This window comes from Hydrogenobacter subterraneus (assembly GCF_055390195.1).
Genome location: NZ_AP042473.1, coordinates 1159662 through 1267844, shown reverse-complemented (window position 1 = coordinate 1267844; position 108183 = coordinate 1159662). Strand labels below are relative to the sequence as shown.

Annotated in this window: 126 protein-coding genes and 3 tRNA genes (2 of these 129 running past the window's edge); 59 read left to right on the top strand and 70 right to left on the bottom strand. The window is 42.5% G+C overall.

Annotated elements, in window-relative coordinates:
* Window positions 1-217 carry the start of a hypothetical protein gene (locus ACZ5GB_RS06940; protein ID WP_464326501.1) on the bottom strand. It extends 554 nt beyond the left edge of the window, so only the first 217 of its 771 coding nucleotides appear in the window; it begins with the start codon at window positions 215-217; its stop codon lies beyond the left edge, outside the window.
* Between the two features lie 124 nt (window positions 218-341).
* Between ACZ5GB_RS06940 and ACZ5GB_RS06935 the strand changes: the two genes are divergently transcribed.
* The gene (locus ACZ5GB_RS06935) at window positions 342-719 is read left to right on the top strand and encodes a DUF2203 domain-containing protein (RefSeq protein ID WP_464326500.1); all 378 of its coding nucleotides are present in this window, start codon (window positions 342-344) and stop codon (window positions 717-719) included.
* Here ACZ5GB_RS06935 and dcd read toward each other — a convergent pair.
* From dcd to ACZ5GB_RS06910, 5 genes are all read right to left on the bottom strand, one after another.
* Window positions 710-1243, bottom strand: coding sequence for a dCTP deaminase (gene dcd, locus ACZ5GB_RS06930; RefSeq protein WP_464327822.1), 534 nt, complete (start codon window positions 1241-1243; stop codon window positions 710-712). The genes ACZ5GB_RS06935 and dcd overlap by 10 nt on opposite strands.
* Before the next feature lie 9 nt (window positions 1244-1252).
* Window positions 1253-1335 (bottom strand) — tRNA-Leu (locus ACZ5GB_RS06925).
* A 146-nt stretch (window positions 1336-1481) separates the two neighbouring features.
* Window positions 1482-2708, bottom strand: a complete 1227-nt coding sequence (locus ACZ5GB_RS06920; protein WP_464326499.1) for a fimbria/pilus outer membrane usher protein — start codon at window positions 2706-2708, stop codon at window positions 1482-1484.
* Between the two features lie 60 nt (window positions 2709-2768).
* A complete protein-coding gene (locus ACZ5GB_RS06915; protein WP_464326498.1) occupies window positions 2769-3143 on the bottom strand; it encodes a hypothetical protein in 375 nt (124 codons plus the stop codon).
* Window positions 3144-3218: 75 nt separating this feature from the next.
* Window positions 3219-3449 (bottom strand): hypothetical protein, encoded by a 231-nt coding sequence (locus ACZ5GB_RS06910; protein WP_464326497.1) that lies wholly within the window; start codon window positions 3447-3449, stop codon window positions 3219-3221.
* On the opposite strand from ACZ5GB_RS06910, the gene thrC reads away from it, so the two are divergent.
* Window positions 3423-4481 carry a threonine synthase gene (gene thrC / locus ACZ5GB_RS06905; protein WP_464326496.1) on the top strand — a complete coding sequence of 353 codons (1059 nt, stop codon included), beginning with the start codon at window positions 3423-3425 and terminating at the stop codon, window positions 4479-4481. The two genes, ACZ5GB_RS06910 and thrC, sit on opposite strands and share 27 nt — an antisense overlap.
* Window positions 4478-5173, top strand: a complete 696-nt coding sequence (locus ACZ5GB_RS06900; protein ID WP_464326495.1) for an L-threonylcarbamoyladenylate synthase — start codon at window positions 4478-4480, stop codon at window positions 5171-5173. Before thrC ends, ACZ5GB_RS06900 begins: the two co-directional genes overlap by 4 nt.
* Here ACZ5GB_RS06900 and secA read toward each other — a convergent pair.
* The 4 genes from secA to ACZ5GB_RS06880 form a co-directional block, all read right to left on the bottom strand.
* Window positions 5088-7883, bottom strand: a complete 2796-nt coding sequence (secA, locus tag ACZ5GB_RS06895; RefSeq protein ID WP_464326494.1) for a preprotein translocase subunit SecA — start codon at window positions 7881-7883, stop codon at window positions 5088-5090. The genes ACZ5GB_RS06900 and secA overlap by 86 nt on opposite strands.
* A 133-nt stretch (window positions 7884-8016) precedes the next feature.
* Entirely contained in the window at window positions 8017-8301 is a 285-nt protein-coding gene (locus ACZ5GB_RS06890) for a hypothetical protein (protein WP_464326493.1), read from the bottom strand.
* A 161-nt stretch (window positions 8302-8462) separates the two neighbouring features.
* A complete protein-coding gene (feoB, locus tag ACZ5GB_RS06885; RefSeq protein WP_464326492.1) occupies window positions 8463-10538 on the bottom strand; it encodes a ferrous iron transport protein B in 2076 nt (691 codons plus the stop codon).
* Window positions 10535-10747 (bottom strand): FeoA family protein, encoded by a 213-nt coding sequence (locus tag ACZ5GB_RS06880; RefSeq protein WP_464326491.1) that lies wholly within the window; start codon window positions 10745-10747, stop codon window positions 10535-10537. Before ACZ5GB_RS06880 ends, feoB begins: the two co-directional genes overlap by 4 nt.
* A gap of 169 nt (window positions 10748-10916) precedes the next feature.
* On the opposite strand from ACZ5GB_RS06880, the gene ACZ5GB_RS06875 reads away from it, so the two are divergent.
* Both ACZ5GB_RS06875 and ACZ5GB_RS06870 read left to right on the top strand, forming a co-directional pair.
* On the top strand, window positions 10917-12320 hold the full coding sequence (locus ACZ5GB_RS06875; RefSeq protein WP_464326490.1) for a hypothetical protein: 1404 nt from the start codon (window positions 10917-10919) through the stop codon (window positions 12318-12320).
* Between the two features lie 2 nt (window positions 12321-12322).
* Window positions 12323-12583, top strand: a complete 261-nt coding sequence (locus ACZ5GB_RS06870) for an EscU/YscU/HrcU family type III secretion system export apparatus switch protein (protein WP_464326489.1) — start codon at window positions 12323-12325, stop codon at window positions 12581-12583.
* Here ACZ5GB_RS06870 and ACZ5GB_RS06865 read toward each other — a convergent pair.
* The 3 genes from ACZ5GB_RS06865 to ACZ5GB_RS06855 are packed head-to-tail and all read right to left on the bottom strand — an operon-like array spanning window position 12575 to window position 14842.
* On the bottom strand, window positions 12575-13051 hold the full coding sequence (locus tag ACZ5GB_RS06865; RefSeq protein ID WP_464326488.1) for a hypothetical protein: 477 nt from the start codon (window positions 13049-13051) through the stop codon (window positions 12575-12577). The genes ACZ5GB_RS06870 and ACZ5GB_RS06865 overlap by 9 nt on opposite strands.
* Window positions 13048-14394 carry an ATP-dependent protease ATPase subunit HslU gene (hslU, locus tag ACZ5GB_RS06860; RefSeq protein ID WP_464326487.1) on the bottom strand — a complete coding sequence of 449 codons (1347 nt, stop codon included), beginning with the start codon at window positions 14392-14394 and terminating at the stop codon, window positions 13048-13050. Before hslU ends, ACZ5GB_RS06865 begins: the two co-directional genes overlap by 4 nt.
* On the bottom strand, window positions 14375-14842 hold the full coding sequence (locus tag ACZ5GB_RS06855) for a hypothetical protein (protein ID WP_464326486.1): 468 nt from the start codon (window positions 14840-14842) through the stop codon (window positions 14375-14377). The genes hslU and ACZ5GB_RS06855 overlap by 20 nt, the downstream gene beginning before the upstream one ends.
* Before the next feature lie 21 nt (window positions 14843-14863).
* Here ACZ5GB_RS06855 and tsaE point away from each other — a divergent pair, with 21 nt between their 5' ends.
* Window positions 14864-15274: a tRNA (adenosine(37)-N6)-threonylcarbamoyltransferase complex ATPase subunit type 1 TsaE gene (gene tsaE, locus ACZ5GB_RS06850; RefSeq protein WP_464326485.1), complete on the top strand. Its 411-nt coding sequence runs from the start codon at window positions 14864-14866 to the stop codon at window positions 15272-15274.
* Here tsaE and ACZ5GB_RS06845 read toward each other — a convergent pair.
* From ACZ5GB_RS06845 to mtaB, 3 genes are read right to left on the bottom strand one after another with little or no spacing between them, the layout of a single operon-like run.
* Window positions 15252-15896: a hypothetical protein gene (locus ACZ5GB_RS06845; protein WP_464326484.1), complete on the bottom strand. Its 645-nt coding sequence runs from the start codon at window positions 15894-15896 to the stop codon at window positions 15252-15254. The genes tsaE and ACZ5GB_RS06845 overlap by 23 nt on opposite strands.
* A 42-nt stretch (window positions 15897-15938) precedes the next feature.
* Window positions 15939-16550 carry a histidine phosphatase family protein gene (locus ACZ5GB_RS06840; RefSeq protein ID WP_464326483.1) on the bottom strand — a complete coding sequence of 204 codons (612 nt, stop codon included), beginning with the start codon at window positions 16548-16550 and terminating at the stop codon, window positions 15939-15941.
* The gene (mtaB, locus tag ACZ5GB_RS06835; RefSeq protein WP_464326482.1) at window positions 16543-17781 is read right to left on the bottom strand and encodes a tRNA (N(6)-L-threonylcarbamoyladenosine(37)-C(2))-methylthiotransferase MtaB; all 1239 of its coding nucleotides are present in this window, start codon (window positions 17779-17781) and stop codon (window positions 16543-16545) included. The genes ACZ5GB_RS06840 and mtaB overlap by 8 nt, the downstream gene beginning before the upstream one ends.
* A 33-nt stretch (window positions 17782-17814) precedes the next feature.
* Here mtaB and murG point away from each other — a divergent pair, with 33 nt between their 5' ends.
* From murG to ACZ5GB_RS06810, 5 genes are read left to right on the top strand one after another with little or no spacing between them, the layout of a single operon-like run.
* Complete coding sequence (gene murG, locus ACZ5GB_RS06830) at window positions 17815-18873, top strand: undecaprenyldiphospho-muramoylpentapeptide beta-N-acetylglucosaminyltransferase (RefSeq protein ID WP_464326481.1); 1059 nt, start codon at window positions 17815-17817, stop codon at window positions 18871-18873.
* An 11-nt stretch (window positions 18874-18884) separates the two neighbouring features.
* Window positions 18885-19763, top strand: a complete 879-nt coding sequence (galU, locus tag ACZ5GB_RS06825) for a UTP--glucose-1-phosphate uridylyltransferase GalU (RefSeq protein WP_464326480.1) — start codon at window positions 18885-18887, stop codon at window positions 19761-19763.
* An 11-nt stretch (window positions 19764-19774) separates the two neighbouring features.
* Window positions 19775-20638, top strand: coding sequence for a COX15/CtaA family protein (locus ACZ5GB_RS06820; RefSeq protein WP_464326479.1), 864 nt, complete (start codon window positions 19775-19777; stop codon window positions 20636-20638).
* Window positions 20632-21510, top strand: coding sequence for a heme o synthase (gene cyoE / locus ACZ5GB_RS06815; protein WP_464326478.1), 879 nt, complete (start codon window positions 20632-20634; stop codon window positions 21508-21510). The genes ACZ5GB_RS06820 and cyoE overlap by 7 nt, the downstream gene beginning before the upstream one ends.
* A gap of 1 nt (window position 21511) precedes the next feature.
* On the top strand, window positions 21512-22843 hold the full coding sequence (locus tag ACZ5GB_RS06810; RefSeq protein WP_464326477.1) for a cbb3-type cytochrome c oxidase subunit I: 1332 nt from the start codon (window positions 21512-21514) through the stop codon (window positions 22841-22843).
* On the opposite strand, the gene mtnC is transcribed toward ACZ5GB_RS06810, so the two are convergent.
* Window positions 22812-23495, bottom strand: coding sequence for an acireductone synthase (gene mtnC / locus ACZ5GB_RS06805; RefSeq protein WP_464326476.1), 684 nt, complete (start codon window positions 23493-23495; stop codon window positions 22812-22814). The genes ACZ5GB_RS06810 and mtnC overlap by 32 nt on opposite strands.
* A 75-nt stretch (window positions 23496-23570) precedes the next feature.
* Here mtnC and ACZ5GB_RS06800 point away from each other — a divergent pair, with 75 nt between their 5' ends.
* The 3 genes from ACZ5GB_RS06800 to ACZ5GB_RS06790 are packed head-to-tail and all read left to right on the top strand — an operon-like array spanning window position 23571 to window position 26618.
* Window positions 23571-23804 carry a HypC/HybG/HupF family hydrogenase formation chaperone gene (locus tag ACZ5GB_RS06800; RefSeq protein WP_464326475.1) on the top strand — a complete coding sequence of 78 codons (234 nt, stop codon included), beginning with the start codon at window positions 23571-23573 and terminating at the stop codon, window positions 23802-23804.
* Window positions 23794-24915: a hydrogenase formation protein HypD gene (hypD, locus tag ACZ5GB_RS06795; RefSeq protein WP_464326474.1), complete on the top strand. Its 1122-nt coding sequence runs from the start codon at window positions 23794-23796 to the stop codon at window positions 24913-24915. The genes ACZ5GB_RS06800 and hypD overlap by 11 nt, the downstream gene beginning before the upstream one ends.
* Window positions 24912-26618, top strand: a complete 1707-nt coding sequence (locus ACZ5GB_RS06790) for a hydrogenase maturation protein (protein WP_464326473.1) — start codon at window positions 24912-24914, stop codon at window positions 26616-26618. The genes hypD and ACZ5GB_RS06790 overlap by 4 nt, the downstream gene beginning before the upstream one ends.
* On the opposite strand, the gene ACZ5GB_RS06785 is transcribed toward ACZ5GB_RS06790, so the two are convergent.
* The 3 genes from ACZ5GB_RS06785 to ACZ5GB_RS06775 all read right to left on the bottom strand — a co-directional run bounded on the left by ACZ5GB_RS06785 (window position 26586) and on the right by ACZ5GB_RS06775 (window position 30654).
* Entirely contained in the window at window positions 26586-27185 is a 600-nt protein-coding gene (locus ACZ5GB_RS06785; protein ID WP_464326472.1) for a TetR/AcrR family transcriptional regulator, read from the bottom strand. The two genes, ACZ5GB_RS06790 and ACZ5GB_RS06785, sit on opposite strands and share 33 nt — an antisense overlap.
* A gap of 403 nt (window positions 27186-27588) precedes the next feature.
* The gene (locus ACZ5GB_RS06780) at window positions 27589-28437 is read right to left on the bottom strand and encodes a hypothetical protein (RefSeq protein ID WP_464326471.1); all 849 of its coding nucleotides are present in this window, start codon (window positions 28435-28437) and stop codon (window positions 27589-27591) included.
* Window positions 28438-28560: 123 nt separating this feature from the next.
* A complete protein-coding gene (locus tag ACZ5GB_RS06775) occupies window positions 28561-30654 on the bottom strand; it encodes a RelA/SpoT family protein (protein WP_464326470.1) in 2094 nt (697 codons plus the stop codon).
* A 17-nt stretch (window positions 30655-30671) separates the two neighbouring features.
* On the opposite strand from ACZ5GB_RS06775, the gene mreB reads away from it, so the two are divergent.
* Genes mreB through murD form a run of 5 tightly spaced genes read left to right on the top strand, consistent with a single transcriptional unit; the run spans window position 30672 to window position 35955 of the window.
* Complete coding sequence (mreB, locus tag ACZ5GB_RS06770) at window positions 30672-31703, top strand: rod shape-determining protein MreB (RefSeq protein WP_464326469.1); 1032 nt, start codon at window positions 30672-30674, stop codon at window positions 31701-31703.
* On the top strand, window positions 31700-32488 hold the full coding sequence (gene mreC, locus ACZ5GB_RS06765; RefSeq protein WP_464326468.1) for a rod shape-determining protein MreC: 789 nt from the start codon (window positions 31700-31702) through the stop codon (window positions 32486-32488). Before mreB ends, mreC begins: the two co-directional genes overlap by 4 nt.
* Complete coding sequence (locus ACZ5GB_RS06760) at window positions 32485-32937, top strand: hypothetical protein (RefSeq protein WP_464326467.1); 453 nt, start codon at window positions 32485-32487, stop codon at window positions 32935-32937. Before mreC ends, ACZ5GB_RS06760 begins: the two co-directional genes overlap by 4 nt.
* The gene (gene mrdA / locus ACZ5GB_RS06755) at window positions 32930-34696 is read left to right on the top strand and encodes a penicillin-binding protein 2 (protein WP_464326466.1); all 1767 of its coding nucleotides are present in this window, start codon (window positions 32930-32932) and stop codon (window positions 34694-34696) included. The genes ACZ5GB_RS06760 and mrdA overlap by 8 nt, the downstream gene beginning before the upstream one ends.
* A 2-nt stretch (window positions 34697-34698) precedes the next feature.
* Window positions 34699-35955, top strand: a complete 1257-nt coding sequence (gene murD, locus ACZ5GB_RS06750; protein ID WP_464326465.1) for a UDP-N-acetylmuramoyl-L-alanine--D-glutamate ligase — start codon at window positions 34699-34701, stop codon at window positions 35953-35955.
* Here the strand turns inward: murD and ACZ5GB_RS06745 are convergent.
* The 13 genes from ACZ5GB_RS06745 to ACZ5GB_RS06685 form a co-directional block, all read right to left on the bottom strand.
* Window positions 35933-37198 carry an NADP-dependent isocitrate dehydrogenase gene (locus tag ACZ5GB_RS06745; RefSeq protein WP_464326464.1) on the bottom strand — a complete coding sequence of 422 codons (1266 nt, stop codon included), beginning with the start codon at window positions 37196-37198 and terminating at the stop codon, window positions 35933-35935. The genes murD and ACZ5GB_RS06745 overlap by 23 nt on opposite strands.
* Window positions 37199-37366: 168 nt before the next feature.
* Window positions 37367-37774, bottom strand: a complete 408-nt coding sequence (locus tag ACZ5GB_RS06740; protein ID WP_464326463.1) for a pilin — start codon at window positions 37772-37774, stop codon at window positions 37367-37369.
* A 33-nt stretch (window positions 37775-37807) separates the two neighbouring features.
* Window positions 37808-38311, bottom strand: coding sequence for a type IV pilin protein (locus ACZ5GB_RS06735; RefSeq protein WP_464326462.1), 504 nt, complete (start codon window positions 38309-38311; stop codon window positions 37808-37810).
* A gap of 87 nt (window positions 38312-38398) precedes the next feature.
* Window positions 38399-38815 (bottom strand): hypothetical protein, encoded by a 417-nt coding sequence (locus tag ACZ5GB_RS06730; protein WP_464326461.1) that lies wholly within the window; start codon window positions 38813-38815, stop codon window positions 38399-38401.
* A gap of 194 nt (window positions 38816-39009) precedes the next feature.
* Window positions 39010-40764, bottom strand: coding sequence for a pilus assembly protein (locus tag ACZ5GB_RS06725; RefSeq protein WP_464326460.1), 1755 nt, complete (start codon window positions 40762-40764; stop codon window positions 39010-39012).
* Complete coding sequence (locus tag ACZ5GB_RS06720) at window positions 40761-40982, bottom strand: hypothetical protein (RefSeq protein WP_464326459.1); 222 nt, start codon at window positions 40980-40982, stop codon at window positions 40761-40763. The genes ACZ5GB_RS06725 and ACZ5GB_RS06720 overlap by 4 nt, the downstream gene beginning before the upstream one ends.
* A complete protein-coding gene (locus ACZ5GB_RS06715) occupies window positions 40979-41698 on the bottom strand; it encodes a hypothetical protein (protein ID WP_464326458.1) in 720 nt (239 codons plus the stop codon). Before ACZ5GB_RS06715 ends, ACZ5GB_RS06720 begins: the two co-directional genes overlap by 4 nt.
* Window positions 41699-41701: 3 nt before the next feature.
* Complete coding sequence (locus ACZ5GB_RS06710; RefSeq protein WP_464326457.1) at window positions 41702-42346, bottom strand: hypothetical protein; 645 nt, start codon at window positions 42344-42346, stop codon at window positions 41702-41704.
* Complete coding sequence (pilM, locus tag ACZ5GB_RS06705; protein WP_464326456.1) at window positions 42343-43230, bottom strand: type IV pilus biogenesis protein PilM; 888 nt, start codon at window positions 43228-43230, stop codon at window positions 42343-42345. The genes ACZ5GB_RS06710 and pilM overlap by 4 nt, the downstream gene beginning before the upstream one ends.
* Window positions 43231-43291: 61 nt before the next feature.
* Window positions 43292-43516 (bottom strand): DUF167 domain-containing protein, encoded by a 225-nt coding sequence (locus ACZ5GB_RS06700; RefSeq protein WP_464326455.1) that lies wholly within the window; start codon window positions 43514-43516, stop codon window positions 43292-43294.
* Window positions 43513-43719 (bottom strand): hypothetical protein, encoded by a 207-nt coding sequence (locus ACZ5GB_RS06695; protein ID WP_464326454.1) that lies wholly within the window; start codon window positions 43717-43719, stop codon window positions 43513-43515. Before ACZ5GB_RS06695 ends, ACZ5GB_RS06700 begins: the two co-directional genes overlap by 4 nt.
* Window position 43720: 1 nt before the next feature.
* Window positions 43721-44590: an elongation factor P--(R)-beta-lysine ligase gene (gene epmA, locus ACZ5GB_RS06690; protein ID WP_464326453.1), complete on the bottom strand. Its 870-nt coding sequence runs from the start codon at window positions 44588-44590 to the stop codon at window positions 43721-43723.
* A gap of 16 nt (window positions 44591-44606) precedes the next feature.
* Window positions 44607-44682, bottom strand: a tRNA-His gene (locus ACZ5GB_RS06685).
* A 105-nt stretch (window positions 44683-44787) separates the two neighbouring features.
* Here ACZ5GB_RS06685 and ACZ5GB_RS06680 point away from each other — a divergent pair.
* The 12 genes from ACZ5GB_RS06680 (at window position 44788) to ACZ5GB_RS06625 (ending at window position 56154) form a co-directional block, all read left to right on the top strand.
* Window positions 44788-45294 carry a hypothetical protein gene (locus ACZ5GB_RS06680; RefSeq protein ID WP_464326452.1) on the top strand — a complete coding sequence of 169 codons (507 nt, stop codon included), beginning with the start codon at window positions 44788-44790 and terminating at the stop codon, window positions 45292-45294.
* Window positions 45269-46285, top strand: a complete 1017-nt coding sequence (locus ACZ5GB_RS06675) for an IS200/IS605 family accessory protein TnpB-related protein (protein ID WP_464326451.1) — start codon at window positions 45269-45271, stop codon at window positions 46283-46285. The genes ACZ5GB_RS06680 and ACZ5GB_RS06675 overlap by 26 nt, the downstream gene beginning before the upstream one ends.
* 51 nt (window positions 46286-46336) lie before the next feature.
* Window positions 46337-47404: a GTPase ObgE gene (gene obgE, locus ACZ5GB_RS06670; RefSeq protein ID WP_464326450.1), complete on the top strand. Its 1068-nt coding sequence runs from the start codon at window positions 46337-46339 to the stop codon at window positions 47402-47404.
* The gene (locus tag ACZ5GB_RS06665) at window positions 47337-48278 is read left to right on the top strand and encodes a DNA double-strand break repair nuclease NurA (RefSeq protein ID WP_464326449.1); all 942 of its coding nucleotides are present in this window, start codon (window positions 47337-47339) and stop codon (window positions 48276-48278) included. The genes obgE and ACZ5GB_RS06665 overlap by 68 nt, the downstream gene beginning before the upstream one ends.
* Window positions 48271-49140, top strand: a complete 870-nt coding sequence (locus ACZ5GB_RS06660) for an AEC family transporter (protein ID WP_464326448.1) — start codon at window positions 48271-48273, stop codon at window positions 49138-49140. Before ACZ5GB_RS06665 ends, ACZ5GB_RS06660 begins: the two co-directional genes overlap by 8 nt.
* A gap of 32 nt (window positions 49141-49172) precedes the next feature.
* On the top strand, window positions 49173-51149 hold the full coding sequence (locus tag ACZ5GB_RS06655; protein ID WP_464326447.1) for an aconitate hydratase: 1977 nt from the start codon (window positions 49173-49175) through the stop codon (window positions 51147-51149).
* A gap of 3 nt (window positions 51150-51152) precedes the next feature.
* A complete protein-coding gene (locus ACZ5GB_RS06650; RefSeq protein WP_464326446.1) occupies window positions 51153-52157 on the top strand; it encodes a malate dehydrogenase in 1005 nt (334 codons plus the stop codon).
* The gene (locus ACZ5GB_RS06645; RefSeq protein WP_464326445.1) at window positions 52138-52983 is read left to right on the top strand and encodes a fumarate hydratase; all 846 of its coding nucleotides are present in this window, start codon (window positions 52138-52140) and stop codon (window positions 52981-52983) included. The genes ACZ5GB_RS06650 and ACZ5GB_RS06645 overlap by 20 nt, the downstream gene beginning before the upstream one ends.
* 160 nt (window positions 52984-53143) lie before the next feature.
* Window positions 53144-53488 carry a hypothetical protein gene (locus ACZ5GB_RS06640; protein ID WP_464326444.1) on the top strand — a complete coding sequence of 115 codons (345 nt, stop codon included), beginning with the start codon at window positions 53144-53146 and terminating at the stop codon, window positions 53486-53488.
* A gap of 77 nt (window positions 53489-53565) precedes the next feature.
* Window positions 53566-54009 carry a porin family protein gene (locus ACZ5GB_RS06635; RefSeq protein ID WP_464326443.1) on the top strand — a complete coding sequence of 148 codons (444 nt, stop codon included), beginning with the start codon at window positions 53566-53568 and terminating at the stop codon, window positions 54007-54009.
* A 41-nt stretch (window positions 54010-54050) separates the two neighbouring features.
* On the top strand, window positions 54051-54653 hold the full coding sequence (locus ACZ5GB_RS06630; protein WP_464326442.1) for an IS607 family transposase: 603 nt from the start codon (window positions 54051-54053) through the stop codon (window positions 54651-54653).
* Complete coding sequence (locus tag ACZ5GB_RS06625; protein ID WP_464326441.1) at window positions 54640-56154, top strand: RNA-guided endonuclease InsQ/TnpB family protein; 1515 nt, start codon at window positions 54640-54642, stop codon at window positions 56152-56154. Before ACZ5GB_RS06630 ends, ACZ5GB_RS06625 begins: the two co-directional genes overlap by 14 nt.
* A gap of 208 nt (window positions 56155-56362) precedes the next feature.
* Here the strand turns inward: ACZ5GB_RS06625 and ACZ5GB_RS06620 are convergent, their stop codons facing one another.
* Complete coding sequence (locus ACZ5GB_RS06620) at window positions 56363-57397, bottom strand: succinate--CoA ligase subunit alpha (protein WP_464326440.1); 1035 nt, start codon at window positions 57395-57397, stop codon at window positions 56363-56365.
* A gap of 33 nt (window positions 57398-57430) precedes the next feature.
* Between ACZ5GB_RS06620 and ACZ5GB_RS06615 the strand changes: the two genes are divergently transcribed.
* The 3 genes from ACZ5GB_RS06615 to lpxE are packed head-to-tail and all read left to right on the top strand — an operon-like array spanning window position 57431 to window position 59303.
* Window positions 57431-57850 (top strand): lytic transglycosylase domain-containing protein, encoded by a 420-nt coding sequence (locus tag ACZ5GB_RS06615; RefSeq protein WP_464326439.1) that lies wholly within the window; start codon window positions 57431-57433, stop codon window positions 57848-57850.
* A gap of 5 nt (window positions 57851-57855) precedes the next feature.
* Window positions 57856-58767, top strand: a complete 912-nt coding sequence (gene argF, locus ACZ5GB_RS06610; protein WP_464326438.1) for an ornithine carbamoyltransferase — start codon at window positions 57856-57858, stop codon at window positions 58765-58767.
* Window positions 58767-59303, top strand: coding sequence for a lipid A 1-phosphatase LpxE (lpxE, locus tag ACZ5GB_RS06605; RefSeq protein WP_464326437.1), 537 nt, complete (start codon window positions 58767-58769; stop codon window positions 59301-59303). Before argF ends, lpxE begins: the two co-directional genes overlap by 1 nt.
* A gap of 38 nt (window positions 59304-59341) precedes the next feature.
* Here the strand turns inward: lpxE and ACZ5GB_RS06600 are convergent, their stop codons facing one another.
* Together ACZ5GB_RS06600 and ACZ5GB_RS06595 are read right to left on the bottom strand one after the other, a co-directional pair.
* On the bottom strand, window positions 59342-60259 hold the full coding sequence (locus ACZ5GB_RS06600) for an MBL fold metallo-hydrolase (protein ID WP_464326436.1): 918 nt from the start codon (window positions 60257-60259) through the stop codon (window positions 59342-59344).
* Window positions 60256-60525 carry a hypothetical protein gene (locus ACZ5GB_RS06595; protein WP_464326435.1) on the bottom strand — a complete coding sequence of 90 codons (270 nt, stop codon included), beginning with the start codon at window positions 60523-60525 and terminating at the stop codon, window positions 60256-60258. The genes ACZ5GB_RS06600 and ACZ5GB_RS06595 overlap by 4 nt, the downstream gene beginning before the upstream one ends.
* A 45-nt stretch (window positions 60526-60570) precedes the next feature.
* Here ACZ5GB_RS06595 and fmt point away from each other — a divergent pair, with 45 nt between their 5' ends.
* A complete protein-coding gene (fmt, locus tag ACZ5GB_RS06590; RefSeq protein ID WP_464326434.1) occupies window positions 60571-61467 on the top strand; it encodes a methionyl-tRNA formyltransferase in 897 nt (298 codons plus the stop codon).
* On the opposite strand, the gene tsaD is transcribed toward fmt, so the two are convergent.
* Genes tsaD through ACZ5GB_RS06565 form a run of 5 tightly spaced genes read right to left on the bottom strand, consistent with a single transcriptional unit; the run spans window position 61464 to window position 65886 of the window.
* A complete protein-coding gene (gene tsaD / locus ACZ5GB_RS06585; RefSeq protein ID WP_464326433.1) occupies window positions 61464-62468 on the bottom strand; it encodes a tRNA (adenosine(37)-N6)-threonylcarbamoyltransferase complex transferase subunit TsaD in 1005 nt (334 codons plus the stop codon). The two genes, fmt and tsaD, sit on opposite strands and share 4 nt — an antisense overlap.
* Window positions 62449-63684, bottom strand: a complete 1236-nt coding sequence (locus ACZ5GB_RS06580; protein ID WP_464326432.1) for a S41 family peptidase — start codon at window positions 63682-63684, stop codon at window positions 62449-62451. The genes tsaD and ACZ5GB_RS06580 overlap by 20 nt, the downstream gene beginning before the upstream one ends.
* Window positions 63681-64064, bottom strand: a complete 384-nt coding sequence (locus ACZ5GB_RS06575) for a hypothetical protein (protein WP_464326431.1) — start codon at window positions 64062-64064, stop codon at window positions 63681-63683. The genes ACZ5GB_RS06580 and ACZ5GB_RS06575 overlap by 4 nt, the downstream gene beginning before the upstream one ends.
* 22 nt (window positions 64065-64086) lie before the next feature.
* On the bottom strand, window positions 64087-65487 hold the full coding sequence (dnaB, locus tag ACZ5GB_RS06570; RefSeq protein WP_464326430.1) for a replicative DNA helicase: 1401 nt from the start codon (window positions 65485-65487) through the stop codon (window positions 64087-64089).
* A gap of 3 nt (window positions 65488-65490) precedes the next feature.
* Entirely contained in the window at window positions 65491-65886 is a 396-nt protein-coding gene (locus ACZ5GB_RS06565) for a RidA family protein (RefSeq protein WP_464326429.1), read from the bottom strand.
* Between the two features lie 17 nt (window positions 65887-65903).
* Here ACZ5GB_RS06565 and ACZ5GB_RS06560 point away from each other — a divergent pair, with 17 nt between their 5' ends.
* Complete coding sequence (locus ACZ5GB_RS06560; RefSeq protein WP_464326428.1) at window positions 65904-66524, top strand: Crp/Fnr family transcriptional regulator; 621 nt, start codon at window positions 65904-65906, stop codon at window positions 66522-66524.
* A gap of 1 nt (window position 66525) precedes the next feature.
* On the opposite strand, the gene ACZ5GB_RS06555 is transcribed toward ACZ5GB_RS06560, so the two are convergent.
* Window positions 66526-66999: a cytochrome P460 family protein gene (locus ACZ5GB_RS06555; RefSeq protein ID WP_464326427.1), complete on the bottom strand. Its 474-nt coding sequence runs from the start codon at window positions 66997-66999 to the stop codon at window positions 66526-66528.
* 216 nt (window positions 67000-67215) lie between these two features.
* Entirely contained in the window at window positions 67216-67872 is a 657-nt protein-coding gene (locus ACZ5GB_RS06550; protein ID WP_464326426.1) for a rhomboid family intramembrane serine protease, read from the bottom strand.
* A gap of 20 nt (window positions 67873-67892) precedes the next feature.
* Between ACZ5GB_RS06550 and lptB the strand changes: the two genes are divergently transcribed.
* The 5 genes from lptB to fsa are packed head-to-tail and all read left to right on the top strand — an operon-like array spanning window position 67893 to window position 70982.
* On the top strand, window positions 67893-68609 hold the full coding sequence (gene lptB / locus ACZ5GB_RS06545; RefSeq protein WP_464326425.1) for an LPS export ABC transporter ATP-binding protein: 717 nt from the start codon (window positions 67893-67895) through the stop codon (window positions 68607-68609).
* Window positions 68610-68630: 21 nt separating this feature from the next.
* Window positions 68631-69221 (top strand): sulfite oxidase-like oxidoreductase, encoded by a 591-nt coding sequence (locus ACZ5GB_RS06540; RefSeq protein WP_464326424.1) that lies wholly within the window; start codon window positions 68631-68633, stop codon window positions 69219-69221.
* Window positions 69197-69952, top strand: a complete 756-nt coding sequence (locus ACZ5GB_RS06535; RefSeq protein ID WP_464326423.1) for a pseudouridine synthase — start codon at window positions 69197-69199, stop codon at window positions 69950-69952. Before ACZ5GB_RS06540 ends, ACZ5GB_RS06535 begins: the two co-directional genes overlap by 25 nt.
* 1 nt (window position 69953) lies before the next feature.
* On the top strand, window positions 69954-70322 hold the full coding sequence (locus tag ACZ5GB_RS06530; protein ID WP_464326422.1) for a thioredoxin family protein: 369 nt from the start codon (window positions 69954-69956) through the stop codon (window positions 70320-70322).
* Between the two features lie 3 nt (window positions 70323-70325).
* Complete coding sequence (gene fsa / locus ACZ5GB_RS06525) at window positions 70326-70982, top strand: fructose-6-phosphate aldolase (protein ID WP_464326421.1); 657 nt, start codon at window positions 70326-70328, stop codon at window positions 70980-70982.
* Here fsa and rseP read toward each other — a convergent pair.
* From rseP to ACZ5GB_RS06495, 6 genes are read right to left on the bottom strand one after another with little or no spacing between them, the layout of a single operon-like run.
* A complete protein-coding gene (gene rseP, locus ACZ5GB_RS06520) occupies window positions 70979-72274 on the bottom strand; it encodes an RIP metalloprotease RseP (protein ID WP_464326420.1) in 1296 nt (431 codons plus the stop codon). The genes fsa and rseP overlap by 4 nt on opposite strands.
* Window positions 72275-72673: a secondary thiamine-phosphate synthase enzyme YjbQ gene (locus tag ACZ5GB_RS06515; RefSeq protein WP_464326419.1), complete on the bottom strand. Its 399-nt coding sequence runs from the start codon at window positions 72671-72673 to the stop codon at window positions 72275-72277. It lies immediately after the preceding gene.
* A gap of 1 nt (window position 72674) precedes the next feature.
* Window positions 72675-73160 carry a V4R domain-containing protein gene (locus ACZ5GB_RS06510; protein ID WP_464326418.1) on the bottom strand — a complete coding sequence of 162 codons (486 nt, stop codon included), beginning with the start codon at window positions 73158-73160 and terminating at the stop codon, window positions 72675-72677.
* The gene (locus ACZ5GB_RS06505) at window positions 73148-73459 is read right to left on the bottom strand and encodes a metal-sulfur cluster assembly factor (protein WP_464326417.1); all 312 of its coding nucleotides are present in this window, start codon (window positions 73457-73459) and stop codon (window positions 73148-73150) included. Before ACZ5GB_RS06505 ends, ACZ5GB_RS06510 begins: the two co-directional genes overlap by 13 nt.
* Window positions 73456-74436 carry a UDP-glucose 4-epimerase GalE gene (gene galE / locus ACZ5GB_RS06500; protein ID WP_464326416.1) on the bottom strand — a complete coding sequence of 327 codons (981 nt, stop codon included), beginning with the start codon at window positions 74434-74436 and terminating at the stop codon, window positions 73456-73458. Before galE ends, ACZ5GB_RS06505 begins: the two co-directional genes overlap by 4 nt.
* A 9-nt stretch (window positions 74437-74445) precedes the next feature.
* Complete coding sequence (locus ACZ5GB_RS06495; protein WP_464326415.1) at window positions 74446-75642, bottom strand: (Fe-S)-binding protein; 1197 nt, start codon at window positions 75640-75642, stop codon at window positions 74446-74448.
* 71 nt (window positions 75643-75713) lie between these two features.
* On the opposite strand from ACZ5GB_RS06495, the gene ACZ5GB_RS06490 reads away from it, so the two are divergent.
* The 12 genes from ACZ5GB_RS06490 to gcvH all read left to right on the top strand — a co-directional run bounded on the left by ACZ5GB_RS06490 (window position 75714) and on the right by gcvH (window position 84242).
* A tRNA-Leu gene (locus ACZ5GB_RS06490) sits at window positions 75714-75800 on the top strand.
* A gap of 21 nt (window positions 75801-75821) precedes the next feature.
* Window positions 75822-77111 carry a trigger factor gene (gene tig, locus ACZ5GB_RS06485; RefSeq protein ID WP_464326414.1) on the top strand — a complete coding sequence of 430 codons (1290 nt, stop codon included), beginning with the start codon at window positions 75822-75824 and terminating at the stop codon, window positions 77109-77111.
* Window positions 77098-77694 carry an ATP-dependent Clp endopeptidase proteolytic subunit ClpP gene (clpP, locus tag ACZ5GB_RS06480; protein ID WP_464326413.1) on the top strand — a complete coding sequence of 199 codons (597 nt, stop codon included), beginning with the start codon at window positions 77098-77100 and terminating at the stop codon, window positions 77692-77694. The genes tig and clpP overlap by 14 nt, the downstream gene beginning before the upstream one ends.
* A gap of 1 nt (window position 77695) precedes the next feature.
* Complete coding sequence (gene clpX / locus ACZ5GB_RS06475) at window positions 77696-78934, top strand: ATP-dependent Clp protease ATP-binding subunit ClpX (protein ID WP_464326412.1); 1239 nt, start codon at window positions 77696-77698, stop codon at window positions 78932-78934.
* Between the two features lie 34 nt (window positions 78935-78968).
* Window positions 78969-79454, top strand: a complete 486-nt coding sequence (locus ACZ5GB_RS06470) for an OmpH/Skp family outer membrane protein (RefSeq protein ID WP_464326411.1) — start codon at window positions 78969-78971, stop codon at window positions 79452-79454.
* Window positions 79451-80443 carry a UDP-3-O-(3-hydroxymyristoyl)glucosamine N-acyltransferase gene (gene lpxD / locus ACZ5GB_RS06465; protein WP_464326410.1) on the top strand — a complete coding sequence of 331 codons (993 nt, stop codon included), beginning with the start codon at window positions 79451-79453 and terminating at the stop codon, window positions 80441-80443. Before ACZ5GB_RS06470 ends, lpxD begins: the two co-directional genes overlap by 4 nt.
* A complete protein-coding gene (locus ACZ5GB_RS06460; protein WP_464326409.1) occupies window positions 80421-81263 on the top strand; it encodes a menaquinone biosynthesis family protein in 843 nt (280 codons plus the stop codon). The genes lpxD and ACZ5GB_RS06460 overlap by 23 nt, the downstream gene beginning before the upstream one ends.
* On the top strand, window positions 81263-81733 hold the full coding sequence (nuoE, locus tag ACZ5GB_RS06455) for an NADH-quinone oxidoreductase subunit NuoE (RefSeq protein WP_464326408.1): 471 nt from the start codon (window positions 81263-81265) through the stop codon (window positions 81731-81733). Before ACZ5GB_RS06460 ends, nuoE begins: the two co-directional genes overlap by 1 nt.
* The gene (locus ACZ5GB_RS06450) at window positions 81708-82985 is read left to right on the top strand and encodes a complex I 51 kDa subunit family protein (protein ID WP_464326407.1); all 1278 of its coding nucleotides are present in this window, start codon (window positions 81708-81710) and stop codon (window positions 82983-82985) included. Before nuoE ends, ACZ5GB_RS06450 begins: the two co-directional genes overlap by 26 nt.
* Window positions 82982-83221 carry a hypothetical protein gene (locus ACZ5GB_RS06445; RefSeq protein ID WP_464326406.1) on the top strand — a complete coding sequence of 80 codons (240 nt, stop codon included), beginning with the start codon at window positions 82982-82984 and terminating at the stop codon, window positions 83219-83221. The genes ACZ5GB_RS06450 and ACZ5GB_RS06445 overlap by 4 nt, the downstream gene beginning before the upstream one ends.
* A gap of 33 nt (window positions 83222-83254) precedes the next feature.
* Complete coding sequence (locus ACZ5GB_RS06440) at window positions 83255-83812, top strand: class II aldolase/adducin family protein (RefSeq protein ID WP_464326405.1); 558 nt, start codon at window positions 83255-83257, stop codon at window positions 83810-83812.
* Window positions 83793-84242 carry a glycine cleavage system protein GcvH gene (gene gcvH / locus ACZ5GB_RS06435; RefSeq protein ID WP_464326404.1) on the top strand — a complete coding sequence of 150 codons (450 nt, stop codon included), beginning with the start codon at window positions 83793-83795 and terminating at the stop codon, window positions 84240-84242. The genes ACZ5GB_RS06440 and gcvH overlap by 20 nt, the downstream gene beginning before the upstream one ends.
* Window positions 84243-84244: 2 nt before the next feature.
* On the opposite strand, the gene coaD is transcribed toward gcvH, so the two are convergent.
* Together coaD and ACZ5GB_RS06425 are read right to left on the bottom strand one after the other, a co-directional pair.
* On the bottom strand, window positions 84245-84724 hold the full coding sequence (gene coaD / locus ACZ5GB_RS06430) for a pantetheine-phosphate adenylyltransferase (protein ID WP_464326403.1): 480 nt from the start codon (window positions 84722-84724) through the stop codon (window positions 84245-84247).
* On the bottom strand, window positions 84721-85179 hold the full coding sequence (locus ACZ5GB_RS06425) for an RsmD family RNA methyltransferase (RefSeq protein WP_464326402.1): 459 nt from the start codon (window positions 85177-85179) through the stop codon (window positions 84721-84723). Before ACZ5GB_RS06425 ends, coaD begins: the two co-directional genes overlap by 4 nt.
* A gap of 93 nt (window positions 85180-85272) precedes the next feature.
* Here ACZ5GB_RS06425 and speD point away from each other — a divergent pair, with 93 nt between their 5' ends.
* A complete protein-coding gene (speD, locus tag ACZ5GB_RS06420; RefSeq protein WP_464326401.1) occupies window positions 85273-85668 on the top strand; it encodes an adenosylmethionine decarboxylase in 396 nt (131 codons plus the stop codon).
* A gap of 35 nt (window positions 85669-85703) precedes the next feature.
* On the opposite strand, the gene ACZ5GB_RS06415 is transcribed toward speD, so the two are convergent.
* The 10 genes from ACZ5GB_RS06415 to ACZ5GB_RS06370 form a co-directional block, all read right to left on the bottom strand.
* Window positions 85704-86765, bottom strand: coding sequence for a porin (locus ACZ5GB_RS06415; protein ID WP_464326400.1), 1062 nt, complete (start codon window positions 86763-86765; stop codon window positions 85704-85706).
* Between the two features lie 13 nt (window positions 86766-86778).
* The gene (locus ACZ5GB_RS06410) at window positions 86779-87450 is read right to left on the bottom strand and encodes a type 1 glutamine amidotransferase (protein WP_464326399.1); all 672 of its coding nucleotides are present in this window, start codon (window positions 87448-87450) and stop codon (window positions 86779-86781) included.
* 10 nt (window positions 87451-87460) lie between these two features.
* On the bottom strand, window positions 87461-88735 hold the full coding sequence (locus ACZ5GB_RS06405) for an ammonium transporter (RefSeq protein WP_464326398.1): 1275 nt from the start codon (window positions 88733-88735) through the stop codon (window positions 87461-87463).
* Between the two features lie 54 nt (window positions 88736-88789).
* Window positions 88790-90199, bottom strand: a complete 1410-nt coding sequence (gene glnA, locus ACZ5GB_RS06400; protein ID WP_464326397.1) for a type I glutamate--ammonia ligase — start codon at window positions 90197-90199, stop codon at window positions 88790-88792.
* A gap of 23 nt (window positions 90200-90222) precedes the next feature.
* On the bottom strand, window positions 90223-90561 hold the full coding sequence (gene glnB, locus ACZ5GB_RS06395) for a nitrogen regulator P-II GlnB (protein ID WP_464326396.1): 339 nt from the start codon (window positions 90559-90561) through the stop codon (window positions 90223-90225).
* A 135-nt stretch (window positions 90562-90696) separates the two neighbouring features.
* Entirely contained in the window at window positions 90697-91623 is a 927-nt protein-coding gene (dmeF, locus tag ACZ5GB_RS06390) for a CDF family Co(II)/Ni(II) efflux transporter DmeF (RefSeq protein WP_464326395.1), read from the bottom strand.
* 387 nt (window positions 91624-92010) lie between these two features.
* The gene (gene cutA, locus ACZ5GB_RS06385; protein WP_464326394.1) at window positions 92011-92325 is read right to left on the bottom strand and encodes a divalent-cation tolerance protein CutA; all 315 of its coding nucleotides are present in this window, start codon (window positions 92323-92325) and stop codon (window positions 92011-92013) included.
* A 10-nt stretch (window positions 92326-92335) separates the two neighbouring features.
* Window positions 92336-94180, bottom strand: a complete 1845-nt coding sequence (gene mnmG, locus ACZ5GB_RS06380; protein ID WP_464326393.1) for a tRNA uridine-5-carboxymethylaminomethyl(34) synthesis enzyme MnmG — start codon at window positions 94178-94180, stop codon at window positions 92336-92338.
* Between the two features lie 18 nt (window positions 94181-94198).
* Entirely contained in the window at window positions 94199-94558 is a 360-nt protein-coding gene (locus ACZ5GB_RS06375) for a hypothetical protein (RefSeq protein WP_464326392.1), read from the bottom strand.
* Between the two features lie 12 nt (window positions 94559-94570).
* The gene (locus ACZ5GB_RS06370; protein WP_464326391.1) at window positions 94571-95260 is read right to left on the bottom strand and encodes a glycerophosphodiester phosphodiesterase; all 690 of its coding nucleotides are present in this window, start codon (window positions 95258-95260) and stop codon (window positions 94571-94573) included.
* Window positions 95261-95276: 16 nt separating this feature from the next.
* Here ACZ5GB_RS06370 and ACZ5GB_RS06365 point away from each other — a divergent pair, with 16 nt between their 5' ends.
* Window positions 95277-96029, top strand: a complete 753-nt coding sequence (locus ACZ5GB_RS06365) for a YebC/PmpR family DNA-binding transcriptional regulator (protein ID WP_464326390.1) — start codon at window positions 95277-95279, stop codon at window positions 96027-96029.
* Here ACZ5GB_RS06365 and ACZ5GB_RS06360 read toward each other — a convergent pair.
* From ACZ5GB_RS06360 to ACZ5GB_RS06345, 4 genes are read right to left on the bottom strand one after another with little or no spacing between them, the layout of a single operon-like run.
* Window positions 96026-96871 carry a UbiA-like polyprenyltransferase gene (locus tag ACZ5GB_RS06360; RefSeq protein ID WP_464326389.1) on the bottom strand — a complete coding sequence of 282 codons (846 nt, stop codon included), beginning with the start codon at window positions 96869-96871 and terminating at the stop codon, window positions 96026-96028. The genes ACZ5GB_RS06365 and ACZ5GB_RS06360 overlap by 4 nt on opposite strands.
* A complete protein-coding gene (locus ACZ5GB_RS06355; protein ID WP_464326388.1) occupies window positions 96868-97284 on the bottom strand; it encodes an archease in 417 nt (138 codons plus the stop codon). The genes ACZ5GB_RS06360 and ACZ5GB_RS06355 overlap by 4 nt, the downstream gene beginning before the upstream one ends.
* Window positions 97281-98075: a 4-hydroxy-tetrahydrodipicolinate reductase gene (dapB, locus tag ACZ5GB_RS06350; RefSeq protein WP_464326387.1), complete on the bottom strand. Its 795-nt coding sequence runs from the start codon at window positions 98073-98075 to the stop codon at window positions 97281-97283. The genes ACZ5GB_RS06355 and dapB overlap by 4 nt, the downstream gene beginning before the upstream one ends.
* Window positions 98072-98323, bottom strand: a complete 252-nt coding sequence (locus ACZ5GB_RS06345) for a hypothetical protein (RefSeq protein ID WP_464326386.1) — start codon at window positions 98321-98323, stop codon at window positions 98072-98074. The genes dapB and ACZ5GB_RS06345 overlap by 4 nt, the downstream gene beginning before the upstream one ends.
* Window positions 98324-98380: 57 nt before the next feature.
* Between ACZ5GB_RS06345 and ACZ5GB_RS06340 the strand changes: the two genes are divergently transcribed.
* The gene (locus ACZ5GB_RS06340; RefSeq protein WP_464326385.1) at window positions 98381-99283 is read left to right on the top strand and encodes a Ppx/GppA phosphatase family protein; all 903 of its coding nucleotides are present in this window, start codon (window positions 98381-98383) and stop codon (window positions 99281-99283) included.
* A 64-nt stretch (window positions 99284-99347) separates the two neighbouring features.
* Here ACZ5GB_RS06340 and ACZ5GB_RS06335 read toward each other — a convergent pair whose 3' ends face one another.
* Window positions 99348-100925, bottom strand: a complete 1578-nt coding sequence (locus tag ACZ5GB_RS06335; protein WP_464326384.1) for a porin — start codon at window positions 100923-100925, stop codon at window positions 99348-99350.
* 11 nt (window positions 100926-100936) lie between these two features.
* Window positions 100937-101443, bottom strand: a complete 507-nt coding sequence (locus ACZ5GB_RS06330; protein ID WP_464326383.1) for a DsrE family protein — start codon at window positions 101441-101443, stop codon at window positions 100937-100939.
* A gap of 212 nt (window positions 101444-101655) precedes the next feature.
* Here ACZ5GB_RS06330 and ACZ5GB_RS06325 point away from each other — a divergent pair, with 212 nt between their 5' ends.
* On the top strand, window positions 101656-103146 hold the full coding sequence (locus tag ACZ5GB_RS06325) for an IS200/IS605 family accessory protein TnpB-related protein (protein WP_464326382.1): 1491 nt from the start codon (window positions 101656-101658) through the stop codon (window positions 103144-103146).
* On the opposite strand, the gene ACZ5GB_RS06320 is transcribed toward ACZ5GB_RS06325, so the two are convergent.
* The 3 genes from ACZ5GB_RS06320 to ACZ5GB_RS06310 are packed head-to-tail and all read right to left on the bottom strand — an operon-like array spanning window position 103147 to window position 107313.
* Window positions 103147-104451 carry a sigma-54-dependent transcriptional regulator gene (locus ACZ5GB_RS06320; RefSeq protein ID WP_464326381.1) on the bottom strand — a complete coding sequence of 435 codons (1305 nt, stop codon included), beginning with the start codon at window positions 104449-104451 and terminating at the stop codon, window positions 103147-103149.
* The gene (locus tag ACZ5GB_RS06315; RefSeq protein WP_464326380.1) at window positions 104432-106354 is read right to left on the bottom strand and encodes a sensor histidine kinase; all 1923 of its coding nucleotides are present in this window, start codon (window positions 106352-106354) and stop codon (window positions 104432-104434) included. Before ACZ5GB_RS06315 ends, ACZ5GB_RS06320 begins: the two co-directional genes overlap by 20 nt.
* Window positions 106351-107313, bottom strand: a complete 963-nt coding sequence (locus ACZ5GB_RS06310; protein ID WP_345803886.1) for an ABC transporter substrate binding protein — start codon at window positions 107311-107313, stop codon at window positions 106351-106353. The genes ACZ5GB_RS06315 and ACZ5GB_RS06310 overlap by 4 nt, the downstream gene beginning before the upstream one ends.
* A 42-nt stretch (window positions 107314-107355) precedes the next feature.
* On the opposite strand from ACZ5GB_RS06310, the gene plsY reads away from it, so the two are divergent.
* On the top strand, window positions 107356-107937 hold the full coding sequence (gene plsY / locus ACZ5GB_RS06305; protein WP_345803885.1) for a glycerol-3-phosphate 1-O-acyltransferase PlsY: 582 nt from the start codon (window positions 107356-107358) through the stop codon (window positions 107935-107937).
* Window positions 107934-108183, top strand: the 5' end (the start) of a protein-coding gene (locus ACZ5GB_RS06300; protein WP_464326379.1) for a glycosyltransferase family 39 protein. It continues 1169 nt past the right edge of the window; the window shows 250 of its 1419 coding nt (coding positions 1-250); its start codon is at window positions 107934-107936; its stop codon lies off the right edge, out of view. Before plsY ends, ACZ5GB_RS06300 begins: the two co-directional genes overlap by 4 nt.

Below are 108183 nucleotides of genomic sequence, written 5' to 3'. Positions count from 1 at the left end.
CTTTTATTGTTAAAGGAATAAGTTTGACTAAGATTTTGCCGATTTTTTCTTCTTCCACATTGTCGTAATATCTTACTCCATAACCTTCAACTCTATACTCAGCCCATGCTCCTTTTTTAAAACCTGTGCCTTTTATCTTATATACATGTTCATTAGCCAATGTGCTGGATATTATTAAGAAGTAAATATAAAGTTGAAAAACCTTTTTGAAGTACATTTTGTTCTTCCCCCTATTTAGTGTGAATATAGATCGTTATATGATAATAGTCAAGTTTCTTAGTTCTTATACATTGACTTTGATTTATTGCCTAATGCATGTACTTGGATTAAACTTAATCTCTATGAAGGTATTTGACTTAGAGACGGCAAGGGACTTAATAACTCTTATAAAGCCCATAGTGGAGGATATAAACCTAAAAAGGGAGGAGCTACGCGATTGTCTTGTAAGGCTTGAAGAGGAAGAGGACCCTTTGGAGAAGATGTATTTAGAAAGCCATATAAAGGACTTGGATGCAGATATAAGAAGGCTATTTCAAAAGATAGAAGCCCTTGGTGGTGTTATTAAGGGTGTGGACCCCATACTGGTAGATTTCCTCTCCTTCCACAAGAACAGATATATATGGCTATGTTGGAAGGAAGATGAGGACACCATTATGTACTGGCATGAGTTGGACGAGGGCTTTGTAGGTAGGAAGCCTATAGACCTGCTTTATGAGTGAAAATCCATATATATCCTTGAGGGCGTAGCTCCCTTTTGCCCTTGATACTTTCCCCTGTAGGGCTTTTCCGCCTTTCTGTCAAGCTTGGCAAGGACTATTTGGCATATGCGCACGCCTTTATAAATCCTTATTGGACAGCTGTTGGCATTGTAAAGCTCAAGGGTTATCTGCCCCTCAAAGCCCGCATCCACCCATCCTGCGTTTTCTATAAAAAGGCCAAGCCTTCCAAGGGAGGACCTACCTTCCACAAAGGCTGTTATGTCTTCCGGAAGTTTTATATACTCTTCTGTGGTGGCAAGCATAAAGGCTTTTGGGGGAATAAGCAAACCCTCCTCTGGTATGCTTATCCTTTCCACGGGTATATGGGAGCTCTTTATATCTATACACTCCGACCTATAAAAAAGCACCTCACCGCTTAGGGTTAAATCTATGGAAGAGGCCTGCACGTTTTCTTCCTTGTACGGCTCTATAACCAACCTTCCAGACCTTACAAGCTCCTTTATGCTCCTGTCGCTCAATATCATGGCTTTGTGTGGGGGTGGAGGGACTCGAACCCTCACGGCTCATCGCCGGCGGATTTTAAGTCCGCTGCGTCTGCCAGTTCCGCCACACCCCCAACTATAGAATTATTATATCCTACACTCTTTATATGTGTTTAATTGGGGCATGGATAAGGGCCTTCCTTACCTAATATAAAATCAATTGACTGAAAGCTTAAGGTTTTGACTTCTTACCCAACTATTGATGATGTTATAATATAAGTCATCTTTCTATAGGAATAAGGATTATACCAAGGTCATTGACAAGTTCTCCTTTATCCTTCAGCTCAAGTTTTGTATGAATCGTCTTACCATCTATGTCTATCCTTATCTTGTATGTTCCCGGTCTCAGACCCTCTAAGTAGAACTCTCCAGCTTTGCCCGTTTGAGCTTTTATCTCCTTTTCTTGTCTTTTTTCGTACAATGTGATACAATTTTTCTTACTTTTTGGCATTTCTTGTAAGTTCTCTATTGTAAACTCATAAAATTCCAAGGGTTTTTTCTCTCCAGTGTCCAAGTAATATGCTATGAAATATCCAGAGTATCTGTAAACTCTTTGTACAGAGAAGTCCAAACAGAAGCCGCTTTTGAACCAAGGAGAAACGGCAATCTCTTTTTTGGGAATATTGTACTCAAGGGAGATTTCTTTGTCGTTTACCGTTATGATGTTATCGTAGTAAGAGCTCATCTCTGGCAGGAAGATAAAACCTTTTCTATTGGTCTTGCCTATGGGTTGACCATTCAAGCTTACTGTTACATTTTCCACATCACCAACCCTAAGAAGGCCAAAGCTGTCCACTACAGGTCTGGTTATTCCTAGAGTACCATCCACGTAGGCAATAGCTCCAGAGTAGGTAACCCTTGACCTCTCATAGCAATCTCTGAAATATCCCTCAGCCTCAACAACCCCGTACCTCGACCTATACTGAATATATGGGTTTATAGCATCACCAGATGACGTTCTTTCTAAGCTCATCCTGTAGCCATAACCTTCACCGATGGGGGGTATTTTGGAAAGCTGGAAGAGCTGAGACCGTGAGCTTAATATGTTCCTATACATTGAAAACACTGTATAGTCCACCTTAGGATAAAGATTCACTCCTACAAAGAAGCTGTATGTATTATCCTTTCCAAAGTTCTTTGTAAAGTTTAAGAAGAAGTTTAGCACCCCTCCAAAAGTCTTGTTGTACATTAAGCTAAGAAAGTTTTTCTCTTCGTCCATGAACCTGCTGTGAACCACATCTACGTTCAAGCTGCCAAGCGTAGGCAAAAAGTAGCTGAATCCCACCGAAAAGCTTCCTCTTAGAGCTTTTGTTTGGTAGTAATTACCAGCGTAGTTTTCGGATGCATAAAGCCCAGTAGCTCTAAAACCTAAATTCTGTTGGGTGTAGCTGTAAGAGGACATAAGAGCATAGCCCTTTTGACCCCTTAAGTAGCTATTTGAAGCCAAAAGACTTAAAACTCCATAGTGCTTTAGCAATATTCTTATTTCACCACGCCGGGTGAGAAATTAGACCTCAAGTTCACCCCTCCTATAATAGCTATACCCAATAGTATAAGCATATACATACACAAGCACACAAGTTAAAGTCCTCCAACCACTACCAGCATTAAAAAGCTTTATCTGACTTATAACACCCTCCACCATCTGCTTTTTTGCCCTCATATCCTTACTACCACACACAATCACACATTTATAGCTCCTATCACCATACACCACATAATTCTCCACAAGCCCCCTAAACCATAAACTCCTTCTCTTCCTCTCCCTAAATGCCCTAACCTCATGCATGCTTCCAAAAGTTATCCATACATCATAAACTCTCCCCCACCTATCACATAACACTATCATCAACATACCATATCTTATTTCCTCAAACTCCACCACTTGCCCATTATCTCTCCGAACTATCTTCCTCCTCTTTGCCCACCATACCTTCCCCTTTATTCTCCTTATCTTCTATGTCCTTGCCCTGTTTACATTGGTTATGTCCACTATGGTTCCATCTATTACAAGTTCTATCTTCTTACCATACAAAAGCTTTGCCAAAATCGTAAGCTTGAACTTAAAAAGCTGGTATTCTCTCAATACCCTGTATATTCTCTTCTTTATTGAAGGGAATTTCTTACCCTGCGTATAGGTTATAATATTCTGTGGTTTATTATGAGCTACTGGCGAGGTATAATCCATAAGTATAAGGATTTTCTGCCAATAACCGAAAGGACACCTATAATAACTCTCTGCGAGGGTAATACGCCCCTCATACACGCAGAAAACCTTGCAAAGGCTATAGGTTTTAAAGGGGAAATATTCTTAAAATACGAGGGCCTTAACCCTACGGGTTCTTTCAAGGACAGGGGGATGACTGTGGCCATTTCAAAGGCCGTGGAAGCTGGCAAAAAGGCTGTTATATGTGCTTCCACTGGAAACACCTCTGCTTCTGCTGCCGCCTATGCTGCAAAGGCAGGGCTAAAGGCTTATGTTCTGCTTCCAAAAGGAGCTGTTGCCCTTGGTAAGCTTTCCCAAGCGGTGATCTATGGAGCCAAGGTTATAGCCATTCAAGGAAACTTTGATGATGCTTTATACATAGTTAGAAAGATAGGGGAAGTTTTGCCCGTGGAGATTGTAAACTCTGTAAACCCTTATAGGATTGAAGGACAAAAGACGGGAGCTTTTGAAGTGTGCGATGCCCTTGGAAGGGCGCCCGATTATCATTTCATACCAGTAGGAAATGCGGGCAATATAACGGCCTACTGGAAAGGCTATAAGGAGTATTACCAAGTTGGTAAGATAAACAACCTTCCAAGGATGATGGGATGGCAAGCAGAAGGTTCGGCTCCCATTGTAAAGGGCTATCCTATAAAAAACCCTCAAACCATAGCCACCGCCATAAGAATAGGGAATCCATACAGCTGGCAATCTGCATTACAGGCTATGCATGAGTCTAAAGGCCTTATAGATGCGGTTAGTGATGAGGAAATTTTATATGCCTATAAGCTTATAGCCTCAACGGAGGGTATATTCTGTGAGCCAGCTTCTGCTGCTTCTGTGGCGGGACTTATAAAGCTTACGCGTGAAGGCTACTTTAAGGGTGGAGAGTTGGTGGTATGCACCCTTACAGGAAACGGTTTAAAGGACCCCGACACGGCCATAAAGGTGTGCCAAGAGCCTATTACTCTACCACCAGAGGTGGATAAGGTAATAGAAGTTATAGAGGTATGAAAGTAAAAAAACTAACAAAAAGAGCTTTGGAAGAGGCGGCAGACCTCCTCTTGGAAGGTGGTATTGTCTGCTTTCCCACCGATACAATATATGGCCTTCTTGCTATTGCCACAGATAAGGATGCGGTAGAGAGGCTTTTTTCCATAAGGAGGCCTTCCAATAGGCCCTTTTTAATACTTATACCAGGCTTGGAATGGGTAGAAGAGTTTGGCCTTCTGGCAAGCAAGGCACACCTTCTGCTTATGGAGAGGTTTAATGCTACCTTCATTTTTTACAAAAAGAACTCTATTCCACTCTTTTTAACAAGGGGTAGGAAAAGCCTTGCCCTTAGGCTACCTCCTTATGATAGCCATGTGTTTGAGCTTTTGAGTTTGGTGAATGCACCCCTTGTGGCGCCCAGTGCCAATCCGGAGGGAGAAAAGCCAGCTTCTAATATAAAGGAAGCTATGGAGTATTTCGGAGATAAGATAGACCTTTATGTGGATGGTGGCACCTTAAAGGCCAAACCTTCCACCATAGTAAGGGCCTTGTATCCAAAGGGCCTTAGGCTTGTAAGGGAGGGTAATATACCCTTTGACAAAATCCTTAGCTTTTATAAGGCTATAATCACTTCTTCTTCTTTGATTGCAGCCTTTCCTTTAGAGTCTTCCTCTTTGGACCCTTTTGGTCTGCCTTTCCTTCCACTCCACTAAACACTGCCATACTCAAAAGCCTTTCCTTTTCTTGTTCTTCCTTTTTTATTTCCTCTTGAACTTCTTCCTCAGACTTTATCTGCATATGTATGAGGTCAGATATAGTCCTTTCTCTAAACCTGTTTAGCATATCTTCAAATATGTAAAAGGCCTCCTTTTTATACTCCACAAGGGGGTCTTTTGAAGCATAACCACGCAGGTAGATGCTTTCCCTTAACCTGTCCATCGTATGCAAATGTTCTCTCCATAGGTGGTCAAGGTTGGAAAGCATAAGCACCTTTAGAAGTTCCGTAAAAACTTCCTTTCCTAACTGCTCTTTTTTCTCTTCTATGATACCAAGGACCTTCTCCGATAAAAGGTTTATCAAATCTTCTTTATCCCTTGCCTGGGGTATTTCCACATCTCTGCCTGTTAATTCCCTAAGATAATCTTTGAGTGGTTCAAGGTCCCACAGCTCTGGCTCTTCTTCCTTTATAAGTTCTTCTACCTTTTGGGCCATTAGGTCATACACAAATTCCCTTAGGTATTCTTCAAGGCCTTTGGATTCAAGAATATCCCTTCTCATGGAATACACGGTGAGCCTTTGAGTATTCATAACCATATCGTATTCAAGAAGCCTCTTTCTTATCTGGAAGTTTTGGGCCTCTACTCTCTTCTGGGCGTTTTCTATGGCCTTTGTAACCATCCTACTTTCTATAGGCTCTCCCGGTGGTATCTTTAACATATCCATAAGCTTTTTGACCCTGTCCCCACCAAAGATCCTCATAAGGTCATCTTCCAAAGATAATACAAAACGGGACTCTCCCGGGTCTCCTTGCCTGCCTGCCCTACCCCTCAATTGGTTGTCTATCCTTCTTGATTCATGCCTTTCTGTGCCTATTACCAAAAGACCGCCCAATTCTACCACCTTCTTCTTTTCTTCCTCCGTTATCTTATATGCCTTTTCCAATGCTTCTTTCCATTCTTCCTCTGTGGCTTCTTCTATTGGTTTCCCCTTTGACCTAAGTATCTCCTTGGCAAGATATTCTGGGTTTCCTCCCAAGAGTATGTCTGTTCCCCTTCCTGCCATGTTGGTGGATATGGTGACCGCCCCAAGCCTTCCCGCTTGGGCTATGATTTCCGCCTCCCTTTCATGATGTTTGGCGTTCAATACGTTGTGTGGTATTTTCTCCTTTTGTAAAAGCTTTGACAGATGTTCAGAATCCTCTATGGATACCGTTCCCACCAGTATGGGTCTTCCCTTTGCATGCTCTTGCTTTATAAGTTCCAGCACTGCTTGCCATTTTTCTTCCTTTGTCTTATAAACCAGGTCTGGGTGGTCCTTCCTCCTCATGGGCCTGTGGGTTGGCACCACAACCACCTCAAGACCATATATTTCCTTAAATTCAAGGGCCTCCGTTTCCGCCGTCCCCGTCATGCCAGAGAGTTTTTTGTATAGCTTAAAGTAGTTTTGGAAGGTTATACTGGCCAAGGTTTGGTTTTCCCTTTGGATCGGCACTCCTTCCTTTACCTCTATGGCTTGATGAAGCCCATCGCTCCATCTTCTACCGGGCAGGACTCTACCGGTAAATTCATCCACTATCAGCACTTCACCATCCCTTACTATGTAATGCACATCCCTTTTAAATAGGGTGTGGGCCCTAAGGGCTTGGTTTATGGCATGCAAAAGGTCAATATGCCTTATATCGTAAAGGTTTTCTATACCCAGGAGTTCTTCTACTTTTCTTATGCCTTTCTCTGTAAGCTGTACCGTTCTGTTCTTCTCATCAACGGTAAAGTCTTCCTCTATTTTTAACTTTCTTACCACCTCATCCGCTTTGTAATAGACCGATGTATCCATCTCAGCAGGACCAGAGATTATTAGGGGGGTTCTTGCCTCATCAATGAGTATGGAGTCTACCTCGTCCACTATGGCAAAATTATGGCCCTTTACCTGCACTATCTCCTCAAGGGAAAAGGCCATATTATCCCTTAGATAATCAAAGCCAAACTCGTTGTTTGTCCCGTAGGTTATATGGCATTCATAAGCTTCTCTTCTTGTGCAAGGTGTTAGCTTTGTATAAAAGGCCTTTTTGGCTTGTACGTTTATAAGGTCCGAAGGTAGGGTTTCTTCAAAATATCCCTTAGGCCATACTCTTAGGTCCTCTTCTATGGCCTTTTCCGCAAGATTGGGGTCCGCCCACTCCACCTTGTAGGATGAATAGTCAGAGTTTATAACACCTACCTCCAAGCCAAGGAAGAGATAAAGGGCGCCCATCCATTGGGCATCCCTCCTTGCCAAATAATCGTTTACCGTTACCACATGCACACCTTCATCGGTCATGGCGTTTACCGCAGTGGCAGAAGTAGCCACCAAGGTTTTACCTTCTCCCGTTTTCATCTCCGCAATCTTTCCCTCGTGCAAAACAAGGCCACCTATAAGCTGGACGTCAAAGAACCTAAGCCCAAGAGTCCTTTTGCCGGCCTCCCTCACAAGGGCAAAAACAAGCTCCACCTCTTCTGTTATTTTCCCTTCAATTATCTTCTGCTTTAACTCTTCATTTTGTAATATCTTTTGATGAAGGTCAAAGGCCATCTGCCTTAGTTCAAGGTTTGAAAGCTTATCAAACTCTGCCTCTCTTTGTGTTATCCTTTGAACAACTTTGCGAAGTCTTTTTACCTCTCTATCGCTCTTGGTCCCAAGAAGCTTTTTAATGAGCCATTCTATCATAGTTATAAAATTATAGACCACACAATACGCTGGGTGAGAAATTCGCCCTTTGTAGTGGCAGGTTTTAAACCTACACCCCCTGCCTTATACCGTGCCTCTACATTGCTTGTCTCATTTATTTTTAGCAAAAAAATTACTTTATTATCTTCTTAGACCTTGATAGGGCTTCTTCTATCTCTTCCTTTGAAACCTTACCCTTTATTTCAATGGCTGGCTTGTTATCTACCAGTTTAACTTGTATGAACTCCACCTTTTGTTTTGTGCTTTCCGTCATACAATCGCAGCGGCCCGTCTTACAGTTTTCCACAATTTCTTCCACCTGTGCAATGGATACACTCTCTTCCACTACTTGAACTATAACCCCATCTTCCTTTTCTCTAACCTCTGAAATCTCTGCCAGTCTTTTGCCTTCTGACATATTAACCTCCTATAAAAAAAATTTTTTATGTAGATAAGCTACAAAGCGTACAGAGCCTCTTCCATGATGAAAATCATTCGTGCTTTATTCACAACAGGACTTTTTCCTTCTCCACCTTTTCCACCAAAGGTAGGAAGGGATTAATACAAGCAAAAGAAGAATTAAGTACTCCATAGCAGGCTACCAAGCCTATAGGCCAAAAAGCCCAAAAACCAACCTATCAGAAAGCTATAAGCTAAGAATAGTAAGGCAAAGCCTTTTCCTACCTCTCTCCACATGGTTGCCACTGTACCAAGACATGAGGTATAAAGGAGCAGAAAGACCATAAAAGCGAGGGCGGAGGCTGGAGATAGGCTTTTTGCTACTATACTTCTTAGACTTTGTGAATCTTCCTCCTTTACTTCAAAGGCTGTAGGCACAGGTTTAAATATGTTTAAAAGGGCTTCTTTGAAAGCATTCCCTAAGGCATATACTTGTTCCCTTAGGGCTTTGGATAATTCAAACTCCTCCTTTGTTTCTTGTGGAGCTTCGGCCGTGTATATAGTAGCCATGGAGCTTAAAACTATTTCTCTGGCGAGGAAGGCGGGTATAAGGGATGTGGACATCCTCCAATCGTCAAGGCCAAGGGGGGCAAAGATGGGTGATATGGTCTTCCCAATGTATCCTGCTATACTTTCCGAAGGGTTTTTGACTCCTGGAGGTAAATTAAGCAACAGCCAAATAACCACAGAAGCTGCGAATATAAGTGTTCCAGCCCTATAGAGGAAATCTTTAACATAAACCCATACCACCCTAAATAGAAGTCTTAGAGTTGGCAGTCTGTATGGTGGAAGCTCCATGACAAAGTGGTATAGGCCTCCTTTAAAAACTGTCTTCCTTAAGAAAAGGGCCGTTATCAAGGCAACCAAAATGCCAAGAAGGTATAGAGAGAAGATAATAAGGGCAGGGTTTTTGAAAAATAGCACTGCAAAGAAGGAAAAAACCACCAGCCTGGCGGGACAGCTCATAAAGGGTATCATGGCTATTACCAGAAGCTTGTCCCTTTTGGTTTCAAGAGTTCTGGTGGCTACTATGGCAGGTACATTACATCCAAAGCCCAAAAGCAGTGGCACAAGGCTTTTACCATGAAGTCCAAGCCTATGCATAAACCTATCCATCAAAAAGGCTATGCGGGGCAAATATCCAGAGAACTCAAGAAGGGATAGCATAAAGTATATAACTGCAATAAGGGGAACAAAGGTAAGCACAAAGCCCACGCCACCAATTAGGGCTTCTGATACAACCCTTTTTATAAGCTCTCCGGCTCCTAAGTAGGTAAGCACCTGAGAGACAAACGGTGCAATGAATCCGTTTATAAAGCCTTCTATCCAATCCATAAAAGGACTTGAGAAGTCAAAGGATATTTTGAAAACCAAGAACATTATAAGAAGGAAAAGAGGCACACCCAAAAAGGGATGAAGAAGCACCTTGTCAATGGAATCTGTTATATCCCTTGAGGTAAATAGCCTTCTATGGACTACCTCTTTGTATAAGCCGTGGGCCATTGCATACCTTTCATCCTTTATAACTTCATACACATCTTTGCCAAAGATTTTCTTTATGCTTTCTCTATATTCTTTAAACCTTTCATCCTCAAGAAGCTTTCTTATAAGATCTGCCTTTGTTTCATCTTCTCTTTCTCTGACCTTTTCCAAAAAGTCTTCCAATTCTTTACTATACTTAAGTGGCTTAGGCTTTTCTTTTGAGTTGACCACCTCCACTATGTTGGGCAATATTGCCTTTACGCCTTCACCGGTTCTACCGTTGGTCCTTAGCACTCTAACACCGAGTATTTCAGAGAGCCATTTATCTTTGACATCAATTCCCAACTTTTGAGCCTCATCGCTCATGTTCAAAACAAGCACCATGGGTAGTTCGTGTTCCAATAGCTCCACTGTAAGCAAGAGGTCCCTTTCCATATTGGGCGTTTCTATGATATTGAGTATCAAGTCTGGTTTTTCATTCCGTAGGTAGTTATAGGCTACCCACTCATCATCGGAAATGGGTTCAAGGGTGTATATACCGGGAAGGTCCACAAGGTTTATTTCATAATCCCAAAAGATAACTTTTCCTTCTCTTTTCTCTACCGTAACTCCGGGCCAATTACCTACTTTTAGGCTTGTACCAGCAAGATGGTTTAAAATGCTTGTCTTCCCTACATTTGGATTGCCCACAAGGGCCACTCTTATACTTTTCATTGAACCTCAATATTTTTGGCCAACTCCTTGCTTATGACTATTCTTGAGTTATCTACCTTCAAAAGAAGATTCCTTCCCAATTTTTGAAGAAGGGCCACTCTCCTACCCTTTCTTAGGCCCATGGCTTGAATTTTCTCTAAAATATCCTCTTTTCCAGAAAAGGATAAAATCATAACTTCCTGTCCAGGCTTTACCTCTTCAAGCTTCATACCATACCTCCATGAATTCTGGTATTAATATACAATCCCAAAATTTTTTGTCAAGTTTTTCAGAAGGGATATCAAAAATCCACTATGGACCTCGCGTAAGCTGGACCAAAAGCTCTTTTTGTATGAATATATAGTTTAGTTTTTGGCTATATAGGCGATATTTAAATTTATGGAGATAAGAAGGATAGAGGGTGTGCTTTTTCAGCATGCTACAGAGCAGTTTCAAACCATTAAGGCACAAAAGGCTGGCGAGGCCCTAAGGATAAGGGTTCTATCTGTGGTTCCCGATGTGCTTTTGGACCTTTCCTTGGGTAGCACTATAAGGGCAAAAGTTAGTCATTGGGAAGGCTCCATAATTGGACTTACCCTACCCAACGGTGTTGAAATAAGGGCAGAAAACAAATCTTCCATACCACTTATGGTAGGTGATACGGTGGACCTTATGGTAGAAAGCACAAACCCTTTCGTATTTAGAGTAGTGGGCCTTTACAGAAAGGGACAAGGGGAAGAACTTTTAAAGCTTATTTTTGAAAAGGAAGACAACCTCTTGGTATCTATAAATATGGAGAATTTCAAAGAAAGCGTAGAAAACTCCGGCATCTTTTATGAGAGGAAGCTTTTTGACCTATTTTTGGGAAAAATAAAGGTGGAAGACCTAATGAAGGATAGGAAGGCACAGATTACAGGGCAGGTATTATTGCTGGCAAAAGATTTATCGGATATGTTGGGTATAGATTTTGAAGTAAGTTTGGAAAGTATTAAAAATCTTTTGCATATTTTTAAAGAAAAGATACAAAATTACGAAAAAATTATTGAAGCCTTTAAGGTTTTGAGCTTTGAAAATATGAGTCATGAGGAATATTTGGAGTTTATAAAAGACTTAAGAAATTATAACTCCTTTATTTTAGCCCTTGATAGAGGAGATAAGGCAATTATTCTAAAAGAGCTTTACAGGCTTATCAAGTCTGGCAAACTTACAGAATATAAAAGTGTGATTGAAGCTCTTGAAAGCTTGCAAAATTTGGAAGAACCTGTGGTAAAGGAGTTTTTAAAGGCAATGGAAGGAGGGTCTGATAAGGATATTAAAAGGGCTTATAGCGCCTTGGAAAACTATTTAAAGGAAGGTCAAAGGTGGATAGAATTCTATAATACAAAGTTGCCTCAATTGGAAAACCTTCTTTATAGGCTTGAGTTCCTAAATAGTCTTCAATGGACAATGTTAAAGGATGGCAAAGCTTTTTACCTACCTATCTACTATGAGGGTGGCAAAGGTGGTATTATGTTTAAAGCGGATAAGGATTATACTGTGTTTTTTAAATTGAACTACAATGTGGGCTTTTTGGCAGGACTTTTGAAAAGACCAAAAAAACACCAAAGCTTGGATATTAGATTTCTTACCAATATGGCTTTTTTGGCAGAGAAGTTAAGGGAAGGGAAGAATAGACTTCAAGAGATGCTTTTAGAAGATGGTATAGAGCTAAAAAGCTATCTTGTGGAAGTGGTGGAAGAGGCACAAGTTTTAGAAAGGGTAAAGGATAGCTTTTCACAGGAAGGCTTTCTTTTGATTGTGTAGCCATGGAGGAGAAGAAAAAGGCCATAGCTTTAAGGTATGACCAGGAGAAGGACAAGGCGCCCGTGGTGGTGGCCAAGGGTGTAGGTGAGGTTGCGGAAAGGATAATAGAGACTGCAAAAAAGCATGGTGTTCCTGTGCTTGAAGATAAGGCTCTTCTTTCTGCCATGTTAAACCTGGAGGTTTATGAGGAGATACCACCAGACCTATACAGGGCTGTGGCAAAGGTGCTTGTCTTTGTAGGAGCAATCAAAAAATCAAGCTAAGTTCATGTAGGCCCTTCGGGCGAGGATGATCTGATACTTTAAGAGGCTGGAAAGGCTATGAAGTTCCTTTGCTACCTTTATAAGATTACGGTGTTCACCCTTGTTATATGATTCTTCAACCATTTTTAATATAAGCTTTATCCTATAAAGGGGGTCCCTTTCTTCTTCTGCTATCCCACGCAAGAATATGGGACATGCCTCTTCTATGGCTGGGAGTATAAGGCCCATCCAGGATAGGGCTTCAAGTACGAGGTTGAAGGTATATTCTCTGCTGTACTCCTCCAAAAATTCTTCTTGGGACCCTATTAACTCCTCTATAAGGTCAAGCAGTTCTATGTTGTGGTAAAGTACATCAAAAGCCGTGTTCACACTTACCTTAACCTTCTGTGATCCAGATAAAAGAAGAAGGTTTACAAGCTTCTCTTGGAGGGATAGAAGCTCTTCAATCCTTTCTAATATCTCCCTCATAGTATATACTTGGAGAGCTCTTCGTCCTTTATTATACCTTCAAGCTTAGCCCTTACAAACCTTGCATCTATTATGATCCTTTGACCAAAAAGCTCCGGTGCATTAAAGGATATATCCTCAAGGAGTTTTTCCATAACCGTATGTAGTCTTCTGGCACCTATATTTTCTGTCCGGTTATTGGCCTCTTCCGCAACGCGGGCAATCTCTTCAAGGGCATCATCTGTAAATTCAATGTCCACACCTTCCGTTTTTAAAAGTTCTATGTATTGGACCGTTAGGGCGTTTTTTGGTTCCTTTAATATCCTTACAAAGTCTTCCCTTGTTAGGGGGCTTAGTTCCACCCTTATAGGAAACCTGCCCTGAAGCTCGGGCATGAGGTCGGAGGGCTTGGATATATGAAAGGCGCCAGCCGCAATAAAGAGTATATGGTCAGTCCTTACAGGACCATACTTTGTTTTTACCACAGTTCCCTCCACTATTGGCAAAAGGTCCCTTTGCACACCCTCTCTTGATACACCAGGGCCAGCACCTGGAGTTTTTACAGCTATTTTATCTATCTCATCTATAAAGATGATCCCAAAGTTCTCGGCCCTATATATGGCCTCACGGGCCACTTCCTCCTGGTCTATTAACTTCTCTGCCTCCTCTGCCTCCAAAACCTGCATGGCTTCTTTTACCCTAAGCTTTCTCCTTCTCCTGCCTCCACCAAGCCCTCCAAGCATATTCCTTAGCTGTTCTTCAAGCTCCTCAAGGCCCGGAGGGCCAGCAATGCCTATCAGTGGTATAGCCTTTTCTTGAACATCCACCTCTACTATCTTATCGTCCAGCTCTCCCCTTCTTAGCTTTTCTCTCATCTCCTCCCTTTTGCCCGCATCTTGCATACCCCTCATACCAAAGCTAAGCTGTTGTGGGACAAGGTAATCCAATAGCCTCTCTTCTGCCAACCTCTTTGCCCTTTCTCTAACCTCCTGCATCTTCTCCTGTTTTACCATCTGGTAGGAAACTTCCACCAACTCCCTTACCATGGACTCCACATCCCTTCCCACATAACCTATCTCCGTATATTTGGTAGCCTCCACCTTTACAAAGGGCGCCTTAATAAGCTGGGCGATCCTCCTTGCTATCTCCGTCTTTCCAACCCCAGTGGGTCCTATCATAAGAAGGTTTTTGGGAGCTACTTCATCCCTTATATGCTCGGGCAATCTCTGCCTTCTCCAACGGTTCCTAAGGGCTATGGCTACAGCCTTTTTGGCTTGCTCCTGCCCCACAATATACTTATCAAGCTCTTCTACTATCCTTTTTGGTGTTAATTCTTCCAGTAGGTCAGAAAGAGATTTCGTCATCGTCTATCTTCTCCCATTCCATGGTTTCTATATCTATGCTTTTAACAAGGTCATCAAGGAACTTGTTTAGGTCCTCTGGGAAGGCCTCATGGGTAAAGTTGAAGGGGAATACCCTCTTTAACACATCCAAGGGTGGGCTACCTATGCCAAGGGCTGGTTCAATAACCTTAGGGATGCGCCTTGAGGCCTCAAGGCATGCCAGCCTATAGGCTTCCGAAAGGGCCAGCTCTATATCGGAGAACCTTGCCACCTCATCCCCATATTCATAAAGCACTATATCATAAGCATTCTTCTTAAACTCTTCCCAGTCAAGCACCTCTGTTATATACTCCCTTCCTTCCCACTCCTTTGTTTTGACGCACGCCCTATCCCTAAGTTTGAAGGACAAAACATATGAATCTACCAAATATCTATCCGCATACACATCCGGGAAAAAGAAAAATTCCATAGTGTTTATAATATAGCACCAATGCGTATAATTTCCAGATCGGAGGAAGAAACCTTAAAGCTTGGAGAGGCCATAGGCAGGCTTATAAAGGGTGGGGAGGTAATATGCCTTGTGGGAGACCTTGGCGCCGGGAAAACCACCCTTGTAAAGGGCATTGCAAAGGGTATGGGAATTCTTGAAGGTTATCAAGTAAGAAGCCCTACTTTTACTCTTGTGAATGAATACCCCACAAAAAAGGGACCTTTGATACATGTGGACCTATACAGGGCAAAAGACATAGACCTTTCAGAATTTTTAGGAAAGGGCCTTTTGGTAATAGAATGGGCCGAGGGCTTAGAAATCTGCCATTGTACCATAAAGATTGATTTCTGTGAAGAGGGAAGGGTATTAGAGTTTTTTGGATGTGATTTTATATATCAAATTGATAGCTAAAGTATACGGCCACGCCTTTTTGTTTGGCGTATTCTCTTACAGGAGGAAGTCCACCAAGCTGTTCCCTTGTCTTCTTATGCTCTTCTACAAGCCTGCTAAGGTTTTCTTCTGTAAGTTTTTGTGCTTCTGCCAGTTCTTTTATTTTTTCATCTGTGTGCCTTTGTGCTTCTGCAAGCTCTTTTATCTTTTCTGTTAGCTCTCTCACCTTTTCCTCTGTCTGCTTTTGCGCCTCTACAAGCTCTTTTATTTTCTCGTCTGTCCGTCTTTGAGCCTCTGTAAGTTCTCTTATTCTTTCCTCCGTCTGTCTTTGAGCTTCTGTAAGCTCTTTTATTTTCTCATCCGTTCTTTTTTGAGCTTCAGCAAGCTCTCTTACCCTTTCCTCTGTCTGCTTTTGCGCCTCTGCAAGCTCTTTTATTCTTTCATCCGTTCGTTTTTGGGCTTCTATAAGCTCTTGCACAGCCTTTGTAAGTGCCTTTATCTCTTCCCTTAGCTCAATAAAGTCTTTTCTTGTTACCACCTCCCCAATAGCCTTTTCAATCTCTCTAAAAAGCTTTATAAAGATGCCCCTTGTGCTGGGGTCCAGCTTTTCAAGGTCCTCCAATATTTCTGCGCTAATTATCATAAGAATTTAGTATATAACTTCCATAGGCTAAGGCAAGGACTTTCAAAGAACTTCTCTATGGCACAGCCTATTGAGGTATTTAAGCTCAAACCTTCCAGAGTTATAGCTTAAAAGTGTAAAGCCTGTGTTGTCCATGTGGATGTTCCAGAGGTTTTCAAGACCCAAGCCCATGGCAAGGCATACCATGGCATGAAGCGTTCCACCATGTGCAACCACCAAAATATTTTTGTATGGCCCTTTTACTATATCCTCCAAAAAGCTTTCTACCCTTTTTCTAAAATCTTCCATATTTTCCTGCGTTGGCAGGGGGTTTTTAACAGGGTTTGAAAGCCAAGCCCTAAAGAGATGTCCTTCTTCTTCCACAAGGTCCAAAAACCTCTTTCCTTCATAGCTTCCAAAGGACATCTCTCTTATGCGTTCATCTACGATCACCTCAAGGCCCAAAAGGTCCGCAATGGTAAGGGCTGTCTTATAAGCCCTCCTCTGTGGAGAGGAGTATATCACCTCTATCTCTTTGTCCAAAAACTCTTGTGCGGAAAGCCTTGCTTGAACAAAGCCAAGAGGAGTGAGGTCGCTATCAAGCCTTCCTTGAAATATGCCCTTCTCGTTATACTCACTTTGGGCATGACGCAAAAGGTATATCTTCTTATTCATCCAATTTTATTTTAACAACTGTGCCTATGCTTCCCTCCACATATCTTTCTAAGTGTATATAGTTTTCTGTCAAAAGCCTACCCTTTTCAATTACCGTAGCCCTAAGCTCTTTTCCAAGGTTCTTCTTATAAAACTCCTCTCTTTTTCTCTTATCCAAATCCTTTAGCATATCCACCCTTTCCTCCTTTATCTTTGATGGCACTTTCTTTTCCATCTTACTTGCCTTTGTAAAAGGCCTATCTGAATAGGGGAATATATGCATGTAGGCTATAGGAAGCTCCTCCAGTAGCTTATAAGTTTGCATAAAGTCTTCCTCATCTTCCGATGGAAAACCAACTATTATGTCCGTGCCTATGGCAGAAAGGGGCCTCCTATGCACTATATCTTCCACAAGGTTTATGTAGTCTTTTGCTCTATATTCTCTTCTCATAAGCTCCAATATACGGTCCGAACCGCTTTGAAGGGAAAGATGAAAATGGGGTAACACCTTTTCCTCCCATGTTATAAGGTCAAAAAGCTTTTGCTCTATCTCTGCAGGATACAGAGAAGAAAGCCTTACCAACTGTATGCCCTCTATCTTTATTATTTCTCTAAGAAGTTCATAAAGGCTTGTGCCTATGTCCCAGCCATACTGGGTAAGCTGTGTGCCGGTAAGCACCACCTCTTGAAAACCCCTTTGGGCCAAAAGCTTTATCTCCTCAAGGACCTTTTCTACAGGCACGCTCCTTACCTTGCCCCTTGCGTAGGGTATAACACAAAAGGTGCAAAACCTATTACAACCCTCTTGCACCTTTACAAAGGGCCTTGCCTTCTCAAAGTAGGTGATAAGGTCAAAGCTTTCAACTCTTGACTGTCGGAAAAGGTTTTCCAAAAAGACCCTCTCACCCTTACCCTGCAAAAACTCTTCCACAATTTCCAAAATTCTGTGCTTGTGAGAGTTTCCAACTACCAAATCCACATCTTCCATACTGGCAAGGGCTTGCGGATTAACCTGTGCATAGCAACCGGTAGCCACCACAAGGGCCTTTGGGTTTTTTCTCTTTAACCTATGGATGGCTTGACGGGAAGACCTGTCAGCCTCTGCAGTAACGGTGCATGTATTTACTATGTATACATCCGCAATATCCTTATAATCCACTATCTCATAGCCTTTTAGCCTAAAGGCGTTTGCCATAAGCTCCGTATCAAAATAGTTGCTCCTACACCCAAGGGTGAAAAAAGAAACCTTCATGGAAATATTAATATAGGCTTATAATGGCTTATAATGAGGCTTTTTGTCTCCGGTGGTGGGACTGGTGGGCATTTCTTCCCAGCTCTTGCTTTGATAGAGTGCTTGCTTGAAAAGAGCTTAAACTCTGTTTTTGTTGGTTCGGAAAGGGGTATAGAGTACAAACTAAAGGATAAAATACCTACAGAAAGCCTTTTTGTCCCAGCCCATCCCTTTATGGGAAGAAGTGTAAAGGATAAGCTTTTGGCTATTTTAAAGAGTTTTAAGGGGGCTTATAGGGTTGCAAAGTTAATAAACAGTAAAGATATAGGAATAGCCTTTGGGGGCTATGCAAGTTTGCCTTTGGGCCTTGCTTCTCTTATGAGGGGTGCTTCTCTGTATGTGCATGAGCAGAATTCCATACCCAGTCAAAGCAACAGGCTACTTTCAAGGTTTGCAAAGAAGGTATTTATAACCTTTGAATACTCAAAAAACTTCTTCCCTCCTCACAAAACCATAAAAACTGGGCTTCCGGTAAGAAAAAGCCTTATAAAAGGTATAGCTTTAAGCAGAGAGGAGGCTTTAAGAAGACTTGGCCTTGAAGATGAGCCTACCCTTTTGGTGATGGGTGGAAGTCAGGGTGCAAGCTTTTTAAATGAGCTGGCAAAGGATATATTTGCAAAGACTGGATGGCAGGGTATACACATATCGGGAGAGAAGGACTATCAAGCCTTAAAAGATTTTTACAAAGAAAGAGGTCTAAAGGTGCTTCTTTTTAGCTTTAGCCATGATATGCACCTTATATACAGGGCAAGCACCATAGCTTTGAGTAGAAGCGGAGCCAGTTCAATCACAGAGCTTTCCCTCTATGGAATCCCTTCCCTCTTTATACCCTTTCCACATGCCATACACAACCACCAGTTTTATAACGCAAAAGAGATAGAAGAATTGGGAGGTGGTATTACCATAAGGCAGGAAGAAGCCCATATGGATAAGGTTCTTACCTCTTTACAAAAACTCATGGAAAATCACTCTTACTATTCAAAAAACATATCCTTATTTGCCAATCCTCTTGCCTGTGAAGAAATAATAAAGTATCTTTTATCTAAAAATTAGGAGGTGGAGCCATGGAAGTAAGAAAAGCAGTTTTACCAGTGGCAGGGTGGGGTACAAGGTTTTTGCCTGCCACAAAGGCCATGCCAAAGGAAATGTTCCCAATAATAGACAAGCCAGTTATCCAATTTATAGTGGAAGAATGCCTTGATGCTGGCATTGAAAACATCATTTTTGTCACTGGTAGGCACAAAAGACCAATTGAACACCACTTTGACATAAATACAGACCTTGAAAAACATTTAGAAAGCTGTGGAAAGACAGAACTTTTAAAGAATATAATGGAAATAAGCAGGCTTATAAACCCTATTTATATAAGACAAAAGGAACAGCTCGGTTTGGGTCATGCAGTGCTTGTGGCAGAACCAGTAGTTGGTTATGAACCCTTTATTGTGTGCTTGGGAGATGTTATTCTCAAAGATGAGGAGAACGTGCTTAGTAGAATGATGGAAGTATATAAAAGGTTTGGAAAGAGTGTTATAGCGGTTTTTGAAGTGGAAGAAAAGGATGTTTCCAAATATGGCATAATCAATGGAAGATATATTGAAAAGGATATTTACATAATTGACGACCTCGTGGAAAAGCCAAAGGTGGAGGAAGCACCTTCAAGGCTTGCCATAGTGGGTAGGTACCTTTTTACGCCAAGAATATTTGAAAAGTTAAAGATAACACCACCAGGAAAGGGTGGTGAAATACAGCTTACAGATGCCATAAAATTACTCCTTGAAGAAGAAGCTGTGTACGCCATAAAGATAGATTCAAAGGTCTATGATACGGGAACCCCAATGGGTTATATACAAACCATACTTGACTTTGCTCTACAAAGGGAGGACTTAAGGGATGGTCTCATTAAATACATAAAAAGTCTTAGCATAGAAACTTCTGAAGTATAATTTATTCCATTATGCTTAGGCTATCCATAGTGCTTGCCATACTATTTACTTATATAGTTATGATATGGGGAGGAGTTGTAAGGTCAACAGATTCAGGCCTTGCCTGTCCAGACTGGCCTCTCTGCTATGGAAACTTCCAACCTCCAAAGGAAACAGCAGCCAAGCTGGAGATGGGCCACAGAACGGTAAGCGGTCTTGCGGGCATATTTGTCTTCCTTACCTTCTTCCTTGTATGGTTCAAACACAAAACTTCCCCAAGGTCTGCCAAGATAACCTCTCTTATAGCTCTCATATTCACCTTCTCAGCAGCCCTTACGGGTATGAAGATGATAAAAATGGAAACACCGCACTTGAAATATCTATCTCACATGCTCTTGGAGTCCTTCCATATATATGAATCCATGATCATATTGGGTGCCTTGGTCCTAACTTATAGGTTTTTGTGGAAAGGGGAAGGCGAAGGCGGTGTGCCTTGGTGGGCTTATCTTTTTGCCCTAACTACTATGATAACAGGTGTGCTGGTGAGGTATACTGGCTCTGGTGAGGCCTGCGGCCATGAGTGGCCCCTTTGCAATGGCAAGCTCATACCAGACTTTAACAATTGGCAGGTAGCACTCCAGTTTGCTCATAGGAATATAGCCTACGTAACATGGCTTTCCTTCCTCTTGGCCATGGTGTCCAACTTTAACAGGACTACTTTGACCGCCTTCATCTTTATAAACATCCAATTTGTCTTCGCCATATCCATGGTGCTAACAGGATTCTTTTTACCTTTAGTCTTCCTTGACACTGCCATGGGATTTTTCCTCTTTGCATGGCTCACTTACAACTTGCAAATAAAATCTCATGAGGCAAGGTTGAAACCTGCATGGTAAATAAAGCTTTGGCATACAGCAATATATTGAGGGACTATTTAGTTCTTACAAAGCCAGGTATAGTACTTCTTGTTTTGATAACCACACTTACGGGTATGTACTTTGCACAGAGAGGTTTTCCAGACCCATGGCTTGTCTTTTGGACACTCCTTGGCACCGGTTTAGCTTCTGCGGGTTCTGCAGTTCTAAACCACTTTTTTGACAAAGACATAGACGCTCTTATGAACAGAACCAAAAGCAGGCCCTTACCAAGTGGTAGCATAAACCCAAGAAACGCCTTTATATTTGGCTTAGTTTTGGTCCTGCTTTCTATTGTAATCCTTTCTCTAAAGGTTAATCTGCTTACTACCTTTTTTGTTTTTTTGGCCTCCTTCTTTTATGTGGTAGTATATACCCTTGCTCTAAAGAGAAAAAGCCCCCTTGCTACGGAGATAGGTGGCATATCTGGCTCCTTGCCACCAGTAATAGGCTACGCTGCCGTTAGAGGAGAAGTGGGCTTTGAGGCTCTAATACTCTTCCTCATAATGTTCATGTGGCAGCCTCCACACTTTTGGGTGCTTGCCATAAAGTATGCTGAGGATTACAAACGTGCCGGCATACCAACCCTTCCTGTAGCAAAGGGCATAAAGCACACAAAAATGAAAACGCTCATTTACACAGCAAGCCTTTTGCCCCTTAGCCTTCTCCCATCCATATACGGCATTGCAGGCCATATATACTTTGTTTCTGCATTAATACTTAGTTCCCTCTATCTTATACTCACCTTCAAGTTTGTCTTTTCCAAAAAGCCCAACGGTATGTTCCTCTTTTTCTACTCCGTGCTATACATAGCCTTGCTTTTTTCTGTGATGGTCTTTGATATGAGGAGGTAAAATGGAAAAAAGGTGGCTTTTGCTCTCTACGGTTTCCCTCGGACTTGGAGGCTTTCTTGCTCTTGTGGCAGCCATAGCCCGAACACCTGCCATATACAAGCTTGTTCCCCCAGGCTACTTTTACCACTCCATAATAGGCCATGTGGACCTTGCCATAGTGGGCTTTTTCCTCACCTTTACCCTACTGCTTTGGCAGATAAGCTTTAAAAAAGAGCTAAAAGTTCCCTTTTATCTTTCCCTTGGTGGCATTGTGCTTATAGCCTTAGTTTCCTTGCTTGGTGTGGGACAAGGCGTTTCCAACAATTATCTACCTACAATTGACCACCCTATATTTTGGCTTGGCGCCCTTCTTTTCTTTTCCGGCTTTTGGCTTGGTGCCTTCAGCCTTCTAAAAAGTGCAGAAAGAGGCCTTTTTTTGGAGGAGCCAAAGGAACACCTCGCTTCTGTGGCTGTTATCCTTTCTGTTCTCATGTTCTTTGCCCTCCTCACCTCCATACCAAAGGCTGGCTCAAGGGAAGAGCTTTACCTCTTCTATGAAAGGCTCTATTGGGCGCCAGGGCATATTCACCAGTTTATAAACGGCACCATGCTACTCTATGCGTGGTATTTTCTCCTTGAAAAACAGGGAATAAATGTGCAGATTGGAAGACTAAAATACCTTAGTTTTCTTTTTCTTTCCTTTAGCTTTATGTATGTGCTTTTGCCCATCATCTTTGGCAACCCTGTATCAGAAGGTGCAAGAAGGTTTACAGATATGGGCTATGCCATAGGCCTTGGCCTCCCCATATTCTTCCATCTTTTCAACATTCTCAAAAACTCAAAGCTTGACCTCAAAAACCTTCCCTCCACAGCACTCCTCATATCCGTAATCCTCTATCTTCTTGGCGTCTTTATAGCCTATGCCGGAGTCCTCCCCTCCTTGGTCTCTTACGCCCTTAACCCGCAGGGAGAATACATAGGCATGAGGTCAAACCTCAGCATACCAGCCCACTACCATGGAGTCATTACAAGTCAAACCCTTGCCTTTATGGCCGTAGCCTACAGCCTCTTTTTGTCCTATGGATATGTTAAAAAGCTAAGCAAAATAGCCTTGCCACAGGTTTATCTCTACGGCGTTGGCATGGTCCTCTTTGTCCTTGGGCTATTTTTTGCAGGCCTAAAAGGCGCTCCGCGCAAAACCTACGGCACTGGCTTTACCCAAGACCCCATGGTGATCTTTTACCTGTCTCTGATGGGCGTAGGCACCCTTTTGGCCGTTGCGGGCGGTGTGATTTTTGTATTGTATGCTCTAAGGGTAGTCCTTAAGGGAGGTCAATCTCAAGAAAGCTCTTAACTACCCTATGGGTAGAGGGCTCTTTGCTGTCATACCTGTCAAGCTTTATGGTGTTCATGCCCGCATCCCTTGCCGCATTTAATTCCTCTTCCACATCGGACAAAAAGAGAAATTCCTTTGGCTCTAAGCCCACCTCCTTTGCTATCCTTTCATAAGACTCTTTTCCCTTTTTGCTCCCTATGGTGGTGTCAAAAAAGCCATCAAAAAGGCCTGTGAGGTCTCCATAATCCGTGTGTCCAAAAAAGAGTTTTTGAGCTTTTACAGAGCCAGAGGAGAATATGTAGAGTTTATAGCCATTCTTTTTCCACTCTTTTAACCTTTTGTATGCATCCTCATATATATGCCCCCTTAACTCTCCAGATAGAAAGCCCTCCTCCCATATGTGCCCTTGAAGCTCTTTAAGCAAAGGCTCCTTTAGGTCCCTGTCTATCCAATCCTCAAAGACCTTTACCGCTTCTTCAAGGTCAATCCTTTTCCCCAGCCTTTCTTCCAGCCTTTTTATGATAGAGCTTACCCTTTCCTCCTGCCAATGCTTTGAAATAAAGTCTCTTAACCTTTGCTTAGAGTATGGGAACATAACATCTTTTACATAAGAGAGGGAAGAGGTGGTGCCTTCTATGTCTATGAGCAGGGCTTTTATCTTTGATTCCATGGCTTTTTATTATATTGCATAATTGGGACTATGGCATATCTTTAATATGAATGAAAAAGCATTCAGGAGGATGGCATGTGCCTTTCGGTGCCTTCAAGGGTGGTTGAAATAAAAGAGAACAACACGGCGGTGGTGGAGGTTTTTGGGGCAAGAAGGCTTGTCTCCCTTGACCTTTTGCAAGAGGATATAAAGGTGGGCGATTGGGTGCTTGTGCATGTGGGCTTTGCCATACAAAAGCTGGACCCAGACTATGCCCTTGAAAGCCTAAGGCTTTTTGAAGAGCTATTGGAGGAAGAAAATGAGCCTTAACACGGTCCTTAGGGAAGCGGAGGGCATAAAAAGACTACAGAAGGCCATAAAGAAAACGGTGGAAGAGATAGGAAGGCCTATAAGGGTAATGGAGTTCTGCGGGGGCCACACGCATACCATAGTAAAATACGGAATAGACCAGCTTTTGGAAGACTATGTCATCTTTGTTCACGGCCCTGGCTGTCCCGTGTGCGTCCTTCCCATAAGCAGGGTAGACTTGGCCATTGAACTGGCAAGGAAGGAGAATGTAATACTTTGCACCTATGGGGATGTGCTTAGAGTTCCTGGTTCTCAAAGGAAGAGCCTTATGGATATAAGGGCTGAAGGTTGGGATGTTAGGATGGTCTATTCCTGCCTTGATACTATTAGCCTTGCTCAAGAAAACCCACATAAAGAGGTGGTCTTTTTTGCCATAGGCTTTGAGACCACCACTCCACAGACGGCGGTGCTTATAAAGAGGGCAAAGGAGCTTGGCCTAAGGAACCTCTCTGTAGTATGCAACCATGTTATAACGCCGGCGGCCATACAACATATACTTAACGCACCAGAGCTAAGGGACTATGGAAAAGTGCATATAGACGCCTTTATAGGGCCGGGCCATGTGAGTGTAATAATAGGCACAAGGCCTTATGAATACTTTGCGGAGGAGTTTTTAAAACCAGTGGTTATATCGGGCTTTGAACCATTTGATGTTATGCAGTCCGTTTATATGATAGCAAGACAGATAAAGGAAAGGAAGGCCTTTGTGGAAAACCAATATAAAAGGGCTGTAAGCAGGGAAGGGAACATAAAGGCACAGAGGCTTGTGGCAGAGGTCTTTGAACTAAGGAAAGAGTTTGAATGGAGGGGCCTTGGCAAGGTTCCTTACAGCGCCCTCAAAATAAACTCCTTTTATGAGGACTTTGACGCGGAAAAGAGGTTTGAGGTAAGACTCCCAGAGGCAAAAGAGCATCCGGCCTGCATATGCGGTAAGGTTATAAGAGGGATAGCAAGACCTACAGACTGCAAACTCTTTGGAAGTGTTTGCACACCCTCCAACCCTCTTGGGTCCTGCATGGTTTCCTCAGAAGGTGCTTGCAACGCCTACTTTAAATACAGGGGGCTAAGATGAGAATCCTTTTGCTTTGTCATCGCTTCAACTCTTTGTCTCAGAGGTTCTACTGTGAACTGTCCGAAAAGGGCCATGAGGTATCGGTGGAGCTTGACGTTCATCCAGAACTAACCATAGAGGCAGTAGAGCTATACAAGCCAGATCTTATCATAGCACCCTTTTTAAAGAGGAAGATACCAAAAGAGGTTTGGGAGAAGCACTTGACCCTTGTTGTGCATCCAGGGCCACCGGGGGACAGGGGGCCAAACGCCTTGGATTGGGCCATACTCAAAGGTGAAAAGGAGTGGGGAGTTTGCATCCTTTCTGCGGTAGAGGACTACGATGCGGGTGATGTGTGGGCCTACAGGACCTTTCCCATGAGGAGGGCAAGGAAGGCAAGCCTATACAGGAGGGAAGCAACGGAAGGAGCCGTGGAGGCCCTTTGGGAGGCTTTGGAGAAGATAGAAAGGGGAGAAAAAAGGGGAAGGCCACAAGAGGGTGGCGTGTTTAACCCAAAGGTAGATATAAGCTTGAGGAGGATAGACTGGCATAGGGATTCTACGGAGGAAGTCTTAAGGAAGATATACGCAAGCGATAGCCAGCCCGGCGCCTTGGCCAACGTAGAAGGAGAGGAGTATTACCTTTTTAACGCTTACCCTGAAGGCTTTCTTAAGGGAGAACCCGGCAGGCTTATAGCAAGGAGGGACAATGCCGTATGCATAGGAACAAGGGATGGTGCCCTTTGGATAGGCCATATGAGAAGTAAAGAAAAGCATTCTATAAAGCTTCCTGCCATAAAGGTCCTTCCTCAAAGGATAGTAGAAAGACTAAGGGAAGAGGCTATAAAGCCTTGGGAGTCTGTGGATTTTCCCACATACAGGGAGATAGTCTACAGAGAAGAAAAGGGCGTGGCCTTTATAGAGTTTGAGTTTTACAACGGTGCCATGTCCACAGAGGATTGCGAGAGGCTTTTGGAGGTCATAAGGTATGCCAAGCTAAGGCCTGTGAAGGTTATAGTTTTGCTGGGTGGTGAAGACTTTTTCTCCAATGGCATGAACCTAAACACCATAGAGGCCTCGGACAGCCCTGCCGATGAGTCTTGGAGGAATATAAACGCCATAGATGACCTTTGCGAAGAAATCCTTACCACCCTTGACAAACTCATGGTGGCTGGCATAAGGGGGAATGCGGGTGCTGGCGGTGTTTTCTTAGCACTTACTTGCGACATGGTTTTTGCAAGGGAGGGTGTGGTCCTCAACCCTCATTACAAAAACATTGGAAACCTCTATGGTTCTGAATTTTGGACCTATACCTTGCCCAAAAGGGTAGGATGGGAAAGGGGAAGGGAGATAATGGAAAACAGGATGCCCATAAGTTCAAAAAGGGCCTTTGAACTTGGCCTTTTGGATGGTGTTTTTGGCAAAAGCCCGGAGGAGTTTTTAAACAAGCTAAGGGAGCTTGTTCTATCCTTTGTGAATTCAAAAGATTTTGAAAGCTTCATAAAAAGCAAAAGGGAAGAAAGGCTAAGAGACTGGTCCATAAAGCCCCTTAAGGCCTACAGAGAGGAAGAGCTTGAAAGGATGAGGCTAAACTTTTATGGTTTTGACCCAAGCTACCACATAGCACGATACTACTTTGTGCGAAGGCACCTACCCTTTAGAACACCACCTTACCTTGCCATACATAGAAGATTAAGCTTTCAAAGCCCTCCAAAGGTTTTCTGAAACCTCATCCACATAGTCCATAAGGGATTTATCAAGAAGGCCCTCGCTGTGTAAAAAGACCATACCACCAAGGGGGCCCATTATGGTGGTAAAGGCTGGATAAAAACTCTGATTTCTAAGCTCCCCTTTTTCTATGCCATTGCTCAAAAAGACCATAACCTCTGTTATAACGCTTGCTATGCAGGCAAAGCCCTCACAGCCTTCGCTAAAGACCTCCCTGTTTACCAAAAAGACCTTTAGAAAGTAGTTTATCAGCTCCGGCTCCTCAACGGCTATTTCAAAAAAGCTTTTTACAAAAAGCCTTATCTTTTCCCTATAATCCACATCCATCTCTTCTATCTTTCTAAGCCTTTCCCCCACCCAGTTGGAGACTGTTATCATTATTTCCTTTGCCAACGCCTCCTTAGACTCAAAGTAGTTGTATATATTCCCAACGCTCATGCCAACAGCCTGGGCTATGTGGGGTATGGTTGTGTTGTAGTAGCCTTTTTCTGCAAAGAGTTTACAAGCCGCCCTGATAATTTCAAGCCTTTTTTGCTCTTTTAATTCCTTCCTTTTTGTGCTCATAAAAGTAATTTTAATTTAAGAGAAAAGCCTCTGGTGATAAATCTATCCTTTGTCATTACAGCCTGCATGCACTCCTGGTGTAATAGACTAACACTATCACATTGAAGATTGGGGTTGGCTCCGGTCCTTCATAATTTGTTTAATTTATTTTAGACTTACGCAGGGTGAGAAATTAATTAAGCAAAGGTTATACTATCATATTTTCTTGCTAAAAATAAATGAGACAGTTTTGAACATAATGTAGGGGCACGCTAATGCGTGCCAAAAAGTCCAAAATGTAGGGGCAGGTCTTGGACCCGCCCGATGTTTTATAATTTGGCAGGTTTAAAACTGCCTATACAAAAAACGAATTTTTCACTCTACGTGTATAAAAGTAATTTTAATTTAAACGCCGGGTGAGAAATTAGACCTCAAGTTCACCCCTCCTACAATAGCTATATCCAATAGCATAAGCATATACATACACAAGCACACAAGTTAAAGTCCTCCACCCACTACCAGCATTAAAAAGCTTTATCTGACTTATAACACCTTCCACTACCTGCCTTTTTGCCCTCATATCTTTACTATCACACACAATAACACCTTCACAACCCCTATAACCCCTATCTCCATACACCACACAACTCTCCACAAGCTTCCTAAACCATAAACTCCTTCTCTTCCTTTCCCTAAATGCCCTAACCTCATGCACACTTCCAAAGCTTATCCACACATCATAAACTCTTCCCCACCTATCACATAACACCATCATCAACATGCCATACCTGACCTCCTCAAACTCCACTACCTTCCCATTGTCTCTCCGAACTATCTTCCTTCTCCTCTTTGCCCACCATACCTTCCCTCTTACCCTCCTTATCTTCTGTGTCCTCGCCCTGTTTACATTGGCTATGTCCACTATGGTTCCATCTATTACAAGTTCTATCTTCTTACCATACAAAAGCCTTGCTAAAATCATAAGCCTCAGCTTGTGAAGCTTGTATTCTCTCAATATCCTGTATACTCTCTTGAGTCTGTATCTTCTGAAGATATGCCATGATTGTATGGATGGGTCAATAAGTAGTTTAGCTAAGGTGAGGACTTTTGTATTGGTTATGTAGGAGAGTATAAAGATGGCTGCTATATGGATGTCTGTGAGTTTAGGCTTTCTGCCTGCTTTAGCTTTTGGCACATTAAGGAATGGCAAGGCATTTTCAAGGTCTTTTAGGATTTGTTGGTAGATGCGTAGGTAAGGTGGTATAATTTCCATGGTAAAAACCTCCGATGGTTTTTAGGGCTACTATTATAGTAGCCCTGCTGTCTTTTTATTGATATGGAAGGTTTAGCTTAAAGGGAATTTCTCACTCGGCGTGTGTATAAAAGTAATTTTAATTTAAGAAAAGAGTCTCCTGCAGTCCTCCACACCCTCTATGGATTGCAAGGCCTTTACAACTTTTAAAAACTCCTCGTAGTTTTCCACCTGTATGGTAAAATCCATCAAAGCCTCCCCAGAAGGTGAGCTTTTTGTCCTTGCCTCCGTTATGTTGGCACCCATCTTTGATATGGTGGAAGTCACTTCGGCCAATATGCCAACCCTGTCCTTTGCTATAATCCTTAGCTTTGTATAATGAAGCCCTTGAGCCTTGTTCCACTTTACCTTAACAATCTTTTCTGGAGACACCTTTTGTAAATAGGCTATGTTTGGACATTCCTTTGAGTGTATGATAAGGCCCTTTCCTTTGGAGATCACACCATACACCTCCTCTCCCGGCAAAGGATTACAGCATTCTGCAAGCCCATGAAGCACATTACCCAAGCCATCAATGTATATAACATCCTCTACCTTTTCTTGTGGCTTTTCCTTCTCTCTTTTTCTAAATAGTGCGTATATGCGTTCCTTTGATAACCTGCCACTACCCAAAAGAAGTAAAAGCTCTTCCTCATCCTTTGCCCTGCTTTCTTCAAGTAGCTTCTTTATAAAGCTTTCTCTTTCTATTCCCAGTTTTTGAAGGTATAGCTCAAGCCTTTCTCTACCAAGCTGTATATACCTTTCTCTTTCAAGTTCTTTCAGCACTGCCTTTATCCTGCTTTTTGCCTTGGAAGTTACTACAAAGTTGAGCCACTCTGCATTGGGCTTTTTATTTGGGTTTGTTATTATCTCTACCATATCGCCGTTTTGAAGCCTGTAGTTCAATGGGACTATCCTACCGTTTACCTTTGCACCCGCACAATGATTGCCTATATCCGTGTGTATGTGGTAGGCAAAGTCCACGGGCGTAGCACCTTTGGGAAGCACCACTAAGTCCCCCTTTGGAGTAAATACAAAGACCTCCTCAGAAAAAAGCTCCAGCTTTAAGTTTTCCAAAAGCTCTTCCGGATTTTTGCTTCCCTGCACGCTTTCCACCAAGCTTTTTAGCCAAGAATAAACGCTGTTATCCTTTACATTCTTACCTTCTTTGTATGCCCAATGGGCAGCAATACCCTTTTCCGCCCTTTCGTGCATCTCCCAAGTCCTTATCTGCACCTCCACCATCCTACCCTTTGGACCTATCACCGCCGTATGAAGAGACTGGTAAAGGTTTGGTTTAGGTAAGGATATATAATCGTCAAACTTTCCTGGCACAGGCTTAAAGATGCTATGCACCAAACCAAGCACAAGGTAGCACTCTTGAACTGTATTCACTATAACCCTTACCCCGAGAATATCATGCACATCTTCAAGCCTTATACCTTTGCGTAAGGTCTTTTGCCATATTCCATAAAGGTGCTTTGGCCTATAGGTTATGTGGGCCTCAATACCAGCTTTTTTCAGTTCTTCTTTCAGCTTTGGTATAAATAACCTTTTTAGGTAGTCCTCCAGGTCCTTCCTGCTTTTTCCTACAAAGTTTTTTACCTCTTCATACTCCTTTGGATATAAATACATAAAACAAAGGTCCTCAAGCTCCGTTTTTACTTTCCAAAGGCCAAGCCTGTTGGCTATAGGCACATATATTTCAAGTGTTTCCCTTGCTATCCTTACCTGTTTTTCCCTACTAAAACATTGAAGGGTTTTCATATTGTGAAGCCTGTCAGCAAGTTTTATAAAGATAACCCTTAGGTCCTTTGAAAAGGCAAGTATTAACTTTCTGTAGTTTTCCGCCTTTTGTGTTTGAATGTCTTTGAAGTGTATTTTACTAAGCTTTGTAACACCTTCTACCAGGTCTGCTACCTCTTTTCCAAACTTTTGTTTTATTTCCTCATAGGTAGTTTGTGTGTCTTCCAAAACATCATGCAACAGGCCAGCTATTATGGTGCTTTTATCCATACCAAGCTCTGCAAGCGTTATGGCTACCTCTATGGGATGTATCACATAAGGTTCTCCAGATTTTCTGTACTGTCCTGCATGCTTTTCTTCTATAAACTCAAGTGCCTTTCTTATAGATTCATCCTCACCTCCTACCGCCTTAAAAAGTCTCTCCTCTTGCTTTTTACTTAAAATAGTCTCCATAGTTTATAATATTAAGGATGTTAAGCAAATTAGCAAACCTTTTTGGTTTTATTCCTAACAATGTAGGTATTGACCTTGGCACTGCTAATACGGTTGTTTATGTGCAAGGCAAAGGCATAGTCCTTTATGAGCCTTCCATAGTAGCCATTGATGTGCGGAGTGGAAAAGTGCTTGCAGTTGGCAAAGAAGCAAAAAACATGCTTGGTAAAACCCCTGAAAGCATACAAACCATAAGACCTTTAAGAGATGGAGTGATTACAGACTTTGAAGCAACAAAAGTTATGCTTTCTTACTTTATAAACAGGGCTATAGGAGGTAGCATTTTCAAGGCAAAACCTCGTGTGGTTATAGGCGTGCCTTCTGGCGTCACCCAGGTGGAAAAAAGGGCTGTGATAGATGCTGCTAAGAGTGCTGGCGCAAGGGAGGTTTATCTTATAGCAGAACCTATGGCCGCAGCCATAGGCGCAGACCTTCCCATAGAAGAACCCATAGGCAATATGGTAGTGGATATTGGTGGAGGCACCACAGAAATAGCCGTTATATCCCTTGCAGGCATAGTGGTATCTAATTCCATAAGAATAGCTGGAGATGAAATGACAGAATCCATAATACAGCATGTTAAGAAGAAATACCACCTTTTGATAGGTGAACAGACGGCAGAAAAGGTGAAGATAGAGCTTGGAAGTGCCATATACGAAGATGAAGAAAGGGTGATGGAGATAAAGGGTAGGGATGTAACTGGATTGCCCAAGGTTATAAATATAAGCAACAAGGATGTAACAGAGGCCCTTGAAGATGTTATATCTTCCATAGTAAATGCCATAAAGACTACCTTAGAAAGAACCCCACCAGAGCTGGCTTCTGATATAGCTGAAAGAGGTATTACCTTAGCGGGCGGTGGCTCCCTACTTAGGAACCTCAATGTGAGGATAGAACAAGAGACAAACATAAAAACAAGATACTGCGAAGACCCTATAACGGCGGTGGCAAGAGGTGTAGGAAAGGTGCTTGACAACATAGAGCTTATAAGGAAAGTATCCATGGTATGAAAAGGTATGGTGTCCAAATCCTTGTGCTTTTTCTTAGTGTGCTTCTTTATTTTACTAATCTTTCAACCTTACCTTTTATAAACCAACTTTATAACTTTTTAAGGTCTGTTGTCCAACCCCTCTTTGAACTTAAGGGAAACATAGCGGAAAATACAAAAAATCTTATAGACACTTATATACTTCTTAAAAACGCCAACATAGAAAACCAAAAACTCAAAAAAGAGCTACAAGCATACTATCTTTACAAAGTACAGCTTTATGCCTGTGAAAAGGAACTTCAAGACCTCAGCAAGGCTATAAACTTACCCTTTGAGATTAAAAAAACTTCTTTGGTTTATGCCAATGTGATAGCCTACGACCCTTCGGGTAATGATACCTTTATACTTATAAACAAAGGGCAAGATGCGGGACTGTGGGAAGGCATGGTGGTATTTTATGAGGATAAGCTTGTTGGTATTGTGGATGAGGTGTATGGTGGCTCTTCTCGGGTTAGGACTGTTTTCTCCAAAGACTTTTCCATAAGCGCCACCTCCAAAGACAAGGCATACATATACAAGGGTGGCTATCCTTATGGCTCTTTGCTTCATGTGAATTTGGAGGACCCATTAAAGGTAGGTGATACAGTTTTTTTGAGGTCTCCATCAAAGAACCTCCCCCCCTTTATCATAGGTACAGTAGTCAGCATTTCCGAAGAAGGTAAAAGCTTTTTCAAAAAGGTAGAGGTCAAACCAGCGGTTGATGTAAGAAGAATTTCCATCTGCACCCTAATAAAGGAAAAGTTATGAGATTTTACCTTCTTGCCCTAATAATCGCCTTCTTCCAAAGTTCGGTGCTGTTGGCCCTTTTTCACAATCTCCTTACAGTGCCAAACCTGCTCTTAGCCTATCTTTTTGTAAACCTATTAAGGGAAGAGGACTACAATCTAAAAAAGCCTTTGATATCTGGCTTCTTTTTGGATGTATTTCAAGATTCTTTGGGTTTACATATTTCAGGTTATACCTTTTTTTCAATATGGCTAAGCTTTCTAAAAGCAAGGTTTGATTTTCCAAATAGGACATCCTTATTGTTGGCATACACAGTTCTTTCTCTGGTTGAAAAGCTATGGGTGGTCATACTTTTCAGATTAAGATATTATCTGGAAATAAATCCTTTACTTTTCCTTTTGAGCTATGTGATTGAGCTAAGTTTTATTATTTTTATATCAAGGGGATATTTTAACAAGGTCCATGAGTAGAAGGCGTTTTTTGTTTTTGGCTTTTGTTGGCTTGATTGCCTATTTAATAGTTATGGTGCGGCTTTTTTACCTTCAGATTATAAGGGGCAAATATTATAAGGAGCTTTCTCAAAAAAACTATGTTAGAAAAAGGATCATATATCCTCAAAGAGGGGATATTTTGGACAGAAAAGGCGAAAAGATAGCTCAAGATGTGCCAAAATACATGCTTTTCCTTGACCACCAAAAACTACAAGAAGAGGGGAATTTAAAAGAGGTATTAGAAAATCTAAAAAGTCTCTTTAACGTCCAATTGGACTATGAAAGTTTAAGGAAGAGAAGAAGCATAGAGCCTATCCTTCTAATGGAGCTAAAAACACAGGAAGAGATAGACAAGTTTTATAACTATAGCTATAAACTACCTGGAGTTTTTATAAACACCATACCATCACGTTTTTATCCTCAAGGTGAGATATGCGCCCATGTGGTTGGTTATGTGGGCTATCCTACAGAAAAACATCTCCAAAAATATGGAGATAGGATAAGCACTCAAAGCCTTGTGGGTATGTATGGCTTAGAAAGGGCCTTTGACCAAGACCTTTTGGGTAAAGTGGGCGCAGAGGAAGTTATGGTAAACGCCGTTGGCAAGGTAATAGGCAACATTGGCTATGTGGAGCCAGAAAAAGGAAATACCTTAGTTTTAAGCATAGATGTTAGAATTCAGAGGATAGCTTACGAGGTTTTTAGAGATTCGGGCCACAAGGCTGGTGCAGTCCTTGTCCTTGATTCAAGAACGGGCGAAGTTCTGGCCTTGCTTAGCTATCCATCTTTTGACCCAAATAAAATCTCCGACCTATGGCAAGCTTATTCAGGGGACAGTTTAAAACCCCTCTTTAACAGAGCCTTGTATGCCAAATATCCACCAGCCTCTGTTATAAAGCCTGCCCTTGGCGTGGCACTCCTTGAAAAGGGCGTATCTCCCAAAGAGGGAATTGTATGCCATGGAAGCTTTGAGCTTGGAAACAGAGATTTCTTCTGTTGGAACAGGTCTGGGCATGGATGGGTAAATCTGCACAAAGCCATAAAGGACTCCTGCGACGTTTATTTTTACTATTATGGATATTACAAGCTTGGTCCAAGGGAGATAGAAAGGGTTTTAAGAAGCTTTTCTTACGGAGAAGAAATACCCTTTGACCTGCCCCTTTCAAAGGGCTTTATACCCACTCCACAGTGGAAAAAGAGTAAGCTTAAAGAGCCTTGGTATGGTGGTGATACGGTCAATATGTCCATAGGACAGGGCTTTTTGAAGGCTACCCTTTTTGAACAAACCTTAATGATGATGGCCATTGTGAACGATGGTGTTATATATAAGCCCATCTTGGTAAGGGAAAAAAGGGATGCTAATGGGAATGTGATATGGAAGGCAAAAAGGAGTGTTTATAAGGTGGTGAGGGCAAAGCCAGAATACTTTGCTTTGGTGAGGGAAGCTCTTAGGGATGTGGTAAGAAGCGGTACTGCCACCTCTGCCTACTCAAGCATAGTGGATATAGCAGGAAAGACAGGAACGGCACAAATATCCGTGCATAGCGCAAGGCGGAAAAACTTACCCTACCATCTTAGAGACCATGCTTGGTTTGTAGGCTTTGCACCCTACAGGGACCCTGTTTTTGTTATTGGTGTGCTTGTGGAACATGGTGGCTCCGGCGGTTCTGCTGCGGCGCCTATAGCGAGGAGAATACTTGAAAGGATTTATATGGAAGGAATACATAAGGAGCTATAGCCATGAAAAGATTCCTTGTTTGGGGTCTTGGTGTGAGCGGAAGGTCTGCGGTGGAGCTTTTGAAGGCAAAGGGCTTTGAGGTCTATAGCGGTGATGATGCAAGGGGTGATGACTTTAGAGAGTATTTAGACCTTGTGGACACGGTAGTTTTATCTCCCGGCATCCCACCAAGGCATCCCTTATGGAAAGAGGTAGAAAAAAGAGGATTGGAGCTTATAGGAGAGCTGGAGCTTGCTTGGAAGTTCTTCAAAGGCGTAGCCTTGGCCATAACGGGCACCGATGGAAAATCCACCACCACAAGGCTTACCTACCTTATGCTAAGGGAGTATTACGCCAATGTGGAGGAGGGAGCCAATGCAGGAGTTCCCCTGTCTCAAATAGTTCTAAAAAAACCTTCTTGCATTGCAGTGCTTGAGGTTTCTTCCTTTCAAGGTAAAACCCTTAAAAGCTTTAGGCCTCATATAGGTGCCTTTTTGAACTTCTCCGAAGACCATCTTGACTGGCATGAAAGCCTTGAGGACTATCTGTGGAGCAAAAGAAATATCTTTATGAGACAAGAGGAAGAGGACTTTCTTTTACTAAACGGCCTTGATGAAAGGGTAAGGGCTACAGAGAACAAGGCTAAGAAGTTTTACCTTTTTAAGGAAGGTGCAGATGGCTACATAAAAGATGGAAGGGCTTACTTCCTTGGTGAGCCTCTCTTTGAGGTGGAAAGGTTAAAGATAAAAGGAAAGCACAACTATCAGAATGCCCTCTTTGCCAGCGCCATGGCAAGGCTCATGGGCGTGCCTTTGGAGATAATCCAAGAGGTTCTCTATAGCTTTAAGGGCCTTCCCTACAGGATGGAATACCTTGGAAGCTTTGGGGGTAGGGAGGTCTATAACGATTCTAAATCTACCACCGTAAACGCTTTGAGGTCTGCCCTTGAGAGCTTTGAGGATGGAAAGGTGGTGCTTATTGCGGGCGGAAGGGACAAGGGAGGAGACTTTGAAAGTATTAGGGACCTTGTAAAGAGAAAAACAAAGGCCTGTTTGCTTATAGGTGAGGCAAAAGAAAGAATAGCCAAGGCATGGAAGGGCTGTGAGGTCTATCTTCTCCAAAGCTTGGAGGAGGCCGTAAATAAAGCCTTTGAACTTTCAAGCCCGGGAGATATTATCCTCTTTTCTCCAGCCTGCGCCTCCTTTGATATGTTCAGAGATTACAAAGAAAGGGGGGAGAGGTTTAAGGCTATTGTTTTCAGCCTATCCTCTCCGCAATAGCCTTTGCAAAGTCAAAGGTGCTTAGCTCCTTTGCCTCAAGGCCCATTTTTCTAAAGCCGTTGGCTATGTCTGGAGTTCCAAGCCTGTCGCCTATGGCCCTTCTAACCGCTTGATAGATAAGCTCAGCCGGCTCTTTCCATCCAAGGTATTCAAGCATCATGGCGCCAGATAAGGTCAAGGATAGTGGGTTTGCCATGCCCTTGCCTGCTATATCGTAGGCCGTTCCGTGAGTGCTTTCAAAGAGGGCATAGCCATCGCCTATGTTTCCGCTTGGCACAAAGCCCGGTCCACCCACCAAAGCAGAGGCAAGGTCGGATATATAATCACCGTTAAGGTTTTGAGTAATTATCACATCGTAGGCCTCAGGCCTTAGGACCAACTGCATTAACATCTGGTCTGTTATAACCCTTACCATCAAAACCTGTCCTTCCTTTGGCTCACCCTCCGTTATAACCCTTCCTTCAAACTCTGGCTCCTTTGCCACCTCAAAGGCCCAGTTCATAAAGGCTCCTTCCGTGGCCTTCATTATGTTCCCTTTTCCTACCACAGCCACCACCTTCTTGTTGTTTTCCAAAGCCCACCTTAAGGCCTTCCTCACGTGCCTTTTTGTCTTGTATTCGCTCATAGGCTTTACCGTTATACCGCAATCCTCGGGAAGAGCATACTCAGAAACGCCCATCTCTTTTATAAAGAACTCCCTCACCTTTTGTGTGTTTTCTGCCCTTGGCATGTATTCTATGCTCATATAAACGTCGTCAGAGTTTTCCCTAAAGACTGCCACATTGACCCTTTCGGGGTTTGGTATGGGTGCAGGCTGTCCAAGCCAATAGACTGGCCTTATGGCAGAGTAAAAGTCCATAGATTGGCGAAGGATAGCGTTGAGAGACTTTCCACCCTTTCCTACGGGCGTGCCAAGGGGGCCTTTTATGGAGACTATGGCAGTCTTTAACACTTCAAGGGTCTCCTCTGGCATACGCTTGCCCGTTTTCTCCTCAGCCTTATCGCCCGCAAGGAGTTCAACCCAATATATTTTCCTCTTTCCTCCATAGGCTCTTTCTACAGCCGTGTTTACCACATGTATCATGGCGGGTGCGATCTCTGGGCCTATGCCATCCCCTTCAATGTAAGGGACTATGGGATTGTCCGGCACCTCAAGGCTCTTATCCTCTTTAAGTTTTATAAACTGACCTTCCTGTGGTATGTTTGCCTTTCCTTCCCAAAGATACACATTGTCCCACTTCATACCTGCACCTCTTGAGTTTTTTAAGGAAGAAAATTTTACCACAGAAATTATATGATTTATATCATGTTGAAATGATGTGAATTTTATGTTATATTATCAACTGGTGCGCCTCCTTCCCTCGTGTGCCTTCATAGCACACCTCTTGGGGCCTTGCCCCTTCCCTTCTTCCTACTCTATATAACACCTAAAAGGTCTAGCGTCCACAGTGCAATAGGCTTTGTAGCTGTCAGATCCCTCAATGTAAGCTACTATAACACCTTGGGACAAAAGGCCAGAATTACTGCAGACAGGAGTGGTCAATACACTTATTTTTACATTCCCACCGGCCACTTGATTGTTTTCTCTACAGTTTGGAAACCTTGAGTCTCCTATTGGATTGTTATAAGTCTCATCCTTTGCTTCTGAACTACAATAGGAAGCAATATCATTCATACAAGCCCTTGCCAAGGGAAGAGCATAAGAGGTAACCATAGCTTTTGTTCTGTAGCTTAGGTAGGAAGGAATAGCTATGGAGGCAAGCACTGCCAAAATGGCAATCACTACCAAAAGTTCTATAAGAGAAAAACCCCTTTTCATAACAAAAGCCCCCCCAAGAGGGGGCTGGGATGGTTATTGTCCTGATTCTACAGTGCATCTAACGCTTTGGTTTTGATAGAAACATCTTGCACGATAGTCCTTAACACCATCAAGACGTGCAACTACGCTTGGTGGATTGTTTGGATCGGCAACTGTAATTTGGCCATCATTAGTACATGCTACATTTTGAATTCCGCTAACCTGCGGGTTAGTACCAGAGCCATCAACTACTAGAGTAACATTTCCGCCAGCGGTATTTCTAGGAGTTTGTGTGCCACAGTTATTAAGGCGATTTCCATCTATTTGTGTGCTTGGATTTTCCATACACCAAGCTACCGCATCCATCAGACAAGCTCTTGCTATAGGTTCTGCATAAGAGCTTACCTTTGCCCTTCTTTGGTATGCAAGATACTGCGGTATGGCCAAGGATGCCAAGATGGCTATGATGGCTATGACTACAAGGAGCTCAATGAGGGTAAAACCCTTTGAGCTGTTGAGCCTTACGGCTTTGCTTGTGGCTTGGTAAAGGTTTCTCATGGCTAAACCCTCCTTTAGAGTATTTCCTCCCCTTTTAGAGGAGGATAGGTATATTTTTATCACTTTTTATACACATGTCAAGCATCTTCACGAAAACTTCACGCTTGAATAAACCAATATACCAACGCTAAAAGAAAGCATAGCCAAGCCCAAAAGCCTTCCAAAAGGTATTCCGCTGGATATGAGATAAAGGCCTATAAGGGGAAGGCTATAGGCGAGGATTACCCAGTTTTGGTCTTTTTGGTATCTTATTTCAAGGAGCCTGGCAATAGGGGGTGCTTCTTTTGTCTTTATAAAGGCGTAGTAATAGCCAACTATCAAAAATAAAGAAAGTATGAGCTGAAAGTAGGCTTGTGCCTTTGAAGAGGAAAATAGGTAGCCAAGCATTATACTAAAATCTGAAGAGTATATGGAGAGTTTTAGTATATAGAAAAGCAAAAGGTTATCCAAAAAGAGGGAGACCAAGGAAAGAGTAGGCAATGGAGGGCTTTTCTTCTTTTCCATTAGAATGACTTCGCAAATACCGGCTAGAGCATTTTTAAGCTCAAAAAACTGGTCTTCTTTGCATTCTATTGTAACCTGATCTGAATTCTCCGAAAGGCTTTTATAAAGTGGGGCGGGGCTCAAGCCCAAGTTGACAAAGTGCTCGGAAATCTTATCCACATTGCCCTCATTTACGCCCCTTATCAAAACCCTCATTATTGTGTTATCAAAGTAGGAGTAATAAATATCAATAGCTCTCTATCAGCTTGATTTATCCTCTCCTGTCCGAAGAGATATTTGAGAATTGGTACTCTTACTAGGCCTGGCACACCTTCATTAGTTTGACTATCTTGACTATCTATAACACCGCCCAACACCACAGTCTGGCCACTTTCCACTATTATCTTTGTTTTTACCTCCTTGGTATTTATAGCAGGTCCTTGTGGTGTTTGAATACCAACCGTATCTCTCCTCAATGTTAAATCTATTAAAATCCTTCCGTCTGGAGACACTATTGGAGTAACGTCAAGCTCCAAAACTACATCTTTAAACTGTACATTTTGAACGGCTGTAGCACCAGGTCCAGGTGATGCTGTCAAATATGGCACTTGTATACCTTGTTTTATAATAGCCTTCTGCCCGTTTATAGCAACAACCATGGGCTTTGCTATACTTTTTGCTTTGTTTATCCTTTCAAGGGCTGAAATTCTGAGATTAAGTGCATTCAATATGCCTTTTTGATAAGTAAAGACAAAAAGGCCACCAGGATTTGGAGAAAGTTGCGGTATCAAGATTGGTGAGCCTGCAACGTGTGGAGGTAGGCCCATATTAGCACTTACACCGCCCTCCCAAAATTGTGGTACTCTAGCTTGAGACAAGAGGGCATTCCAGTTTATACCGAGCTCCCTCAAAGTTTCTGAGGATATTTCTACAATACGAGCCTCTATGGATATTCTCACAGGCGTATCACTAATATATTCTTTAAAAATCTCTTTTATTCTTTGTATTACATCCGGATAATCTGTTATCATTACAGCGTTAAATTCCCTTATTACAGGCACAGGGCCGGCAAGCTTTTCTCTTACTTCTTCTCTGGTAGTCTTACCAGCAACTCCTGTTCTTACTTCATCCACTCTTTCCTTTTCTACCAAAGCTCCACCACTCAAAACTTGCCCAGCCTCGGACCTATAAGGCTCTATCATCTTGATAAACTCTTCCGGGCTTACATACTTAAGGTAAAAGATCTTTGTGACAGGCCTTCTTTCTGAAGGTGTGGTAGTTAAAAAGGGCTTTAGGATCTTTTCATACTCCTCCAATCTCTTGGGTGTATCCCTTATAACCAAGGCGTTAAAGTCGTAGGCTTTTGTTATGAGTGTGTCTTGAGATGTATGAGGTTTTATCCTTTTCTCTGCCTCATCCGAGTCTATAAACTTTAAATAAAAAACCTTGGTTTGTATTTCCTCCCTTGGTACTAAGGCTTGCGCCAATCTTCTATAATCCTTTAAAACAGGCTCAAGCTTTTTTATATTTGCTTCCTCATCTCTCACATATATGGTTTTTAGAGTTTTATCCCATACTATCTCCGCAGAGGGGCTTACCCTTGCCTTTAAAAAGTTTATAACCTCATTTACTTCTCTTTCATCCAGTCCAACCACGCTTACACTTATGCTTCCAGCTTTCGTGATACGATAAACCTTCTTATCTACCGGTACGGCTATAAGGTTATTTTCCTTCAAAATAATGTTAAAAGCTTCCCCAACAGGCACAGGCTTATATATGGCTACGCTTACCGTTTTCTGAAGGTCTTGTGAAATGGCGGGGTCAAAGACAAGGTTCATCTGAGAAACTTCTGATAAAGCCTTTAGCACCGTTTCCAGTTTTACATTTTCAAACTTCATCTCCCTTATAACCTGAGCATGGGAGAAGCTAATAAGTAGCACCAGTAAAAAGGCATAGATAAACCTTTTCATTTTTTTCCTCCTTCCTCTACCCTTTTTAGATAATCGGATGGTTTTTTATCCACTTTTATAGTCTTTACAGAACCTCCCTTATCTTCTATCACAAGATAGTTTTCTACCTTTCCCTTTTTTTCCACCACTATATAACCCACCACACCTTCAAGGTTCTGAAAGGCATTCTGCGCATAAGATAGGCTAACAAGTATAAGTGCTACAATATACCTTGTCATTGCCCTTCCTCCTTCATAATTAAGAATAGCACAACTTCTGCCCTTACTTTATTTGCACCTTCCGGCGTCAATGTTATGGAAGAAGGATAGGATATTACCCCTTCTTTTGCAAGCCTTTCTAAAAATTTTCTAACCGACCCATAGGGACCAGAAAGAGTGATCTTTAATTCGCTCCTTAAGAAGCTTACACCCTTTGGCTGTTGTTGTGCTTGCTTTTGTTGTTGTTGTGTTTTTTGTTGTTGAGCTTGTTGTTGCCCTTGCTGTTGCTGTTGAACTTCTTTTACTATTTTCTTATCACCTTCCTGTATAAGCTCGTAATTTACCTTTTGTGGGCTTGACACCTGAAGGTTAAGTATTACTACTCCGCTTTTAGTGGCTATGTTCCCTATATTTCTTATGATCTTTGCAGCATCCTTTTCTGTAGGTATTTCACCTACCATACTGGTAAGTTCTGCGTATTTTTGTGCATATTCCAGTTCCAATCTTTCCTTTTCTTTCTTTAAGTTATTCAAAATAGTGGGCTTCATACTGCCCTTTATAGTTTCTATTTCTTTTTCTACTCTATCCTTTTCCAATCTTAATCTGTTGGTTTCTTCTAAAGCTGGCGATATGAGAATAAACCATATATAAAAGATTAGTAAGATAGGTAAACCAAGCACCAAAAAATACTTCTGCCAGGGTGGTAGGTTCTTAAACTGCGCTTTTATGTTTTCCATGACCTATTTCCCCTCCTGAATAGGCTTCTCCATATAAAGCTTGGCATTGTAATACTCAAAACCGCTTGGCGTTGCCTTCCTTTCTACAGGGCTTATGGTAATCTTTTTGGACCTATCTCCCACAATTTTACCATAGGTGCTAATACTTTGATAATCAAAGGTATTTATATCCAGTTCAGACTTTACTGTTTGCGTATTTATATCCAGACTTTGCTTGTAAGTATTAACCCAAGATGTTTTTGGTAAAGATAGAGTATATAAATCAAGGCTGTTGTTAAACGGATTATAGTAAGATTTTAGCCCAACAATAATGTCTTTGCTTTTATCTATATCTTGTATTTGAGCTTTTAAACGTGCAATCTCTGTTTCCAAAGATTTTTTCTGTTCCAAAAATCTTTTTGATTGAGCTTGAAGCCTGCTTTTTTCTATGTTCAATTCTTCTAACTTCTTCCTTAAATCTTCTTTATCTTGGTTCAGTTTGAAATAGTATCCTGCAACGAGTATAACCACTACCCAAAGAAAGGCTCCAGCGTAATACAAAGAATTTACTTTTAAAAGGTCCTGCACTTTTAAGTTTTTTAAAGCTGTTAAGTCTATGCTTATACCTCTTTTCTTCTGTTCAGCCTTTAGTAGATTTATCTTAATCATTTCTCTAACCCCCTTATACAGAGGCTATATGGTATGAAGAAGCTGGATGGTATGCCTTCTAAATCAAGCAAGCCAAAAATAGGCACATTTTCCATTATACGTGTGGTAATGTCTTCGTATAGCAAAACAGGTCCGGCTATATAGAGGCTTGTTATGTCATTAATAACTACAAAGTTTACTATTCCAGAAATAAAAGATTCAAAGGTTTCTTCATTTTTATTCTCTAAGTATTCTGCAAGGCTCCATTGGTCTACATAATAACTTATGCTTGATGTGGAATAGTTAACCAGTATAGAATAGTCATAATCTACGTGTAAAATAGAAAAGGGCAAAGGAAGCTTATGATATAGGCCATAATTTATTATGGCTACCACTTCATAATCAAGAACTTTTAATTTTAATCCTGCAGATTCAATCAATTTTTTTACGTTTTCTACTGTTTCTTTGCGAGCAATTACCGCAATCACGCCTACTTTTTTAGGGTCTGGGAATGAATCAAGCACATAGTAGTCGTAATATGCCTCCTCTTTTAAAGCAAGAAGTTCCCTTTTTATTGTCCACTCTATGGAGTTTTGGAGATCCTTTTTGCTAAGAGCAGATGGATAAGTATAAAACTTCATAAGTCCTTCATTAACAGATAAGCATGCTATAACCTCTTGACCCTTTATGTTATACCTTTCTACCATATCTCTTAAGGCCTGCGCTTTATCATCCTTATAGGAAGCCTCTAAAGGTTCAAAAAGCAAGCTTTTATCTCTTTTTAGTCCCAATATCCTTATTTTACTATTTGTATAGTGTATGGCTATGCTACTTTTCTTTGCTGCATTTCCCAGAGAAAGGTGAGGAAGCTTAAACTGTGGTAGTTTAAGAGTTGGCACTTTCATATTACCCTCTCCTTTCTATTGATAGTTCGTACTAACATCGTATAACCCCCCTTTCCTTTAATTATAGCACTTCAATCTCAAACAGCTTTAACTTTCCAGATGCACCCCTTAGGAGCCTTACCTTAGATTTAGAAACCCCAAAATGTTGTGCTAATAGCTCTGCTATTCTGTTGTTTGCTTTCCCGTCCTCCGGTGCTTCCTTTACCGCCACTTCATAAAGACCTTTTTCTACTTCTTTCACATACTCCACCTTTGATTTTGGCTTGGCCCTTACTTTGATTATCATTCCTCAGGAACTTCCCTACTTGCCTCGTACTTTATGGTATAAACAGCCACAAAGCCGTCTATACCATGTTCTCTTAGAAAGCTTGTTTCTACATCAAGCACTCGGCCACCTTCCTCCTCAATGGTGGAGATTACCTCGTTGAGCTTTTCCGTTATTTCCTTATCGTTGCCTTCAAGGAACACAACCATGCACCTGTATGCCATATTAAAAGTATAAACCTTCTAAACTTTCCAAGCCCATATAAACCATAAATAGCCTTTCAAGGCCTATAGAACAGCCAGCACAGGGAGGAAAATCTTCATAAGCCTTAAGAAGCTCCTCATCCATAGGTAGGTCCCTTCCTCTTCTGTATTCATCCATCCTACGCCTTATCTCTTCCTTGTTTTCCTCTTCTGTCCAGCCGTTGGCTATCTCCACACCTTTTATATAAAGTTCAAACCTCTCTGCGTAGCCATCCCTTACTTTGGCATAAGCGCTTAGCCTTTTTGGAAAGTGTGTTATAAACTCTGGCTTTTCTTTTCCAAGATATCTTTCTACATCTATGTAAATTCTAAAAAATAGACTCTCCCAGTCTTCCTTGTCATCAAACTCGTAGCCGTAGGCGATAAGATTGTTCTTAAATATCTCTTCATCCTCGGAAAGTATAACTCCTGCATATTCTTCAAAGGCATGTTCAAGCCTTGTTGTAAGGTAGTCCTGTGAAATACCCAAAAAGGAAAGAAGTTCTCCTATTTCTTTTATTAGATAGTTGTAATCCACACCTACCTTGTACCACTCAAGCATGGTAAACTCTACCTTATGTAATCTTCCACACTCGTCGTTCCTAAAGACTTTGGCAATCTGGAAGATGTCTTTTTTGTACTTTGAAAGCATCTTTTTCATGGAAGGCTCTGGAGAAGTCTGAAGCCACATTTTCTTTTCTCTTCCACACTCTTTTACATTTACCTCTATAGGCTCTACGTTTAGGTCTATGTTTGGAAAGGGGAGGAGTATGGGGGTATAAACTTCAAGATAGCCTTTTTCTTTGAAAAAATTCCTGACCTTTTGAATAAAACTGGACCATTCTAACAGCATTTAAAGGATTATAACATGGGGAGAGCGACGGGAGTCGAACCCGCGACCCGTGGATCCACAGTCCACTGCTCTACCAGCTGAGCTACGCTCTCCTCCACAAGATTTTTATTATAATCCCTTTGGGCTATTTAGGCAAGTAAGCTTGAGGGTGTGTCAAAAATCCACCTTACCTACGGTTATGTTAAAATAACGAAGAGATGATAACCATAAGTGCTAAACTTTTATTCTCAAACTATCAAGACAAAGAGAAAGTCTTAAACCTCATGAGAAAATGGTCCTCAGCTATGCGATATGCCTATAAAAGGCTTTTGGAGGGAACGGAAATAAACACTTTAAGAAAGTTAATCCAAGGTGTATTTGGACTAAATTCTAGATATTCGTATTCAGCCATTGTTAAAGCTCAAGCTTTGATGAAAGTAAGAAAAGAAAAAGGACAAAGCTTAAAAAAGGTCATCTTTGGTGGAAGGGATATTTTTAGAAAACTGCAAAAAAGACATATAAATGGGAAAGACTACCAAAGACTAAAAACTCAGTTCCAAGAGAGAAGGAAGGGAAATCTATACTCCATAGGACAAAAACACTCAAAAGGAAATCAAAACACAAGGATAGAGGTAAGAGAGAATGGAACATATCTTAGAATAAACACAGGAGAAAGGCAGTATGTATATGCCTTGATAAGTGCAAGAGAGAATAGAAAAGATTAAAGAGATAGCCTTTTCTGGAAGAGCATATACGGTAGAGCTAAAGCTAAGAGATGGCAACATCTATGCCTACTTCACTATAGAGGAAGAATATCCAGAAGTAGAGATTACAAAGGATTATGGAGTAATAGGCATAGATTTAAACGCCTATCCAAACCACATAGCTTGGGCAGAGACGGATGAGTGTGGAAACCTTTTAAGCTATGGTGAGGTGCCTATGCCAGAGCTATCAAGTGGCAATGGCAATAAGAGAGACTATTACACATGGATATACGCACATAAGGTTATAAGCTTAGCCAAAGAGAAGGGAAAGGCAATAGTGATAGAGAAGCTAAGGATAAAAGACAAAGGGAAAAGGGGGGATTATTCGGGAAGGCTTTCAAGAAGGATAAGACATAACTTTGCTTATAGGAAATTGTTAGAAAGGATAAAGCTATTGGCTAAAAGGGACGGCATAGAGGTGATAGAAGTAAATCCAGCCTACACATCCATCATAGGCATGTTAAAGTATGCACCGCAATACATGGTAAGCAAGGATATGGCAAGTGCCTATGTGATAGCAAGGAGAGGCTTAGGACTAAAAGAAAAAGTGCCAAAGAATTATATGGAGCTTATAAGAAGGCTAAGTGTAGAAGGACTGATGGAACTGAAAGAGTATGTGAAAGAAAAGGTAAAGAATGCCTATTTGAAGGCTAAACACATAAAGGAGATAGAAGCTTTGATAAAGACTTTAAGCCTTGGGAGTGAGCCAAGGAGAGTATTCCAGCCTCTGGATGGAACAAGCGGGGATACTCTTAATCTCTGGCGAGTTCTCAAGGTAGTGGTGCTGACTGCACTCTCTCCTGAGAAGGTCTTAAGGGACCTCTCTGTCCTGAAGGAGAAACTCTTTCGGGGCTTGTGGGGAGACCCGAGAAGGGCGCAAGTTCCCGTTGCAGGGGACGGGGGCGTAGCCTACGAATATGTTAGTAGGCTATTTTGGGAACACCCTGAGTAAGCTTGGAGTTTGAGTTATCACTGAGCCTTTACAACTATTATACTTTTCCTTATGTTTGTTGATAGGGTAAAGATACATGTTAAAGCGGGAGATGGCGGAAATGGTGCCGTGGCCTTTTTAAGGGAAAAGTATAGGCCCTTTGGTGGTCCTGCTGGTGGAGATGGTGGAAAGGGTGGAGATGTTATTTTGGTGGCAACTACTCGTAAGCATACTCTTTACGATTTTAAATTTCAAGCCCACTTCAAGGCCCAAAGGGGGGAGCATGGAAAGGGAAAAAACCAGCATGGAAAGGATGGAGAGGACCTAATAATATACGTGCCGGTTGGCACTGTGGTTATAGATGCAGAAAGTGGAAAAGTGCTGTGCGACCTTGTGGAAGATGGTCAAAGGTGTGTGGTGGCAAGGGGTGGAAGAGGTGGAAGAGGCAATGCCCGTTTTGCCACGCCTACAAACCAAAGCCCAAGGTATGCGGAGAAGGGAGAAAAGGGAGAGGAAAGATGGCTTATCCTTGAGCTAAAGCTTATAGCGGATGTGGGCCTTATAGGCCTTCCCAATGCTGGCAAATCCACCCTTATATCCAAGCTAACCAAAGCAAGGCCAAAGATCGCAGACTATCCCTTTACCACCCTTTCTCCAGTGCTAGGTGTGATGGAAGTGGATGAAGAGACTCAAATTGTCCTCGCAGACATACCGGGACTTATAGAGGGTGCCAGTCAAGGCAAGGGCCTTGGCCATGAATTTTTAAGACACATAGAAAGGACAAAGCTCCTTTTACATCTTATAGATATATCCGATACAAGAGACCAAGACCCCATAAAGGCCTTTGAAATAGTAAACAAAGAGATGGAAAGCTACAGTCAAGACCTTATGAAAAAGCCACAGATAGTTGTTGGCACCAAGCTTGACGCCCTTTCTGACAGGTCCTATATTGAGGTTTTGGAAAAGGAGTTTGGTAAAAGAGGGTATACCTTTATAGCCATATCTGCCATTACTGGTGAAAACCTTGATAGGCTAAAATACCTTATAGTGGAAAAAGTAAAGGAGATAAAGGATGAAGCTTTTGGGAAGGTACAGCATATCCCTAAGCCCCCAACAGCCAGTGGAGATAGAGCCGGCTGAAGTGGAAGAGTCGGAGCAGTTTTTGGACTTTGCCGAAGAGCCAAGGGTGTATGAAGGCTATAGGCCCGAAGAAGGCCTTAACTTAGTCTTTGTGGACGGTGTGAGAAGGACAGAATGCCTTGCATACATAAAAGATGAAGAAACGGGTGAAAGCTCGGAAGGTGCTTTTGTATCCTTGGGTGCTGGCGCTCTAAGGGTAGAATATGGAAGGCTAAACCTTATAAAGGAATCACTTATTTTTAGTGAAGTAAAAAGAATTATGGCTTTTAAGGGTAGTTTTCTTCTTCAAAGCCTTTTAAACTTCAAAGCCTTCCCCGTAGACGGAGATATTTCTGTGGAAGTTAATAAATATATGAGAGATGAATTGGAGGCCCACATTGCCTTACAGGCTTATAAAAAGTTCCCTAAGGATCTAATAATTTGTGATGGAACTCTAAGCTATAAACTTAAAAATACGCCAGCCATAGGCTTTGTAAAAAGCATAAAAAGGCTTTACTTTGATAAAAAGTATCTAAACCTTTTGTATTCTCTTAAGCCTGGCCAAAGAAGCCCCATCATAAAAATCCACTACCAACAAAAACAAGAAGAGAAGGAAAAGGTGGATAAGCTTACTTGGTATGTAAAACTTTCCAACCATGAGGGCCTTCATGGCATTGCAAGGGTGGAGGTCTTTCCGAAGAAAGATTTTGAGGAAGTAAAAAGGCTTGCGGACCTATCCGCCGGTCTTTTGCCCCTTTTTGCCAGCACCTCCTTTCAAGATAGGAGGTCTCCACAGAACCTTCTGCCCATAGGAAGGCTTGAGAAGTTTTTAAGGTCCCACCTTGGCGCCTATGGCATAATAAGAAGGCAGATAGAAAGCTTTTTGTATGCTTGAGATTTTCCTTACTGTAGGCATAGCATACATATTTAAGAGGTTTGGTCTGTTTTCTTCCGAACATTCAAAGGTTTTGGTAAATTATGTGCTATACTTTGCTCTGCCCCAGCTTAGCTTTAAAACCGCTTATAACCTTGGCTTTTCAAAGGAAGTGGCTTTTGTTAGCCTTGGTGCTTGGATGGTAATAATCTCTTCCATAGCCTGTGCCTACCTGATAGGTAGGCTTATAAAGCTTGATAAACAAAACTTGAGGAGCCTTATGGTGGTTTCTGCCTTTGGCAATACTGCCTTTTTGGGTTATCCTTACACCTTTTCTTACTTTGGTAGTGAGGGCCTAAGGTATGCGGTCATATACGATAGCATGGGTTCCTTCCTTGCAGTTTCTTCTCTGGGCTTTCTCATAATAAAGGGAGGGCTAAACTTAAGGTCTGTGCTTTTCTTCCCACCCTTTTTGGGCCTTGTGTTTGGCTTTCTCTTGAGAGGCTTTAGCCTTCCCGAATATGTGTGGAAGTTTGTAGATTTTTCCGTAGCTTCCTTGTTGCCCGTGGTTCTTTTTTCCTTGGGCCTTTCCTTTGAGCTTTCTCACGCGGGCAAGGGTCTTAGGCTTTTGATTGTAGCCTTGGGTATAAAGATGTTCCTTTCTCCCCTTCTCGCCGTAGCTTTGTTTAAGCTCTTGCCCCTTAGCCCCTTGGCCTACAAGGTTTCTGTGCTTGAGTCTGCCATGCCCACCATGATAACGGCAAGCCTTCTGATGTTAAAGTATGGACTAAATCATAATTTGGCCTTTGCAAGTGCGGGTATTGGAATGCTACTTAGCTTTTTAAGCATACCACTATGGGTTTTTATTATTAAAGAGCTATAATATAAATCATAACTTTTTGAAAGGAGGCACGCATGGCAAAAGGTACTGTGGCTTACAAAATACTAAAAGACCACCTTGTTAGTGGAAGGCTTGTGCCTGGAGAGGAGATAGCCATAAAGATAGACCAAACCCTTACCCAAGATGCCACTGGAACCATGGCCTATTTGCAGTTTGAGGCCATGGGCGTAGATAGGGTAAAGACTGAGCTTTCCGTTAGTTATATAGACCATAACATGCTTCAAACGGACTTTAGAAATCCCGATGACCATAAATACCTTATGAGCATTGCCAAAAGGTATGGTATTTGGCTTTCCAAGCCCGGCAACGGCATATGCCATCAAGTTCATGTAGAAAGGTTTGCAAAGCCCGGAAAGACCCTCTTGGGTTCCGATTCTCACACTCCCACATCTGGTGGTGTGGGTATGATAGCCATAGGAGCTGGTGGTCTTGATGTGGCCGCCGCCATGGCCGGAGAGCCTTTCTACCTTAAGATGCCAAAGATAGTGGGTGTAAAGCTAACAGGTAAGCTTCCACCATGGGTGACTGCAAAGGACATAATCCTTGAGCTTTTAAGAAGGCTAACGGTAAAAGGTGGTGTAGGGAAGATATTTGAATACTTTGGAGAGGGTATAAAGGAGCTTTCTGTGCCAGAGAGGGCCACCATAACCAACATGGGCGCAGAGCTTGGAGCCACCACTTCTATCTTCCCTTCCGACGAGATAACAAGGGCCTATCTAAAAGCACAGGGAAGGGAAGAGGATTGGATAGAGCTACTTCCAGACCCGGATGCAGAATACGATGAGGTCATTGAAATAAACCTCTCTGAGCTTGAGCCTTTGATAGCCTGCCCCCACTCTCCAGACAACGTGGTGCCTGTGAGAGAAGTGGAAGGTATAAAGGTGGACCAAGTAGTCATAGGCTCTTGCACCAACTCTTCCTTTGTGGACCTAATACGTGCTGGCACATTGCTAAGAGGCAAAAAGGTGCATCCGGACGTGGTCTTTGCAGTAGCCCCTGGTTCAAAGCAAGCTTTGGAGCTTATAACACAAAACGGTGTTTTGCTTGACTTTTTGAAGGCTGGAGCCAGAATCCTTGAAAGCGCCTGTGGGCCTTGCATAGGTATGGGCTATGCACCACCAAGCGGTGGAGTGTCCATACGTAGCTTTAACAGGAACTTTGAAGGAAGGTCTGGAACGCCAGACGCCAAGGTTTATTTGGCTTCTCCAGAGGTATGTGTGGCTTGCGCCATAGCTGGAGAGATCATAGACCCAAGAAAGCTGGCAGAGAGAGAAGGAATAAAGTGGATAAAGGTGGAAATGCCAGAAAGGTTCCCTTACGGCGATGAAGCCTTTATACCACCACTACCGGAAGAAGAGGCAAAAGAGGTGGAAATATACAGGGGTCCTAACATAAAGCCCCTTCCCGAGTTTGACGAATTGCCAGAAAGCATTTCTGGAGAAGTTAGCCTAATAGTGGGCGATAACATCACCACAGACCACATTATGCCAGCGGGAGCCAAAATCCTACCCCTTAGGTCCAACATCTACGCCATAAGCGAGTATGTTTATCACTACGTAGACCCAGAGTTTGTCCCAAGGGCCAAAAAGATAAGGGATGAGAAGGCAAAGGCAAACATCATCATAGGTGGTGAAAACTATGGACAAGGTTCTTCAAGGGAGCATGCGGCCTTGGCTCCAAGGTTCCTGGGTGTGCGTGCGGTAATAGCCAAGTCCTTTGCCCGAATCCACCACGCCAACCTTGTAAACTTTGGCATAGTGCCACTTGAATTTGTGGATAAGGAAGACTACAACAAGTTCTCCTTGGGCGATGAGATAGAGATACCGGATATTATAGAAAGGCTAAAGGCTGGAAAGGAAATAGTGGTGATAAACAAAACCACAGGAGAAGAGGTAGTTTGCAAGTATAACCTTACTCCCAAGCAGATATCTGTCCTTTTGGCTGGTGGGCTTTTGAACTGGATAAAGAAGAAGCAAAAGGTGGAGGTATAAACTATGAAGATGCGCAAGGTGGTCTCTGTTATAGGTGCGGGTAATGTGGGGGAGCATACGGCAAGCCTTTTGGCCTTGAGGGGGCTTGTGGATGTGCGCATGTTTGACCTGCCAAAAAAGGATGGCGAAAAACTCATTGAGCCGGTAAAGGGCAAAGCCCTTGACATTCAGCAGATGCTTTCAGCCCTAAACATTGATGGAAAGGTGGAAGGCTATACGGTTAGCCCGGAGGGAGAAGGCTACGAGGCTCTAAAAGATAGCGATATAGTGGTTATAACGGCAGGTTTTCCAAGAAGGCCAGGCATGTCCAGAGAGGACCTTTTGGACAAAAACATTTCCATCCTTTCCCTTATAGCAAGCAAGATAAAGGAATATGCGCCAGAGGCTATAGTGATAGTGGTAACAAACCCTGTGGATCTTATGACCTATGCAGTCTATAGAATTTTGGGCTTTGAAAAGAACAGAGTTATGGGTATGGCTGGAGTTTTGGACTCAGCCCGTTTTAAGACCTTTATATCAAGGGAGATAAAGATATCACCCATGGATATACACGCCTATGTGATAGGTGGGCATGGTGATGAGATGGTCCCGCTCATATCCATTTCTAACGTGGGAGGCATACCTTTAAAGGATATGCTACCAAGAGAGAAGATACAGGAGCTTATAAAGAGGACCCAGTTTGGTGGTGGAGAGATAGTGGACCTTATGGGCACATCGGCCTACCATGCTCCGGCCGCTTCCATAGTGCAGATGGTAGAGGCCATAGTGACAGACAACAAAAGAATACTTCCATGCTCGGTTTATTTAGAAGGAGAGGTGGGACAATACTACGAGGCGGAGGGCCTTTGTGTGGGCGTGCCAGTAAAGCTTGGCAACTGCGGAGTGGAAGAGATAATTAAAATACCCATGATAGAAGAGGAGCGCCAGATGTGGAAGAGGTCTGTAGAGTCTGTAAGAAAAAACATAGCCCTTGTGGAGGAGCTTTTAAATGCGAGAAATACACTATGAACAGATAGTAGAGGCAGTAAAAAAGATAGCCATAAAGGCAAACTATGAAATTCCGGAGGATGTAGAACTTGCCTATCAGATTGCCTTAAAAAGAGAGGAGTCAGAACTGGGAAAGGAAGTCTTGCAACAGATCCTTTTAAACATAAGGGCAGCAAGGGAAGAGCAGATGGCCTACTGTCAGGATACGGGCGTGGCTGTAGTCTTTGTGGATATAGGCCAAGATGTGCATGTGGTAGGTGGTTCCTTAGAAGATGCCATAAACGAAGGTGTTAGAAGGGCATACACGGAGGGCTACCTTAGGGCTTCTATGGTCTATGACCCAGTCTTTGAGAGGAAGAACACAAAGGACAATACACCCGCCGTTATACACTACAGGGTTGTGCCGGGAGACAAGCTAAGGCTTATCTTTGCACCAAAGGGTGCTGGGTCAGAAAACACATCACGCCTTGCCATGCTAAAGCCTGCAGACGGCTGGGAAGGTGTAAAGAGATTTATACTTGAGACGGTAAAACTGGCAGGTCCCAATGCCTGCCCACCTTTCACGGTGGGTGTGGGCATAGGTGGAAACTTTGAATACTGCGCCCTTCTTGCCAAGAGGGCCCTCTTGAGGCCTGTGGGAGAAAGGAGTCAAGACCCAGTGGCAAGGAGGATAGAGGAGGAGCTAATAGAGGAGATAAACAAGATAGGTTGGGGTCCCATGGGCTTTGGAGGAACGGTGACCGCTGTGGATGTAAAGGTGGAGCTATACCCCTGCCACATAGCTTCCTTGCCTGTGGCCGTTAATATTCAGTGCCACGCCAGCAGGCATGCAGAGATAGAACTGTGAAGTATATACTCATATTGGCCTTCATAGGCTTGATAACCGTGGTCTTTTTGAGTGGGTTGGCTTTTAGGTGGATAAGAAGTAAGATCTTTTACAATTGAGGCTAAATTAATGTTGTCAAATTAACCCAATTATACTAAATTATTATCCAAGGAGAATTTACATGAGGGAAATCCTGCTAAAAACTGTAAAAAAGGTAACCCTTGAGATCGTATACGAAGTTGTTGATGAAAGAACAAAGGCCATCCTTGAAGAGATTAGAGAGATCAAAAAAAGACAAGAAGAGGATTTCAGGTTTTTAAATCAAAAGATGGATAATACAGCTACACAGCTTAATCAAAAAATAGACACTCAAATAGCACAGGTTAGGGAGGAGATAGGCCAGCTCAGGCAAGAGATAGGGCAATTAAGGCAGGAGATCTTTCAAGTAAACCAAAGGATAGACCAGCTTAACCAAAGGGTAGATACGATTATCCAATTGCTTATAGATTTAAGAAGGGGAGGTTAAGGATTGAGCTTTTTGGCTGTTGATTTAGAGGCTTTGATATAATATTTAAGTGAGAAAAATTTTATGGGGTATGTTCCATGAAAAAACTCATCTTAACTTCAGCCGTCCTTTTGCCTACCTTTAGCTTTGCCATCGGTGTGGAAGGCAGCATTGGAGTGTGGAACCAAGACCCAAGCGGCTACATAAGCTATAAAGGAGACCAGATTGACGTAGACAGCAACCTAAGGTATGGCAAAAAGACAAGGCCCATGGGCAGGCTAAAGATTGATATGCCTTCTATTCTGCCCAACATCTACCTTATGGCAACACCCAGCAGGTTTGAGGCAATAGGCCAAAAGGATGCAAGCTTTACCTTTGGTGGTAGAACTTATAATGCTAATGTGCCATTCTACTCCAAAACAAGGCTTGACCACTACGATATAGCCCTCTACTATGGAATACCCGGCCTAAAGAAGCTAACAAATGGAGTACTTTCTGCAGAACTTGGCATAAATGTAAGAATTATGACTAAAATTTTTTAGCAACTCTTGACAAAATGCAGTCAAATGATTACTTTAATTGTATGAAATCATATGAAGTGATGGAGATTTTAAGAATATCCCGGAGTACTTTAAGAAGACTCAGGAAGGAGGGAAAAATAAAAGCAACTCGTTTGCCAAATGGCAGATATGAATATGACGAAGATAGTGTTTACAAGTACCTTTTAGAAACTACAGGAAAGTCCCCGTACAGAAAAACTATCATTTATGCGAGAGTTTCCACTCCAAAACAGAAACAGGATTTAATTAACCAGATAGAGCTTGCCAAGAGTTTTTGTATTACAAGAGGCTGGAAAATAGATGGAGTTTATAAGGACATAGCTTCAGCTCTTAATTTTGATGCAAGAAAAGACTTCCAAACTCTCTTAAACGAGGTTCTCAGTTATCGCATAGAGAGAGTGGTGATAACCTACAGGGACAGACTTACGAGAACAGGGTTTAATTTCTTTGAAAACCTCTTTTCAAGATTTGGAACCCAGATAGTGGTGATAAATGACTATACGAGCGAAAAGAAAGATGTTGAAGAAATAATTGAAGAAATCATCACTCTGCTACATTCATTTTCCATGAAATATTATTCAAACAGAAGAAAACTCAGAAAGGCGGTAGAAGATGTTCTCAGGTAAAAGAGTTCTTACCATAAGAATAGGGGGAAAAGAAAGAAAAAGAAAAGTAAGAACTCTACTTTTAGACCTTGCTCACTTTAGAAACATACTTATAATTCTTGTCAGAAAATATTATACGCTTTATAAAGAACATTTACTAAACCAGTCTATTCTTTATGGCCTTGTTGCAAAAAACTATACAGGTAAATACAAAGAAGAGTTTGAAAAGGTCTTAAAAAATATAGAAAGTAATCCTGAATTAGCAGACCTACTTATAAAACTTAAAAATCAAAAAGAGAAAGTAGATAATCCTTGCTACATCCAATACATCATCCGTCAGACTATAAAAGACTTTAAAAGCTTTTTTAAATCTCTTGAAAGCTTTAAAACCAATCCTGAAAAGTTCAAAGAAATGCCAAAACCACCTAAAGCTAAAAAACTTAAATACCTTATGAACTTTTCTGTAGAAGGAAATGTTAACACTTTTAAGCAAGAAGGAGATAAAATAATAATCAGGCTCAAAAACAATAAGTATCTTAAAGTTAAATTACCTAAAGATTTCCCTTATAAAATTTCTTCAGTAAGAATAAAACTCTTTGGCGACGACCTCTATGTAGATGTTGTTTATGAGTATCCTTTAAAAGTAGAACAGCCAGAAGGAGAATACAGAGCAGGAATAGATATAGGATTAAATGAACTCCTTTCTGTCGTGAGTGAAAATCCAGAGTTAAAAAGTTTTATAGTATCAGGAAAAGAAATAAAAGCTTTCAATCAGTGGTTTAACAAAGAAATGTCAAAACTTAGAGCTGAAATAGATAACTTAAGAAACTCTATCAAGAAAGGTTTTATTGAAAACGAAGTTGCTACTAAGAAGATTCATGAATTAGAATTAAAGATGAAATCTTTATCTTCCTACAGAAAGAGGTGGCTTGATAACAACTTTCACAAAATAGCAAGGAAACTGGTTGATTTACTCCGTGAAACAGGACATAAAACCATCTACATAGGAAAAAATGCAATTGAAAGTAAAAACGGCATAGACTTAGGAAAGAAAACTAATCAAGAGTTTGTATCTATTCCTTTTAGAAGGTTAATAGAGTTAATAGAGTACAAAGCTTATGAGTATGGAATGGAAGTTATAGAGGTTGATGAGAGTTATACATCTAAAACATCACCGTTAGCTAATATATTTGAAGTAAAAGAGACAAAAAATAAAGAAATATGTCAAGGAAAAAGAGATGGAAATATATTTAAAGATAAAGTTTTAAATAAAGTATTTCACGCAGACTTAGTAGGAGCTGTGAATATTATTAGAGTAGGAGCCAAGCTCCTGAGACTTAGATTTTACGAAAATCTTAAAACTTTCTTTATAAAGCTTTGCAATCCTGTAAGACTTAAATTGATTGATTTGTTTTACAAAGTATCTCCTGAGTCCTTACGGATAGGGAGTAGTAGGCAGGGAACATCATTCCCTGCAGGGTGGATGGAAAAACCAGGTTATTTGAATACGTTTGAAACTTAAAACCTGGTTTTTCTATACCTGACCTAATCGGCAGGCTAAAGGTAAAGCCTGTTAAGCATGTCTTTTTGGCTGGTGGCTACAGGTATCAGGAGCTTAAGATAGATGTATCGGATGTAAAATCTAAGGTTAAGCTAAAAGGACCCTTTGTAGAAGCTGGCTTTGAGTTTTAAAACTTTTGGGCTGGGGAAAACCCAGCCCTTATTTTTTATTAGCCTTTAAACTGGCAGGTCTCTTCGTCAATGGTGGAGTATAGGGGCTTTACCCTTCCTTCCGGTGTGGTATCCTCAAAGTCCCTTGGGACTCCAAGCTCCTCAATGCAATGCACAAGGTCGTGGTAGAACTCGGCCACCTTTACAAGGCCTGTAATCTTTCCAACTTCGTTAAAGGCCTTTATCTTATCTGTGGCCTTTCCTTTACCTCTTTCCACTATGGCGCCAGCATGTCCAAAGGACACACCCTCAAGCTTTTCTTGGAACCTTCCGGCCACAAAGGCAGCCACTGGCTTGTTCCACCTTCCTTCCTTCCAAAGCCTCAAGATGGTCTCCGCAGCCTTCTCCTCGTAGGACCCGCCTACCTCACCTTGTATTATCACACCTTTTACCTTTGGGTCATCCGCTATGTTTTCCAGTGCATCCGCAAAGGTGGTGCAAGAGATCACGTCACCGCCCAAGGCAAGGGCCATATAAACGCCCCAACCCCTTCTTTTGAACATCTCCGCAGTGGTAGTTGTAAGACCGCCAGACTTGGAAAGGATTACAAGACCACCTTTTTCGTAAGCTATGGATGGGTTCTTTCCGCCTATGGCTCCTATCCTTGCTGGCACCCAAGGCATCATGCAACCAAGGGATGTGGGACCTACTATGATAACGCCCCTTTCCTTTGCGTAGTGGTAGAAATAAACTGTGTCCCTTATAGGCACATGCTCGGTGATTATGTATATGAGCTTTATACCCGCATCCACAAGCTCAATGACCGCATCTTTCACAGAGGCCGGAGGCACATACACTATTCCCGTGTTTATCTCTGGGTGCTTTTCAAGAGCCTCACTTACCGTGTTATACACTGGCTTTCCTGCCACTTCAGAACCGCCCTTACCGGGTGTTACACCAGCCACTATAAATCCCGGGTATAGAGCTTCCGACTCAGCCACAACTTGAGAAGCCTCCCTTCCAGTGATACCCATAACAAGTATCCTTGTCCTATCGTTAAGATATACGGTGCCCACATTCCAATTTTTCTCCATCTTGAACCTCCAAAGAAAAGATATGATTATTATATGATATTTTTAATCTTACTGCTTTTGCTTACCTCTCATGCCTTTTCTTTTTATCATTGCTTTTTTGATGCGGGAGAAAGGTACAAGGTTGACCCTGTGCTTCTCATAGCCATCGCCAAAAGCGAAAGTGGCTTTAACCCAAGGGCCATAAACACAAACAAAAACGGCACAAAGGACTACGGCATTATGCAGATAAACTCCTACTGGCTTGAAAGGTACAAAATACCAAAGGAGTGGATCTTTGAACCTTGCTACAACATACATTTTGGGGCCATGGTGTTAAGGAAATGCTTAGACCAAAGCCCAAACATAGCCGTGGCCGTAGATTGCTATAACAAAGGGAACAAGGCCAAGGGCTATGGTGCCTATGTGGAAAGGGTATTTAGAAATTACAAAAAGTATTACACTATGTTAAAATAAATAAGATGAAAAGGAACTTTGTGGACCTTTGGGACATAAGCCCAGAGGAAGGGTGGGAAATAATAAGATGGGCGAAGGCTATAAAAGAGGGTATAGATAAGGGGAAATACCTACAGGGCAAAAATTTAGCACTATACTTTACCAAGCCTTCTACAAGGACAAGAGTATCCTTCGAGGTAGCCATAAACCAGCTTGGAGGCCATGCCATCTTTTTACAGGAAGGAAACCTACAGGTGGCAAGAGGAGAGGACCTGAAGGACACTGCCAGAACCCTTTCAAGGTACTTGGACGGCATAATCATAAGGACAGATTCTCATAAAAAGCTGGAGGAATTTGCCAAGTATGCAGACATTCCTGTTATAAACGCCCTAACCGATATGTCCCATCCCTGCCAGATATTGAGCGATGTTTTTACCCTTTATGAGGCCTTTGGAGAAGATATAAAAAACATAAAAATAGCCTACGTGGGAGATGGAAACAACGTATGCAACACATGGCTTGTGGGTGCAGGCCTTTTTGGCCTAAACCTTTTTGTAGCCACACCCGAGGGTTATGAGCCAAGCAGTCTATACTATCAGGCGGGGGAAGACCTTTGTAAGATAACTGGCGGAAGCGTATACCTTACAACAAACCCCATTGAGGCAGTGAAAGAAGCCCATGTAGTGTATACAGATGTCTGGGTAAGCATGAACCAAGATAGGAATGAGGAAAAGATCCAAGCTTTAATGCCTTATCAGGTAAATTCCAGCCTACTTTCTCATGCAAGGCCAGAGGTAAAAGTCATGCATTGCCTTCCGGCCAAAAAGGGAGAGGAGATAACAGAGGAAGTTTTTGAAGCTTATGCGGACTTTATATTTACACAGGCCGAGAATAGACTACATGCCCAAAAGGCTTTGTTTAAATTTCTATTCTCTTAATGAACGTAGAGGACTTTAGCCTTAATATAGAGCTTTTTTATTTAATAAATCACACAAGACATCCTTTGCTTGATGAGTTTTTCAGATATTTTTATGTACTTGGAAAGGGCTACATACTTATTCCTATTGTCATTTATTTGGCTTTTTTAAAAAGAGAGAAATTAAAGCCCTTTATACTTGCCCTTGTTTTGGAAAGTGCCTTAGTGCATATTCTCAAGTTCGCCTTTAAGGCTCCAAGGCCTGCAAGCATGCTAAAGGATGTATATCTACTTGAACCTTTATATCATAAGTCCTTTCCGTCGGGTGATACTGCCATGGCCTTTCTCCTTGCCTGCTTTTTCTCTCAGGGAGCTTCAACCCCTATAAAAATACTTCTCTTTGTTTATGCCTTTTTAATAGCTTACGGGAGGATGTATTTGGGTGTGCATTTTCCCATGGATGTGCTTGTGGGAGCTATTATAGGTGTTTTAAGCTGTAAATTTTTTATAAGAAGGCAAATGTTTAAATTTTTTCACAAAAAGGAACAAAGCCCGTAAGGTATTAGTTAATAGATGACCTTTGTATTTTAGATGTATTACTCTTCCATATCAAGCTCGGCATCCACTTTGAAGAGGTTAGCGTTATGAAATGCTTCATACATAACAGCCTTGCTATAAGGATTGTTCTTGAGAATTTCTTTTATTTCGTCTATGCTCTTGCCCTCCTCTTTTAGCTTCTTTATATTCTCCCTTAAAAACTTTACATAACCAAGGGTAAAATCTACCGCAGACTTATCCATGGGTTCATTGTGTCCTCCCAAAAGAAGCTTTGCATCCATACTCTTTATCCTTTCAAGGGCTTTTATAAGGCCTTTTGAGCTTGCGCTCCTGTCTCCCATAAAGGGTATTCTATTTTGGTAAACAAGGTCTCCGGTAAAAAGCACTTTTTGAGATGGCATATAGACCACAAGGTCGTTGTCCGTGTGAGCAGGAGCCATAGAAAGGATTTCAAAGGTCTCTCCTCCAACCTTTAGCGTAAGCCTATCTTCCACAACCATATTTGGTGGAACCAAAACAACATTTTCAAAAAGCCCTTTAAACCTTTCCTTGTTTGCATTAAGAACCGTGTTAGCCTCTCCAGACTGATAGAATTCCAAAAGCCTTTTGTGGGCTATTATCTTTGCACCAAGCTCTTTGTAGGTCCTTGCACCATACCAGTGGTCCGGATGGTAATGTGTAATAATGGCATACTTTATAGGTGCCTTTTTTACCCTCATAAGGTTATCTACAAACTCCTTAGAAAGCTCTGGAGTAGACAGGGCATCTATAACAACCCATCCTTCCTTTGTAAGCACGGCAAAGGCGTTGGACATAAAGCCTCTGTTTTCCACAGAAGGCAGGGCATCCACACCCCTAACCATGTATATATTCCCATGCACCCGTTTTAACTTCATCTCGGGCGCCATGGCAAAGGCAAGGGTTAGAAAAATCAAAAGAACCTTTATCATTCTCATGGCTTTAAAGACCTCCCTTCAAGTTGTGCAAAGATGGGGCTATATAGTGCTATGGCTATGAGGAGTAGGACCACCATTATCTTCATATAGGCCTCAAGCCTTCTTATCTCAGCCCTTAACGCATCCTTCACTCTTTTTATCTCTTGCTTTTTCAACTCTCCTATATCCTGGATTACCCCCTCCAGAACTTTGGCAAACTCTCTTGCCTTTTCATTTCCAAGCTTCTTCTCAAGGAAGTTATAAAGCCTTAAAGCGGATTCTATCATGCTTTAAAAATTATACCTTTTGGGCTATAATTTCTATAACTCTCTATGAGACTGCTCTTTTTTGGCACGCCGGACTTTGCAGTTCCATCCCTTACTAAGATTGCAAAAGAGTTTAATGTGGTTGGCCTTGTGTGCCAGCCCGATAAGCCTTCTGGAAGAGGTCAAAGGCTAACACCACCCCCTACTAAAATGGTGGCAAAAGAGCTGGGTATAGAGGTATTTCAACCGGAGAAAAAGGCTCAAATAATACCAATTGTGGAAAGTTTAAAGCCCGATTGTATAGTGGTGGTGGCCTACGGCAAGATTTTGCCACCGGAGGTTATAAACTACCCAAGGTATGGCTGTATAAACCTTCATGCGAGCCTTTTGCCAGCTTACAGAGGCTCTGCGCCAATACATAGGGCTTTAATGGCAGGAGAGAAAAAAACAGGAAATACGGTGATGCTTATGGACGAGGGTATGGATACGGGTGCCATCCTTTCTCAAGAGGAGGAAGAAATTCTGGAAGAGGATAACTTAAAAACCCTTTCTGAGAGGCTTTCCCGAAGGGGTGCAGACCTTTTGGTAAGAACTTTAAAAGACTGGTTTAAAGGGAAAATAGAACACATTCCACAGGATCACAAAAGGGCTACTTACGCACCACCCATTCAAAAGGAAGAGTATAGGATATGCTGGAAGGCACAAGCGGAAAGTGTAAAAGATAGGATAAGAGGCCTATACCCAGATTGCCATACCTTTACAGAAAAGGGAGAAAGGGTAAAGGTTTTGAAAGTTAAAGTGGTTCAAGGTGAGGGAAGTCCGGGAGAGGTTTTGGATAGAAAAAGGCTTATAGTGGCTTGTGGAGAGGGTGCGGTAGAAATTTTAGAGCTTATATCTCCAAAGGGAAAGCTTATGAGCGGAGAGGAGTTTATGAGAGGGTATAAGGTTGAAAGGTTTTATTAGCTCCACAGCTTTCCAAAGACTTCCAAAGGCATGTTAGGCTCAGGGTTTATGTCATCTGGAACAGTTATACCTCTTTTGAACCTCTCCATGCCCGCATAGGCTATCATCTGGGCGTTATCGGTAGAGAGCTTGGGATGTGGAATGTAAAGCTCAAACCCAAGCCTTTGTGAAAGCTCGGAAAATCTTTTCCTTAGCTCCGAGTTTGCAGAAACTCCACCTACTATTACAAGCCTTTTTATACCAGTTTTTTCCATAGCAAGAAGGGCCTTCCTTTCTAAGACATCCATCACCGCCTTTTGAAAAGAGGCAGAAAGATCTTCCTTTGAGTAGCTTCCCTCTTCTATTATCCTCCTTACTGCAGTTTTTAGACCACTAAAGGACATATTCAAACTATCATCCTCTATCATAGGCCTTGGAAGGCTATACACAGGCCTTCCTTCTTTGGCCAGTTTGTCTATTATTGGGCCTCCGGGATAGCCAAGTCCCATAAGCTTGGCAGTCTTATCATAGCTTTCTCCTACCGCATCATCAAGAGTTCCACCGAGGAAGGTGTATTTCCCAAAGTCCTCCACAAGGTAGAGGTCCGTATGTCCTCCGGAGACTATGAAGGCAAGGAAGGGATATTCTACAGGCCTTTCAAGAAAAACGGAATATATATGACCTTCCAGATGATGCACTGGCACCAAGGGCTTTTTAAGGTAGTAGGCCAGGGCCTTGGCAAAGCTCACACCTACCACAAGGGAGAGTATCAAACCAGGTGTTAAAGTAAAAGATATAAAATCTATCTTTTTTACGTCAAAGCCTGTGTCCTTTAAAAGTTTGTCAAATAGAGGTAAGAGGTTCCTTGTATGCTCCCTTGCAGAAAGCTCTGGAACCACGCCACCGTAAGGAAAATGCACCTTAGCTTGAGATAGGATAATATCTCCTATTACTCCTTTTTCATCCGAGTATATACAAAGGGCCGTTTCATCACAAGAAGTTTCAACCGCCAGTGTGTGCATAGTCTCTACCGGTTTTTATTATCTCCATGGCCTTACGAAGCTGAGGGTCAAGGGATGGTTCAAGAACAAGGCCAGTAGCACCATGAAGCTTTTTCTGCCTTATGAACTCTTGCAATTTTTCTTCCTCTTGTTCACTCATCTTTACTTCCACATCTGGTTGTATGCCTTTCTTGTCTATAAGTCTTCCGAGGGGCGTGTAATAATGGGCTATGGTTAGCTTTATAGCAGAACCATCTTCAAGAGGGATTATATTTTGAACAGAAGCCTTACCAAAGGTCTTTTCTCCTACAAGTATGGCCCTCTTATGGTCCTGGAGGGCGCCAGCTACTATCTCGGATGCGCTGGCAGAACCCTTGTTTACCAAAACTACTAAAGGCATATTTTCTGGCATAAGGGGCTTCCTTCTTGAGAAATATTTATTTACCTCTCCCTTCTTGGTTTTTGTATACACTATCAACTTGCCTTCCTTTATGAACAGTTCTGAAACATTTATAGCTTCCGTAAGGAGACCTCCTGGGTCATTTCTTAAGTCCAAAATTATGCCCTTTACACCTTGAGCTGTTAAGCTCTTAATAGCTTTCTCCATTTCTCTTCCCACACCATCTGTAAACTGAGAAAGCCTTATATAACCAACATCCCCAATTTTCGTCCATTTAACACTTTCAACCTTTATTATGGCGCGTTCTAATTCAACTTTGAGTGGTTTATCCAAGCCCTTTCTTACAATTGTAAGAGTTACCTTTGTGCCAGGCTTCCCTCTTATCTTTCTTACAACATCCATAAGGGTCATGTTGGAAGTATCTTCTCCATCTATTTCTACTATTATGTCTCCAGCTCTAATACCAGCTCTAAAAGCCGGTGTGCCTTCTATGGGCGATATAACTATAGGTCTTCCTTTCTCCATACCTATTTCTATTCCCACGCCACCAAACTCTCCTTCAGTTTCTTGTCTAAACTCTTTATATTGTTCCGGCGTAAAGAAGGCAGAAAAAGGATCAAGGGACCTCATCATACCATTTAAGGCCCCATATATAAGGTCCTTTGTGCTTACATCACTTACATAGTTCTCCTTAACAGTCTTAAAAACGTCGGTAAAGAGCCTAAAATACTTATAATCATCCTCAGGCCTATTGGCTTGAGATGCACCAGCATTTCCAAGAAGAAAACCAGCTACAAATGTAGCAATCAAAAGGCTCAGGAGCTTAAAGCTTCTCATGGTTTCTTGTCCTCCGTTTTAATAAATATAGCCTTTACATCGCGGAGATAAAAACCAGCTTCACCAACATTGGACTTAGCCTTACAATAAGTGTTTGAAGAAAGACTATATTCTTTTGAGCTGCCATTTTTAAGTTGAACTTTTATCTTTAATTGGTCCCCTTCTTGAGAAAGAATCTCTATACTCTTTACATTAGATGGGTCTACAGAATATTCAAGGCTACCTTCTTTTACCTTTAGATAGGGCTTACCCCCACATATAAGACCTTTTAGATGGTGCTTTACACCTTTATTATCTTCTACCTCCACACTTAGACCTTTGTCCTTTATAGGTTCAGCCATGGATAGTATAAGTGGTATAAGCATATACAACTTCTTCATACTTCTAAATTATACTCCTATTCTAAAAATCAAGGTCAAGGTCATCCTCCGAAAACTCTTCTTCTATATCTGGTTCGTAGCTTTCTACATGGCTCATGCTTGTAGCCATAAGAGGTTTAAAGCTTGCCGTATCTTTTAGGAATGCTACCTTTACTATTCCCGTAGGTCCCTGTCTTTGCTTTGCTACTATGATTTCCGCTATGCCTTGTTCTTCTGGCGACGGGTTCTTTTTGTAATACTCTGGCCTGTGTATAAAGATTATTAGGTCTGCATCTTGTTCAATCTGTCCGCTTTCTCTAAGGTCTGCCAGCTGGGGCCTTTTGTCCGACCTGTGTTCCACTTGACGGGAAAGCTGGGCGAGAGCAACCACCGGGATAGAAAGCTCTTTGGCAAGGGCTTTGAGGTTTCTGGAGATCTCCGCCACCTCTTCTTGACGGGAAGACCTTCTTGTAGTCGGTCTAAGAAGTTGAAGATAATCTACAAAAACTACCTCCACACCTCTTTCTTTTTTTAGCTTTCTTGTTTTTATCCTTAGGTCTGTAGTGGAAAGGCTTGGCGTATCATCTATAAAAATGTCGCATTTTATTAGCTCAAGGGCAGAAGTTTTAAGCCTGTTCATATCTTCATCGCTCAAAAAGCCACGCCTGATATTTTGAAGAGGCACACCGGAAAGCAAAGATAAGGCTCTCATTACAAGCTGTTCCTTGCTCATCTCCAAAGAATAGATAACTACAGGTATCTTCTCTACCATTGCCATATGGATAGCCATAGAAAGCATAAAGCTACTCTTTCCCATTCCGGGCCTTGCAGCCACTATTACAAGGTCCGATGGATGAAGGCCTGTAGTTAAAGTGTCAAGGTCAAGAAAGCCTGTTGGTATTCCGGTGATTAGCTTTTCTTGCTTTTTATATCTTTCTATAATATCAATTACATCTCTTACTACTTCTCTTATATGCCAATACTGACTAATAGTTTGCTTTTCGGATATCTCTATGAGCTTTGTATTCAAGTATTCAAGTAAATTGGTGAAATCCGGTTCCTGTTTAATGCCTTTTAATACATTCAAAGAAAGCTCCATAAGCTGTCTTAGACCAGATTTTTCCTTTACATTTCTTATTGCTTCTTCCAAAAGACTTCCAGTAGCCGCTTCTTCAACGAGAGAATATATAAAAGAAAGGTCAATCTTATCCTTTAACCCTCTTTTTTCTATGTATTCTTTTAAGACTATATCATCCCAATCCTTGCCTTTATCTTCCCATAACTTATATAGAACAGAAAAAAGCAATCGGTGGGTTTCAAGGTAAAAGTCTTCCTCCCGTAGATACTCAAGGACTGTGGGCATATTGTCTGGGTCTGCAATAATTGCACCAAGTACTGCCCGTTCGGCCAACTCATCATAAGGCGGTTCAAGGTCTGGTATCATAGTCTATAAGTTATTCCCCTCTCCTAAAAAGGCAGTAGCTTCTACCTCAATAAGGGCGCCGAGTGGAAGATGGCTCACCTCTACCGTAGTTCTTACAGGCTTTACCTTTACATCCTTAAAAAACTCTTCGTAAAGCTGGTTAAACTCACCAAAAAGGCTTAAATCCTTGAGATAAACTACCATCCTTACTATACTCTCTTTCCCTGCGCCTGCGGCCTCAAGTATGGCTTCTATGTTTTTAAAAATCTGTTGTGCCTGTTCTTTAAATCCTTCTTTTAACTTCCCTGTATGTGGGTCCAAGCCTATCTGACCGGATAGGAAAAGGAAACCACCTACCATAATTGCCTGAGAGTATGGACCTACGGGCTTTGGAGCCTTTTCTGTATATATGGGGGTCATGGTTTATATTTTAAAGCATGCTCACCACAAATTTTATAGAAAGGAGCTATCCTCCGCAGAAGGTAGAAAGGGGTTCTCTTATCTTCTCAGAGGGCAATGTTTGCTCTGCGGTTCCCTTTGTGAAGGATGGAGTTCTAAAGGTTTACCTCATATCCCAATCGGGTAGGGAGCTTACCCTCTATAGGGTCCTTCCAAACCAGATGTGCATTATTGCCATGCTTACCGCATATTCTAAGGGTGAATACCCCGCCTATAGGGTGGCTGAGGAGGATTCTTATGTTTGTATGATACCTTCAGAGGTTGCTATAAGGTGGTTTGAAGAAAACCATTGGTGGCGTTCCCTTTTTATGAGGGTGCTTTCGGAAAACCTTTTGAACCTTATGGCTATGCTTAACTCCATGTTATCGGAGAGCGTTAGAGAAAGGTTAATAAGCTACCTGCTTTCATGTTCAAAAGATGGGTCCTTGATTGAAAAGACACACGAGGAGATAGCCAAGGATATAGGCAGCGTAAGGGTGGTGGTTAGCAGGGTCCTAAAGGAGCTTGAAAGGGAAGGGTTTATAATCCTGCGCCGAGGCGGATTGTTTATAAAGGACCATGAGGCCTTAAGCAAGCGGGCGGACAGAGCCCGCCTTTAGCCTACCTTGTCCATACAGAAAAGACAAAGTCCTTATCCTTTACCTGAGAATGACAGGAATGGCAGTCTTTTGCCATATCCTTGACTAAGCTGTTGCCCTTCCCATCGTAGGCAAAATAACCCCAACCATTGGTGGACTTATACCTTTTGCTATCCTTTACCATAAAAGCCTCTATCCTCTTGGCTCCCTCCACATATGCACCATTATCAGGCACATGCTCATAAAAAACTATGGCTATAACCGACCCATCGGGAAAGGTCCTTCTACCATCATTTTTTATTGTGTTAAGCCCCTTATGGTTCACATAAACATGGTGGATACCGCTAAAGGGGTTAAAGAGGGGATGTTTTTGGTCAAAGATGATCATACTTTTCACATGATTCCAGCTTCTGTACTTTTCTGGGGCCACCTTAAAGGACTCTCCAAACACAAAGCTAGAGCTTGCCGCTAATGCCATAGCTAAAAACTTCTTCATAATGACACCTTCTTTAGGGTTTTGAGTATATTTTGGGATGAGTTTATGGAATGATCTGCAACAAAGTTACAAATAAAACCTTTTGGTAAGCTGGATAAGAAATTCCTTTTTATAGTAGTATGATGCATAATGCCCATTATGGCAGGTTCCAAACTTGCCCATTATTGCAGATGCGCGTCGGTCTGACCTACATTTTAATTTCTAACCCGTATAAAACTACAAATAAAACCTTTTGGTGTAAAACCTCCTTGCCAAGAAATAGCCAACAAAAAAGCCCCCAATATGGGCAAACCATGCCACACCACCCATGCCCGCAAGGGGTAGTGTGATAAGACCATTTATGATTTGTATGAGTATCCACATGCCTATGAAGAAGACCGCAGGAAGTTCCATAAAGGTAAGGAAGAAAAAGACAGGAACAAGGGCCAGTATTCTTGCATGGGGGAACATCCAAAGATACGCGCCAAGCACACCGCTTATGGCACCGCTGGCACCTACCATAGGGATTTCCTCACCGCCAAAAAGAAGGCTAACAAGGGTTTGAATGATGGCCGCTCCAAGCCCAGAAAGGATGTAAAAGATAAGATACTTTACTCTGCCTAGCCTGTCTTCTACGTTGTCTCCAAAGACCCACAAAAACCACATGTTGCCTATTATGTGTAGCCAGCTTCCATGAAGGAACATATGAGTTAATAAAGATTGGGGCCTTTCAAAAAGGTAAGCAGGCACAAGCCCATATTGATAGATAAAGGCTTGAAGCTCCTCATCCGATAGGCTAACTTCATATAGCCATACCAAAGAACAGATTATTATTATGCTTAGATTAACTATGGGGAAGCTTCTATGAGGATTTATATCCTTTATTGGTATCATGCCAATAGTTTAAAATCTTTATGGTGCTGATTGCAAGAGGTATAAGGAAGTTTTTTAAAAAGAGGGAAGTGTTAAAGGGCATTGACTTAGAGCTTAAAAGGGGGGAGATAGTAGGCCTTTTGGGTCCAAACGGTGCGGGTAAAACCACACTCTTTAACTGCCTTGTGGGCTTTTTGCCGGTGGATGGTGGAAGGATAGAGCTTGACGGTGAGGATATTACCCATATGCCAGCCCATAAAAGGGCGAGAATGGGTATAGCCTTTTTACCACAAGAACATACCCTTTTTGAAGACCTAACCGTGCTGGAAAACCTCCTCATATTCCTTGAGTTTTTTGAAGAAGGCAGGGAGAGCCAATTGGCAAGGGCTGAGGAGCTTTTGGGAGATTTTGGACTTTTGGAGTTAAAAGACCAAAAGGCTGGAAAACTTTCGGGAGGTCAAAAAAGAAGGCTTGAGGTGGCAAGGGCATTAATTCCTAAGCCGAAGTATATCTTCTTTGATGAACCCTTTACGGGTATAGATCCTATTATGATCTCCGACATTAGGTCCATGATATTTAAGTTAAAGCACCAGAATATAGCGGTGCTTATAACAGACCACAACGTAAGGGAGACCATAAGGATGGTGGATAGGGTCTATATAATCAGCGACGGAAGTATTTTGGCGGAGGGGGACCCCCATGAGGTAAGCAAAAGGAAAGATGTAAAAGAGGTGTATCTTGGAATGGATTTTAGTTGATAAGGCTTATAATCAAAAACTATGAGGAGAATTGTAAGCCCTATAAACCTTAGAGAAGACCGCCTGCCACCGGGTCAAAGGTGGATCTCTGCGCCTATAGTCTATGATATAGTGGATGAGGTACCCCAATGGGACATAAACAGCTATAGATTTAAGGTTTTTGGCCTTGTGGAAAATCCTATTGAACTAAGCTATGAGGAACTTCTAAGCATGCCCTCTGTGGAGCTTGTGGCAGATTTTCACTGCGTTACACGTTGGAGTGTAAAGGAAATACTCTGGGAAGGTGTGCAAACTTCTTACATTTTGGACCTTGCCAAGCCAAAGGCCAATGCCAAGTATGCCCTCATCCACTGCCTCGAAGGCTACACAACCAATTTGCCACTTGAATATCTCTACTATGAGGACAGCATACTGGCATATAAGATGTATGGAAAGCCCATACCATTGAGGCATGGCTATCCTCTTAGGCTTGTGGTGCCAAGGCTATACGCATGGAAGAGTGCCAAGTATGTGTGGGGAATAGAGCTGTTAGAAGTAGATGTTCCCGGCTTTTGGGAACAGAGAGGCTACAACATGAGAGGAGACCCATGGAAGGAGGAAAGGTATTGGTAAGACTAAACAGGTACCTTTCTATGTGTGGTGTGGCCTCAAGAAGAAAGGCAGACGAGCTTATATTGCAGGGAAGGGTAAAGGTAAACGGTCTTGTGGTGAAGGAGTTTGGCTGGAGGGTGGACCCAGAAAGGGATGTGGTGGAGGTGGATGGAAAGGAGGTAAAGCCACCAAGGTATAGATACATAATCCTTTACAAGCCTTGCTGTTATCTTACTGCTCTGGGTGAGAGCAAAGATGGTAAAAAGACCATACATGAGCTTATAAAGGACATACCAGAAAGGGTATATCCTGCAGGTAGGCTTGATTACAATGCGGAGGGCCTTTTGCTTCTTACCAACGATGGAGAGCTTGCCAACAGGATAATGCATCCAAGGTATAAGCTTCCCAAGACTTACTTGGTGTGGGTTGATGGAAAGGTGAGCGAGGAAGAGATAAGGGCCATGAAAAAGGGAGCAAAGCTTGAAGACGGCTTTGCCAAGCCAGATAGCGTTAAGCTTGTCAAGCACGAAAAGGACAAAAGCCTGCTTGAGGTGGTTTTCCATGAGGGAAGAAAGCACATTGTAAAGAGGTTTATGGCCCATTTTGGGCATAAGGTGCTTAGGCTAAAGAGGGTTGCCATTGGACCAATAAGCTTAGGAAACCTAAGGCCGGGGCAGTGGAGAGACTTAAAAGAGGAGGAGATAAAAAGGCTAAAAAAGCTTCTTGGAATGGAAGGCCTTAAGGGGGTATAATATGGAGGGCTTTTTGAAGCTTTTGGCTATCTTACTTACCTTTTTCTTTATCTTTATGTTTTTGCTTGGAATTAACATTAAAAGGAGAGCAAGGAAGATGCAAGGAAAGGAGTTTGAGGCAATAAAAGACGGTATAGTCTATTTTTACTCGGAGAGGTGCGGAGCCTGTAAGATGATGAAGCCGGAAATAGAAAAGTTAAAGGAGAAGGTGAAAGTCTTGGAAATGGATGTGGCAAAGCCAGAGGGCTACAAGATGGCCCAAGAGCTTGGTATCTTGGCAACGCCCACTACTTTGGTAGTGAGGGATGGTATAATAAGAAAGGTCTTTGTAGGTGTGGTTAAATCTGAAAGAATACTGAAGGAGGTATAAGCCATGCGCTTTTTCCTTGATACTGGCAACGTGGATGAAATAAAGCAAGCCCTTGAATGGGGCATATTGGACGGAGTTACCACAAACCCAACCCTTATAGCAAAAACAGGAAGGCCATTCCTTGAGGTGGCTAAGGAAATACTAAGCCTTGTGGATGGGCCTGTGAGCCTTGAGACGGTCTCAAGGGATGCAGAGGGTATGGTGAAAGAAGGAAAGATGCTCGCCGAACTGGGGGACAATGTGGTGGTAAAGATACCCATGACGCCAGAAGGTATGAAGGCCGTTCAAATCCTTGAGTCGGAAGGCATACCAACCAACGTAACCCTTGTCTTTTCACCAGCCCAAGCCCTAATTGCAGCAAAGGCGGGTGCAAGCTTTGTCTCTCCATTTGTAGGTAGGATAGATGATATTTCCGGAGATGGTATGAAGCTTATAAGGGATATAATGCAGATATTTAACAATTACGGGATAGAGGATACGGAGGTTATAGTGGCCAGCGTAAGGCATCCCATGCATGTGGTAGAGGCGGCCCTCATAGGCGCAGATATATGCACTATGCCCTTTGAGGTGATGAAAAAACTCTTCCAGCATCCACTTACCGATAAGGGAATAGAACTTTTCCTAAAAGATTGGGAAAAGGTGCCGGGAAGGCCCTTTTAAAGTTTGCCCCCACTTAAAAGCCTTAAAAGGTCGTTTATCATAACAAAGCTTGCAAGGGCTATTATGATGGCGTAGCCCGCCTTTATCCATATTTCCTTGAACTTTGGAGACAGAGGCTTTCTTCTTATAGACTCCATAAGGAATAGCAATATAAGGCCACCGTCAAGGACAGGTAGAGGGATAAGGTTAAATATGGCCAGCTGAACGGAGATAAAAGCCATCATACCTATGAAAGGAAGGATGCCTTGCTGGGCAGATTCTCCTGCAAGCTGGGCTATGGCTATGGGCCCTCCAAGGGTCTTTATAGAAAGCCCGCCGGTTATAAGCTGCCATAGGGCTTTGAGGGACAAAAGGCTAAGCGTATAGGTTTTTTCCACACCTTCAACGAAAGCTTTATGTATGGGTTCTTTCACCTTAACCCTCTCTATGTGTGGTGCGATGCCAAGTATGGGTGTGCCACTCCTCCCATCCATTCTCGGAACCACTGTTTTTTCTTCAATAACTCCCTTTCTTTCAATGGTTAAGGTGATGGGGTTTCCCTTTGATTGTCTTATATAACTTACAAGCTCATACCACCCCTTTACATCCTTTCCGTTTACTTTGAGAATTTTGTCTCCTTCACGTATACCTACCTGAAAGGCAGGACTATCCTTTGCCACAAAGCCTACAACGGCTGGGATTAAAGGCTCTGCACCAAAGCTGGAGACCCCGTTTAATCTTTCCTTCAAATAAAGGCTTATCCTTTTCCCATCCCTTAGCACCTCTACCCTCCACTCTTTGGCGAGTACGTTATCAAGAACAACCTTTTCCACATCCTTCCAGCTTTCCACCCTTTTTGAGTTTATCTCCAGAATAAGGTCGCCTTCCCTTATGCCCAGCTTTTGCGCCAAGCTGTTTTCTACCACATAACCCACTACAGGCTTCTCATAAGAATATTTGGGAACCTCCCTTCCAATGGCAAAAATAAAGGCAAAAAGTAAGATGGCAAGGATAAAGTTAAAAAGAGGTCCTCCAAAGGCTATAAGTATCTTTTGCCACCCTGGCTTGGAAGAAAAGGCCCTTGGGTCCTTTATCTCTTCCTCCTCACCATAGAGCTTTACATAACCACCCAATGGAAGGGCAGATATTCTGTATTCTGTCTCACCAAGTTTTTTACCAAAAAGCACAGGACCAAAGCCTATGGAGAATATCTCCACCTTTACACCAAAGAGCTTTGCCATCAAAAAGTGGCCAAGCTCATGGAACCACACCAAAACACCTATCAAAACCAAAAAGGCCAAAAGGTATTCCATCTATTCCTCCTTTAATATCTTAACTATCACCTTCCTCTCCCTTGGGCCATCAAAGTCTGCAAGGAATATGGCCTCCCAAGTGCCAAGCATAAGGTCGCCGTTCTCTATGGGTATTATTCTTGAGTTGCCTATGATGGCACTCCTTATATGGGCAGCGGAGTTGCCCTCCGAGTGGGCATAGTTGTCTCTCCAAGGCACAAGCTTTTCAAGGGAGTAGGCTATATCCTTTATCACATCTGGGTCCGCACCCTCGTTTATAAAGATGCAGGCTGTAGTATGTGGTGTGTATACAAGACATAGGCCAGACTTTACACCAGAGGCTCTAACTAACTCTCTAACTTGATTGGTTATGTTTACAAAGCTTGTATGCTTGGTAGTCCTTACCTTAAATACCGCCATCTTACTTCTGTGATATCTTAAAAATACACCTTTCGTGGCCTTGCGCTCTACATGCTACTTCTTTTATGCTGTACTTCTTTTCAAGCAGTTCGCTCAAAAAGCCTTCAAAAAAGCCAGCCATAGGCTCGCATACAGGCTTTTTACTTTCACCTACAGCCTCCACCAGTATGGACCCATCCACCCTTATCTCCATCTTATCCAGGTCATACTCAAAAACGTCCAAAAGCCTTGAGGACTCGGCTATGACTGTAAGCACCTCAAGGGCCTCGTCAAGCCTGTCTGTGTATATGCCATACCTTTCCTTTAGTATCTTTGCACCTTTCCTCCCACCAAGCTCTGTTGCCTTCTTAATAACCCTGTCTATGCCAAGCCTGCTAAGCTTGTAAATATCCTTATATCCATCCACAAGGGCTGCACGATGCACCAAAACCGACTCTCTTTCTATAGCTTCCGCAAGGGCCCTAAACTTATCCTTTAAATATTCCATCCCATACTCCTAAGTTTTTGTATGCCTTCTTGGGATATTTTATCCTTGCTCCACGCAGGTTCAAATACAAAGTTTACCACAACATCCTTAAGCTCTGGGAAGTTTTTTAGTATATGGTCCCTTATGTGCTGGGCAAAAAAGCCTTTGGCAGGGCAAGAGGGAACGGTTAGAGTCATGTCTATGTGAGCCACACCATCCTTTAAATACACACCATAAACAAGCCCAAGGTTAACAATATCTATGGGTATTTCAGGGTCCCATATCTCTTTTAACTTTTCTAAAATTTCCAATTCCTTCATTTTGAATAAATATAGGCCTTTTCCCAATCCAATGCAGTTTTTATGATAAATCCCAAGTCATCATACCTTGGTTGCCATTTCAATATCTCTTTGGCCTTTGTGTTATCCGCTATAAGGGCTGGTGGGTCTCCTTCCCTTCTTGGTGCATAGACCACCTTAAAGTCCACACCAGAAACCTCTTTTACTTTTTCTATCACCTCAAGCACCGAATAGCCTTTGCCGTAGCCTATGTTGAATACATCACTTTCTCCGCCGCTTATAAGATATTCCAAGGCTTTAAGGTGGGCCTCGCATAGGTCCATAACATGCACAAAGTCCCTTATGCATGTGCCATCGGGTGTGGGATAGTCTGTGCCAAAGACCTCAAGGTAGGGTATCTGGCCTGTGGCCACCTTTACTGCCCTAAGGATAAGATGGGTTGGTTCTTTGCTAACCTGTCCTATTTTGCCTTCTGGGTCTGCGCCAGCCACATTAAAGTATCGGAGTATAGCATACCTTATACCACTAAGGGGAGCAAAATCCTTTATGGCCCTCTCTGCAAATAGCTTGCTCCAGCCGTAGGGGTTTATAGGTATAGTTGGGTCCTCTTCCTTTACCGGCACGCTTTTGGGAATGCCGTAAACGGCCGCAGTGGAAGAGAAAATAAGGTATTTAACACTGGCCCTCTCCATGGCTTGTAGAAGGTTCACAGTTCCCATAAAGTTGTTCTCATAGTATAGTAAGGGCTTTTTTACGCTTTCTGGCACCTTTACCTTTGCGGCAAAGTGAATTACGGCCTGTGGCCTAAAGTCCAAAAGCACCTCCTCAAGGGCCTTGTAGTTGAGAAGGTCCACAACCTTTAGGTCTCCATACAAAACGGCCCAAGAGTTTCCCTCCGATAGGTTATCCACCGTGAGAACCTCATAGCCCCTTTCTCCAAGAAGCTTTACCATATGGGAACCTATGTAGCCCGCGCCACCAGTTACAAGTATGCGCATGGCTATATTTTAACCTTCTTCCAAGCTTTCCGCTAAATAGTCTGCCAAGTGCATGACCTCTTGGCCTGTTTTGTGCTTTTTAACTCCATCCTTTAAGTTCAAAACACAGCCTGGACATGTGGTAAGCACCACATTAGCCTTTGTTTTCTTAAGGTCCTCTATCTTTTCCCTTTGTATCTGGTCTGACATTTTAGGGTTTGTTATGGAAAAGAGACCTGCAAAGCCACAGCAAGACTTGTCCTTTTCCGCCTTTTTTACCTCATCGCCTTCAATCCTCTCCATTACTCCATAAAAGACCTTATCGCTTACCTTCATGGCGCTGTATGAGTGGCAAGGCACATGGAAGGTTAAGCTATTTCCAGAACCTTTAAACTTTAAAGGGCTTTCAAAGACTATCTGGGCAAAGTCATAGACAGGCTTGGAAAGCTTATAATCCTCTTGTAAGGCTCCACCGCAAGTGGGACAGGCCACCACCACCGCATCAAACTCATACCTTTCCATCTCCCTTAGGTTGTGTTCTTTTAGCCTTTCAAAGGCCGGCAAGTTTCCAGAGTAATAATGGGGCGCTCCACAGCATCTTATATCCTCCGGCACTATAACTGTGTAGCCAGCCTTGTTCATAAGCTTTATAACGTTTTCTCCAGTCTTTCCATAAAAGGCGTCAATCATACAGCCTGTAAAGAAGAGAAGTTTTCCCTTCTCCTTTTCCGCCTTGAAGACCTTTCCTCTTAGGCCAAAGGCTTTTGCTGTAGGCTTTGGCATAAACTTTACAGCTCCTGTGGGAAAGGGTGTTTTTACCTCTGTAAAGGGTAAGGGTTCTAAGAGCTTCCCAGCAAGCTTTATAACTTTCCTGCCAGCGTTAGATTGCATAAACTCAAGGGCTTTTAGGCCAAGGCCTTTTATGGTGCTTTCTCCAAGGCTTTCCCTTTGTATATTCCTTGCATGAACCAATATTTCTTTGTATTCCACATTGTTGGGACATATCCATTCACAACGCCTACACATGGCGCAAGCATCCCACTGCTTGGAAACCTCTCTTGTGAGGGGCAACTCTCCCTTTACCACCATCTCGGCAAGGGCAAGCCTGCCACGGGCAAAGCCACCTTCTTCCTCTATGTAAGGGTATGTGGGACAAACAGATTTACAAAGGCCACACTTGACGCATTTTTGGGCAAGGTCCATAGGAATTTCTATAAACTTCTCCATAGTCTTAGTAAATATAGGATTGTTTTGTCGTGGTTAAGTTGATAAAAAACAGATTATAATTTATATCCTTAGCGGGTGTGGCGGAACTGGCAGACGCGCAGGACTTAGGATCCTGTGGGCATTAGCCCGTGAGGGTTCGACTCCCTCCACCCGCACCAAAAAAAGGAGGTTTTTGGTATATGAAGGTAAGCGTAGAGGATAGGCAAGGATTGTTCAAAAGCTTAAGGGTGGAAGTAGAAGGTGATATAGTCAGGTCTGCCCTTGATGAGGTTTATAACTACCTCAAAGAAAACGCAGAGGTGGAAGGTTTTAGAAGGGGCAAGGCTCCTTTGTGGATAATAAAGGCAAAGTTCAAAGACTATATAAAAGAAGAGGTGGGTAAAAAGGTGGCAAACGCCACCCTCGCCAGTGCAATACAAGAAAGTGGCCTAAGGCCTGTGGCAGACATATTCCTTGAAGAGGTAGACTTTCAAGAATCCGACCAAAAGGTAAGCTATAGCGTGTCCTTTGAGGTACCGCCAGAATTTGAGCTGGCAAACCTTGAAGGGCTTGAGGTGGAGATAGAAAAGATAGAGTTTAGTGAAGACTTGGTAAAGAAGAAAATAGAAGAACTAAGAGAAGAACATGCCCTATGGGAGCCAGTGGAGAGAGAGATAAAGGAAGGCGACCTTGTGGTGGTGGATTACAAGGTGGAAGACATGGAAAGCGGTGAAGTTACGGAAGGCGAAACATCGGCCATAGTGGGCCTAAGGACCTTTAGAGAGGAGATAGAAAAAGAGCTTGTGGGTAAGAAGGAAGGGGATTCTTTTGTATTAGAAGACCTTACCCTTTATGATATGGAGGGCAAGCCCGCCGGAAAGGCCAAGGTAGAGATAAGGATAAAAGGGGTAAAGGAGAAGGTACTTCCAGAAGTAAACGATGACTTTGCCAAAGAATTGGGCTTGGGAGAAACTTGGGCAGAGGCCGAAGAGAAGATAAGGCAAGAAATAAAGGCGCAGATAGAGAAGATAAAAGAGGATGTAATAGAGAACGCCGTGGCCAAAAAGCTCTTGGAATTGCATGAGTTTAGCGTGCCTCAAACACTCTTGCAAAGAGAACTTTCCCATCTTTTGCAGATGAGGGTTTCCTACTTGTCCCAGCTTGGCATAGATACAAGGTACCTTGACTATAGGTCAATGGCTCAGGAGCTTACACCCCAAGCCATCTCAAACATAAAGCTAAGGTATATCCTTGACAAGTACGCCCAGCAAAAGGGCATACAGGCGGAGCCTCAGGAGATAGAAAAGAAGATAGAAGAACTGGCCCAACAGTATGGAAGGTCCCCAGAAGAGATGAAAGAGTTCTTCCAAAGGGAAAATCTTCTTCACGTGCTTGAGGAGGACATAAGGAGGGAAAAGGCTTTAAGGGATATAGTTTCAAAAGCAGTGGTAAGAGAAAAGGAAAAGGAGGAAAAGGATGAAAATACTTGACCAGCTTGTCCCAATAGTTATTGAACAAACTCCAAGGGGCGAAAGGGCTTACGATATATACTCAAGGCTCTTACAAGACAGGATTGTGCTTCTTGGCTTTCCCATTGACGACCATGTGGCAAACCTTATAGTGGCACAGCTTCTTTTCTTGGAAGCCCAAGACCCAGACAAAGATATATACATGTACATAAACTCACCGGGAGGCTCTGTTACAGCAGGCATGGCCATATACGATACTATGCAGTACATAAAGCCCGATGTGGTTACCATATGCCTTGGTCAGGCAGCTTCCATGGGTGCCGTTCTTCTTTCTGCGGGTGCAAAGGGCAAGAGGTATGCCTTGCCACATGCAAGGATAATGATCCACCAACCCTTGGGTGGTATATCGGGACAAGCAACGGATATAATCATACATGCGGAGGAGATAAAAAGGATAAAGCAGATGCTTAATGAGATCCTTGCAAAGCACACCGGCCAACCATTGGAGAAGATTGAAAGGGATGTGGAAAGGGATTACTTTATGTCTGCCTACGAGGCTATGGAATACGGAATAGTGGATAAGGTGATAGAAAAGAGGAGCTAAGATGGTAAAGAAAAAACAGGAGAATTATTGCTCCTTTTGTGGTAGACCTCAAAGCGAGGTCTTGGTCCTGATAGCTGGACCCAACGATACCTTTATATGCGACCGATGCGTGGAGGCATGCAACGTAATAATAAAGGAACAGAAAAAACACCTTGTTCAAAGCTTTTCAAAAGACCTACCCACACCCGAGGAAATAAAAAGGGAGCTTGACCAGTATGTAATAGGCCAGGAAAGGGCAAAGAAGGTGCTTTCTGTGGCCGTTTACAACCACTATAAGAGAATAAGGGCAAAGGAGCTTGGGCTTAGCCTTGACGATGTGGAGATAGAAAAGAGCAACATACTCCTTATAGGTCCAACCGGTTCTGGCAAGACCCTTTTGGCAAAGACCCTTGCAAAGATATTGGATGTGCCTTTTGCCATAGCGGATGCCACCACCCTAACAGAGGCGGGTTATGTGGGTGAGGATGTGGAAAACGTGCTTGTAAGACTTTTACAAAACTGCGGGTATGATGTAAAGGCTGCCCAAAAGGGCATAGTATATATAGATGAGATAGACAAGATAGCCAAAAAGTCTGGCATAAACCCATCCATAACCCGTGATGTCTCCGGCGAGGGTGTTCAGCAGGCCCTTTTAAAGATATTGGAAGGCACCATTGCCAACGTGCCACCACAGGGAGGGAGAAAGCACCCTCACCAAGAGTTTATACAGGTGGATACTACCGATATTCTCTTCATATGCGGTGGAGCCTTTGTGGGCCTTGAGGAGATAGTAAAGCGTAGGCTTGGTAAATCTGTGGTTGGCTTTGAGGCTGAAATAAAGAAGTTTGAAAGCCATGAAAACCCACTTCATTTTGTAGAGGTGGATGACCTTGTGCATTTTGGCCTAATCCCAGAGTTTGTAGGAAGGCTTCCCGTTATAGCGGTGCTTGACGAGCTTACAGAAGAAGAGCTTGTAAGGATTTTAGTAGAACCCAAAAACGCCCTTGTAAAGCAATATAAAAAGCTCTTTGAGATGGAAGGGGTGGACCTTGAATTCACTGAAGATGCTCTTGTAGAGATAGCCAAAGAGTCCATAAGGAGAAAAACCGGTGCCAGAGGCCTAAGGGCCATAATGGAAGAAATTATGCTGGATGTTATGTTTGAAATTCCTTCTCTCAAAGATATAAGGAAGGTGATTGTAAGCGGAGAGGTGGTAAGGAAAAAGCTAAAGCCCACCTACATAATGAGGGAGGCAGTATAAAAGTGTGTTATCATTATAGCAGGAGGAATAAATCATGAAAAAATACCTTTTTGCTTTGCTCCTTGCTTCAAGCTTTGGCTTTGCCCAGCAAAAGTTTGTCTGCGTTGACCCTAACAGGATACTCTCAGAATCCCAGCTTGTAAAGGCAAAAGAAAGCCAACTTAGGGAAAAGGTGCAAGAATACCAAAAACAGCTTGACCAGATAAACAAAAGGCTTGAGGATTTGAAAAAGCAGATAGAAAGCAAAGGCATAGCCCAAAACGTAAGGGAGCAGAAGATAAAAGAATACCAAAAGGTAGAATCGGAAGGGATGGAACTTCAGCAAAAGGCCCAAAAGGAACTTATAGAACTAAAGAATAAACTGGAACAAGAAGTTATAGAAAGAGTTAGGAAAATATCCGAAGACATAGCAAAAACGCAAGGATATACCGCCGTTTTGGATTGTGGTGCCTTTGTTTATATAAGCCCAGACATGGATATAACCAAGGAGGTCATCCTAAGGCTTGACCAGCAAAAATGAAGCTCAAGGAGCTGGCAGAGCTTATTGAAGGCGAGCTTTATGGTGATGAAGATTTTGAGTTCCTTAGTTTGGCTTCGCCAGAAAGGCCTAAGGATAGAAGTGTAATCTTCCTTCAAGATTTAAAGGCCTTAGATAGGCTAAAAGGCATGCATGTGGCCTTGGTTCTTTCCGAAGAAGTGGATTTCCCCAATTACATAAAGGTAAAGAATGTAAGGTTTGCCCTTGCTAAGTTTTTAAGCCATCTTTATCCAGAAAGGCATCCTTCTGGCGTGTCGGAAAAGGCACATATTGAAGAGGGGGTGTATATAGGTAAGGATGTTTACGTGGGTCCCTTTGTTTATGTGGGAAAAGGTGCGGTTCTGGAGGATGGAGTAAAGATATATCCCTTCTGCTATATAGGTGAAGGAGTGAGGATAGGCAAAAACAGCGTGCTTTTTAGCGGAGTTCATGTATATCCGGGATGCCATATAGGTGAAGGTGTAAGAATACATAGCGGCTCCGTAATAGGAGCCGATGGCTTTGGCTATTATGTGGGAAAAGAGGGCATATTTAAGCTAAACCACATAGGCAAGGTAATAATTGAAGACTTTGTGGAGATAGGAGCCAATACATGCATAGATAGGGCGCTCATTGATGAGACAAGGATAGGGAAGAACACAAAGATAGACAACCTTGTGCAAATAGGGCACAATTGCCACGTGGGTGAGGAAAATATGATCGTTTCTCAAGTGGGCCTTTCTGGTAGTGTAAAGACTGGCAAAGGCGTTATTTTGGCAGGTCAGGTGGGAGTGGCAGACCATGTGGAGATCGGCGATGGAGCCATAGTTTCTGCCAAGGCTGGAGTGTCAAAAGACCTACAAGGTGGAAAGGTCTATGGAGGCGCCATTCCTGCTATGGAATGGTCCAAATGGAAAAGGATATACGCCTATATTTTAAGACTTCCAGAACTTTTTAAGGAGAGAAGGCATGAGGATAAGGATAGCCCATAGCCCCGATTCGGACGACGCCTTTATGTTTTATGCCCTAACCACAGGGAAAATAGACACAGAAGGCTTCCAGATAGAGCATGTGCTTGCAGACATTGAAACATTAAACAGGGAAGCCCTAAGAGGAACTTATGAAATATCTGCCATATCCTTCCACGCCTATCCTTACGTGGCGGACAAATACTGGGTGCTTCCCAGCGGCGGAAGCGTTGGAGAAGGCTACGGGCCTATAGTGGTATCAAAGCAAGAGCTAAATAGCCTTAAGGGCAAAAGGATAGGGGTGCCTGGAAGGCTAACCACAGCCTTTCTTGTTCTAAAGCTTTATGAGCCAGACTTTGAAGAGGTGGTAATGCCCTTTGACCAGATACTTTTGGCAGTGCAGGAAGGCCGTGTGGATGCAGGGCTTGTAATCCATGAAGGGCAGCTAAGCTACGTAGATAAAGGTTTGAAAAAGATAGTGGACCTTGGCCAGTGGTGGCAAGAAAAGACAGGCTTGCCTTTGCCCTTGGGCTGTAATGTGGTAAGAAAAGATCTTGGTACAGAAAACATAAGGAAGATAGAAAGGCTTATGAAAGAAAGCATAAGATATGCCCTTGAACACAGAGAAGAGGCCCTACAGTTTGCTAAGGAATACGCCAGGGATATAAAGGAAGATATGGAGAGAACCAACAGGTTTGTTGGCATGTATGTAAACCACAGAACCCTTGATTATGGTGAGGATGGAAGGGAGGCCGTAAGGCTTTTGTTAAAATTGGGCATAGAAAGAGGTATAATAAAAGCTGATATGCCTCATACAATTTTTAGCGATGAGGTGGTAAGCTAATGGCTATGCTATCGGAGGAGCTTTTAAAAAAGTTAAAAGAACACGCCGAATACTTTCCAAGGAAAGAACAGGCCATCTTACTGTGCCTTCATGAGGTTCAAGACTATTATGGACATATACCAGCCTTTGCTCTGGAAGAGGTGGCAAAGATACTTGAAGTGCCGCTAAACCATGTGGAAAACGTGGTGTCCTTCTATGATATGTTTGATAGGGGTGAGCCTGCAAGGCATAGGATAAGGGTTTGCGTAAGCGTGGTATGCAACCTTATGAACTCACAAAAGGTGCTAAAGGCAATAAAAGAACTTTTGGGTATATCCTTGGGTGAGACTACAAAGGATGGAAGGTTTAAACTTATAGGAGTGCAGTGTATAGGAGCCTGCTCCGAGGCTCCCTGTTTTATGATAGATAACGATACCTATAAATTTGAGTCAAAGGAGAAGCTAAATGAGGTCCTATCCCGTTATACCTAACATATACGCAGAAACTACGCTTAATTTGCTTTTGAAGAGGGCCAAAAAGCCTAAAGTACATAGTATAGAGGAGTACCTACGGGACGGTGGCTATCAAGCCTTGGAAAAGGCTCTCAACATGGACCCAATGGAGATAATAGAGTGGGTGGACAAAAGCCAGCTAAGAGGTAGAGGTGGTGCGGGCTTTCCAACGGGAAGGAAGTGGAAGTTTGCTGTGCAAAACCCAGCTCCAAGGTATTTGATATGCAACGCAGACGAGTCTGAGCCTGGAACTTTTAAGGATAGAATACTGATAGAAAGGGACCCACATCTGCTTATAGAAGGTATGATAATATCCGCCTACGCCATAGGGGCAAACCAAGCCTTTATATACATAAGGGGAGAGTACCCAGCAGGCTATTACATACTAAGGGATGCCATAGAGGAGGCAAAGAAGAAGGGCTTTTTGGGTAAAAACATCTTGGGCTCTGGCTTTGACCTTGATATTTATGTAGCAAGGGGTGCAGGTGCCTATATATGCGGAGAGGAAAGCGCCCTTATAGAATCCCTTGAAGGCAAGAGGGGCTTCCCAAGGATAAAGCCACCCTTCCCCGTGCAGTATGGCCTCTTTGGCAGGCCTACAGTGGTAAACAATGTGGAGACCTTATGTAATATACCTATAATAGTTGGCATGGGTTGGGAAGAGTACAGATACATAGGTCCAAGCGACTATCCAGGTCCCAAGCTCTTCCCTATAAGTGGAAAGGTAAAAAAGCCCGGCGTTTATGAGCTTCCTATGAATACTACTTTAAGAGAGGTTATCTTCAAGTATGCAGGCGGAACCATTGGAAACAAAAAGGTAAAGGCTGTCTTCTCTGGAGCTTTGGATTGCTTCTCTGCCGATGAGCTGGATACGCCAATGGACTATTCACCCTTTGGTTTTGGTGGAACTGGAACGGTAATAGTACTAACGGAAGAGGATGATGTGGTCCAAGCCTGCCTTTGGGTTGCAGAGTTCTATGCCCACGAGAGCTGTGGCCAATGCACACCTTGTAGGGTTGGTACCCATGAACAAGCCATACTTCTTGAAAGGATACTTCACCACCAAGCCAACGAGAAAGATTGGGAAGGCTTTAATTTTGTGAACTCTCACATACAGCCCACTTCCATATGCGGTCTTGGGGCTGTGGCCGGCAGGCTTATAAAACAGACCATGCAAAAGTTTCCAGAAGAGTGGGAAAAGTATAAGAAAAGTCTTCAGGTAAATGTATGAGGCTTTTGGCCCTTCTTTTCCTTATCGCCTTTGCCTTTTCTCAGGAGCCTTCTGGACAGTGTCAAAACAATCCGCTAAAGGATAAAGAATACTGCAGATACTTTTGGGCTTTATGTAAAAACCTTGGTATAAAAAGGCTTGAGGCCATTAAATCCTGCCTTGAAAAGAGCCAATCTTATGATGATGGTGTAAAGTGCTTTGAAAGGTCCTGGATTGAGGACCTATTTTCAAGGTAGTCGTTGTAGAAAAAAATCCTTGGGACAAAATCTATGGAAGAGCTATGCATAAAAAAACTTATAGAGGTGGGGAAGCTCTTGTATGTAGAAGGCCTTGTGGATGCAAGGGCGGGAAATTTATCTTGTAGTTTGGGTAATAGGCTTATAATCACCAGAAAGGGTAGCCATTTGGGTAGGTTGAGAAAAGAAGACTTTATCAAAATTCCACTATTTGAAAGGCACATATTGGAAGATAGAGCTTCCTCCGAGCTTGTAGTGCATAGGGAGATTTATATAAATACTAACCATACTTGCGTAGTGCATGCCCATCCCATAAGCGCCGTTATACTTTCTTTTACGCACGATGTTATAGAACCAATAGATTCTGAAGGGATGGACCTTATAGGTCCCATAAAAGTCATACCACCTTATCCCTCCGGCACAAAAGAATTGGCAAAAGCCGTATCAGAAGTCTTAAAAAATTCTAAGCTTGTCATAGTTAGGTCCCACGGTGTATTTTCTGTGGATAAGGACCCATTTTATGCTTATTCTCATATTTCTGTTTTGGAGCGTTCCTGTAAAATACTTCTCTATGGAAGAGGTAAGCTATAAAGGCTGTAAAATACCAAAGGACCTATATTACGATATAGAAAACCAAGTTTGGTATAGGCTTGAACCAGACGGCACTGTGGTGGTAGGAGCTACCGATATAGGACAGACGAGAGCTGGAAGGATGGTAAACGTAAGGATTAAGGCAGTTGGAAAACATGTGCCAAAGGGCAAGCCCATTGCCAGCTTGGAAAGTGGAAAATGGACTGGTCCAGTACCTGCAGTGATAGAAGGTGAGGTGGTAGAAAGAAACGAAGAACTCTTTGACACGCCAGACCTAATAAACGATTATCCTTATACAAAAGGTTGGATAGCAAGGCTAAGGCCCACAAACCTGGAGAGGGACCTAAAGGACCTTGTCACTGGCGAAGAGGCTGTGCAAAGGATGAAAGAGTATATAGATAGGGAAGGGGTGGAGTGTAAAGGACAATAAGATCATTTACATCCGAACTTTTCCTTTAGCTTTTTTTCCACATAGGGATGGACCAGACCTTTTAGACAGCCACAGTAAGAGGCAATATCCCTAACTATGGTGGAGCTTATATGAATGTAATCTTGGGAAGGCATAAGAAAAACGGTTTCCACCTTTGCCAGCTTGTAATTATTTAAGGCTATTTGAAGCTCATACTCAAAATCGGTAAAGAGCCTCACCCCACGCACCACTATTTCAACTTTTTCCTTTTTCATAAAATCCACAAGAAGGCCATCAAAGCTTTTAACCTCAACCTTTTTAAGATCCTTTACCATTTGGCTAAACATATCCACACGCTCTTGTGCGTCAAAGAGGAGGCTTTTCCTTGGATTTTTGGCTATGGCCACTATTACATGGTCAAAGAGCTTTAAGGCTCTGTTGACTATATCTAAATGTCCCAAGTGTGGGGGGTCAAAAGTGCCTGGGTATACAGCTCTTTTCATTCTTCTTTCCTCCATATAGATAGGACCGTATCGCCATAAATCTTTTTCTTTTGAGGAGAGAAGTCAAGTTTTTTGGAATGTTCAAGGATAAAAATACCACCTTCTTTTAGGTTTTTAATGGCAAGTTCAATCAATTTATCATAGAATTCATAGTCGTATGGAGGGTCGGCAAAGATCACGTCAGCTCTATGCTCTGTGTGTTCTAAAAATTTTAGTACATCGCCTACTATCACCTTACCCCTGCTTTTTTGCCTTATCTTTTCCGCAATCTTAGGACTTTTTTCCACAAAGATAACCTCTGCACCCCTTTCTTCTGCCAACATACCTATCTGACCTGTTCCGGCAAAAAGGTCAAAAAATACAAGACCTTCAATGTCTCCAAGCATGTTAAATACTGCCTGTTTTACAAGGTCAGAAGTTGGTCTAATTTTTTGTTTTCTTCTTGCTTTTTTCACAAAAAGTATTATAATTTATTTTTCTGTGTTTAAGGAGGTTTTTGCTATGAAGCAGTTAAAACTGCTACAAAAACTTGATAAGGAGGAGTGCAAATGGTCAAAGCCCTCGGACTGCATATCCTAGCAGACCTTTATGGGGTCCACCCTGACCTTATTGACAGGGTGGAGGATGTGCGCCAGCTCCTTGAGAGCGCCGTCAAGGTAGCAGACCTAACCAAAATCTCTTCCCACTACTATCAATTCCAACCACATGGTGCCACGGGCGTGGTACTTCTTGCAGAGTCTCACATATCCATCCACACGTGGCCTGAGCATGGTCTTGCTACCGTTGACGTTTACACCTGCGGAGACCCCACAAAGGCTTACAAGGCTATGGACTACATCATAGCCACCCTTGAGCCTACAAGGGTTGATAAGCAGGTGCATGAAAGAGGTTTAATCGGCCAGTCCGAGGCTGACCATTTACGAAGTATTTTGTTAAAAATATAAATTGAACGGGCGACCCAAAAGGGTCGCCCAAGGGTTCAAAAGAGAAAGCCTACTTCCACACCAACCCTCATTTGATCCTTTTTGTTGTTTACAGTAAAGGGTTTGTCCGCTTTTACGTATGATAGCTCTCCTCTAACAAGGAAAGGACCCTTTGTATAGGCTGGTGTTATGGTAAAGGTCCACCCCTTGTTTCCATCTCCCAAGCCCACCAAGTCTATACCACCTGCATCGGAGTTGTCTTTAACATACTCTATCCTGCTTGAGATAGTGAAAGGCTTAAGGTCATAGGAAAAGTGTATACAGCCTCCGCTTGCCTTTGCCTTCTCTGGCACTTGGGCCGTTGCATCCTTTGGAGCTTCCACATACATAAGGTCCGTACTCAAGGACAGGGACCCAATGCTGTATGTGGCTACAATGTTATACTCCCTTTTGTTGGCAGGATTGGCCGTGCTGTTGGGCCTTGAGCTTTTGTCTGGAAGTATGAAGTTAAAGGATATGGATGAATCCTTTGTGGGTGTAAGGCCTAAAGAACCTTCTAGAGCAGGCTTGGGGTGTGTGGTGCTAAGTGTATAAAAGCCATCATTTATACCTACCTTTACGTTAAAGAGGTCTGTGCTGTATGTTAGCCTTACACCGTGGTGTATAACCGGTTGCATGTTCCATATGAGGCCTCTCTGTATGTACTTGTTGAGGTATGTAAAGGCGGACTCGTAACCAAATATGGTGGGAAGCTTACCAGCTTGGATGGATAGACCCTTTACTGGCGCAAATTCCAAGTAGGCCATAGGTAGCGGGCTAAAAAGGTCTGTGGTTGTAGATGTCTTTGGAATACTGACCCCAACCACAGGTATGGCGTAGGCACCACCAATGAAGGTAAAACCTACTGGCTCTGCAGGCTTTGATATGCTTATTATGGCAGAACCTACATCGTAGCGTGTCTTTTTGTCTGTGCCGGCCTTGTTGTTGGTGTAGATGGTATAGCCTGTTAGGGCACCGCCTATGTTGAGAGTTCCTATAGGCTCCAGCTTTAGCTCAAGGGCTTGACTTTGGCTCAAACCACCTAAGGCCAACAGAACTAAGGCTACTCTCTTCACCATGGCTCACCTCCTTTTAGTTTTTAAAAAAGGACCTATAAAACAGGTCCGCCTTGGACCTGTAGCTTGGATAAAGCTTTTCTGCCTTTTCAAGTATAAGGTTTAGGTTATCACTGTCGGAAAACCAGTCCCTTATCATATCCATGGTTACCTCCATATGAAACTGCAAAGCAAAGGAATCTCCATACCTAAAAGCTTGTTCTTGGAAAAGGTTTGAAGAGGCTAGCCTTATGGCTCCAAAAGGTAGGTCGTAGGTGTCTCCATGCCATTGGAAAACCATAGCCTTTCCCGATGGGTCAAGGATGTTTTTAAAGACATCATCCTTTATGCCTTCGGGCGTTGCCTTAATTTCACACCACCCTATTTCCTTCGCATTCCCTGGATATACCCTACAACCCAACACATGAGCAAAAAGCTGGGCTCCCAAGCATATTCCAAGGACCTTAATACCCCTTTTTAGGGCACCCTCCATAGCCAAGGCCACCTTTTTAAGAAAGGGATATTTGTCCATCTCATAAACACCCATGGGCCCTCCAAGAACTACCAAGTAGTCATAACCATCAAGGGGTGGTATCTCTTCTCCAAGACCAGCCTCAACTATTTTGTAGCTTGCTTCATTTTCTTTCAAAAACTCCTCTATGGTGCCGGGTCCTTCAAGGGGCGTGTTTTTTATGATTAGGACCCTCATGGCTTTCTCCTTACAGGTTGTAAGCCTTTTCTCCGTGCTGGCTTTCATCAAGGCCAAACACTTCGCTCTCTTGGTCAACCCTCAGACCTACTAAGGCCTTTATGATGAAAAGGATGACGGCCGTGGCTATGGCCACATAGACAATGGTTACGCCCACCGCTATGAGCTGTATGAATAGCTGGGAGGGATTGCCGTAGAGAAGGCCCTTTCCAGCTTCATTTATGGCTGGGTTGGCAAAAATACCTGTGAGTATGGCTCCAAGGATTCCTGCCACACCATGAATACCAAAGGCGTCAAGAGCATCATCATAGCCGAGCTTTGGCTTGAGATAGGCCACTGCAAAGAAGGGTATTATGCCAGCAAGAAGCCCTATTATGAGGCTTCCCTTTATGTCTACAAAGCCAGCCGCTGGTGTGATGGCCACAAGGCCAGCAACGGCACCAGAAGCAAGCCCCAAAAGGGTAGGCTTCTTTGAGTAGATCCACTCTGTAAACATCCAAGAGAGGGCTGCCATGGCCGTAGCTGTGTTGGTGTTTATAAAAGCTGCAGAGGCAAGCCCATTGGCACCCAAAGCGGAACCCGCATTAAAGCCAAACCATCCAAACCACAAAAGGCCAGCACCTATTACCACAAGGGGTAGGTTGCTTGGTACAAGGGTTGCTTCATTGCGTTTACCCAAGATCAAGGCACCCACAAGGCCAGCAATACCAGCGTTTATATGCACCACCGTTCCACCTGCAAAGTCAAGGGCTCCAAGCTTCATAAGAAAGCCACCACCCCATACCCAGTGGGCTATGGGAACATAGACCAAGCTCATCCATAGTATGGCAAAGAGAACCCATGCGGAAAACTTCATCCTCTCTATGTAAGAGCCGCTCACAAGGGCCACCGTTATGGCTGCAAAGGTAAGCTGGAAAGCTACAAAGATAAACTCCGGTATGGTTCCCTGAAGGCTTTTGACCTCCACACCATTTAGAAAGAGCTTAGAAGGGCTTCCTATAATACCACCTATATCTGTGTTAAAAGCCAGCGTATAGCCGTAGATGATCCAAAGCACAGAAGCTATGCAGTATGCCACGAAGGACATGGCTATGGTGTTCAAAGTATCCTTCCTTTTTGCCATACCGCCATAAAACATGGCAAGGCCCGGAAGGGTCATAAGCATAACAAGGGCTGTAGCCACTATCATCCAAGCCGTATCGCCTGTATCCAGCTTGGGAGTTTGGTCCTGAGCAAAGGACAGACTAACTAAAAGTAGTGGTATAATACTTCCTGCGCGACGCATTCTATCTCCTCCTTTGCCCGGCTACAAAAGGTGCCGGGCGCATTTTTAAACTATTTAAATATCAAAGTAAAGCTCAAATTCTTTGGGATGTGGTATGAACCTTATCTCATCCATCTCCTTACGCTTGGACTCTACCCATACTTGTATCAACTCCTCTGTGAATACTCCACCCTTTAGAAGGAACTCGTAATCATTTTCCAACGCCTTTAGGGACTCTTCCAAGGAGCCAGGCAATTGAGGTATGTCCTTTAGTTCTTCTGGTGGTAGGGAGTAAATGTCCTTATCAAAGGGTTCTCCTGGGTGAATGCGATTCTCTATACCGTCTATGGCAGCCATAAGTATGGCGGCAAAGGCAAGATATGGGTTGCAGGTGGGGTCTGGGAACCTTATCTCTATCCTCTTAGCCTTTGGAGAGGCTGAGTACATGGGTATACGAATGGCAGCGGACCTGTTCCTTGCAGAGTAAGCAAGCCTTACAGGTGCTTCAAAGCCTGGCACAAGCCTGTGGTAGGAGTTTATGGTAGGGTTTGTAAAGGCTGTGAGGGCTGGACCATGCTTTAGAATGCCACCTATGGCATATAGGCATGTTTCGGACACTCCTGCATATTCAGAACCTGCAAAGAGGTTTTGGCCCTCTTTCCATATGGAGAAGTGGGTATGCATACCAGAACCGTTGTCGTTTGGAAGCACTTTTGGCATAAAGGTGGCAAACTTTCCATACTTGTGGGCCACCATACGGACTATGTATTTGTAAAGGAAAAGCTTGTCTGCTTGATTTACTAAAGAATCGTACCTTATATCTATCTCACCTTGGCCTGCGCTGGCCACCTCGTGGTGATGAAGCTCTACCACAATACCAAGCTGGGACATTATGGAAACCATCTCACTTCTAAGATGATGTACTTTGTCTAGTGGTGGTACGGGGAAGTATCCTCTTTTGTGAGGTATTTTATATCCAGAGGATGTTATCTCTCTATTCCACCAACCCTCTTCAGAGTCAACTCTCCAAAAGGCATAGTTGGCGCTTGTTCCAAACTCTACAGAATCAAATATAAAGAACTCTGCCTCTGGACCATAATAGGCTGTATCTCCTATGCCAGTTTGTTTTAGGTACTGTTCAGCCTTCTGGGCTATGTAACGCGTGTCCCTACCATACCTTTCCCTGGTAACAGGGTCATAAATATCACATATCATCACAAGGGTTTTGGGCTCCATAAAGGGGTCTATAAAGGCAGTGGCTGGGTCTGGAATGGCTATCATGTCCGATTCGTTTATGGACTGCCATCCTCTTATGGAAGATCCGTCAAAACCTCTACCTTCTTCAAAGGTATCAAGAGACAGCTCATAGGCTGGGATGGTCAGGTGTTGCCATTGACCAAACAGGTCAGAAAACCTTAGGTCCACATACTGGACCCCTTCCTGCTCAATAAGGCTTAGAACTTCTGCTGGTGAATACTTTGGCATCTTATACCTCCTTTTATAAGATTTCATATTGCTTGCTCACCTCTTTCACCCGTGCGTATTCTTATCACATCCTCAACGGGTATTATGAATATCTTTCCATCCCCAACTCTTCCCGTTTGGGCCGTTTTCATTATGGTTTCTACCACCTTTTCCACATCCTCGTCCTTTACAACCACTTCAATCTTCACCTTTGGAAGAAAGTCAATCACATACTCTGTCCCACGGTAGATTTCCGTGTGACCCTTCTGTTGACCAAAACCCCTTACCTCTGTAACAGTCATACCGCCTATGCCTATCTCCGCCAAAGCATCCTTTACTTCGTCAAGTTTAAAGGGCTTTATTATGGCTTCTACCTTCTTCATCTTTAACCTCCTACATCTTATTTTTGCAAAAATTGTGCCAGCTATAAGAAGCTGGCTAAGAGTTAATTTTACTACTTTCTATATGTGGGTGGGCTTCAGACTTGTGTAAAGTTGTTTACAAAATTGTAAAAATGCTTACCCTTGCTTGGAGCAAAATCTCAACTCAAGCGTGGCGTGGGCTATGCTCTCAAAGTTTGAGATTATCCTCTCAAAATACTCTATGCTTAGGTCCTCATCCGTTTCTATACCCACTATGCAGGCATACCTGTTTCTACCAATTCTCAAAAGGTGTATATCATAAACCCTACCTTTACCGTCCTTCTCTATAGCTTCTATGATCTGCTCCACAAGGGGATTTTTGCCTTCCCTATCAAGAAGTATGTGCGCTGTTTCTTTCATAAGTCCGATGGACCACCTAACTATTAGGAAAAAGCCTACAAGACCCATTATAGGGTCCATAAACCAAAGGCCCCAAAACTTACCAGAAAGAAGGCCTCCAATGGCCAATATGGAAGTAAGTGCATCAGCAAGCACATGAAGGTAAGCCCCACGCAGGTTAAGGTCATGGTGATGGTGGTGAGAATGATCAGGGTGAGAATGATCATGATGTGGATGATCATGGTGATGAGCATCGTGTAAAAGATAGGCGCTTAAAAGATTCACCCCCAAACCCAAAAGGGCTACAAGAAGAGCCTCATCGTACTTTGTTTCCCCGCCTCTTATTAACTTTGAAAGGGCCTCTTGCAAAACCAAAAAGGAAACAAAGAAAAGCAAAATACCGCTTGTGTAGGCTCCTAATACTTCAATCTTCCATGTTCCAAAGGTAAAACTCCTTTCCTTCGACCATCTTTTGGCAAAATAATAGGCCATGTAGGCTATGCCAAAGGCCAAAGCATGGGTAGCCATATGTATGCCATCGGCCAAAAGGGCAACGGAGTTGAAAATGTACCCTGCAACTATCTCCAAAAGCATGGTTATAAGGGTTATGAGAAGAACTATTAAAACCCTTCTTTGTGCTTTACCCTCAGGCGTATAAAAATCGTGTTCATGCTTGCAAACCATAGAAAAATTATAGTTTTTAAACTCTTAAAGGTGCATGAGAGAACTCATTCTATAATCTGGGCGTATGGGAGGAATTTAGATTTATCCCAAGCCTTCCTTTACATCTAACTGTCCCACTTATTTTTATTACCACTTATTTTTATTACAGAATTAAATGAAGCAGTATACGCCGAGTGAGAGATTCGTCCTTTGTAGTAGCAGGTTTTGAACCTGTCAGATTATAAAACATCGGGCGGAGTAGATTTTTTATTAGTAGTTGCACGGATGCCGTGCTTCTACATTTCTTGTCTCATTTATTTTTTTTAACAAAAAGGTATAATGGCATCCCCGTTGCTTAATTAATTTCTCACCCAGCGTATTAATGATAAATAAAACATCAATTATTTCTCACTCAATAGAATCATCTATCCATCTAAGGTAATCCTCATTGCCAGCCACTATGGGCAAAGCTATTATCTCGGAAACGGTGTATGGATGGACAGATTTTACACCTTTTAAAAGCTCTTCAAACTTTTTGGCGGAGGTCTTGACTATAAGTAGGGATTCCTTGTCCCTTTCTATGTTGCCCTTCCACCAATATATGGAATTGACTTCTGGCACTACGTTTGCACAAGCACCAAGCTTGTTTTGGATTATAAATTCTGCCAGCTCTTGGGCCTTTTCCACCGGAACAGTGATCAAAACCACATAGTAGCCAAGCATATTTCTTATTTTAATCCAGCTTTCCAAGGTAGGCCAAGATGGCCGTTATGGTGGCCGGTGTAATGCCGTCAATCCTTCCCGCCTGTCCTACTGTAAGGGGCCTAAACTTCTTTAACTTTTCCTTTGCCTCATTGGTGAGCCCAGGGATCTTATCATAGTCCAGGTTTGGGTCCAGAAGTATGTCTTCAAGCTTTTTTAGCCTCTCGTTTAGCTTTTTCTCCCTTTCTATGTAAGGCTCATACTTTAGCTGTATCTCCACCTCTTCCTTTACATAAGAGTGTTCTGGAACTTCAAAGCCAAAGTTCCTTAGGTCCTCTATGGAATACTCTGCGGTAAGAAGTTGGGAAGGTGTATAGCTTTTTATGTCTGAGCCTATGGCCACGGAGACCTTTTGATTTTTATAAAACTCTATCCAGCTTTCTATCTCTTTCTCCAACTCTTTTACCAGTTTATACTGCTCGTGGCTCAAGAGGCCAAGGTTGTAGCCAAGCTCTGCAAGCCTTAAGATGGCATTGTCTTGTCTCAGTTGCAATCTGTATTCGGACCTTGAGGTAAAGAGCCTGTAAGGCTCCATCACACCTTTGGTAACAAGGTCATCCACCATTATGCCTATGTAGCTTTCATCCCTTCTTAAATATATAGGCTCCTTTCCAAAGGCCCTTAGGGCTGCGTTTATGCCAGCCAGTATGCCTTGACCTGCAGCCTCCTCGTATCCTGTGGTTCCATTTAAGTTTCCCGCATGGAAAAGTCCCCTTATCTTCTTTGTCTCAAGGGTTGGGTATAGCTCGGTGGGTGGCACCACATGGTATTCTATGGCATAGGCTGGCCTTATGAGTTCTACCTTTTCCAAGCCTGGTATGCTTCTGTACATCTCCCATTGGATTTCTTCCGGCAGAGAAGTGGAAAGGCCGTTGGGATATATCTCTATGGTGTCCCAGCCTTCTGGCTCCAAAAAGACTGTGTGCCTGTCCTTGTCCGCAAACTTTACCACCTTGTCCTCTATGGAAGGGCAATACCTTGGGCCTATGCCCTTTATAAGGCCACCGTAGAGGGCAGTCCTGTGAAGGTTCTTCCTTATGATCTCATGGGTCTTTGGCGTGGTATAAGTTATCCAACAGAGGGCCTGTTTTTTGCCCTTTTCAAACCAATAGGTGCCAACGGGCTCTGTCCAGAAGGAAAACTTGGGTGGTGGGTCATCACAGGGAGCTGGCTCAAGTACAGAAAAGTCTATGGTTCTTTTGTCAAGCCTTGCTGGCGTGCCTGTCTTAAACCGGACAAGGGGAAAACCATGCCTTTTGTAGAATTCTTCCAAGCCTGTAGAAGGTGGCTCCCAAGCCCTGCCCGCCGGGAAGGTTTTATCACCTATGTATATAAGCCCGTTTAAAAAGGTCCCTGTGGCAACCACCACAGCCTTTACCCTGTATTCAAGTCCCAACTTTGTTTTGACAGCCACCACACGATTGTCTTCTACGATTATATCCACCACCTCATCCTGTTTTATGTAAAGGTTTTCCTGGTTTTCGCAGACTCTTTTCATGTATTCTCTGTAGAGCTTTTTGTCCGCCTGAGCCCTTGGAGACCATACGGCCTTGCCCTTTCTTGTGTTTAGCATCTTGAACTGTATGCCCGTATGGTCTATGGCTTTGCCCATCTCTCCCCCAAGGGCATCTATCTCCCTTACCACTATACCCTTTGCTATACCACCTATGGCCGGATTACAAGACATTTGGCCTATGGTGTCTGCATTTAAAACAAACATTACCGTCTTTGCACCCATACGGGCAGAAGCCAAAGCAGCCTCTATGCCCGCATGCCCACCACCTATAACCGCCACATCAAACTCTTCAACCAGCATAGGAATAAAATATAAGACCTAAAAGCGTTCCTTTGTGGATACCTCTTCCACCAAGTTCCCGTTAGTATCATAAAGCCTAAGTATAGCCTTTGTCTGCCCTACCCTTACCTCCGTTCTCTTCTTACCACCTTTGTATTGGCTTATAAGCTCCCTTGTGCCATCTTGCGTATAAAGGATCTCGTAGGTGGAGTTAGAAGTAGTGATAACCATCTTGCACCAGTTTATGTTTTCATAATCCACTATGCCCTCCACATAGGCATAGCCATTCAGCTTTAAGCCTTTTGGACACCAATTGGTGGTTTGAGTTGCCTCAGGCTTTTGACCTTGACAGGAGATAAGAAACAGAAAGGGTAGTAAAGTTATACCAAGCCTTCTCATAATAACGCAATTTTAAACCACAACCTGCCTTAGGGCAAGCACATCATCGGTGGCTATGGCATCCACTCCCCTCTCAAAAAGTTCCTTTGCCTTATTTATATCGTTTACAGTCCAGGCAACAACCTTAAGCTTTAGCTTGTGGGCAAAATCCACAGCCTTCTGGGTGGCAAGGGGGTATTTTGGCAATACAAGAGAACATCCAAGCTTTTTAGCCTCTGGTATCATGCCCGGCGGCTTTGCATAGACAAGGCCTGTGGCCACCTTACCTTTGGCTATCTCAAGGGCCTCAGGATAAAAGCTTATAAGGGCCGTCCAATCTGAGGCCTTTTTCTCCTCCAAAAGCTTTAGCACATCTTTTGTGTCCTCTGGATGTTTTATCTCCAAAAACATACCAACCCTACCATTTACAAGGTCAAGGGCTTCATCAAGCTTTGCAAGGCGATAGCCATCTTTATGCACCCCTTTTAAATCCTCCCACAGACTTTCCCTTACGTTTTTGCTTACACCAAAGGTCCTTTCCAAGCTCTCATCATGGCTAAGCACAAGCACACCATCCCTTGTTTTTTGAATGTCTACCTCCACAATATCCGCACCATGCTTTATGGCACTTTCTATGGAATTAAGAGTGTTCTCAAGCTCCCTCACAGGATGCCCCCTATGTCCCACAAGCACCTTTTTTGAAAAAAGTTCTAAAAGCTTCATGTGTATAATATTTTACATGGCAGGGCATAGTCATTGGGCGCAGATAAAACATAAGAAGGCAAAGGTAGATGCACAAAGGGGTAAGATATTTACAAAGATAATACGTGAAATAACTGTGGCCGTCAGAGAAGGGGGACCAAACCCAGAAACAAATCCAAGGCTTAGGACTGCCATAGAGAATGCAAGAAGGGTAAACATGCCCTCAGACACCATAGAAAGAGCCATAAAGAAGGGAACGGGTGAGCTGGGTGGAGAAAACTACGAAGAGGTATTATACGAAGGCTACGCTCCTAACGGTGTGGCCCTTATGATACTTACCTACACGGACAATAGGAACAGGACCACCTCCGAAATTAGGCACATACTATCCAAGCACGGCGGAAATCTTGGGTCTTCTGGTTGTGTATCCTTTTTGTTTGATAGGGTGGGTATTATTGAAGTGCCAAAGGAAGGTGTAAGCGAGGAAGAAATATACGAAAAGGCCATAGAGGCTGGCGCAGAGGATGTGGAGGTGGGAGAACTAAACTATATCCTATACACAAAGCCAGAAGACCTATACCCTGTAAAGGAAGCCCTTAGCTCAATGGGCCTGCAGATAGAAAGGGCAGAAATAGCTTATAAGCCCAACAGCCTTGTGCAAGTTAATGATGTGGAAACAGCAAAGAAGATATTGAAGCTTATGGACGCCCTTGAGGACCTGGATGATGTGAAAGAAGTTATAGCCAATTTTGATATACCAAAGGAAATAATGGAACAAATTAGCCTCTAAAGTAGCCTGTCCAAAAGCACAACAAGGAAAAAGACCACGCTTATATATCCGTTCACTGTGAAAAAGGCTTTGTTTATCTTTGAAAGGTCATGGGGCTTAATAAGAGAATGTTCATAATAGAGAAAGCCGGCTATGGCCAAAAGGCCCAAAAGGTATAAGGGACCTAAAAACTCCACTCTAAGGGCTAAAAGGAAAAGGAATAAAAAGGTCAAAAGGTGCAACGCCCTTGATATAAACAAAGCACCTTCTATGCCAAACTTTACAGGTATAGATTTTAAGCCGTGGCTTTTATCAAAATCGTAATCCTGAAGAGCATACAGAATATCAAAGCCCGCAACCCAAGAACCCATGGCAAGACCAAGAATTAAGGCGTTTAAAGAAAAACGCTCGTTAAAGGACACATCAATGGCCAATGGTATGAGAAGATAGACCATACCAAGAACAAAGTGGGGATAGTAGGTGATCCTTTTGGCATAGGGATAGAGCCAAAGAAGGAAAAGCACCACAGGAGAGAGCAAAAAGGCATAGAGGTTTATCATAAGGGAAGAAAAGATAAAAAGGCCAGAGGAAAGGATGATGAGCCTTTTTATCTCTTCCTTTGAGACCTCGCCCCTTGCATGGACCCAGTTTTTTGTGCGAGGGTTTAGCTCATCTATGGGCAGGTCTATAAGCCTGTTTAGCGCCATGCCCGCAGTCCTTGCGCTTATAAAAGCAAGGATAACCCAAAAGAGCTTCCAAAGAGAAGGCATATCTTGGTAGAGGAGGACAAGGCTGGCAAGAGCAAAGGGCAGGGCAAATATGGTATGTTCAAATTTTGTTAATTCAAGGTATTTTTTCATCATATGTCAAATATAACCTCCGCCACCCATAAGTCTCCTTCCTTTTCTACCTTAAGGTCGTGATATGTGGCAGCCTTTATAACAAGCCTTGGCTCGTGCTTTTGTGGGTCAAACCTACTACCCAAAAGCTTTACCTTTGCATAGTTTTCCTTTAGGTCAAGCACCTCACAGGCGGAAGCCACAAACATCTCCGTCTCATGCAACACTATAGCCATGTTTATAAGGTCTGCGAGGAGAAAGGGAAGCTCGGAGCTAACTTCTATAACCCTTTCCTCCTCCGCCTTTACCGTGTCTATGGGCGTTATCTCATTAAAGGTGGCCAATAGGCTTTTGCAGATGAGGTCCTCAAGGCTTTTGGCACGCACCCTTATACCAGCATCTGCAGTAATACGGTCTATGGTCTCGTAAAAACTCATAGCCCAAGCACGTCAAACATAGAATAAAAGCCCGGTGCTTTACCCTTTATCCACCTGCCTGCCTCTATTGCACCCCTTGCGAATATGTCCCTTGAGGTGGCCCTGTGAGTAAGCTCAAGCCTCTCACCAAAGCCAAAAAAGTAGACCGTGTGTTCTCCTACCACATCTCCACCCCTCAAAGCCATAACACCTATTTCTTTGGCTTCCCTTTCTGAAAGACCATCCCTTCCATGAACTCTCTTTTCAAGACCCATAGTTTGGCAGAGTATCTCTTCAAGCTTTAGAGCAGTGCCACTGGGAGCATCCTTTTTAAAACGGTGATGTATTTCCATAACTTCCACATCAACGCCCTTATCTCTTAGGACCCTTCCAGCGATCTCTACAAGCTTAAATAGTAGATTTACTCCAAGGCTCATGTTGGGAGAAAGGAGTATGGGTGCATAGGAAGAGTGGGACCTTATTTCTTCTATCTCTTGTTGGCTAAAGCCCGTAGTGCCTATAACCATGCCTTTGCCAGCAAGGGCGGAAAGCTTAGCATGGGAGACTGCAGCGGTAGGATTTCCAGAGAACTCTATAACCACATCGCACAAAGGCAATACCTCTTCAAGCCTTGGAGTGAGTGGAAGGCCCTTTAGTTCTTGAATGCCAGAGGCCTCTCCAAGGTCTTGGGACCTTATACAGTCGGGGTGTTCCACACCAGCAACCACTTGAAAGTCTGAATATTCAAGGGAAAGCCTAAGGATGCTTTTGCCCATTCTCCCAAGGGCGCCACAAACTACGGCCTTTGTCATTCTTCCTCCTCTTCACCAAAGATCATATCCTCAAGCTCTTCAACGGCGTCCTCCGCCTGGTCTGGTGGCACCACGGAAGGGTATAGAGCCACTTGGATGCCTTCTGTGAAGAGGAACTTGCTTAGTATCTCTTGGAGCTTTTCCAGTTCTTCGGGAGTAAGGTCTCCCCTTATGCTCTCTTCCACAGGCTTGTTGGTAAAGAAGAAGCCTACCAAGCTAAAGGGGACTGCATAAAGTTGTTCTTCCATGATACTCTCCTTTTAAGTTTTACAGAAATTATACTACGTATATAATATCCTTTCACTATGAAGCTTGCAAGTATTGACGTGGGTTCCTATTCCATAAGGTTAAGCGTGGCAGAGTTGGATGGTGGTCTAAGGCTTATCCACGAAGAGGGAGTTATAACTGCCTTGGCTACAGACCTAAAGGAAAGTGGCCTTCTTAGAGAAGACAGGATGGAAGAAAGCTTGCAGGTTATAAAAAGCTTTGTTGAAAAGGCAAAAAGCTTGGGTGCAGAGCGCATAAAAATAGTGGGCACAGAGGCCCTAAGAAGGGCCAAAAACTCTTCAGAGTTTATAGAGAAGCTAAAAAGCCTTACGGGCATTGAGTTAAAGGTCATAGCGCCGGAGGAGGAAGGAAGGTATGCCTTTTTATCGGTAGCTTATTCCCTTAGGCCTCAAGGGAGGTTTTGTATAATAGACCAGGGTGGGGGGTCCACAGAGTTTGTTTGCGGAAGGGGCTTTCAGGTGGAGTCTCTTAGGTCCTTGCCCTTTGGCATAGTAAACCTCACAGAGGAGTTTATACATAGCGACCCACCAAAGCTTTATGAATTGGAATCTCTCAAAAACTTCCTTGACGAGCAGATAAAGGAAGTGGTAGAGCCTTGCGACCAGCTTATAGGCCTTGGGGGAACGATAACCACCATTGCTGCCATAGAGTATGGCATATACCCATATAAGGGCGAGGAAGTGCATGGGAAAGAACTAAGCATAGACAAAATCATGTTTTGGATTGAGACTTTGAGCTCTATGAGAGAAAAAGACAGGATTGCCAACTTTCCACATATAGAGCCAAAGAGGGCAAAGGTAATAATCCCAGGGCTTTTGATCTTTTATAGGAGCATGCTACTCTTTGGAAAGGACAAAATAAAAGTGAGCGACTGGGGCCTAAAGGAAGGTCTTTTGGTGGAGGAGGTCATAAAAAAGTAAAAAAAAAAGGGAGGAAAGGCGGGGGGAGCAGGGGCAAACGCCCGCAAAAAGCTGGAACAGTCCTTCAAAAGATCCATTGGAACTGTAAAGTAATTGCATCGTTCTTTATTTTGACGTTTCCTTCATCAAGCTTTGTATACTCCAAGGTCCAACGGAAGTTTTCGTTTATATAGTAGTAGTTTATACCCACGCCCAACTGTTTTATCTTGCCCAGATAGCTGGTAGGGCTGTTATTTTGACCCACAAAGTTTGTAGCATCTCCATAGAACCTCGTATCATTACCACTTCCAACTTTAACTATCTGTGGCTTGTACTCCGAATAGCTTATGTACGGCTCAAACTTATGCTTGGACTGTGGATTTATCATATATCCCGCCTTTACAAGCCAAAAATCGTTTTTTATGCTTTTGTTAGGATATACGTTGTTAGCACCGTCAGTAAGAACAAGCTTGTCAAACTTTACTTGACCTAATTCTGCCACAAAGGATATGGGCCCATGGTGCCAAGCAAAGTCCACACCGTAAGATTTCATATCAACCTTTTTGTCAAGGAGAGTGTTGGCCAAGGCACTATTTGGCGCAGACAAAGGATTGGGTAATAGTAAATAGGGTATTCTTAAATTGACAGTGCCAGCTCCGTTCTCTGGTTGACCAGTATTACGAAAGCCTGGAGATATTCCCTGTGTATCCGTAATAATGTGCTGGTCTATCTTGTTCTGAAAGGCGTAAGAGACTCCAACTGTTATACCTTTTCTCTTGCCAAGATAGGTATCTCTGTAAAGCCAGTTGTATATGGCAGGCCTTCCCTCTGGGTCTCCAAAGCTAAGAGTGCCTCTAAACGTTATAAGCGGGCTGTTGGAAGAATTTCCCCTTGCCTTTGAAAGACATGTGGCCACACCCGGATTAGGTGATGTAAAACCACATAGAGTAGTAGAGGAAGAAACACCCACCACAGTCTCATCCCACGGGTTTTTAACATTTTTAAACCCACCAAACAATCCCAAAAAGCCATCTACAGTTATCTTAGAGTAGCCCTGCCCTTTGTTGGAACCTCTTATATGTGCATATCCTCCAAAGGCCCTTCCTGTTACATCACCTGTGGCCAAATGCGTCCATCTTAGTGTTGCATTGGTCCTATCTAAGTCAAGGTTATCATAAGCCCTCTGGAACTGTTCTCTACCCAGTGGCACCCTTGGGTATCCAAGGTGTAGGTCAAGGGTTATGCCCTTCATATCGGTCATGGCGCTGGGTACAAGCACTGCATCCAATTCATGTATTACACCTGTGTTTCTGTTGCTTTGTCTTTTGGCATGTGTTGGCTGTCCACCAAAGGGTGCATCATAAGGATCTCTTCCAAAGTCGTTATCTCTCAAAACAAAGTTGAACTTAAACCAAGGGTTAACACTTCCTCCAAATCTCAACCTTACCCTTCTAAAGAAAATATCACTCCTATCGCTTGCATTTACAAAGTTTGGCCTGTTTTGACTGCTTATATCCTGTTGTCTAAACCATATCTGCATAAGAAGGTTTATATCCATGTATTGTTCTTCTGAAGCTCCAGAAAGTCTGATGGCGTGAGAGAGGTCGGGTGTAAATAAAGCAGCAGTAAGTAAAAAGGCACCTATCACCTTTTTGTTTTTCATAGTTCACCTCCTTATTGAACTTTTATGTAAGCAAAGCCTTGAGATTGCAGATGTCCTATTGCGCCAACGCCAGAAGGCACGATCTTCGTAAATTCATGAAGCTTATTTGGATCCAACTTAAGCCTTTGCAGTGTTATGTTGCATATATAGAACTCCACGCCATAGGCAAGCAGGTCCTTCTCCATTTGATAAAGCTCGCCTATCTTTACAGCTTCTGTCTCCCAAGGACTACCAGATAGGTCCTTCATGAAGAACTTAACGCCAGGGCCATGGGCAACAACCACTATCTTTATCTTGAGTGGGTCATTATCATAAACAGACATATGGTTCCTTATGTTTCCAAGCATAGCCTTAAACCTTGCTTCTTGTGGGAAATCACAGTGATAAACCACTCCCAGCTGTGCTTCCTTCTTCAAGTCCTCCATCTTTACTTTGGGTGGTGCAGCTACCGCAAGCCTATTTATAAAAGGCACAGAGGCTAAAAGGGTAGCCCATTTAAAAAAACCTCTCCTGTCCATAGTTATACCTCCTTTTTCTTTTCTGGTTTTATGATTTAGCAAAAAACATGCCAAGATGTCACAGGGCTTATACATAGATAAATCAAGGCTTTTAAATAAGGTAAGATTTAATCCTTATTGCCACTTTGACCATTTAATTGCCAATTTGACAATCACATAAGAAGGTGTGTCAAAAATCCACTCTACCTACAATTATGTTAAAATAACAAGAGATGATAACCATAAGTGCTAAGCTTTTATTTTCAAGCTATCAAGACAAGGAAAAGGTCCTAAACCTCATGAGAATATGGTCCTCAGCTATGAGATATGCTTATAAAAGATTTTTGGAAGGTATGGAAATAAACACTCTAAGAAAGTTAATCCAAGATGTATTTGGACTAAACTCAAGATATTCACACTCGGCCATTGTTAAAGCACAAGCCTTGATGAAATTAAGAAAAGAAAAAGGACAAAGCTTAAAAAAGGTAATCTTTGGTGGAAGGGACATTTTTAGAAAATTGCAAAAAAGACATATAAACGGAAAAGACTATCAAAGATTAAAAATCCAATTCCAAGAGAGGAGAAAAGGTAATCTCTATTCCATAGGACAGAGACACTTAAAAGGAAACCAAAACACAAGGATAGAGGTAAAAGAAGATAGGACATATCTTAGGATAAACACAGGAGAAAGGCAGTATGTATATGCCTTGATAAGTGCCGGGGATAGGATAGAGAAGATTAAAGAGATAGCCTTTTCTGGAAGGGCTTACTCTGTGGAACTTAAGCTAAGAGATGGTAATGTATATGCTTACTTTACTGCAGAAGAAGAATATCCACAGATAGAGATAACCAAAGCTTATGGAGTAATAGGCATAGACCTAAATGCCTATCCAAACCATATAGCTTGGGCTGAAACAGATGAATATGGAAACCTTTTAAGCTATGGTGAAATAGCTATGCCAGAACTGGGAAGTGGAAATGGCAATAAGAGAGACTATTACACTTGGATATATGCACACAAGGTTATGGACTTAGCAAAAGAGAAAGGAAAGGCAATAGTGATAGAGAAGTTAAGGATAAAAGACAAAGGGAAAAGGGGGGATTATTCGGGAAGGCTTTCAAGAAGGATAAGACATAACTTTGCTTATAGGAAATTGTTAGAAAGGATAAAGCTATTGGCTAAAAGGGACGGCATAGAGGTGATAGAAGTAAATCCAGCCTATACATCCATCATAGGCATGCTAAAGTATGCACCACAACACATGGTAAGCAAGGATATAGCTTCTGCCTATGTGATAGCAAGAAAAGGCTTAGGACTAAAGGAAAAAGTGCCAAAGAATTATGTGGAGCTTCTTAGAAAGTTAAGCATAGAGGAGTTAAAGGAATTAAAAGAGTATGTGAGAGAAAAGGTAAAGAACGCTTATTTAAAAGCCAAGCATATGAAAGAGATAAGCTATTTAATAAAAAGCCTTGAGAGTGAGCCAAGGAGAGTATCTGAGCCTCTGGAAGGAACAAGCTTAGGTACTCAATTTAATCCATGGCGAGTTCTCAAGGTAGTGGTGCTAACCGCACTCTCCCCTGAGAGGGTCATAAGGGACCTCTCTGTCCTGAAAGATATTCTCTTTCGGGGCTTGTGGGGAGACCCGAAAAGGGCACGAGCTCCTACTGCAGGGGGTAGGGGCGTAGTCTGTGTGAAAACGCAGGCTATTTTTGAAACACCCTGATCACATAAGGTTGTACTTTTTCAATTTTCTGTAGAAGGTCCTTAGTGGAATGTCCAAAAGCTCTGCAGCCTTCTTTTTATTAAAATTCACCTTTTTTAACACCTCTTCAATCTTTACCTTCTCCATCTCTTTAAGGCTTTCTGGCTTTTTGTTAAAAGGCATGCTAATATGCTCCTCGTCAATTAGATTACCACTGCACAAAAGCACCGCCCTCTCTATTATGTTTTTTAGCTCTCTCACATTGCCAGGATAGTCATAAGAAAGAAGCAACTTTTTTGCTCTTTCTGTAATCCCTTCTATCTTTTTGTTATATTTCCTCTTGAACTTCTCAAGGAAATGCTCTGTCAAAGGTATTATATCTTCCTTCCTTTCCCTTAAAGGTGGAATCCTAATCTCAACGGTGTTTAGCCTATAGTATAAATCATCTCTAAATAACCCGTCTTCCACAAGCTTTTGTATATCCCTGTTGGTTGCAGATATAATACGCACATCAGCCTCTATCTCCTTCCTTCCACCTACCCTATAGAATTTCTTTTCTTCTATGGCTCTCAAAAGCTTGGCTTGTAATGCCAAGTCAAGTTCTGCTATTTCATCCAAAAATAGAGTTCCATTCCTGGCAAGCTCCAAAAAGCCCTCCTTTGGTTGGTTTGCCCCCGTAAAGGCCCCCCTTTCATGCCCAAAAAGCTCCACCTCCAAAAGGTCCGTAGGTATGGCAGATACATTTATAGCTATAAAGGCCTTGTCCTTTCTATCGCTAAGTTTATGTATAAGCTTGGCTACAAGCTCCTTTCCAACTCCACTTTCACCTTGAATGAGAACATTACAATCACTACAGGCTATTTTTTCAACTGTCTCAATTACCTTTTTCATAGCAGGGCTTGCCACAATCATCTCCTCTTCCATCAATCTCTTTTCTTGCTTTAAAAGCCTGTTTTCCCTCTTAAGGTTTAGCATACTCTCAATCTTTTTAACAACCAGCTCAACCTCCTCCAAGCTACAGGGCTTGGTCAGAAAATCAAAGGCTCCAAGCTTTGTAGCCTCAACGGCCGTCTTTATGGTTCCATGCCCCGTTATAACAACAACCTCTTGGTTAATGTTAGTCTCTTTTATCCTTTTTAATAGTTCCATACCGTTCATATCTGGTAAAAACAGGTCAAGTAGTATAAGGTCATAGTGCTGGCTTTCTAAGTGTTCTATGGCGCTTTTTCCGCTTGCCACATGCTCGGTTAAATAGCCCTTTTCCCTCAAGAACTTTGCCAAAAGCCACCCATATTCAACTTCATCCTCAACTATTAGTATTTTCATAGCTCCCATCTCCTTTTTTAATATATACACGGACCTCGCACCCTTTATGTAGATTCTCATACTCTATTTTCCCTCCCATCTCTTCCACAAACCTTTTTGCGATAGCTAAACCAAGGCCAAAGCCGTTTTCCTTTGATGTATAAAAAGGTGAAAAGATCTCTTCGGAAGGTATTCCTGGTCCCTCATCCCTTATCCTCCATACCAAGAAAGAATTCATTTCCTCTATGTTTATATAAACTTTGCCTTGCATAGGTGAAGCATCTATGGCGTTATCTATGATGTTTAAAAGTATCTGTTCAAGCTTCCAAGGATAGGTAAAAATTCTCTTGTTATTCACATTTGCACTTAGCTCTATAACCACACCTTTTTTCCTAGCTTTAAAGTTAATTATATCCAAAAGGTCCTTTGTAAAGTTAAAAGGATCAATCTCTTCTGGTGAACCATCGCAGTTTTTTGCTATGTAAAGCAACCTTTTAACCGTGTTTTTTACCCTTTCGGCATTCTTCAACACCACATCAGCCATATCTTTGAGTTCCTTTTCATCGGCTACACTTTTTATATACTCCGTATACCCCATAATGGAAGCCAGAGGATTATTCAATTGATGTGCCAAAGAGCAAGCTATCTCACCAACAATAGCCAATCTTGAATACCTATTGATAAGAAACTCAAGGTTCTTTTTGTCGGTAATATCCTTTATATGGAAGAGAGTATAGCTTTTTTCTTCCATATCAATAGGTATGGATGCTATAGAAGCATACCTGCTTTTGCCCTTTATCTCCAAAAGGCTTTCTGGTATAAAGGTGAAGGACCCGAGTGTTAGCTGTGGGCTTATTTCCTTTACATTCAAACCTACAACGTCTTCAGACCTTATGCCAAACATATCTAAAAACTTACTATTAACCATCTCTATGATACCCTTCTCATTTTCCACCAAAAGCGAAGCATCTCCAAGGTTGTTAAAAAGGTTCATATAAACCCTTTTTTCTTTTTCAAGGCTATCAAGCAAGTTTTGAAAAGCCCTTGCCAATATATAAACCTCACCATAGCCTTTTACTTCAATGTTTTTCTTCTCAGCCCAGTTAATAACAGATAACTTTAGGTCCTCAAGTGGTTTGAATATTCTCCTAACGGTAAAAAAGCCAATTAGGAATAGCCCTCCACACAAAGCAAAGCTCAATAAAAGGGATAATTTTAAGAAATCATAGGCATTCTTATATACATAATCTTCTGGCTCTCTAAGTTCAATACTCATATTAGCATTTTTAATATTTGTTTTAAGGCTAAGCTGTTTTTTATTGCTTCCTTGGTTTAGCACAAGCACAGGCACCCCTTGAGAGTCTAAAAGTCTTATGGTGGCCTTTTGAATACCATAAGCATGTGTATATTCCTTGAGTAGGTCCCTTATGTTTAAGGAACAAACTATAAACCCCAGAGGAATATTGCTGTTCATATCAAAAACCTTCAAGTTAAGGTAGCTCTCCCCATTAGCATTTGAATATACATTTAGCACTTCATCCTCCCAGTTTAACCTATCTATACTTTTGGGAATACTTTCTAAGGTGGGAAGCCTTGCCTCTTGAAAGATAAGCCTTCCTTTTGTGTCATAATAACCACAGGCCGTTATATGTTCCATATCTCCCGTTATTCTCCATAGTATTTCTCTTGTATCAATGTCAAGGCTTCTATACCTTGCAACGAGAGATCTTATTTTTGATTGTGTTAGGTTAATCTCTTCACTTAGCTTATCTGCAAGTATCTTTAAAATTATTGTTTTATCCCTTTCCCATGATGTTTTTAGCTGGTCCTTCAACACCTGAAAATATGCAAAAACAAAGAAAAACTGAGCAAAAACCATAAAAAAGATAACTATTACTATGCTTTTCTTTATGCTTTGCCTCATTTTACAACTTGGTCTATAAGGGCAAGTTTATTCTTATCCAAGGTATAACCAAGCTCTCTCAAAGCACCTTGATTTACAAAAAGTTTTACTTTATTTACCTTTTCAAAAGGTATATTCTCCACTCTTTCACCTTTTATTATTCTATATGCAATATAAGAGGCTTGATAGCCTTGGTCATAATTAGAACTACCATAGGCTATGGTACAACCTTTTATAGCATGTTCAGGAGATAAACACAAGACTGGTACTTGATAGAAACGTGCATAATGTAATATATAACTTGTAAGAAAGTTTTCCGTATAAAAGCAAGGTGTTATTATAATAGCCCCAAAGCCGTCTTCTTTCATATGGCTTATTACATATTCAAGGTCCCTTACATCACTAACACTTATAGGAACAACCTTTAAATCATGCTTTTCTCCAGCTTGTATAGTTAATCTGGTGGCAAGCTTTGAAGCTTCAAAGCGTGGTGTACAAAAAACTACAGCCTTTTTTATATCTGGGAAAAATCTTTTAAATATCTCTACTCTCTTTTCCATAAGCTCTGTATTAAGGTTGTCAATGCCAGTTATACCTCTTATTGGCCTATTCTTCTCATCTACAAAGCCCCATGTTTTAATAGCTGTCCCTCCCATTATGACTACTGGAACCTTCAAATCCTCTTTAATCTTTTTGAGATAATAGGCTTCAAGGCTTCCACCAGCTACTATAATATGAAACTTATCTTCATCCTTTACAATCTCTATGGCTTTTTCTTCAATACCTTTAAGACTGTTCTCACCGTTATACACTAAAAATTCAACATTCTTTATTCCTAAGTTCTTAAGACCATCTTTAAACCCATCTAACTTTGTCAATCTCCCCTCACCAGATATAAGCACACCTATTACCACTTTTTTATCCCTATCCCCACAAGACACAAGAAAAAGCAGGAATAGAATAAATACAAATACCCCCATGCTTTATAATATATCACCTGAATATGAGTTATCATAATTTCTATGGATAGTCTGCTCTTAGTAATCTTTGCCTACCTCTATGGGTCTGTGCTTTTTGGCGAGCATATTGCTAAGTATAAGGGCGTGGATATAAGGGCCGTGGGAAGTGGAAATGTGGGTGCTACCAATGTGGGAAGGGCCCTTGGCAAAAAGTATGCCCTCTTGGTATTCCTTTTGGACCTCTCAAAAGGCCTTATCCCTATGCTTTTGGCAAGGCTATACTATGGTCTTGATAGTTGGACTGCCTTCTTTGTAGGTCTTGCAAGCCTCTTGGGGCATATGTATCCTATCTTTCATGGCTTTAAAGGTGGCAAGGGTGTGGCCACAGGCTTTGGCGTTCTCCTTGGCATATCTCCCTTAGTAGCCATCCTTTCCATAGCCCTCTGGGGCCTTGTATTCAAATGGAAGGGTATAGTTTCCATAGCTTCCTTGAGTGCTTCCGCCTTTGCCATAGTGCTTTTATTGCTTTCCTATCCCTTCAAAATCTTCCTTATGGCCCTTATTATGTTCCTTCTTATCCTTTACAGACACAAAGAAAACATCTATAGGCTTATGGAGGGCAAAGAGTACAAGTTTAAAACATGATATATGTGCTTCTTTTTAACCTTTTTCTGCTGACCTTTAGAATCCTTTATGTGCTTTTTTATCCCCTTGACCTAACGCCAGAGGAGGCCCAATACTGGGACTGGTCAAGAAGGCTGGACCTTAGCTACTATTCCAAGCCACCTATGGTGGCTTACTTAAACTTTTTTACAAGACAACTCCTTGGAGTCTCCGAGCTTGCGGTAAGGATCACACCCATTTTGCTTTCCTTTCTTCTCTCCATCCTAA

What these genes read in the sequence shown, in the direction of transcription:
- ACZ5GB_RS06935 (WP_464326500.1), top strand. Translation starts at nt 342, where the DNA reads ATGAAGGTATTTGACTTAGAGACGGCAAGGGACTTAATAACTCTTATA.
- dcd (WP_464327822.1), bottom strand. Translation starts at nt 1,243, where the DNA reads ATGATATTGAGCGACAGGAGCATAAAGGAGCTTGTAAGGTCTGGAAGG.
- thrC (WP_464326496.1), top strand. Translation starts at nt 3,423, where the DNA reads ATGAGCTACTGGCGAGGTATAATCCATAAGTATAAGGATTTTCTGCCA.
- ACZ5GB_RS06910 (WP_464326497.1), bottom strand. Translation starts at nt 3,449, where the DNA reads ATGGATTATACCTCGCCAGTAGCTCATAATAAACCACAGAATATTATA.
- ACZ5GB_RS06900 (WP_464326495.1), top strand. Translation starts at nt 4,478, where the DNA reads ATGAAAGTAAAAAAACTAACAAAAAGAGCTTTGGAAGAGGCGGCAGAC.
- secA (WP_464326494.1), bottom strand. Translation starts at nt 7,883, where the DNA reads ATGATAGAATGGCTCATTAAAAAGCTTCTTGGGACCAAGAGCGATAGA.
- ACZ5GB_RS06890 (WP_464326493.1), bottom strand. Translation starts at nt 8,301, where the DNA reads ATGTCAGAAGGCAAAAGACTGGCAGAGATTTCAGAGGTTAGAGAAAAG.
- feoB (WP_464326492.1), bottom strand. Translation starts at nt 10,538, where the DNA reads ATGAAAAGTATAAGAGTGGCCCTTGTGGGCAATCCAAATGTAGGGAAG.
- ACZ5GB_RS06880 (WP_464326491.1), bottom strand. Translation starts at nt 10,747, where the DNA reads ATGAAGCTTGAAGAGGTAAAGCCTGGACAGGAAGTTATGATTTTATCC.
- ACZ5GB_RS06875 (WP_464326490.1), top strand. Translation starts at nt 10,917, where the DNA reads ATGGAGATAAGAAGGATAGAGGGTGTGCTTTTTCAGCATGCTACAGAG.
- ACZ5GB_RS06870 (WP_464326489.1), top strand. Translation starts at nt 12,323, where the DNA reads ATGGAGGAGAAGAAAAAGGCCATAGCTTTAAGGTATGACCAGGAGAAG.
- ACZ5GB_RS06865 (WP_464326488.1), bottom strand. Translation starts at nt 13,051, where the DNA reads ATGAGGGAGATATTAGAAAGGATTGAAGAGCTTCTATCCCTCCAAGAG.
- hslU (WP_464326487.1), bottom strand. Translation starts at nt 14,394, where the DNA reads ATGACGAAATCTCTTTCTGACCTACTGGAAGAATTAACACCAAAAAGG.
- ACZ5GB_RS06855 (WP_464326486.1), bottom strand. Translation starts at nt 14,842, where the DNA reads ATGGAATTTTTCTTTTTCCCGGATGTGTATGCGGATAGATATTTGGTA.
- tsaE (WP_464326485.1), top strand. Translation starts at nt 14,864, where the DNA reads ATGCGTATAATTTCCAGATCGGAGGAAGAAACCTTAAAGCTTGGAGAG.
- ACZ5GB_RS06845 (WP_464326484.1), bottom strand. Translation starts at nt 15,896, where the DNA reads ATGATAATTAGCGCAGAAATATTGGAGGACCTTGAAAAGCTGGACCCC.
- ACZ5GB_RS06840 (WP_464326483.1), bottom strand. Translation starts at nt 16,550, where the DNA reads ATGAATAAGAAGATATACCTTTTGCGTCATGCCCAAAGTGAGTATAAC.
- mtaB (WP_464326482.1), bottom strand. Translation starts at nt 17,781, where the DNA reads ATGAAGGTTTCTTTTTTCACCCTTGGGTGTAGGAGCAACTATTTTGAT.
- murG (WP_464326481.1), top strand. Translation starts at nt 17,815, where the DNA reads ATGAGGCTTTTTGTCTCCGGTGGTGGGACTGGTGGGCATTTCTTCCCA.
- galU (WP_464326480.1), top strand. Translation starts at nt 18,885, where the DNA reads ATGGAAGTAAGAAAAGCAGTTTTACCAGTGGCAGGGTGGGGTACAAGG.
- ACZ5GB_RS06820 (WP_464326479.1), top strand. Translation starts at nt 19,775, where the DNA reads ATGCTTAGGCTATCCATAGTGCTTGCCATACTATTTACTTATATAGTT.
- cyoE (WP_464326478.1), top strand. Translation starts at nt 20,632, where the DNA reads ATGGTAAATAAAGCTTTGGCATACAGCAATATATTGAGGGACTATTTA.
- ACZ5GB_RS06810 (WP_464326477.1), top strand. Translation starts at nt 21,512, where the DNA reads ATGGAAAAAAGGTGGCTTTTGCTCTCTACGGTTTCCCTCGGACTTGGA.
- mtnC (WP_464326476.1), bottom strand. Translation starts at nt 23,495, where the DNA reads ATGGAATCAAAGATAAAAGCCCTGCTCATAGACATAGAAGGCACCACC.
- ACZ5GB_RS06800 (WP_464326475.1), top strand. Translation starts at nt 23,571, where the DNA reads ATGTGCCTTTCGGTGCCTTCAAGGGTGGTTGAAATAAAAGAGAACAAC.
- hypD (WP_464326474.1), top strand. Translation starts at nt 23,794, where the DNA reads ATGAGCCTTAACACGGTCCTTAGGGAAGCGGAGGGCATAAAAAGACTA.
- ACZ5GB_RS06790 (WP_464326473.1), top strand. Translation starts at nt 24,912, where the DNA reads ATGAGAATCCTTTTGCTTTGTCATCGCTTCAACTCTTTGTCTCAGAGG.
- ACZ5GB_RS06785 (WP_464326472.1), bottom strand. Translation starts at nt 27,185, where the DNA reads ATGAGCACAAAAAGGAAGGAATTAAAAGAGCAAAAAAGGCTTGAAATT.
- ACZ5GB_RS06780 (WP_464326471.1), bottom strand. Translation starts at nt 28,437, where the DNA reads ATGGAAATTATACCACCTTACCTACGCATCTACCAACAAATCCTAAAA.
- ACZ5GB_RS06775 (WP_464326470.1), bottom strand. Translation starts at nt 30,654, where the DNA reads ATGGAGACTATTTTAAGTAAAAAGCAAGAGGAGAGACTTTTTAAGGCG.
- mreB (WP_464326469.1), top strand. Translation starts at nt 30,672, where the DNA reads ATGTTAAGCAAATTAGCAAACCTTTTTGGTTTTATTCCTAACAATGTA.
- mreC (WP_464326468.1), top strand. Translation starts at nt 31,700, where the DNA reads ATGAAAAGGTATGGTGTCCAAATCCTTGTGCTTTTTCTTAGTGTGCTT.
- ACZ5GB_RS06760 (WP_464326467.1), top strand. Translation starts at nt 32,485, where the DNA reads ATGAGATTTTACCTTCTTGCCCTAATAATCGCCTTCTTCCAAAGTTCG.
- mrdA (WP_464326466.1), top strand. Translation starts at nt 32,930, where the DNA reads ATGAGTAGAAGGCGTTTTTTGTTTTTGGCTTTTGTTGGCTTGATTGCC.
- murD (WP_464326465.1), top strand. Translation starts at nt 34,699, where the DNA reads ATGAAAAGATTCCTTGTTTGGGGTCTTGGTGTGAGCGGAAGGTCTGCG.
- ACZ5GB_RS06745 (WP_464326464.1), bottom strand. Translation starts at nt 37,198, where the DNA reads ATGAAGTGGGACAATGTGTATCTTTGGGAAGGAAAGGCAAACATACCA.
- ACZ5GB_RS06740 (WP_464326463.1), bottom strand. Translation starts at nt 37,774, where the DNA reads ATGAAAAGGGGTTTTTCTCTTATAGAACTTTTGGTAGTGATTGCCATT.
- ACZ5GB_RS06735 (WP_464326462.1), bottom strand. Translation starts at nt 38,311, where the DNA reads ATGAGAAACCTTTACCAAGCCACAAGCAAAGCCGTAAGGCTCAACAGC.
- ACZ5GB_RS06730 (WP_464326461.1), bottom strand. Translation starts at nt 38,815, where the DNA reads ATGGAAAAGAAGAAAAGCCCTCCATTGCCTACTCTTTCCTTGGTCTCC.
- ACZ5GB_RS06725 (WP_464326460.1), bottom strand. Translation starts at nt 40,764, where the DNA reads ATGAAAAGGTTTATCTATGCCTTTTTACTGGTGCTACTTATTAGCTTC.
- ACZ5GB_RS06720 (WP_464326459.1), bottom strand. Translation starts at nt 40,982, where the DNA reads ATGACAAGGTATATTGTAGCACTTATACTTGTTAGCCTATCTTATGCG.
- ACZ5GB_RS06715 (WP_464326458.1), bottom strand. Translation starts at nt 41,698, where the DNA reads ATGGAAAACATAAAAGCGCAGTTTAAGAACCTACCACCCTGGCAGAAG.
- ACZ5GB_RS06710 (WP_464326457.1), bottom strand. Translation starts at nt 42,346, where the DNA reads ATGATTAAGATAAATCTACTAAAGGCTGAACAGAAGAAAAGAGGTATA.
- pilM (WP_464326456.1), bottom strand. Translation starts at nt 43,230, where the DNA reads ATGAAAGTGCCAACTCTTAAACTACCACAGTTTAAGCTTCCTCACCTT.
- ACZ5GB_RS06700 (WP_464326455.1), bottom strand. Translation starts at nt 43,516, where the DNA reads ATGATAATCAAAGTAAGGGCCAAGCCAAAATCAAAGGTGGAGTATGTG.
- ACZ5GB_RS06695 (WP_464326454.1), bottom strand. Translation starts at nt 43,719, where the DNA reads ATGGCATACAGGTGCATGGTTGTGTTCCTTGAAGGCAACGATAAGGAA.
- epmA (WP_464326453.1), bottom strand. Translation starts at nt 44,590, where the DNA reads ATGCTGTTAGAATGGTCCAGTTTTATTCAAAAGGTCAGGAATTTTTTC.
- ACZ5GB_RS06680 (WP_464326452.1), top strand. Translation starts at nt 44,788, where the DNA reads ATGATAACCATAAGTGCTAAACTTTTATTCTCAAACTATCAAGACAAA.
- obgE (WP_464326450.1), top strand. Translation starts at nt 46,337, where the DNA reads ATGTTTGTTGATAGGGTAAAGATACATGTTAAAGCGGGAGATGGCGGA.
- ACZ5GB_RS06665 (WP_464326449.1), top strand. Translation starts at nt 47,337, where the DNA reads ATGAAGCTTTTGGGAAGGTACAGCATATCCCTAAGCCCCCAACAGCCA.
- ACZ5GB_RS06660 (WP_464326448.1), top strand. Translation starts at nt 48,271, where the DNA reads ATGCTTGAGATTTTCCTTACTGTAGGCATAGCATACATATTTAAGAGG.
- ACZ5GB_RS06655 (WP_464326447.1), top strand. Translation starts at nt 49,173, where the DNA reads ATGGCAAAAGGTACTGTGGCTTACAAAATACTAAAAGACCACCTTGTT.
- ACZ5GB_RS06650 (WP_464326446.1), top strand. Translation starts at nt 51,153, where the DNA reads ATGAAGATGCGCAAGGTGGTCTCTGTTATAGGTGCGGGTAATGTGGGG.
- ACZ5GB_RS06645 (WP_464326445.1), top strand. Translation starts at nt 52,138, where the DNA reads ATGCGAGAAATACACTATGAACAGATAGTAGAGGCAGTAAAAAAGATA.
- ACZ5GB_RS06640 (WP_464326444.1), top strand. Translation starts at nt 53,144, where the DNA reads ATGAGGGAAATCCTGCTAAAAACTGTAAAAAAGGTAACCCTTGAGATC.
- ACZ5GB_RS06635 (WP_464326443.1), top strand. Translation starts at nt 53,566, where the DNA reads ATGAAAAAACTCATCTTAACTTCAGCCGTCCTTTTGCCTACCTTTAGC.
- ACZ5GB_RS06630 (WP_464326442.1), top strand. Translation starts at nt 54,051, where the DNA reads ATGAAATCATATGAAGTGATGGAGATTTTAAGAATATCCCGGAGTACT.
- ACZ5GB_RS06625 (WP_464326441.1), top strand. Translation starts at nt 54,640, where the DNA reads ATGTTCTCAGGTAAAAGAGTTCTTACCATAAGAATAGGGGGAAAAGAA.
- ACZ5GB_RS06620 (WP_464326440.1), bottom strand. Translation starts at nt 57,397, where the DNA reads ATGGAGAAAAATTGGAATGTGGGCACCGTATATCTTAACGATAGGACA.
- ACZ5GB_RS06615 (WP_464326439.1), top strand. Translation starts at nt 57,431, where the DNA reads ATGATATTTTTAATCTTACTGCTTTTGCTTACCTCTCATGCCTTTTCT.
- argF (WP_464326438.1), top strand. Translation starts at nt 57,856, where the DNA reads ATGAAAAGGAACTTTGTGGACCTTTGGGACATAAGCCCAGAGGAAGGG.
- lpxE (WP_464326437.1), top strand. Translation starts at nt 58,767, where the DNA reads ATGAACGTAGAGGACTTTAGCCTTAATATAGAGCTTTTTTATTTAATA.
- ACZ5GB_RS06600 (WP_464326436.1), bottom strand. Translation starts at nt 60,259, where the DNA reads ATGAGAATGATAAAGGTTCTTTTGATTTTTCTAACCCTTGCCTTTGCC.
- ACZ5GB_RS06595 (WP_464326435.1), bottom strand. Translation starts at nt 60,525, where the DNA reads ATGATAGAATCCGCTTTAAGGCTTTATAACTTCCTTGAGAAGAAGCTT.
- fmt (WP_464326434.1), top strand. Translation starts at nt 60,571, where the DNA reads ATGAGACTGCTCTTTTTTGGCACGCCGGACTTTGCAGTTCCATCCCTT.
- tsaD (WP_464326433.1), bottom strand. Translation starts at nt 62,468, where the DNA reads ATGCACACACTGGCGGTTGAAACTTCTTGTGATGAAACGGCCCTTTGT.
- ACZ5GB_RS06580 (WP_464326432.1), bottom strand. Translation starts at nt 63,684, where the DNA reads ATGAGAAGCTTTAAGCTCCTGAGCCTTTTGATTGCTACATTTGTAGCT.
- ACZ5GB_RS06575 (WP_464326431.1), bottom strand. Translation starts at nt 64,064, where the DNA reads ATGAAGAAGTTGTATATGCTTATACCACTTATACTATCCATGGCTGAA.
- dnaB (WP_464326430.1), bottom strand. Translation starts at nt 65,487, where the DNA reads ATGATACCAGACCTTGAACCGCCTTATGATGAGTTGGCCGAACGGGCA.
- ACZ5GB_RS06565 (WP_464326429.1), bottom strand. Translation starts at nt 65,886, where the DNA reads ATGACCCCCATATATACAGAAAAGGCTCCAAAGCCCGTAGGTCCATAC.
- ACZ5GB_RS06560 (WP_464326428.1), top strand. Translation starts at nt 65,904, where the DNA reads ATGCTCACCACAAATTTTATAGAAAGGAGCTATCCTCCGCAGAAGGTA.
- ACZ5GB_RS06555 (WP_464326427.1), bottom strand. Translation starts at nt 66,999, where the DNA reads ATGAAGAAGTTTTTAGCTATGGCATTAGCGGCAAGCTCTAGCTTTGTG.
- ACZ5GB_RS06550 (WP_464326426.1), bottom strand. Translation starts at nt 67,872, where the DNA reads ATGATACCAATAAAGGATATAAATCCTCATAGAAGCTTCCCCATAGTT.
- lptB (WP_464326425.1), top strand. Translation starts at nt 67,893, where the DNA reads ATGGTGCTGATTGCAAGAGGTATAAGGAAGTTTTTTAAAAAGAGGGAA.
- ACZ5GB_RS06540 (WP_464326424.1), top strand. Translation starts at nt 68,631, where the DNA reads ATGAGGAGAATTGTAAGCCCTATAAACCTTAGAGAAGACCGCCTGCCA.
- ACZ5GB_RS06535 (WP_464326423.1), top strand. Translation starts at nt 69,197, where the DNA reads ATGGAAGGAGGAAAGGTATTGGTAAGACTAAACAGGTACCTTTCTATG.
- ACZ5GB_RS06530 (WP_464326422.1), top strand. Translation starts at nt 69,954, where the DNA reads ATGGAGGGCTTTTTGAAGCTTTTGGCTATCTTACTTACCTTTTTCTTT.
- fsa (WP_464326421.1), top strand. Translation starts at nt 70,326, where the DNA reads ATGCGCTTTTTCCTTGATACTGGCAACGTGGATGAAATAAAGCAAGCC.
- rseP (WP_464326420.1), bottom strand. Translation starts at nt 72,274, where the DNA reads ATGGAATACCTTTTGGCCTTTTTGGTTTTGATAGGTGTTTTGGTGTGG.
- ACZ5GB_RS06515 (WP_464326419.1), bottom strand. Translation starts at nt 72,673, where the DNA reads ATGGCGGTATTTAAGGTAAGGACTACCAAGCATACAAGCTTTGTAAAC.
- ACZ5GB_RS06510 (WP_464326418.1), bottom strand. Translation starts at nt 73,160, where the DNA reads ATGGAATATTTAAAGGATAAGTTTAGGGCCCTTGCGGAAGCTATAGAA.
- ACZ5GB_RS06505 (WP_464326417.1), bottom strand. Translation starts at nt 73,459, where the DNA reads ATGAAGGAATTGGAAATTTTAGAAAAGTTAAAAGAGATATGGGACCCT.
- galE (WP_464326416.1), bottom strand. Translation starts at nt 74,436, where the DNA reads ATGCGCATACTTGTAACTGGTGGCGCGGGCTACATAGGTTCCCATATG.
- ACZ5GB_RS06495 (WP_464326415.1), bottom strand. Translation starts at nt 75,642, where the DNA reads ATGGAGAAGTTTATAGAAATTCCTATGGACCTTGCCCAAAAATGCGTC.
- tig (WP_464326414.1), top strand. Translation starts at nt 75,822, where the DNA reads ATGAAGGTAAGCGTAGAGGATAGGCAAGGATTGTTCAAAAGCTTAAGG.
- clpP (WP_464326413.1), top strand. Translation starts at nt 77,098, where the DNA reads ATGAAAATACTTGACCAGCTTGTCCCAATAGTTATTGAACAAACTCCA.
- clpX (WP_464326412.1), top strand. Translation starts at nt 77,696, where the DNA reads ATGGTAAAGAAAAAACAGGAGAATTATTGCTCCTTTTGTGGTAGACCT.
- ACZ5GB_RS06470 (WP_464326411.1), top strand. Translation starts at nt 78,969, where the DNA reads ATGAAAAAATACCTTTTTGCTTTGCTCCTTGCTTCAAGCTTTGGCTTT.
- lpxD (WP_464326410.1), top strand. Translation starts at nt 79,451, where the DNA reads ATGAAGCTCAAGGAGCTGGCAGAGCTTATTGAAGGCGAGCTTTATGGT.
- ACZ5GB_RS06460 (WP_464326409.1), top strand. Translation starts at nt 80,421, where the DNA reads ATGAGGATAAGGATAGCCCATAGCCCCGATTCGGACGACGCCTTTATG.
- nuoE (WP_464326408.1), top strand. Translation starts at nt 81,263, where the DNA reads ATGGCTATGCTATCGGAGGAGCTTTTAAAAAAGTTAAAAGAACACGCC.
- ACZ5GB_RS06450 (WP_464326407.1), top strand. Translation starts at nt 81,708, where the DNA reads ATGAGGTCCTATCCCGTTATACCTAACATATACGCAGAAACTACGCTT.
- ACZ5GB_RS06445 (WP_464326406.1), top strand. Translation starts at nt 82,982, where the DNA reads ATGAGGCTTTTGGCCCTTCTTTTCCTTATCGCCTTTGCCTTTTCTCAG.
- ACZ5GB_RS06440 (WP_464326405.1), top strand. Translation starts at nt 83,255, where the DNA reads ATGGAAGAGCTATGCATAAAAAAACTTATAGAGGTGGGGAAGCTCTTG.
- gcvH (WP_464326404.1), top strand. Translation starts at nt 83,793, where the DNA reads ATGGAAGAGGTAAGCTATAAAGGCTGTAAAATACCAAAGGACCTATAT.
- coaD (WP_464326403.1), bottom strand. Translation starts at nt 84,724, where the DNA reads ATGAAAAGAGCTGTATACCCAGGCACTTTTGACCCCCCACACTTGGGA.
- speD (WP_464326401.1), top strand. Translation starts at nt 85,273, where the DNA reads ATGGTCAAAGCCCTCGGACTGCATATCCTAGCAGACCTTTATGGGGTC.
- ACZ5GB_RS06415 (WP_464326400.1), bottom strand. Translation starts at nt 86,765, where the DNA reads ATGGTGAAGAGAGTAGCCTTAGTTCTGTTGGCCTTAGGTGGTTTGAGC.
- ACZ5GB_RS06410 (WP_464326399.1), bottom strand. Translation starts at nt 87,450, where the DNA reads ATGAGGGTCCTAATCATAAAAAACACGCCCCTTGAAGGACCCGGCACC.
- ACZ5GB_RS06405 (WP_464326398.1), bottom strand. Translation starts at nt 88,735, where the DNA reads ATGCGTCGCGCAGGAAGTATTATACCACTACTTTTAGTTAGTCTGTCC.
- glnA (WP_464326397.1), bottom strand. Translation starts at nt 90,199, where the DNA reads ATGCCAAAGTATTCACCAGCAGAAGTTCTAAGCCTTATTGAGCAGGAA.
- glnB (WP_464326396.1), bottom strand. Translation starts at nt 90,561, where the DNA reads ATGAAGAAGGTAGAAGCCATAATAAAGCCCTTTAAACTTGACGAAGTA.
- dmeF (WP_464326395.1), bottom strand. Translation starts at nt 91,623, where the DNA reads ATGGTTTGCAAGCATGAACACGATTTTTATACGCCTGAGGGTAAAGCA.
- cutA (WP_464326394.1), bottom strand. Translation starts at nt 92,325, where the DNA reads ATGCTTGGCTACTATGTGGTTTTGATCACTGTTCCGGTGGAAAAGGCC.
- mnmG (WP_464326393.1), bottom strand. Translation starts at nt 94,180, where the DNA reads ATGCTGGTTGAAGAGTTTGATGTGGCGGTTATAGGTGGTGGGCATGCG.
- ACZ5GB_RS06375 (WP_464326392.1), bottom strand. Translation starts at nt 94,558, where the DNA reads ATGAGAAGGCTTGGTATAACTTTACTACCCTTTCTGTTTCTTATCTCC.
- ACZ5GB_RS06370 (WP_464326391.1), bottom strand. Translation starts at nt 95,260, where the DNA reads ATGAAGCTTTTAGAACTTTTTTCAAAAAAGGTGCTTGTGGGACATAGG.
- ACZ5GB_RS06365 (WP_464326390.1), top strand. Translation starts at nt 95,277, where the DNA reads ATGGCAGGGCATAGTCATTGGGCGCAGATAAAACATAAGAAGGCAAAG.
- ACZ5GB_RS06360 (WP_464326389.1), bottom strand. Translation starts at nt 96,871, where the DNA reads ATGATGAAAAAATACCTTGAATTAACAAAATTTGAACATACCATATTT.
- ACZ5GB_RS06355 (WP_464326388.1), bottom strand. Translation starts at nt 97,284, where the DNA reads ATGAGTTTTTACGAGACCATAGACCGTATTACTGCAGATGCTGGTATA.
- dapB (WP_464326387.1), bottom strand. Translation starts at nt 98,075, where the DNA reads ATGACAAAGGCCGTAGTTTGTGGCGCCCTTGGGAGAATGGGCAAAAGC.
- ACZ5GB_RS06345 (WP_464326386.1), bottom strand. Translation starts at nt 98,323, where the DNA reads ATGGAAGAACAACTTTATGCAGTCCCCTTTAGCTTGGTAGGCTTCTTC.
- ACZ5GB_RS06340 (WP_464326385.1), top strand. Translation starts at nt 98,381, where the DNA reads ATGAAGCTTGCAAGTATTGACGTGGGTTCCTATTCCATAAGGTTAAGC.
- ACZ5GB_RS06335 (WP_464326384.1), bottom strand. Translation starts at nt 100,925, where the DNA reads ATGAAAAACAAAAAGGTGATAGGTGCCTTTTTACTTACTGCTGCTTTA.
- ACZ5GB_RS06330 (WP_464326383.1), bottom strand. Translation starts at nt 101,443, where the DNA reads ATGGACAGGAGAGGTTTTTTTAAATGGGCTACCCTTTTAGCCTCTGTG.
- ACZ5GB_RS06325 (WP_464326382.1), top strand. Translation starts at nt 101,656, where the DNA reads ATGATAACCATAAGTGCTAAGCTTTTATTTTCAAGCTATCAAGACAAG.
- ACZ5GB_RS06320 (WP_464326381.1), bottom strand. Translation starts at nt 104,451, where the DNA reads ATGAAAATACTAATAGTTGAGGATGAAGTTGAATATGGGTGGCTTTTG.
- ACZ5GB_RS06315 (WP_464326380.1), bottom strand. Translation starts at nt 106,354, where the DNA reads ATGAGGCAAAGCATAAAGAAAAGCATAGTAATAGTTATCTTTTTTATG.
- ACZ5GB_RS06310 (WP_345803886.1), bottom strand. Translation starts at nt 107,313, where the DNA reads ATGGGGGTATTTGTATTTATTCTATTCCTGCTTTTTCTTGTGTCTTGT.
- plsY (WP_345803885.1), top strand. Translation starts at nt 107,356, where the DNA reads ATGGATAGTCTGCTCTTAGTAATCTTTGCCTACCTCTATGGGTCTGTG.